Here is a 115,084-nt window from a genome sequence, read left to right as displayed (position 1 = left end):
TTCCGGAATATGGCCAGTTCATTGGTTCGCCATGAAGTTATCAAGACAACATTGCCTAAAGCCAAAGAGCTTCGTCGTGTTGTTGAGCCATTAATTACATTGGCTAAAAATGACAGTGTAGCTAACCGTCGTCTAGCTTTTGCTCGTACTCGCGATGCAGAAGTTGTTGGTAAGCTATTTGCTGAAATCGGCCCTCGATTCAAAGAACGTGCAGGCGGTTACACTCGCATTTTAAAATGTGGTTTCCGTGCTGGCGATAATGCTCCTATGGCATTCATTGAGTTATTGGACCGTCCTGAAGTTGAAGAAGTTGCTGAAGAAGCGGCTGAGTAAACTCAGACACCAAGTATAAAAAGCCGGACTTAGGTCCGGCTTTTTTTTGTCTTGAATTTGTCTAGTAAGATTTGCAACGGCGGAGTAATTACCCCGTTACAAACGTTTGTTGTGATCGAAGTAATAAGAGATGCGCGCCCGCGGATTCAAGTACTCAAATACAGCATCGGGTAAGGCGCTGGGCTTAAGGGCTTTCTCAATGGTTAAGCCTGCCGCTTCTAAATCGATAATTGGTGCTTCAGTACGCGGGATATTGGGGTCATAAACTTGTACAGCAGGGAACAGCAAACGTTCTGAGTTTACCGACATCACTAAACCTATTTGCCCTGAACTAAGCTGCACAACACTGCCTGGCGGGTAGATACCTAATAAACGAATAAGTATGCCTAGGTCAGCAGCATTGAGCTGCGCTTTACGTTGTTTATAAAGGTAGGAAATAACTGTAAAAGGAATCCGGGTTAAGCGTGGGTCTCTCGGGTGGCATAAGCTGTCATACTCATTTACAACTGCAATGAGCTGGGCTAAGCGGTCGATGCTGTCGCCTTTTAACTTTTGTGGGTAACCACTGCCATCTAAATACTCGTGGTGTTGCGCCGCAATCACTTTTACCTTGGCGGGTATCGTTTCTGATAACTTAAGAAAATCGGCACCATACTTAGTGTGCATCTTTAATAAGTTGGCTTCTTGAGCGGTTAACTTACCGGGTTTGCGTAGCACTTTATCGGGGATTTTCATTTTCCCTACATCGTGAAATAAGCCGGCCAAGCCTAAGATTTTTATATCACGCTCAGAAAATCCAGCCGCTTTGGCTAGCATCATGGCAAGGATAGACACATTTAAACTGTGGTAGTAAAAGCTGTCGGCATCTTTGCTGTCGTTCATTAAGTGCAGCACCACACCCTCGCCAGAGAGTAAGTCATCGGCTAGGTTGTTAATTAGGGTTGTAGCGTCATCAACGGCGTTAAGTGGGCGGCTTTTCAGTTTGCTCATCACCGCGCGAACTTGCGCCATTGAGCGATCAAACTCTTTCTCAACTTTTTGTAGGTTACGGCGGTAGTTCTTTAACTCTTCAATACGCGCGCGTTTTTCTTCCCAGAGTGCTTTGGCAGCTTTCTCTAAAGCCTTAGCATCATCTTTCTTTTCTTCGCCTTGTTCTTGGTTCGCTGGCAAAGGCGGCGTATCGCTCTTTTCAGGTACCACAATGACATGCTTCAATCCCAGATTCTTGATTACATCAATCTGATCTTGGCTTTTTATTTTGAAGCTGGTGAACATAAACGGGTGCTCCCCCCATTTTACCGGAAGCTTAACAAACACACCTGTTTGTAATCGTTCTACATTAAGCTTTAACTCAGCCATGTGCCCTTACAACTTTTTTTCATCAGGGAGCATTATGAATAATTATTGGCACAAAATCAGCAGCTTTTAACAAGTTCTAGACATACACGAGGAACTATTTAAAATAGGTATCTAGATGTCTAGACATACATGTCTTGTTGTTAGCTTGGAGCCTCTTATGCCAATTTGTATTCCTGACCAGTTACCCGCTGCCGAAGTCCTGCGTAACGAAAATATTTTTGTTATGCCAGAGAGCCGTGCAGCTCATCAGGATATTCGTCCGCTAGAGGTTGTACTTCTTAATTTGATGCCTAAGAAAATTGAGACTGAAAATCAAATCCTCAGGCTGCTCTCTAACTCTCCCTTGCAGGTGAATGTAAAGCTATTACGTATCGATCATCGTGTGTCTAAAAATACTCCCAAAGATCACATCGATAAGTTTTATCGTGATTTTGACAAACTGCGCGAGCGTAACTTCGACGGACTGATTATTACTGGTGCTCCTTTAGGGCAAGTACCCTTCGAAGAAGTGTATTACTGGGATCAAGTTAAGGAAATTATTGATTGGGCCACAACCCACGTCACTTCAACCTTGTACTTATGTTGGGCGGCTCAGGCGGCGTTGTATCATTTATATGGTTTGAACAAACAAACTCGCGATACCAAGTTGTCAGGGGTGTATTGGCATCAAACCAAGCACAAACATAACCCCTTGGTTCGCGGTTTTGATGACGCTTTCCTCGCGCCACTATCACGCTTTGCGCATTTTGATTCAAACCTAATTACCGAAGAAACCGACTTGAAGGTACTGGCCGACAACCCTGAAGCGGGTAGCTACTTATTTGCTAGCGAAGATTTTCGCCAAGTATTTATTACTGGTCATCCAGAGTACGCAGCAGATACTTTGCACAATGAATATCAGCGTGATTCTCAAGAAGGCTTGAATCCGCAATTGCCCGAAAACTACTACACGCATGACGATTGCTCTGCCGCGCCATGTGCCACTTGGCGTAGTCATGGACACCTTTTGTATAACAACTGGCTTAACTACTGTGTTTACCAAATCACGCCTTACGACTTAGCCGAACTTAAACCCAAATCCGATAATATCTTGAAATAATTTCATATAACTTTATCGCAGATAAGCCCCATTAGGCAGTGTGCTACACTGCCGAGTCGAAATACCAGCGAAAGAAATAGGAAGTTCCCGTGTCAGCAAGGCTACAACTAGAAAAGCAACTCTCTCAACGCATCATGATCATCGATGGCGGCATGGGAACCATGATTCAGTCTTACAAATTTGAAGAGGCTGACTACCGCGGAGAGAGCTTTGCAGACTGGCATACCGATGTAAAAGGCAACAACGATATGTTGGTGCTAACACAGCCAAAAATCATTGCTGATATTCATCGTGAGTACTTGCTGGCTGGCGCTGATATTCTAGAAACCAATACCTTTAACGCTACAACTATCGCCATGGCCGATTACGACATGGAGAAGTACTCGGCTGATATCAACCGCGAAGCCGCGCGTATTGCTCGCGAAGTTGCTGATGAAGTGACAGCCTTAAACCCTGAGCGTCCTCGTTTTGTGGCGGGTGTGTTAGGCCCCACAAACCGTACCTGTTCTATCTCGCCAGATGTGAACGACCCAGGTTATCGTAATGTCACTTTTAACGAGCTAGTAGAGGCTTATGTTGAATCCACTAAGGCGCTTATAGAAGGCGGTAGTGACTTAATTTTAATCGAAACCATCTTCGATACTCTTAACGCAAAAGCGGCGGTGTTTGCAGTAGAAACCGTGTTTGATGAGCTGGGTTATAAATTGCCAGTGATGATTTCGGGCACCATTACCGACGCCTCGGGCCGTACCTTAAGTGGCCAAACAACCGAAGCCTTTTACAACTCGATGCGCCACGCTAGCCCAATTAGCATAGGTTTGAACTGTGCATTGGGGCCAGACGAGCTTCGCCAGTATGTTGACGAGCTTAGCCGCGTAAGCGAAACCTATGTCTCTGCTCACCCCAATGCAGGCTTGCCAAATGCCTTTGGTGAATATGACCTTGAAGCCAATGAAATGGCGGAACACATTGGTGAATGGGCGCGCGCTGGTTTCTTAAATTTAGTTGGCGGCTGTTGTGGTACCACGCCTGAGCATATTAAAGCCATGGCCGAAGCGGTTGAAGGCGTAGCGCCACGTAAACTGCCAGAAATAGATGTAGCTTGTCGCCTTTCAGGGCTAGAGCCACTAACGATTACTGCAGACACACTGTTTGTAAACGTAGGTGAGCGTAACAACGTTACGGGTTCAGCAATATTTAAGCGGCTGATCGTAGAGGAGAACTACGATAAAGCTATTGAGGTTGCCTTAAACCAAGTTGAGAACGGCGCGCAAATTATTGATATCAACATGGACGAAGGCATGTTGGATTCAAAGGCGGCCATGGTGCGCTTTTTGAACATGATTGCCTGTGAGCCCGATATCGCCAAAGTGCCGGTGATGATTGATTCATCTAAGTGGGATATTTTAGAAGCTGGCCTGCAGTGTGTGCAGGGTAAGCCAATTGTTAACTCTATTTCGATGAAAGAAGGGGTAGAGCCCTTTATTCGCCAAGCTAAAATTCTTCGCCGTTACGGCGCGGCAGTTATTGTTATGGCCTTTGATGAAGAAGGTCAGGCAGATACCCGCGAACGTAAGTTTGAAATATGTAGCAAGTCTTACGACATCTTAGTCAATCAAGTGGGCTTCCCGCCGGAAGATATTATCTTCGATCCAAACATCTTCGCGGTAGCTACCGGAATCGACGAGCATAATAACTATGCGGTTGATTTTATCGAAGCGGTAAAAGACATCAAAGATAACTTACCGCATGCGATGATTTCTGGCGGTGTCTCTAATGTAAGTTTTTCATTCCGTGGTAATAACCCCGTTCGAGAAGCGATACACGCGGTGTTCTTGTACTACGCGATTAAGAACGGCATGGACATGGGTATTGTAAATGCGGGCCAGCTGGCCATTTACGAAGACATTCCCAAAGAGTTAAAAGACAAGGTTGAAGCGGTAGTACTTAATACCCATAACAACGCTACCGAAGAGCTACTTGAAATTGCCGAAAAATACCGTGGTGACGGTTCTCAGCAAGAAAGTGCTCAGGATTTAGAGTGGCGCACATGGGATGTTAGAAAACGCCTAGAGCACGCATTAGTTAAAGGCATCACCGAATTTATCGAAGACGACACCGAGCTAGCGCGCCAATCGGTAGAGCGCCCATTACACGTGATTGAAGGGCCGTTAATGGACGGCATGAATGTCGTGGGCGATTTATTCGGCGACGGTAAAATGTTCTTACCGCAAGTAGTGAAATCTGCCCGTGTTATGAAACGCGCGGTAGCCTACTTACAGCCCTATATTGAAGCTGAGAAAGGCGAAGGGCAGCGCTCTAACGGTAAAATTGTAATGGCCACCGTGAAGGGTGACGTGCACGACATTGGTAAAAACATTGTTGGGGTTGTGCTGCAATGTAATAACTTTGAAGTCATCGACCTTGGCGTCATGGTGTCTTGCGACAAAATTCTTAAAGTCGCTAAAGAAGAAAACGTAGATATGATTGGCCTCTCAGGGCTAATTACGCCCTCGCTAGATGAAATGGTGCACGTAGCTAAAGAAATGCAGCGTACAGGCCTCGATCTGCCGTTGCTTATTGGTGGGGCAACTACTTCTAAAGCACACACTGCGGTTAAAATTGAACAAAACTATGAGCACCCTGTCGTGTACGTGTCTAATGCGTCTCGCGCGGTGGGAGTGTGCCAAAGTTTATTGTCCGACGAGTTACGCCCTCCTTTTGTAGAAAAACTGGATAAAGACTACGAGATTGTACGTGAGCAGCATGCTCGTAAGCGGCCGCGTACTCCACCAGTTACTCTAGAAGTCGCTCGCGCTAATCGTGCGCCGATTGAGTGGGACAACTACACGCCACCAGTACCTAAACAATTGGGCATTCAACAGTTTGAGGATGTGTCGATAGAAGACATTGAACCTTACATAGATTGGACCCCATTCTTTATGACTTGGTCATTGGCTGGCAAATACCCACGTATTCTAGAAGACGAGGTAGTGGGCGAAGAAGCTAAGCGTTTGTTTGCCGACGCCAAAGCAATGCTCGCTCGTTTTAAACAAAAGCGCGAAGTGAAAGTATCAGGTGTGTTTGGTTTGTTCCCTGCCAATAGTGTGGGTGACGATATTGAGATCTACACCGACGAATCACGCAGCGAACTGCTTGGAGTAAGCTCTCAGCTTCGCCAGCAAACCGATAAGAAAAAGGGCGCCAACAATTGCTTAGCCGATTTCATTGCTCCCAAGGCGAGCGGTAAAGCCGATTACTTTGGTGCCTTTGCGGTAACCGGCGGAATTGGCGAAGATGAATTAGCCGACATGTATAAAGGTGAAGGCGATGATTACAACGCGATTATGGTAAAAGCGATTGCCGATCGCCTCGCCGAAGGTTTTGCAGAATACTTACATGCGCAAGTACGTAAAGACTTCTGGGGCTACGCAGCCGACGAAAACCTCAGCAGCGAAGAGTTAATTCGTGAAAACTACCAAGGCATACGTCCTGCACCGGGTTATCCCGCTTGTCCGGAGCATACCGAGAAGGGTCTCATTTGGGACTTACTGGATGTTGAAAAACGGATCGGTATGGTGCTAACCGACAGCTACGCGATGTGGCCGGGTGCAGCGGTATCTGGCTGGTATTTTTCTCATCCAGAAAGCCGTTATTTTGCAGTGGCATCGATTCAAAAAGACCAAGTAGAAGATTATGCTAAGCGTAAAAATATGAGCTTGGAGGTTGCCGAACGCTGGTTAGCGCCTAACTTGGGCTACAACACTTAGCTCGGAATCAAACCTAGCTAGATTCAAGTCTCGCGTTGCTGGCTGCAAGGCCCGTCAACTCGCCCTTTAGCTTTAGCTTGAGGGCGATAAATCGCTTGAGTTTTAAGCTTATTCCCCCTACAATTTGCGCCGATTTTATCACTGAGATTCTTCTATGAACCCGGACCCCGACAGTCGAAACTTTTATCGTTTTATAGACCCGATACAACAAAATTTCTTCGCGTAGTCCGTCTGGTTAATGCTTGGCTCTATGCGATAGCTGGAGCAGTACATGGCACATCTTCAACAAAAATTAGAGCTCGCTTTAGTTAACTTAGACAAGTTAACCCTTCGCTCAACCCTCGATGAATACCACTTTGCCGACGTTGGCCAAGCCTTGGCCGAGTTTGAACCTAAAGAAGCCTTACCGCTTATTTCGATGTTTTCACTAGGTGATCGCGCCAAAGTTTTCTCGTATTTGCCTCCCTATCTGCAAGCCGACGTAGCGGGATTAATGAAGCGCCATAAACTGGCCGCGTTGTTTTCTCGCATGGAGGCTGATGAGCGCGCCGATTTATACAACGACTTAGACGAAGAGCAACGCGCCATGGTTTTGCCTGGCTTAGCTCAAGCCGAGCGCGAAGATTTACGTAAGCTTTCTAGCTACGCCGAAGGAACCGCGGGGTCAATCATGACCTCTGACTATGCCACTCTAAAAGAACACTGGCTGGTTAGCCGCGCGTTAAAGCAGTTGCGACTCGAAGCGCCCGATAAAGAAACTATTTACCAAACTTATGTGATTGACCGCGAACGTCGACTACTCGGTACCGTGTCTTTGCGTGAATTGATTCTGGCCTCTCCCGATATTCAAGTGCGCGAGTTAATGCGTACCGAAGTGGTATCGGTCACCGTAGAAGAAAGCCAAGAGCATGTGAGTAAACAAATTCGCCATTACGATCTATTGGCCCTGCCAGTGGTGGATGAACAGCAAAAGCTGGTTGGCATTGTTACTTACGATGACGCGATGGATGCGGCGGTTGAAGAAGCCACCGAAGATGCCCAAAAAAGTGCCTCAGTAGGTAAGCTCGACGAAACAGTAGACCGAGTGAGCATTTGGGAGCTCTACCGTAAACGGGTAATGTGGCTGGTACTGCTAGTGTTTGGCGCGATGTTCTCCGGCGCAGGAATTGCTCATTTTGAAGAAACGATTTCGGCCAACGTTGCCTTGGTGTTTTTCTTACCTTTATTGATTGGAAGTGGCGGTAATGCAGGCTCACAAGCAGCAGCCTTAATGGTACGGGCACTGGCCACTGGCGAAGTAGACAAAAATGACTGGTCTAAATTGTTTAGCCGTGAACTATTGGTGGGGCTAGCACTTGGCTTAACTATGGCGGCTGCAGTTTATAGCGTAGGGGTATTTCGTGGTGGCCCAGACGTAGCAATGATTGTATCCATGTCGATGGTAATCATTGTATTAGTGGGATCTCTGGTGGGCTTAAGCTTACCGTTTTTGCTGAATAAGATGAAACTCGACCCTGCAACGGCCTCTGGCCCACTGGTAGCGACAATTGCCGACGTATCAGGGGTGTTAGTTTATTTTGGCTTGGCCAGCGCCATACTCGGCTTGTAACGCGACACGCAGCCACAAAAAAGCGAGCCATAATATGCTCGCTTTTTGCTTTCAATCATTTAGGTTTAGTCTTTGCTTTTTTCGTTACTGCTTGCCGGGCGAATTAAGCTCACCCCTTCACGAATAATCATTAAACCCACACCTACCAGCTTAACGCATACGTATAAAAATACGATCAGCACTATTACCTTGATAAAGGTTTGAAAAATCTCAAAAAACTCTTCGCTAACTTGGGTATTTATGGCATCAGTATCGGCCATTAACCAGTTAAAAAAGTGCTGCATGAAGGGCGCATCATGCGGCAAGGTAATTAAACTCACTGTTTGTGGTAGCACATAGGCTATCACTGCGATTCCTACCACTATTAGCGCAATGCCAATAAGTAATCTTGAGCGGTTTAGCGCCGTGTTCATATACATCCTTGAATGGTTATTAATAGTTCTGTTGTTAGTAGCATTACCTGAGTAACTAAAGAGATCAAGTAAACTTAGTTTTCCTGCTCTATACCAAAGGCTTGTTGCTGCTCTTCTAGTTGCTCTTGCAGGTCAAACCAGCTTAGTTCAGTTTCTTCTAGTTCGCTCTTAAGTTCTGCTTGTTGTTGTAAACACTTTTGCAGTTGTGCTTTGTTATCGGCTTCATACAGTTCTGGTTCAGCCATTTTTTGTTCTACTTCGTCTAAACGTTGCTGGGCTTTAGCGCTGCTTTTTTCAAGGCTTTCTAATTGCTTACGAATGCCTTTTGTTTGCTGGCGAAATTCGGCTTCGCGACGTTTTTGTTCTTTACGTTGATTCACCGGGTTTGCGCCAGTAGCGCTACTTTCTGTACCGTTGCTGTTTATCTGTCGGTTGGCTTGGCTTAGCCATTGTTGGTAATCGTCTAAGTCACCCTCAAAAGGCGAGACTCGCTGGCTGTCTACCAAGTAAAATTCATCAGTTGTGGCGCGCAGTAATGCTCGGTCGTGCGATACAATAATCATTGCACCGGTAAACTCTTGCAACGCCAAAGTGAGTGCGTGACGCATTTCTAAATCTAAGTGGTTGGTAGGTTCATCAAGTAGCAACAAGTTAGGCTTTTGCCAAACTACTAAGGCCAATACCAAACGGGCTTTTTCGCCACCACTAAACGGCGCTACCTTCTCTAGAGCTTGATCGCCTTGGAAACCAAAACTGCCTAAGTATTTGCGTAATTCGGCCTCGGTAGTATTAGGGGCCAAGCGTTGCAAATGCTGCATCGGCGTATCGTCTGGGCGTAGGGTTTCTAATTGGTGTTGGGCAAAGTAACCCACTTTAGCCATTTTGTTTATTTCTACATTGCCGGCCAGCGCTTTTAGCTCACCAGAAAGCAGTTTAATAAAAGTAGATTTACCCGCGCCGTTGCGGCCTAACAAACCAATACGGCTGCCAGGCACCAAGTTAAACTTAACTTGTTCAAGAATGGTTTTATCTTCATAACCGGCGCTCACTTTTTCCATGGTAAGCAAGGGTAGGGGCAGGTTGTCTGGCTCTCTAAACTGAAAGCTAAACTGCGAATCTACGTGGGCTTGGCTAATCACTTCCATTTTTTCAAGCGCTTTTAAGCGGCTTTGTGCTTGCTTGGCTTTACTGGCCTTGTAACGAAAACGGTCTACAAAACCTTGCATATGCGCACGCTCGCGCTGTTGCTTCTCGTACATGGCTTGTTGCTGAGCCAAGTGCATGGCGCGCATCTGCTCAAAGTCTGAGTAGCCACCGGTGTACTCATTCAGCTTTTGATGCTCAATATGCACAATGCGATTAATAATGTTGTCCAGAAAATCACGATCGTGAGAAATCAGAATTAGCGTGCCGGGGTAGCGCTTAAGCCACTGTTCTAGCCACACCACGGTGTCTAAATCCAAGTGGTTGGTTGGTTCATCCAATAGCAATAGATCGGAGCGAACCAATAGCGCTTGGGCTAGGTTTAAGCGCATTCGCCAACCACCCGAAAAGTCACTTACGCTTTGCTGTTGGCCTGCTTCACTAAAGCCCAAACCCGCCAGTAACTCAGCGGCTTTGGTTTTAATTTGGTAACCACCTATGGTGTCCATTTTGGTATGCAAGGTGGCAATGAGCTCGCCTTTTTCAGCTTCTTCTGCGGCAGTAATATCGCGCTCTAGTTGGCGAAACTCTTGGTCGCCGTCAATCACGTAATCAATGGCTTTGCGTTTAAGCTCAGGCGTTTCTTGGGCAACGCTGGAAATTTCCCACTTGCTTGGCACGCTTAAGTTGCCTGCATCCACTTGCAGTTGGTTTTTTAACAAAGCAAATAGCGATGATTTACCGCAACCATTTTGTCCCACTAAACCCACTTTTTGGCCGGGGTGAATGGTGAGGTTTGATTCTTCTAAAAGAAACTTGGTGCCGCGTTGCAGGCTAATATTGTTGGCTACGATCATGGTTGTTGCTATGTGCTACTAAAAGTGTGCAATAATGCCGCTATGATACCCGATGCGGCTAATGTCGCATAGCAACATGGCAGTGCAAACTAGAGTTAACTATGGCAAAACATCGTTTTATTGCGGGCGCAGTATGCCCAGAGTGTGAAGAGCAAGATTCTATTCGTTTAATCGTTGAGCAAGTGAACGGTGAAGAGCACGAGCACATTGAGTGCGTAAGCTGTAACTACCATGCCGAACGTCCCAAACAGCAAGAAGAAAAAACTGAACAAGACATTATTGGTTTGTTTAAGCCTTAGCTGAGCGATGCTTTGTTCGTTAAGTCTCGCTGGTAGAGGTAATTTACAACTGTTGCTATGTATTTAATCTGCTATTGGCGCCGTAGTCTCTTGTTATCAATCACTAAAATCCACTCTAATCTTTAGAAGGCTACCAGCCTTTTTGAGTTCACGCTCTAGACTAATAGAACCCTCGAGTTCTCTCTTCATTGCGGTTTGCGAATTCATTTCATAGGCAACTAAGTTTAAAACTTGGCAACCATTAATAAGGTCGCGGTCTGAAATAAGAAAGAGAAGCTGTGAAACTACTGAATACGCAGGAACGGCTTCTTTCTTTGCCAAAACCGTAGCAATTAGAACTCTTAACTCTTCCTGCATATCTTTGGTTGCGTTGAAGTTTGTTATTGCAGCCCTATTTTGCAGGAAGAAAGCCGAAATACTACCCAAGGATTCTCTGTAAGAAACTACAGGTTCTAGAACCAGTTTCAGTATGAACTGCCCTATGACAAAAACCGTCACACCTGCAATTATGGTTGTAAGCAATGTAACCTCCTTGTAATTTATAACGCTAAGCTAACCCGCACGAAACCTTGGCATGATATTTTGCAGAGCAAAAGTTCCAAGAGAGAAGTGTCGGGTTGGGTGCCTTGTTAGTCTAACGTTTACCAACGTTTACCAACGTTTACCAACGTTTACCAACGTTTCTTAGTTAAGATCTTATAGGTCGACATAGGCTCTTCAAATGTTGGCTCAACAACACTGTCTAGCTTGCACTGAATAATTTGCAATTGCTTTCTTATTACATCGTCCTCTTCCCAGGTGTCCCAGAAGATATCCTCATGCTGCTCCATTTTTTCTAGGTGTTTTTCGAACTCAGCTTCTGACATTTCGACCTTACCTTGGCGTTGCCAATACCTAGTAGCTAACTGGCGAGCTGAGCCAAAAATACTGTTTACAGTTTTATTAGTGTCTTTAAATATTTCTTCACTATCAGAGCCGTAAGTTGCCATAAATTTGTATTTCAGTGTTTCAAACCTTATGAATACCTCACGCTTCTTTTCATAGCGCTCAAAAACAATATGTCCTCGGTTAAGTAGTTCAGTCTCTTCTGGCTTTTCTCGTTCACCCACAACCCGACTTTCACCCTCTCTGGTAGAGGAGAATGGACTACGAATAAATGCAACTGCATCCTTGATTTCAAAAAAGGTGGCCAAGGTTTCTTCGGCAAGCTCTATTCTTCGCTTTCCTATAAATTCTCGTTTCCATGCGCCAATACCTGAGACAATAGCCCAGCATGCTGAAATAACAGCGATTGTCTTACCCAATAGGGTTATTACCTCTAACATTACTCTCCGAACTTTAATTGGCTGGCTAACATTTTATTAGTGTGACTTTGCAAGCTTGCTGAGCAAAGTGCGCAGCAACATTCGTAAGCCTAAGAAAAACCTAGTCTAATCATACCGTAATAGTTTTAGTGATAATAAGCTTAAACTCAATAAATCATCGGTGATGATTAGCCTTTCTCTCTATGGTTATCGCCGAGCCGGAGTCGTGGGAAGTGATAAAGCCGAGCAATGTTTAAGCGCAGCGAGTAGCGCTTGGAGAAGAGGTGAGAACTTTGCTTGTTAAAGCCCTACAGCTTCACCCTGAGTAGGCTTCAATCCACCCCTTTCAGGTGTCAGTTTTGACTCTGTTTACAATCCTTACATAAACAACTCAGCTCGAGTTGAGGGCTCAGTAAGTGGTAACCCACTTGTTGCGCGCGATTATCTATTTCGTCGATTAAATGCTGGGGAATGGTGATTTCTTCAACGCTTTGGCAATTTTGGCAGATTAAAAACTGCGAGACTTGATGATGACATTGCTCGTGAATATGCGAGCAAGCCACAAACTTGTTTTGAGATTCTAATCGATGAACCAATTGGTGTTGGGCAAGAAACTCAAGGATTCGATATACCGACATTGGCGGCATAGTTTGTTCGGCTTGCTGATTGTAAATATCCAGTATTTCGTAGGCCGACATTGGCTTTTGCTGTTGTAGCAATACCCGCAAAATTTGCTCCCGCTTCACGGTTAAACGCGCGCCGGAATCTTTGCAACGGTGAGTTGCACTATCTACGATACTTTGGTCACTCTGTCGGGTCATTGTCATCCAAAATTCTGGTTAAATGTGGCTAACTGGCGAAATCTAAACTCAGCAATAAACGAGGGTATACCTCATCTGATGTGGGCGAGCGATGCATTAAACCGTGCTCACTCTCTTCGTCCCAAGCTTGCCCTTTTAATAAGGCGACTGCAAACAATGGCAGGTCTTGTAATGGCGGTTGGCTGGGCTGCTCGGCTAAGCGGCTTTTGGGCAATACACTGTACTGCGTGCCTGCGCCTAGGTAACTCAGTAGCAAGCGGCATGGTACCTGATCACAGTGTAGTTTTGGACACATAGTTTGCTCTAGTTTGACCAAGCGCATACCAATTACGTCGAGTTCGAATAAGCAGCTAAACATATCGCACACTAGCACTAGGTCATCAATCATGGCTTGGCGGCCTGGACCTGGCGGTAGTTTTTCACTGATATAGTTTGCTACTTCGTTGGTATTGAGCCTGGCAGAAATGCCTCTAAAAGTACTTTGCTCATCTACCAAGCTGGCAGCGTATTCGGCTACTTGAGGATCAGGCTGGCGCTGCCACACTGCTAGCTCAGTTTGACTGCTATAGATCTCAGTGAGCGCTTGGGCGGTTGCGCCAGTATTAACTACTGGCGTGGTGGTTGGCATGTTCATTATCGGCTTCCTTGAGCAAATTGTGGCTGTAGTTTCACTGTTGAGGTGCGTGGCGATACCTGAGCAAAGGCGTTATGCGCATGTAAGCTTTCGAGATGCCTTACTTGAATCGCAATACTGGGATAAAGCGGTGTAAGTTGCTGGGTGAGGCGTCGGCTAATATCTTCTACAAACATTAAGTTCTCGCCGTTTAGTTCGGCAAAGGCTTGTTCGTCGGCGCGTTTTACGCTGGTTTGCACTGGAGTGGCGATAATAGCTTCTAGTTGTTCAATCAAGTTGACCAAGCCTAAAGCTTTAGAGTGCGCGGGTAATGGCAGTGATACTAAGGCCACACTGCGTTGGCTGTGTGGTGTGGCAAGGGTGCCATTTTGTTTAAGCCAGGCTGCGGCTTGTGAAGGGCTTAAGGTTTTATCTTCGCCAAAGTGCTGTAAAAACTGGTGGGCTAAACTTTCTCTGACAAGGGCGGCAGAGCAAGGGCAGGTTGAGGAATACTGCAGTTCGACCTGTAAGGCAACAGAAAGCGCTTGTCCTTGTATTAACTCGGCAGATAAGGTGATGGGGTAACGCTGCCAACCAGCAGGGCTATTGCTGACTAAGGCAGGGCGTTTTAACAGAAACTCAAACTGTAATTCTATTCTCGCAGCGGTAGATCGAACGTCTGAATGGCTGCTTAATACTTGCGCCAAACAGTGTTCTAGAGATTGGCGAGTGAGTGGTTGCTGAGCCAGTTCGTTAAGCAAAAAGTAAAGCCGCGACATATGAATTCCCCGCGCAGCTTGCTCGCCGCCAGGTAGATCGACGGCGATACTGGCACTGGCGTGGCTATGGGTTAAGCCTGCTGGCTCATCTAAATAAACCGGTACCGAAATATCATCCATACCCACCCAGCTAATTGAGGGCTGATGTGTGGTTAGCGATGAACTGGCTACATCGGGCAGTTGGGATCTCAACAATTTCTTCTCTTTACATTATAAGTTTATGAATGATACGTTATATCATATCATTTGTATTGGTGGCGATGAAGCTATGCATTTTTATTATCTCGGCTTGGCCGCGCGTTTGTGTTCGTTAGTGTTAGTGGCGGCGCTGCTCATCTTATTAACCTATGGAGCCGTTTAGGTCATGCAAGCGATTGTTGAGATGGATGCGCTGACTATTGGCCACCACGCTAATCAAGCCGTAGTGAATGACGTGCAAGCCTTTATCCCCAGCAATGGCATGCTGGCGCTGGTTGGCCCTAACGGTGCCGGAAAATCCACGTTATTAAAAACTATTTTAGGCGTGATTAAGCCCTTGAGCGGTGACTTGGTTTACCATATCAATCCTCGTCACGACATTGCCTACATGCCTCAGCTATGTAGCGTAGAACGTAGTTTCCCTATCAATCTCAAACAGTTTGTAAGTGCCGGTTTATGGGCAAAAACAGGTTGGTGGCGACCGATGCGACGTTACCAGCAAGAGGTGCAACAGGCACTGGCTCAGGTGGAGATCGAAAACTTAGCTTCCAAGATGTTAAGTGAACTATCGGGCGGGCAATTACAGCGAGCCTTGTTTGCGCGGATGTTATTACAACGCAGCAAATTATTGCTGCTTGATGAGCCTTTTAACGGCGTAGATGAGGCGACTGTATCGGTACTGCTTGATCAACTAAAACGTTGCCAAGAAAACGGCGCGACTATTGTTGCTGCAATACATGATTTGGAGTTAGTAAAACAGCACTTCGAGCATTGTTTGTTGTTTAAAGAAGGTGGGGTTGTGCAAGCTAGCAGTGATGAACTGCTTACTCCTCATTACTCTGCAGTGGCGAAGCCCTCGATAAGAGTTGTTGAGTTTGTTGGTCAAAACTTAAAGCGGGCGAACTAACATGCTTGATTTAATATCCTTACTGTTTGCCCCCTTTATTGATTACCAATTTATGCGCCGAGCGCTGGTGGGTTGCGCCACTTTATCGCTGGGAACCGCTCCCATTGGGGTGTTTTTAATGTTGCGGCGATTGAGTTTAACTGGCGACGCGATGGCTCACGCCATTTTGCCCGGGGTAGCCCTGGCTTATTTGTTGTGTGGTTTGTCGGTGGTAGCAATGACCATTGGAGGCTTAGTCGCGGGTTTACTGGTGGCGATGTTAGCCGGCGCTACAGCGCTTAAAACTAAAAGCAGTGAAGATAGCACCCTCGCGGCTTTTTATTTGGGTTCACTCGCTTTAGGCGTGTTACTCATCTCTGCCAAAGGCAGCAATATCGATCTCTTGCATGTTCTTTTTGGCACCGCCTTAGCGCTGGATGATACCGCGTTAACACTGCTATTGATTACCTGTGTTTGCAGCTTAGTGGTGTTTACTCTTATCTACCGACCACTGGTACTGGGAACGCTTGATAAAGACTATTTAGATAGCTTTGGTAGCAGCGGAAAAGTGGCTCATTTGGCCTTTATGTTTCTGGTTGTGGCCAACTTAGTGGCGGGTTTCCATGCGCTAGGAACGCTAATGGCTGTAGGCCTAATGATTTTGCCCGCTTGTATCGCCCGATTTTGGACCCGCAAGCTAGAGCCTATGTTGCTGTTGTCGATATTACTCAGCGTTGCTGCCTGTTGGGCCGGGCTGTTGTTGTCTTATTACTTTGGCTTTTCTACCAGCCCAAGCATTGTGCTGTTGCTCGCCGCTTGCTACCTCATTTCTGTGGTGTTTAGTCCACTCGATGGTTTACTCCGCAGTGGCAAACCAACTTCCTCTTTTAATCATAACAATAAGGATATGCTCTTATGATTCGCCGTTTTATTGTCAGCCTTGCACTCTCTCTCTATGTGCTTCTTCCAACGATTAGTTTGGCCGCCCCGGTAAAAGTAGTGACCAGTTTTAGTGTGCTAAAAGACTTGGTAAAGCAAGTAGGGGGAGAGCAAATAGAACTGACTAATCTTGTCGGGCCGAACGGAGATGCCCATGTTTATCAGCCCTCACCCGCAGACGCGCAAGCAGTGGCCCATGCTGATCTGTTAGTGATAAATGGTTTGGGTTTTGAAGGTTGGATGGAGCGCTTAGTTGAAGCTGCAGATTTTCAAGGCTTAACACTTGCCGCTACTAATGGCATTGATGTGATTCACCTTGAGGAGCATGAAGATGAATCCGAACACCATGAAGGTGAGGCTACACACCATGATGAGCACGAAGCACATCATGAAGACGAGGCTACTCACCATGATGAACACGAAACACATCACGAAGATGAAGCTGAACACCATGACGAGGGTAAAGACGATCATCACGCTCATCACCATGGCGAGTTTGACCCACATGCTTGGCATAGTGTGATAAATACGCGTACTTATGTTCACAATATACTCGCGGCGCTGGTAAAGGTGTCACCCGAAAACAGAGCCTACTTTGAAGAAAACGCCGCGCGTTACCTTAGTCAGCTTAAGCAGCTGCAAGCACGGTTAGCGGCCGAAATGGCTTCGGTTCCTGCAAACAAACGTAATGTGATTACCTCGCATGATGCCTTCGGCTACTTGGCTAAAGACTATGGTTTTCACTTTACTGCTCCACAGGGTATGAGTACCGAAGCAGAAGCGTCTGCTGCCGATGTGGTTAACATTATCAAACAAATTCGCCAGCAAAATATCCAAGCCGTATTTGTAGAAAATGTATCTAATCCGCGTTTAATCGAGCAAATAGCCCGCGAAACCGGCGTTAACATTGGCGGTGAGCTGTATTCCGATGCTTTAGCAAGCGAGGATCAAGCCGCAGGAACCTACATAGGAATGATGGAGCATAACATCTCCACTTTAGTGAATGCGCTTAGGTAGCGGTTTTAGCGAGTCCAAAGGTGCTTAAAACAAATAGAGCGCTGTGGTGGGTTGCCATGCTATGCATGGCGCCCTTATTGGTGAGCGCACACCCTCATTCATGGATTGATGTGCGAAGTTATGTGGACGGAAAAAACCAGCAAATTAACGGGATAAGCATGGTGTGGCAATTTGACCCTATGACCTCTGCTTATATGTTGGACGGCGAAGATCTAGACGGTGTTAATCGCCAGCCAACTTTAACCCGTATGGCTCAAGACTTAGTGAATAACATTAGCGATTTTGATTATTTTACCAAGGTTTATTGGAATCAGCAGCCAGTCGAGTTGGCCGGAGCTAGCATGCAACGGGTTACTATTGAAGGGCTCAAGGTAAGTTTTAGTTTTTACCTGTCGTTCAAAAAGCCTATTTCAATGCACGCTATTTCAATGGGACAGGGGACCTTAGATATCCGTGTTTTTGATCCCAGCTATTACATTGATATGTCTTGGCGCGATTCAAACGATCTTGCTCTCGCGATTGAGTTACAAGCGGCGTGTAGTCAAAAAATTATAGAGCCAAGCCCTAGTTCAGAACAAATGAGTTATGCCTTGGCGCTGCCTGCCGATGCTAGTCCTGATAACGCTTTAGGTAAATTATTTACTCAGCAGGGCGTGATTACCTGCGAATCACTGTAAGGATGTAAATGATGAGCCGTCACCATCGCTCTGTGCTGCTATTGGCCTGTCTATTGTTAGTTGTGGGCGGAAGCAGTATTTATCTGTGGTTGTCATTTCCTCAGCTGTGGATGCAATCTAAGCGCTGGCAAATGGAACTGAGTCGCTACATTAGTGAGCTGTTGAGCTTGGCATCGCAACATCCGACAAAGGCAATGTGGACAACTTTTTTAGCTAGCCTGAGCTATGGGGTTTTACACGCAGTTGGGCCGGGGCATGGCAAGGTGATTATGGCCAGTTACTTGAGTACTCATCCGGCGAAACTTAAGACCAGCCTTAAACTCTCTTTATCTGCGGCTATGCTGCAAGCGCTGGTGGCTATCACCTTGGTGAGTACCCTGCTATTTGTTATGGACAGCAGCATTAGCCAACTTAATATTCAGGCTGAACGGCTGGTTGAGTTGAGTTATATCGCGATGATATTACTGGGCCTAATTGTGGCTTGGAAGGGCATTAAACAATACCGAAGCTCGCAGAAAAAACTGAATCTGGTGAATATTGGGCCACGGCTTAAAGGCCAAGAGCTTAAGACCAATACTGTGCCTTTTACGTCACTGTTAAGCCCACACAAAAACGATTGTGAATGCGGGCATAGCCATGTAGCAAGTTCAGCGTCATTAACCGAGGCTAGCAACTTGAAAGACTATTTCGCTATTGTTGTCAGTATTGGTATGCGGCCATGCAGCGGGGCGCTAATGGCACTGATATTTGCAAAATCTTTAAATGTTTATTGGTTGGGAGTAGTCAGTGCGCTTTCAATGGGATTGGGCACGGCGATAGCGATCGGTTTGCTTGCTTGGCTATCATTATCGGGAGGAGGACTGGCTAAGCGTTATGTTTCCTTAACCGGCCAAAAATATCGCGTGCTGCGCTTAGGTGTAAAATTGGCTGCCGCAGGCTTAATTTGTTTAGTGGGGCTCGTTATGCTGAAAAGCCAGTCTTTGTTATTCTCACCGATATTGTGAAATAACCATGTGCAGTTTTTGGATACGGCTGGTGTTAGTTTATTGAGCTAAGGTTTTGCCCAAAATTGTCAGGCTATAATCTTGCTGATCCATTCTTGCCACATTTGGCAGCTGGCCCCAGTCTTGATAACCAAGCTTTTCAAACAAGGCAAGGCTAGGCACATTATGACTAAATATGAAGGCCAACAGGATTTCTATTCCCAGTTCTTGGGCAATGGGTTCAGCGGCAAGTAACAAGCGTTTGCCTAAGCCTTTACCGCGCTGGTCTTCAGCTAAATAGAGACTGATTTCGGCGCTATGTTGGTAAGCTGGGCGACCATAAAAATCACTAAAGCTTAACCAAGCAACCACTCCCCCGGCTTGTTCTATTACGTATAAAGGGCGCTTGGGATGTTGGTGCTGCTTAAACCATTGAAGACGTGAGGCTACTGTTTGTTCTTCGGTATCGGCTGTTACTTGGCGAGAGGCTACGATCGAGTTGTAGATCTCTACAATGCGAGGAAGGTCGGCTTCAAGCGCCAGGCGAAAGGCTACAGACATGTCAGTATTCCACTTAGTAATGCGGTGGCGGTGTTTCTTGCTCTTGAGGGGCGACGGCTGCGCTGCCATCGCCTTCAAACAATTTGGCGCGAATAAGCTTAAACTGATGTTGTAGCGTTTCTAGCTGATTTTGTTGATCTTGTAGGGCAAGGTTTAGCTGCTCGATGGTATCTTCTTGAAAGGCTATTTTGGTTTCAAGGCGTTCAATAACGCCGTCTAATTCTTGCTGATTCATACCGCTACTTCTTTAATTCCCAAACTTCTACTAAACCGCTCGAGCTGGCGCTCGCTAGCTGGTCATTATCGAGCATCGCCGCACTATACACAACCGCGCTTTTGGGGCGTGTTTTTTTGGTGGGGGTGACTAGCCAATGTTGCAGTGCTTGGCCACTTGCTACATGCCAAACGCTTAATTTTCTGGCGGCTGAGCCGGTAAGTAACCACTCGCCTTGATTAGCAAAGCTCACATATGAAAATATGTTTTGTCGAGCGGTAAGTTTTAACTGACTAACTTGCTCGCCGCTTGGAATGGCCCATATTCGGGCTAGCTTGCCGTTATCGGCAGTAAACGCGTATTTACCGTTAGACTCTAAAGCGACCGATGATACTCGCCCTTGATGCGGAAAACGCAAAATAACTTGGGCGGTTTGGGTATCCCAAAATAGAGCTTGGTAATCGTTACCGCCGGTGAGGGCGTAACGGCCATTAGCGGATAGCGCCACTGCGTTAATTTTTTCGCTGTGACCTAAAAACTCTAAGCGACGGCCAGAGAGTAGGTCGAGGTGGATGACTTTGCCATCGCCTAAGCCAATCAGAACTTGCTGACCATTGCTGGTTAAGGCAATGTCGCGAATGCTCGATTCACTGAGCTTCCAATAACCTAGCGCTCTGCCACTGGCGATATCCCACACCACAAAATCATCACGGCTGGCACTTATGGCATAACGGTTACCCTCGGCAATTTTAACCAAAAAGACTTGGTTGTTGGCTTGGTTTTGATGATCCCACTGAAATAGCTGACGTTGTTCTTTTACATCCCACAGGCTTAAACCATGGTGAATAGAAGAGACCAAACTGAGGCTGCCGTCAGACGAAAAATCGGCAGCATAAGATCCGTCAGTAGCTTGCTCCCAGCTGCGAACAGGAGGTGAGTCGTCGCTACAACTGGTTAATAGCAGAGTAAAGCTATAAATTACAAATAACTTAATAATTGTCATTTTTTTGCGTTTTTTTACGGAACTGTCACTAGGTTGTGTTGACTAATAGGGTTAGTATAAGGGCTTTGCGGGCTAAGTGTTTAATTATTCATAATGATCTTGCACGCTATGCCACAGATTTAATGCGACTTAATTGGAGATAAATGAATGAAAAAGTATTTTGCCGTGTCGGTTTTGGCCGCCTCGATTTTAGCCGTTACTGGCTGTCAGGAAGAGAAAGCTGAAGCTCCAGCGGTAGCTCAAGTAGCCTTAGAGAACGAAGGTCAACAGCAAGCCTATGCAATTGGTGCTTCTGTATCTCGTTACATTGCCACTACACTTGAGCAGCAAAAAGAATTGGGTCTTGAATTAGATAACGCATTAGTTCTTAAAGGCATGCAAGACGGTTTAAGTGGCGAAGTAGCCATGTCTGAAGAAGAAATTCAGCTAGCACTTAAAGCGCTAGACGAGAAACTTGCTGGATTGGTAGAAGCTAAAACGGCTGAAGATGCTGCTGCAGCTCAAGCTGAAAGCGCTAAGTATTTATCAGATAACGCTGCTCGCGAAGGCGTTTCAGTGACTGAATCTGGTCTGCAGTTTGAAGTATTAACTGACGCTGAAGGCGACAAGCCAAGCGCTGCTGATACAGTAACTGTTCACTACAAAGGTACCCTAACTGACGGAACTACTTTTGATAGCTCTTACGACCGTGGTGAGCCAGCAACGTTCCCACTAAACCGTGTGATTCCAGGTTGGACCGAAGGTGTTCAACTTATGTCTAAAGGCGCGAAGTACAAATTCTTCATCCCTTCAGAGCTAGGTTACGGTGAAAACGGCGCAGGTAGCATTCCACCTAACTCAATCTTAGTATTTGAAGTTGAGTTGATGGAAATTGAAAAAGCTGATGCAGCGGCAGAAACGCCAGCTAGCTAATCAATAGCTTGATCAAAAAAACGCAGCGCTTAGGTGCTGCGTTTTTGTTTATAGCAAAGTAATAAAAAAGGCCTCTTGTGAGGCCTTTTTTAAGTATTTATTCTGCAGCAGCGCTTTGTTGGCTGTGCTGGTATAAATGGTCGAGTAACTCGTCTTCTACTGCGAAGCGTTCTTCCATTTCTTGACCCAACTGAGATAAGTCTCTGTCGAAGCTGTTGAGCTCGATGTCTTCACTCACTTCGGCGTACTTGTCGTTAAAGGCCAGCGCGGTGTCGGTGGTTTCGGTAATTTGCGGTAATAAGCTTTCGCCAGGTTTGGTATCACCATCGTTGGCGCATTCACTTACAATTTGCTCGTAGATTTCAAAATGACCTGTTGATGCGTAATCAACTAACTGTTGGCAAAATTGGGTAATCGCCGGCAGTGGCGGTAGCGAGCGTTCAGTGGTGTCGTAGGGCGGTAGACCTGCTAATTCACAGTAGGCAATTAACAATTGTTTTCTAGCGTCTAACCAAGCATCGATAACTTGGCTGGCGCCTCCCCATTTGGCTTGAGCTTGTTCAAGTTTGCTTAGCATTGCCCTTGCTCCTAAATCCCTAAAGAATATAACTATAACTAAATAAAATCGGGGCTTTCGTCAACCGATATTTAGTTTAAGTGAGGCGTGGCTAAACATTTGTCAGTCGTGAAAAGCTTGTTATGTAGTGTAAGCTTGGTCATTATTTGCCTATTGAGCAAGCTCGCGTTAGAGAAAGGATGAAGTGTGAGTAAACAATTTGGCTGGTGGTTTTTTACCTGCGGCAACCAGATATTAGTGATCCCTCAAGGTGAGTGTATTCCATACGGTGATGTTGAAGACCTGCCTTTACCCGAGTTAGATTTTACCCAAGTTGAACGCTTTGCCAGTTATAAAGGCGAGGCATGTTTGCGTTTGGAGTTGAGCGAAGCAATTGATTTGGGCATGGGTGAATGGATTGATTTACGCAGCAGTATGTCGGTACTCAGTGGCCCGCTCTTTAATTTGGTGGGAAAAGCGCAACAATTTGCCTTGTTTCTTAAAACCCACCGTTTTTGTGGCAGTTGCGGTGAAGCCCTAGAACGGGTGGACTGGGAGTTAGCCATGCAATGTGACCATTGCGGCTTTAGAGCGTACCCACGAATTTCGCCCAGCATAATTGTGCTAATTAGTGATGGCCGCAAAGTGCTGCTAGCAAACCATCGCCGCCATCAAAAGCAAGAGCAACCGATATACACGGCCATTGCTGGCTTTGTTGAAGCGGGAGAAACGCTTGAACAAACCGTGCATCGAGAAGTGCACGAAGAAACCGGTATTAGGGTTAAAAATGTGAGTTACTGGCGGAGCCAGCCTTGGGCGTTTCCCCATTCGATTATGGCCGCTTATTTTGCCGAATATGACACTGGTGAGGTGAATATTGACCGTCGCGAACTGGCCGATGCCCAGTGGTTTGATTACAGCGACCTGCCTCACCTTCCGCCAACTGGCACGATTGCCCGAGATATGATTAATCACTGGCTTGGACAAAAAACTAACGAATAATTATGGGGTCTTACATAAACTGCTCAGGCTTAGTTATAAGGCTTGAGTTGTTAAGGCAGCTAGTTACAATGCACTAGCTAAAATTTTAGATAATCGGGAAAGTTAATGTCGGAACTTAAAAACGATCGCTATTTGCGCGCACTGTTAAAGCAGCCTGTAGACGTAACACCAGTATGGATGATGCGCCAAGCGGGTCGCTATTTGCCTGAGTATCGAGCTGTACGCAAAGACGCAGGTGATTTTATGTCGGTGTGTCGTGATGCTGACTTGGCTTGTGAAGTAACCTTGCAGCCACTGCGTCGTTTTAAGCTTGACGCGGCTATTTTGTTTTCCGACATTCTCACTATTCCCGACGCTATGGGTTTAGGTTTGTATTTCTCTACCGGAGAAGGCCCAAAGTTTGAACGCCCAGTGACCAGCAGGGCACAAGTTGAAGCCTTAGGTGTGCCAGATCCAGAGCAAGAGCTGGGTTATGTAATGAATGCCGTTCGCACTATTAAGCGAGAGCTGAAAGGCGAAGTACCGCTGATTGGCTTTTCTGGTAGCCCTTGGACTTTGGCAACTTATATGGTTGAAGGCGGCACGACTAAGTCGTTTGCTGGTATTAAAAAAATGGCCTTTAGCGAGCCGCAAACTCTGCACTTGTTACTCGATAAACTAGCTGAATCAGTCATCTTGTATTTAAACGCGCAAATCGCTGCTGGTGCTCAGTCAGTGATGATATTTGATACTTGGGGTGGGGTATTATCGCCACGCGATTACAACGAGTTCTCGTTACGTTACATGCACAAAATTGTTGATGGCTTAACCCGTAAAGCCGATGGCCAAACTGTGCCAGTGACTTTATTCACCAAAAACGGTGGTCAGTGGTTAGAGCAAATCGCTGCTACGGGTTGTGATGCAGTAGGCTTAGATTGGACCATTAATATTGCTGAAGCGAAAAAACGCATTGGCGACAAAGTGGCCTTGCAAGGCAACATGGATCCCTCAATGTTGTATGCGCCAGTAGATCGTATTCGTGAAGAAGTTGCCACTATTCTTGAAGGTTTTGGTGAAGGCAATGGCCACGTATTTAACTTAGGCCATGGCATTCACCCAGATGTAAACCCTGAGCATGCGGGCGCCTTTATTGACGCTGTTCATGAATTAAGCGCGCCTTATCACAAGTAGCGTTAATATCTACCTACTTCACATATAACAAAGTTAAATAACACGTATTAGCTATACGGCGTGTTATTTAACTGAATCACCCTCGCTATTGCCCTCAGCTTTGATATAGTAAAGTACTTAGAACTCTTTACGGATGAAGTTCATTTTTGGCCGTAACTGAGAGCTTTTTGTTATGAAATCCCCTTTGCAAATAGGCATAGTGTTTATTCTTGTGCTGATAATGGTTGTTACCTATAAGCTAAAAAGTGTAGGTGAACCTAACGTTCTTCCTTATCTTTCTTATCATACCCTCAATGGTAAAACAGAAGTGCTTGCGCAACAGCTAGTCATCCCGCAGACTGAGCGCACTAGATAATCGAATTTTCTATTTATCGCTATGATGTTTCTTAGTTTTTTACTTATTGGTGCCGCGGCAGGTTTAATGTCGGGGTTATTTGGTATTGGTGGCGGTTTAGTCATTGTGCCGGTGCTAATTGGTAGCTTTGGAGCCATGGGTTTTGCCAGTGAATCGGCGATTCACTTAGCCATTGGCACGTCATTAGCCTCGATTATTATCACAGCTAGTAGCGCCAGCTACGCCCATTATTGTCGTGGCTCAATTGATTGGAATATTGTGAAACGCTTGGGTGGCGGGATAGTGTTTGGATCGATGTTTGGCGCTTGGGTGGCTACCCGCTTACATGCCGATCACTTAACTAACTATTTTGCTGGTTTCTTACTGGTTATGGCGCTGTATATGGCGTTTGGTAGAACGCCTAAGGCTCAACGCAGTTTACCTGGGCCTGCAGGCACCAGTTTATTAGGTGCTATTGTGGGCTGTATCTCTGCTATGTTTGGCATTGGCGGCGGTACCATTACTTTTCCTAGTTTGAGTTGGTATGGCGTATCAGCTCCCAAAGCTGTTGCTATTTCGGCAGTATGTGGCTTACCGATTGCGTTAGTGGGCACTGTTGCATACATCTATAATGGTTGGCATGAAGCCGACTTACCGGCCTGGAGTTTGGGTTATGTTTATTTGCCTGCATGGTTAGGCATTGTGCTTACCAGCTCCATATTTGCCCGTTTAGGTAGTCGCTTGGCTTATCGTTTGCCCGCCAAACGGCTTAAGCAAGCTTTTGCCTTGCTGCTATTAGTAATGGCCATTAAGTTATTGATTGAGTAGGAGAGGTTTGATGAAAAAGTTTTTATTCTCGGCAGTTCTGATTGCTTGGTTTTCTAGTACTGCTGCATTTGCTGCTGCCCCTGTTTCAGAGAAGCAATTAGGCGAAGTGCTGGTGGAATCGCGTAATCAGCTTTACCAAGCAGAACCTGGCCAAGCCAATGATTATTCACGCTTAGTGGCATTTGGCTTAGATACTCGCTACGGGGTATTTGTGCGTAGCTGGTTGTATTTTGAGCTGCAAATGGTCACCCAACAAATAAGTTTGCAACCAGATAATGAATTAGCTAAAAGCCGTCAGAGCATTCTGTTTAACCTGCGTCGCCAAATTGATTTAGAATAGGCAAAATTTTTTAACGAGGAGTAACAATGTCTCTGTCATTGTTGTTAGCCATTGTGATTTTAGTTGGCGACATATTCGCCATAGTGAAGATTTTAAACAGCAGTGCGGAAATTGGCCGTAAATATCTTTGGATATTCTTAATCTGCTTACTGCCACTAGCTGGCATTGTATTATGGCTATTTAAAGGGCCCAAAAACTAGGGCTCTTTTAGTTGTTTAAGTAAGGCCTGCATTTTTTGGTTATTGTGCTGCAGCACCATTAACTCTGAACGAAACAGTGCGGGCAGTTCGACCACGGTGATGGCGATTAATATCGCTAAACCCCATTGCCAAACGCCACCTAGCATTAACAGTAGAGCCACCAGTGAAATGCCTAGATTGAGCAAACCTCGTAGCCACTTAGCTAGATAAAAATGGTGTAATCCCGCGAGCATCAAATAGTTAAGCACAGCGTAGCTATCTGGGTCTTTTACTTGTTTTTGCCAAGCATGATGAAACTGCTTACGTTGCTCATCAGGCAGCTCTCTCACCGATAAACGCAGCTGTTCTTGCTGCTGTTCTAATTGCTCGCGGTTTAACATGGTTTAACGCCCCAGAGTCACAATTACCGTTTCGCGACTCCAAAATAACCAGAAGCGACGATTTTCAATCACCTGAAATACCAGCTGCCAACCATCGCTAGCTTCTTTGTTCAAGCTTGCCTCTACTTTTTGCAAAGGCATGCCTGATGCACCTAGAAACAAGGTGCCTAAAGCCCCTTCGGTAATTGCGATTACTTTGTATTCTTTGTAAGCCATGTTGCTCTCATTCTCTAATAACAGTTGTTCGACTATAAGCTATGCTTAAAAGCAAAACCATCATTAAGCGCAATTCAAAAGCTATGCTACTTTTAAATACATAGCGGTGGTTTTTGTAATCAAATAGTCTTTAGAGACAAAAGCTTATTGCTTGTTACAGGCTTAATACAGAGCGTTTGATGTTTATGTGAGCCAAACTTGCTATTTGCTAGTGAGTTTGTTGGTATGTTTAAGTTGATGGGTAAGCGTTAGGGAACAGCTATGAAAGTAACCATGCTTTACTATGATGAAGATAATCCACTGTTGTTACAGCAACAGGTACTGTCTGAGCTGAGTCAAAGTAGCAAAGGCCGGGTCATTATCCCTAATGAAGATAAACTAGGAAAAATCATCATTGCCATTTTAGATGGAGAGGTGAAAGTTCTTAACTCCTTAGGTGACCGCGCATTTGCCGCCTTTGATTTAGAAAAGCAAATCGCCTTTGAAGGCGACGCAGATTAATCTCTCAAGGCAGCGAATCGTTCGCTGCCTATTAATAACCTTTCGCAAAATCCACTTTATCTATCAAATCTTCTCCCTGTAAATAACGGCTTAAGTTGTCGGCAAACAATTGAATGATATCTGCTACCCGGCTAGGTGCCGAGATATGTGGCGTGATCATGCAGTTGGCTTGTTGCCATAAAGGATGGTCTTCTGGCAACGGCTCGGGGTTAGTGACATCAAGTATTGCCCGCGCTTTGGGCTTGGCTTCTAGAAACTGCAGTAAGGCTTGCTGATTTAATGTTGCCCCTCGGCCTACATTAAAAAACACCACATCGTCGGCTAAGCCCGCAAAAAAATCCTGGTCTAGCAAACCTTGAGTCGCTTTGGTATTGGGTAATACCGCCACCACGACCTTGGCAGTCGCGCAGAGTTGTTGCTGCTGGGAAAATGCTTGTACGTGGTCAAAGGCCGCTTTTGGCGAGCCGCTATGGCTTAATGCGACCGGTCGCATACCAAAGTGACGAGCTGTACCTGCGAGGTGTTGGCTGATATTGCCACTGCCAATACAGCAAAAGGTTTGCCCCTGTAAGCTATTGCTAGGCAGAGCCTGCCACAAGGCTTGCTGGTGCTGGCTCCGATAGGCAAGGTGCTGCTGAGTGTGCGCAAGTAGATAAGAAAACACATACTCGCTCATTAAAGGACCAAAGGTGCCTCGGCTATTTGTGAGTAGGTAATGCTTAGGCAAATCTTCGGCGAGTAGGGCATCTATTCCTGCAAAGGTAGAGTGAAGCCATGCTAGGTTTGGCATGCGGTTAAGCACTTGGGCTGCATCACTGGGCGTAGCCAATAATACTTGGCTTTGCAGAGCCGTATCTGACAGCTCAGAGACATGCGACGCGAGGTGCCAATCACATTGAGGAAATTGTGGCTGAAGGGCTGCGGCATATTGTTGAGCCTGCGGGTTGATAATAGTGATCTGCATGTTGCACCTTAGTTCTTCGCAAACAAGAGTTAATTTAGCTAAGCGATTACGCTGGTGTTAAGCTGCATAACCTATTAGCCTTTCGATTATCTTAATCGTTTTATTTAGCGCGGAGCAAACAATGCTTACCCCATGTGATATCGACCGTTTAGCGCAGTTGTCTGCCAAACAACAATCTTTATATTGCCTAGCGCTGTTGCAAAGAATGTCGCCAAATTATTTGTTGTTTTGTCAGGCGGTAGAGCTTGAGCATGATGCCGACTTTAAAAAACTATTGGCGCTGTTTTGGGAAAGTGCCATGTACCCTAAAACTCGCATTAACTTTTCCGCGCAGCGGGAACGTTTTGAAGACTTGATCCCAGAGCCTCAAGATTACGATATGTACGGGGTATATCCAGCTTTAGATTGTTGCGTAGTGACAGAGTGTTTGTTTAGTGCTTTGTTAGAATCTACTGGCCAAGAAGCAGAGCAAGCTAGCCAAACCTCTTTAGCCAGCGTTTTAAGTTTTTTGGAGTTGCAGTTTGGTGAGCAAAGCGAAGCTGAAATAATGCAGCAAGAATTAGTACAGCACGAAATGGCTTTTCAGAGTGCATTGTTGGATCTTGTTGACCAAGTAGATGGCGATAAAAACGCCATTCAAGCCTTGAAAGCGCTGGCAGTGAACCAAGGTGTCAGCAATTTAGGTATCTGCTTAGAAAGCAATTAGTTCGGAATAAACGTCAAATACTGGGTGTTTTTGTGACTGTTTACGCATAAATTGGTTAAAGCCCCGCCAAACAAGGCTCTAAAGCAGAAAAACTCTTTGCGCGGGGTTTTTTTTTCTCTTAAAGTGAAGCTGGATTATTTAAAACGAACATAAAGGATTTAGACATTATGAACAAAACTGAACTAATTGATGCTATTGCTGAAAAAGCTGACCTATCAAAAGCTCAAGCAAAACTAGCATTGGAAACAACTTTAGGTGCGGTAACTGGTGCGCTTAAAGAAGGCGACCAAGTTCAGCTAATCGGCTTTGGTACATTCAAAGTTAATCATCGTGCAGCCCGCACTGGTCGCAATCCTCAGACTGGTGCTGAGATCCAAATTGCAGCAGCCAATGTACCTGCCTTTGTAGCTGGTAAAGCATTAAAAGACGCTGTTAAATAGTTTCTTTAATTAGCCTCTGCTTGCAGAGGCTAATTTTTCCTCTTTTGTTTCCTTCAGATTGTTTTTCCCATCTCCGGTTCGATTCAGTAAACTAAGTCTTCAATCAAGCTGCAAAGCGATCCGCTATTTCAGCCGTTCAATCGATCAGTAGGAAGAATATGAAAGCCTTATTGGTAGTGGCACACGGAAGCCGCCGTCCCCAATCAAATCAAGAAGTGGTCACTCTCGCCGAAGCAATGGCAAACAAGTTGAGTGATTATCAGCAAGTGCACGCCGCGTTTTTGGAGTTAGTTGAACCGAGTATTTCGCAAAAAATCGAGCAGTGTTATCAAACGGGGATCAGGCAAATCGTTATGTACCCGCATTTTCTGGCTGCGGGCACCCATGTTGTGAACGATTTGCCGAGAATAATTGAGCAAGCTAAGCAAGATTACCCTGATTTACATATAGATCTGCAGCCCCATCTCGGTGGTTTTGATGGTTTAGCAGAGTTTATCTGCCAATCGCTTTAATCTAAGTCGCTAAAATCCCTTATGCGTCCTAGTAGCTGCGGTAAGTAATGCGGGTGAGCTAATTGCAATAAACCCTGCCAATTACGATAAGTGAGCGTTTCTTTGAGTAGTAGCATCACTTTAGTCAGTGGCGCATTACGCAGTAACTCTGGGCGATACAAGTAATCACCACCTTCTTGTACAAACCACGAGCTAGACTCAAAGTTTTCGAATAGGTGTTGACGCTCGGCAGTATCACGCAAAATTGAGAGTTGGTTTAAGGTGTCTAAAGATTGAATCTCTAGGCTTAAACTGGCTATTTCATTTAGATGCTGCTGGCTAGGCAAGCTGCGTAAAGAGAACAAGTGCTCCATTAGTGCTTGTGATGCATGGCTTGGTTCTGTAGGGGATGCATATTGAACAACATTATCTATACTCATCGGTCACCTCTTATTATTTCAACCTCCTTGTTGATTAATCTTTCGTCATATCTGATTGGATTCTGAACATATATGAAGGATTGGGCAAGCACCTCGCGGTTATCACTGTTATTCAATTTATGAATTAGCGCATAGAGACTGAGCTGCTTACGTGATAGCCAAAAAGTAAATACGACTAAGGTCGTGCTGTAGAAAGCGATATCTTCAACTAGGCTGAATTCCTGTAACAATAAATCCGCATACTAATTAAAAAGCTAATTTGCAGGGAGAGCTGAATGCTAGCGTATGACATCAAGGAAGTTGAAATGGCAGTATTGCCATCACGACGACGCCGTAATCGACGAAATGCACTCACTAAGTCGGAAATGCATGTAAACGTTTCCACAAAGTCTAAAAGTAAATCTCAATGTGAGTTTGAAGCCAGTATCAACGATGAGTCGAACAGCCGGATACTGTTCCTTGATTAGCCAGCACACAACCCCATGCTCATGCAAAAACACCCCTAAGACTTGGCAAAGATAGTGGTTTCTGTTTTAGTGTTGCAACATTTAATGGTTTGAGAAAAGAACATGAAAGTTGCTAAAGATAGTGTTGTACGTTTTGAGTACACCTTGCACGAAACAGACGGCCCAATGCTAGAAAGCACCCAGCAAGATGCCGTGGCTTATCTACATGGACATAAAGCGATGATTCCCGCTATTGAAGCGGGTCTTGAAGGGAAAGAAGCAGGCGCAGAAATAGCGCTTAGTTTAGCCCCGGAAGACGGCTATGGCGTGCGTGACGAGAATGCAGTCGAACGTATTTCAGTTAAGCATTTACAAGGTGCTAAAAACTGGAAAGCGGGTATGCCTGCAGTGGTACAAACCGAGCAAGGCCCACGCCAAGTTACAGTAGTAAAAGTGGGCAAGTTTATGGCGACTATCGATACTAACCACCCTTATGCCGGCAAACACTTAGACTTTGCCATTAAGCTTGTAGAAGTGCGTGCTGCAACAGAAGAAGAACTGGCACATGGCCATGCTCATGGCGCTGGTGGTCATCAGCATTAATCAATAAACCAGCGCTGCCAAGCGCTGGCTTTAGTACTTAGTTATGCTGGCTCACCAATAGGCTGCTGGCATAACTCTTGGTTTAAAGCACATAGTGTGGCTTTTAAACTTGCCGTTAGAATGTCTTTATCAATGGCTACACCTAGGTAGCGTTTGCCGGCGATTTTGGCTTGAATATAACAAACCGCTTCGGCTTCTGCGCCCTTACTCAAGGCGTGTTCATTGTAATCTAACACCTCAATCTCAATATTGAACTGCTGAGCTAAGCCATTAACAAAAGCTGCTAATGCACCATTTCCGCTGGCCTTTATCTGAAACTGTTCTTGGTCACGTTCTAACAATACCTGCACTTGCTCTTGCTGCTCATAATTGACTTGGTAATTAGCCAACTGATAAGCGCGTTGTTGCTGCAAATACTGGCGCTGAAATAGCTGCCAAATTTTGTCGGGGCTAATTTCTTCACCGCTTTGCTCGGCATCTTGCTGAACCACTGCGCTAAATTCGATAAGCGCCCAACGTGGCAACTGAATCCCATAGTCTTTATCCAAGATATACGCGATGCCGCCTTTTCCGGATTGACTGTTAATGCGGATCACTTCTTGATAATCACGGCCAAGGTCAGCTGGGTCGATGGGTAAATAGGCCACATCCCAGTGCTGTTCTGGCTGTTGAATATCCAAACATTTTTTAATTGCATCTTGGTGGCTGCCAGAAAAGGCAGTAAATACCAACTCGCCCACGTAAGGGTGGCGTGGGTGCACCGGTAATTGGGTGCAAAACTTCACGACTTGAACAATTTCGTCTACATCGGCCAAGTTCAATTGTGGATCAATGCCCTGGCTATACAAGTTCATGGCCATGGTCACAATATCCATATTGCCGGTGCGCTCACCATTGCCTAACAAGGTGCCTTCTACCCGATCTGCGCCAGCCAATTGCCCTAATTCTGCTGCAGCAATGCCGCAACCACGGTCGTTATGGGTATGCTGGCTAATAATTAAATCTTCGCGATTATCGATGTGATGAATAAACCACTCTATTTGATCGGCATAAATGTTGGGAGTAGACATCTCCACAGTCGCTGGCAAATTCAAAATGATCTTTTGGCTGGCTTTAGGCCGCCATTCGGCAACCACGGCATTGCAAATATCCACGGCAAAATCTAATTCTGTGCCAGTAAAACTCTCTGGAGAATACTGAAATTGCCAATTGGTGTCGGGATTGCAGTCTGCATGTTGTTGTAATTCGCGTGCGCCTTTAACTGCTATTTCAATAATCCCGGCTTTATCTAGCTTAAACACTTTGTCGCGTTGCACTTTTGAGGTTGAGTTGTACAAGTGCACAATGGCATTTTTTGCCCCTTTTAAGGCTTCAAATGTCTTTGCAATCAAGGCTGGGCGGGCTTGGGTTAATACTTGAATTGAGACATCGTCTGGGATTTGATTGGTTTCAATAAGCCAGCGAACAAAATCGTAATCAGTAGTAGAAGCGGCTGGAAAGCCCACTTCAATTTGCTTAAAACCTAGTTTGATCAATAACGCGAATAAACGCTGTTTTTGCTCTACCGACATGGGTTCAATAAGGGCTTGGTTACCATCACGTAAATCTACGCTACACCACTGAGGAGCATGAGTAATGGTATTGCTTGGCCATTGTCGTTGAGGCAAAGCGACGGGTTTAAAGGCTTGGTATTTTGAGTGACTAAATTGAGACATGCTAATTTCCTTGATTGCGAGCGTAAGTCATGGGTAAGTAAGGCGAATTGCCAGCCAGCGCTTGCCTAGATAGTGCGCTGACTGCGGCTTAGTCGCAGGGTTTTGATTAACATGATTTTTCTCAACAAGTGAACATGTTGAAAAGTATACGCAAAAGCGAAGGGGGAGTGTATGTTTAAATTGTTGGTATTGAATAATAATGCGCAATCATTGCTGCTTAATCCTGATTAATGAGCAATGATTACGCGTTTTGTTCCGCTGGCGTGATATAGCCAACTAGTGTTACTTAATGGTTTTTTGGTAAACCTTTACCGCTTGTTCTGCTTCGTTAAACAAATAACATTCGTTTAGGTCACAGCTAAGGGTAATTTCAGTGTAACGGGGCACTTGGTGGTCACCGTTTACATGAACTTTGATTCCATCAATTTCGCCCAATTGACCAAACAAATAGGTGGCATTACCAAGGCGTTCGCTCACTTCACTTTGGAAAGCCAGCTTGAGTTCGCCGCTGTCATCTAAGCGCAAGTGCTCTGGGCGAATACCCAGTTGCAGTTTTTCACCTACTGTAACGCTGTTATCTCTCACCTCTATGTTAATTTGCTGGCCGTCTGGTAGCTCTATTGTTGCAGTATTCCCCTCTAATGCTTTTACGGTGCTTGGCATGAAGTTCATTTTTGGAGAGCCAATAAAGCCTGCCACAAACAAGTTCTCTGGGTAATTATAGAGTTCTAGTGGCGAACCTACTTGCTCAATATTACCAGCACGCAATACCACAATTTTATCGGCTAAGGTCATCGCCTCTACTTGGTCGTGAGTTACATAGACCATGGTGGTTTGTAGTTCTTTGTGCAGTTTGGCAATTTGTAAACGCATCTCAACACGCAGCTCTGCGTCGAGGTTTGATAGCGGTTCATCAAACAGGAATACGCGAGGGTCGCGAACAATGGCTCGACCAATTGCAACTCGTTGGCGTTGGCCACCAGAGAGCTCTTTTGGTGTGCGTTGTAGTAAGTTTTCCATCTGCAGTGTTTTGGCTGCCATGGACACTTTTTTATCTATTTCAGCTTTGTCTACGCCATTCATTTTCATGCCAAAACCCATGTTCTCGGCTACGGTCATGTGGGGGTAAAGAGCGTAAGATTGGAATACCATTGCAACGCCGCGCTCGGCCGGGTCAACTTGGTTAACTACTTGATTATCAATGCTTAGTTCGCCGTCGGAAATATCCTCCAAGCCAGCAATCATCCGCAGTAGGGTAGACTTACCACAACCCGATGGGCCAACAAACACGACAAACTCTCCGTGGTTGATGTCTAGGTCTACGCCGTGAATTGTTTCTACTTTGGCATAGCGTTTAACTAAGCCCTTTAGTGTGATATCTGCCATTTTCTATCCCTATCATTGGTCACTTATAATTCTAGCAACTGAACAAGTATGATGTTGATCATAGTTCGTTACTTTACCTTAACAATTGCTTGGTGAAAACGTTTACTTGTCACAATATTTGATCTAAGTTTGATAATAACGATAGATACTAGAACGCTCGAAAGGGCGGTGAAACTTGCTGAAATGCGATGCGTATCAACAGAAATCTGCTATTTATAGCTATATTACTGGATACCGGCAGGCAAATAAGGAACATGGAATGGCGTCGAGTTCTTCAAATAAATCTCAGAAAAATGCCGTAAATACGGCGTCTGAGTTAGTGTCGGGTAAACGATTACGCGCTAGTGACGTAGCACCTTGGATGTTTTTAGGTCCAGCGTTAATCATCTTTTCAATTTATGTTTTGTTTCCAGTACTGGACAGCATCTGGCTCAGCTTTTTTGAGTGGGATGGTTTGGGCGAGAAAACCTTTATTGGTTTTGGAAACTATGTAGAGCTGTTTGACAGCGATCAGTTTTGGACCGCCTTAACCAACAATATTTTATGGATGGTGTTGTTTATGCTGGCGCCACCGATGGGATTGGCTATTGCCCTGTTCTTGAATCAACAGGTATACGGAATACGCTTAGTTAAAGCTTTATTCTTTTTCCCTTTTGTTATCTCACAAGTGGTAGTGGGTTTAGTTTTCTCTTGGTTCTACGACCCGAGCTTTGGCGTACTAAATAGCGTTATTAGCTTCCTCGGAGGTGACCCCATTTCTATTCTCGCCGATGAAGATTTAGTGACCTACGGCATTATTGCTGCGGGTTTATGGCCACAAATTGCCTACTGTATGATTTTGTACCTCACCGGCTTAAACAATCTTAATCACGAACAGCTTGAAGCCGCCCGTTTGGATAACGCCAAAGGCTTCAAAATGCTTTGGTACATCGTATTGCCTCAGTTAAGGCCCGCGACATTTATTGCCATTGTTGTCACAGTGATTGGTGCGCTACGTTCCTTCGACTTAGTGGCAACTATGACTGCTGGCGGACCATGGGGAAGCTCAACCGTACTGGCATACATGATGTACGAAGAATCTATTTTCAACTATCGCATGGGTTACGGTGCTGCGGTGGCTGTAGTGCTATTTTTAATTATGGATATCTATATCGCTTACTTCTTGTGGCGGATGATAAGGAGTGAGAAATAATGTACCCACGTCCTATAGAAAAGGCCTCTGCCTTTACCAATATTAGTTACCGAGTCGCTCTACCTATTTCGATAGTGTTATGGCTACTGCCGTTAATTGCTGTAATGGCAACGTCGGTGCGCTCGTTGGATGACATTAACCAAGGTAATTACTGGGGATGGCCAAGCGAGTGGATGTTGATTGAAAACTATACGCAAGTTTTTACATCAACCCCGATGTTTCAGTATTTATTGAATAGCTTAATTATTACTTTACCTGCGGTAGCTGGCTGTGTGGCCTTGTCGACCATGGCTGGTTTTGCGCTGGCTAAGTACAACTTCAAAGCCAATATTTGGATCTTTGCTACTTTTATTGCAGGTAACTTTGTTCCGTTTCAGATCTTAATGATTCCGGTGCGAGACCTCACTATTCAGTTTGGTTTGTACGATACTCACTGGGCATTGATTTTGTTTCATATTGCCTTCCAAACCGGTTTTTGTACGCTGTTTATGCGTAACTTTATTGTTGGTTTACCTACCGAACTGATTGAATCTGCGCGGGTTGAAGGCGTTAGTGAGTTTAAGATTTTCTGGCATATTGTATTGCCGCTAGTGAAACCGGCAACAGCCGCGTTAGCAGTATTAGTATTTACCTTTATTTGGAATGATTTTTTCTGGGCCTTGGTATTGGTACAAAGCGATGAAGTTCGCCCCGTTACCGCTGGCCTCAGTGCGTTGCAAGGACAATGGTTGGCATCTTGGCAGTTGATATCAGCCGGTGCAGTAGTTGCGGCCTTACCTCCGGTCATACTATTTTTTACCATGCAGCGTCATTTTATTGCTGGGTTGACTCTAGGGGCAACCAAAGGCTAAACGCACCCTCAAGCAATAATGAGGGAAGTAATAAATCCTTCACAAGGACAACAAAAACTAAGGAATGTAAATGATGAGTAAACTAAAACAATGTGGTCAGGCGCTTGCGCTAGCTACTTTAATCAGTGGCTATGCCAATGCAGGTACGCTGATTATTAACTCTGATGCTTCTGACCCTGCACCTAAAGCCGCATTTGCAGAAATCATTGCTGAATTTGAAAAAGAGTACCCAGACATTAAAGTGAAATACAATTTGTATGATCACGAAGCTTACAAAACCACTATCCGTAACTGGTTAGTGACGTCGCCGCCAGATGTTGTTCACTGGTATGCGGGTAACCGTATGAAGGCTTTTGTAGATAAAGGTTTGTTTGAAGATGTGAGTGATATTTGGGAAGCCAACAATATGGCTTCAGATTTTGCTACCGCAGCTCCAGCTATGACGATTGACGGGAAGCAATGGGGTGTTCCTTACACCTACTACCAGTGGGGCATTTACTACCGTAAAGATATCTTCGAGAAGTACGACATCGAAGAACCTTACTTGTGGGAAGAGTTACTTGAAGCCTCTAAGATCCTAAAAGAAAATGGTGTTGCTCCTATAGCGATTGGTACCAAATACCTTTGGACTGCTGCAGGTTGGTTCGACTACATGAACTTGCGAGTAAATGGCTTAGATTTCCACATGGAGTTAATGGAAGGCAAGGTGCCTTACACTGATGCCCGTGTTGTGAAAACTATGAAGAAATGGCAAGAGATGATCGAGCCAGGTTACTTCTTAGAAAACCACGCTTCATACTCTTGGCAAGAAGCGCAGCCGTTCCTATACAACGGTGATGCAGCCATGTACCTGATTGGCAACTTCATTACGCCTAACTTCCCAGAAGACATGAAAGATAAAATGGGCTTTTTCCAATTCCCTATTATCGACCCAACGGTAGGTGTGGCGGAAGATGCGCCAATGGATACTTTACATATTCCTGTAAAAGCCAAGAACAAAGAAGACGCCAGAAAATACCTAGCGTTTATGGCTCGTCCTGAGAACCAAACCAAAATCAATAAAGCCTTATTGCAAATTCCGCCTAACAAGAAGGCTAAAGCTGAAGATAATGAATTCTTGAATAAAGGTGTGGCTATGTTGGGATCTGCAGCAGGTACTGCTCAGTTCTATGACCGCGATACTGATCCTGCAATGGCCAAAGCCGGCATGAAAGGTTTCCAAGAGTTTATGGTTCACCCAGATCGTTTAGATAAGATCTTGAAGGGCTTAGAAAAAACGCGTCAGCGTACATTTAAATAGTTTTATATTTCTTTTCCTTAAGAACATACCTCTAATAAAAAGCCCTGTTTAACAGGGCTTTTTTTTATCTAGAAATTAAAGGCTGCACCAATGTATAGGCCTTTAGTAAAATCTAAATCGGGTTCGTTGCTGTAACGAAACTGAATGGCGCGATAACCAAGGTAAACATCAGCTTGAGGCATAATCGAATAAGCGATTTTGGCATCTAAATCGTAGTAGCGGTTTAACTCGCTGCTCGTTAACACTGACGGAGCGTAATAAGCACTTGCTGACACATTTAAGTTTTGTGCCACAGTAATTTTGTAATCACCACCAATTGCAAACGCGTGCGGGTTTTCTCGGTTGTTTGCCCATAGCTTGGTAAATTTAGCACCGATAGAAAACTTATGAATATCTTGTTGGTGAGTAGCCTTAATACCAAAGTCTGCTAAATCACCCTCTGGACGAGAGTACATGTAGTTAGCGGACATCTCGGCACCCGGTGCAATGGCGGTTGAAAAGCCGGTCTCAAATACGTCGTTATTAAGGTCAAATTTAATTGAGCTAGCAAGGGCGGCGGTGCTACTCATTGCGAAAAGGCTCGCAACTAACAAAGAACGTTTAAACATAAGTTTCCTATATTGATGTTCATCCAGACTAAAACGCCGAGATTGTACCACTATTTTATTTAATTATCTGATAATCGCCTTTATTTTGAACGGATAAGCTGCCTGATCGACAATTAGTTGTTTAATCACAATTAAAGGGGGACAAATTGCCGCTGAGCGAACTAGGGCATCACTAAAATTTCAATTAAAAAACACAGTGTGAATGGCGAGAGTAGCCTATAGTTAGGCTGCTACAACTTGTTGTTGTAATACTCATTAAATGTTTGAAAAGGAGAGCAAACATGCCATTGTTTAATCGTTTAATTGCCGAAGGGATTGGCACATTTTGGTTAGTGTTAGGGGGCTGTGGTAGTGCAGTATTAGCGGCTGCATTTCCTGAGGTAGGCATTGGTCTAGTCGGGGTGTCTATCGCTTTTGGTTTAACTGTACTGACTATGGCGTTTGCTATCGGTCATATATCTGGTTGTCATTTAAACCCAGCGGTCACCATTGGTTTAATGGCTGCAGGGCGCTTCTCTAAGGTTGATGTATTCCCGTACATCTGTGCCCAGTTACTAGGCGGGTTTGTTGGCGCCATTATTTTGTACTTAATTGCCAGTGGTAATGCTGATTACGACCTTGCAAGTCATGGTTTAGCGAGTAACGGTTTTGATATGCACTCGCCAGGTGGTTATAGCCTAATCGCAGCATTAGTATGTGAAATAGTGATGACCTTTATGTTCTTGTTTATCATTTTGGGTGCTACGGATGAGCGCGCACCTGCAGGCTTTGCCCCTATCGCTATTGGTTTAGGATTAACTTTAATCCACCTCATCTCCATTCCGGTCACAAATACCTCGGTAAATCCGGCTCGGAGTACTGCTCCGGCCTTAATTGAAGGTGGTATTGCATTGGGTCAATTGTGGCTATTTTGGGTAGCGCCTATTATCGGTGCAGTATGCGCAGCGTTAATGTACAAACAAATATCAGCTAAAAGCTAAGTGCTAAGTGCATCGAACGAAGCCAGATCTTAAATAATGCTCTTCCTTATATAGAGGGAGAGCATTTTTTTTAGGCGTTTCAGCGTTAAATCTCACTCCAAATTCTTTCTCTTAAGCTGCTGACTAAACGTTGGTTTTAGCCTTGCCACAGGTCTGTTACTATTCTGTTAATGCATGCTAGTTGGCATTAGCTTTAGGCATTACACAACATAATAAAAAAGACCTGTAACCTACATATAAGGACATACCAATGAGAAAGGGATTGCTGTGCTTTGCAGCATTGCTTACCAGCTGCTTAAGCTTGAGCGCTGTGGCTGCTGAAGGAAAAGTGTACAAACTTAAACTGGCGGAGTCTTGGCCGACCAAATTTCCTTTGCTAGATACCGGGGTTCAGCGCTTTGCAAAAATGGCTGAGGAAATGTCAGATGGTCGATTACAAATTCGGGTTGATTCTGCAAACAAACACAAGGCCGCTCTGGGTGTATTTGACTTGGTGAAAAGTGGTCAATACGACATGGGACACTCGGCATCCTACTATTACAAAGGCAAAGTGCCTAACACCATGTTTTTCACTACTATGCCATTTGGTATGACCGCCATGGAGCAACATGCTTGGTATGCATATGGTGGTGGTAAAGAGTTAATGGCCAAAGTTTACGAACCTCACAATTTGCTCACTTATCCTGGTGGTAATACCGGTGTGCAAATGGGCGGTTGGTTTCGTAATGAAATTAACAGTGTTGAAGACCTAAAAAATCTCAAAATGCGGATTCCTGGTTTTGCAGGGGAAGTGTTGGCTAAACTAGGAGCAACACCGGTTAATATTCCTCCTGCCGAGTTATATACAGCCTTAGAGCGAAATACCATTGATGCCTTGGAATGGGTGGGGCCTTCATTAGACTTACGCATGGGTTTTCATAAAATTGCACCTTATTACTACACCGGTTGGCACGAGCCTGGCTCAGAGAACATGTTTTTAATTAATAAGAAGAAGTTTGCAAAGCTGCCAAAAGATCTACAAGTGATATTGGAAACAGCAATGCGCGCAACCGCTTTTGATATTTACGTTGAAGCGACCGCCATGAGTACCAACAACTGGGCAACTATGCTGCAAGAGTACCCAGATATTAAAGTGCGCACTTTTCCTAAAGAAGTATTAGCAGCGCTTAAAAAAGCCAATGACGAGTTGTTGGCTGAGCACGCCACGCGTGACCCACTCGCTAAAGAGATTATTGAGTCACAGCAGGCATTCACTAAAAAAGCCCGCGCTTATACTTTGATTTCTGATTATGGCTACTTAGAAAGTACCAAAGATCTGTAAGCCGCGAAGGCTTTATAAAAAAAGCGGCTTCGGCCGCTTTTTGTTTAGCCATTAACTGATTGGCTAACCCACGTTGATCACTACATTACCGGTGGCGCCGGCTTGCATAACTGCATGATGGGCGTCGGTTGTATCAGCCAAGGCAAAACGCTTGGCAATAACAGGGTTTACAAAGCCCGCTTCGGCCCCTGCATAAATAGCAGCATGAATTTGCTGTAATTGCTGCGGAGTTGCATTGGCTAACGCCATACCCATGATGCAGGCATCTCTAGCCATTAAGTCTCTAGGGTTTATTTCAACGCTACCACGGCTACCAATAACCACCACTCTGCCACCTTTATTCAGCAAGGGCAGATCATCGCCTAAGTTTTGATTCGCCAGCATCTCTAGTACAACGTCTACCTTGCCAGCTTGCTGAAGTGCTTGGTAATGCTCGGGGAGGTGATGGTTGGCGACCACATCCGCACCTTGTTGCTTCAATAGGGCTAAACCAGCATCGCTTCCTGCTGTAGCAAATACCCTGCAACCAGCGGCTTTGGCAAATTGAATTGCTGCTATACCTACGCCGCCACTGGCCCCATGAATCAGTACCGTTTCTGCAGCTTGGCTATTGGCTCTTATAAACAATGCGCGCCAAGCGGTGGCGTAAGGTGTGCCTAAACAAGCACCCTGCTCGAAGCTCAAGTTGTTCGGTAATGGATAAACGTGATTTGGGCTGGCTAAGCACAGTTCGGCGCTAGCGCCACTTAGCGTGCCTGCGCAATAAACTCGTTGGCCTAGTTCAAAGCCTTCCACGTTTTCCCCTAAACCAATAATCGTGCCTGCAGCATCCTTACCGGGAGTGTGTGGGAAGTTAGCCGTGTAGTTGTTAGTGCCTGCCACAATATAGGTGTCAACTGGGTTTACGCCAGCAGCGGCAACCTTGATTAAGATTTGTTGATCGTCGGCCACTAAATCAGGACGTTGATTGAGCTTAAGTTGATCACCATGGAACTCTGCTTGGATCGTTTTCATTAAATTGCTTCCAACCTATGTGAAAAATCTAGATTTAGTCAGCATAACCCAAAAAAGCCGGATGAAAATCCAGCAAATTTCAACACTGTGATCCTTTTTAAGAATTTTAAATGACCATTTTCGACAAAAGACAAATTTTGAAACTGTAATGAAAATGTTTTCAAAGGCTATTTTGGTAATAAAATTACCAAAAACTAAATTTAGTAATATTAAAAGTAATTTTCATAATACTAAATGTGCGGCATGTCGCATAAAATTAAAACCGTAGAAGAAAGTTACTAACAAGAAGCAGCAAGCAGGCGTTATTTACTTTCACATTTAACTAAAACCAATAGGTGGAAATATTATGGAATTATTCGGTTTATATTACGCACTTCGCGCAAAAAACTTTAACAACGAACAAACTGCAGCTCAACGTAGCCGTTAATACAGTTAATTAAATTAGAGGAACAAGATTATGTACGAACTTTTTGGATTAGTAGCCCTTAACTACTTTGGTAAAAACAAAACTGAAGAACAAAAACTTCAAGAACGTAGCCGTTAATTTTACACTAAATAGAGAGAGAATGATTATGATGGATTTTATGGGTTGGGTTGCACTAAGCTACTTACAAAACAAAAAAACTGAAGAACAACGCATTGCTGAATTAAGCCGTTAATTTCAGAACTGCAGTAACAACAGAACAAGCAAGAAAAGAACAAGTAACACAGTAATAACGATGTAATCGCCGATCAGGCGAAAAGCGTTCCTCACACTCACTGAGGAAGCTAATACTCCCAAGCGTTACCCTCTAGAAAGAAACTCTTAAACAGACACCTGCCTTTTGTAACTTTTAATGCCTCCTGATTACACTCGAGCTAACTCGACACAGTCTTGATAGACATGACAGCCTACAACGTGGTCGTTGATCATCCCTACAGCTTGCATAAAGGCGTAGCATATAGTTGGGCCAACAAAGCTAAACCCCGCTTTTTTTAGCGCTTTAGACATAGCTTGAGATTCGAGACTTTCGGTAGGAATATCTTTTGAACTAGCATGTTGATTAACAATGGTTTTTCCGCCAACAAAACTCCAAATGTAGTCACTAAACGTGCCACCTTGCGCTTCAATGGCTAAGTAGCCTTTTGCATTTTTTACTATTGAGTTGATCTTAAGCTTGTTACGCACGATCCCTTTGTTTTGCATTAATCGTTCGCAGTCTTGCTGATCGAATAGGGCAATTTTCTGAGGTTGAAACTGGGCATAAGCTTGATAGTAGTTTTGCTGTTTTCGCAAGATGGTAATCCACGACAAGCCCGCTTGTTGACCGTCTAAACACAGCTTGGCAAATAGCTCTACAGAGTCATAAACTGGCCGTCCCCACGTTTGGTCGTGGTAGTGTTGGTAGTCTTCATCGTCACCGCACCATTGGCAGCGAACCGGCTGTGTTGTTTTAGTCACCTTGCAAATCCTCTTAATGGTTTTGTTTAATGGCTTTCATTGAGCGGATCAATTGATTGTATAGTTACGCTCTGGGTTTCCCCGCTCGTCGCGTTAGAGCTTTCGGCGGGAGGCTCTTCCTCGCTGGGCAGTGCCGGCTCTATTGCCCCCTCAGAGTCTGTTGCTGAATCTGTTTCGTTATCTGCTTGTTCGTCATTGGCGGCGTCTTCAGCTTTAGGTATACCCATTTGCTCGGCGTTTTTCTCAACCACTTTTTTCTTAATTTGCTCGCCTTGCTGTTCGAGATCTTCAATGCTTCGCTGCTCGCCTAAGTTGTAGACAGCGTAACCGGCACTCACAAACTGATCTTGGGCTCGGCCTAATACCATGGCATTAAATGGAGCATTAATAAGTTCCACCTCTTCAGTAATGGGGTTACTAATCTCACCCAATAACTGACCTTTTTTGACCTTTTGCCCAAGGCTGACTTTGTTAATCAAGATCCCGCCTTGGCGAGAACGGATCCACTCAGAGGCGTAAAATACTGGCTGAGGTGATGACCAAAAAAATGAACGAGGCAGCATTTCAATCGCGCTTAAATAGCTGCGCAGCGCCTTAGCTCCAGTTTCTACAAGCTTCACATCAACCGTAAATGGGCCGCCAACTTCCATGACTACCGCAGGTATACCAGCGGCAGTAGAAGCACCACGTAAACTGCCGGGAGGGGCGATGCTTTGCAATACCGGAATTGCGCCAAAATGACTGGCTAATTCAGATACGGCTGGCAGGGTAATATCGGCGCGTAACTGGCTTACGTTTTCTCGGTACATAGAACCAGAGTGCAGGTCGATGACACTATCACAGTGACGAATGATGCTAGTGAACAAGCTATGGGCTACTCGAGAAGCGGTAGAGCCGTTAGGGTCACCAGGGAACGCTCGGTTAAGGTCGCGACGATCAGACATGTAGCGATCTTTACGCCACAAGCCGTCAATGTTAACCACTGGCACCGAAATAATGGTGCCTTTGAGATCTTCTGATTTTAAGTTTTGCACTACCCGGCGCGCAATCTCTACTCCGTTTACTTCATCGCCATGAATCGCTGCCGTTAAACATACCCTAGGACCGGGCTCTTTACCGTGAATAACCACCACTGGGGTGGCGAGTTCAAAACCACCTGGTAAGTGACCAGAATACCAATCTAGAGTTGCAGTGCTGTTAGGGCTAAGTTCGGTATTCAGTAAAGTTAAAGGGCCCCAAACGGGTTCTTGAGCCGCTTCGTCAATGGCGGTTTCTACATCTTCCTTGGCTGGCGTATTTTTGCCCACAACAATAGGAATAATTGGCTTAGGTTGATCGGGCAGTTCTAGCGCTTCGCTAGTCTTAGCGCTTAGCGCATCATTGTTAGTGCTTGTGTTATCTGTGCCTGTGCTATCAATATCAGCGTTGTTGACTGGGCTGCTTGAGTTTTGCGTTTGTTCTGATGATGGGGCGGCCTGCTTGAGCTCGGCAGGTTCACTAAGGTCGGCTTGTTCTGCTTCCGATAGCTTTGGATTCATCACCTCTTCATATTGATCTTCTTGCTCTGTGGCAAAGGCAGTAAAACTGAAACACAACAAAACAAACAAAACACAACGTGACATAGCGTCTCCAATTAAAACAAATGGTTTGGCACTAAAGCAATGCGAACAGCAAATGCAGCAACAGTGATTAAAGCAGGTTTAGGCTAGTGCTGCTTGTATTAATACATTACGTGGACTGGTTTGGAAGGGGAAAAGTTCCGTTAATCCAACTTGATAACCGTGTTCTTGTAAAAACAGACTGCGATCTAGCAACAGCCAGTGTTCCATTATGGGCCTAAACAGGTGCTGTACCAACTCTATTTGTCGTACTAATAGGTGGCGTTGCTTACCCAAGCATAAATAATGCTGCCAATCGAGATTGGCTGGCGCTGTTAGCGAGTGCTGTTGGCAAGCCCAATGAGCAAAATCATTAAACGGTTTACCTTGGGCAAACCAATGCTTCGCTACTGAAGGTAGCGCTTGGTAGTGAGTCTCTCCACTGAGCGCTTCGCGCAAACATTGATAACTTAAACGCCAATGAATTTCTCTTTGGCGCAGTGTTTGTACTCGCTGTCCTGATGTGACTGATTGGGCGACCGCTAAACGCAAATCTTGCTTGGTTAAATGCAATACGCTTTGCTTAGCGCGAGCTGACAAGGCTTGATAGTGCTCGCCGGTAATTAGGTGGTAACAACAGGGGCACAGGCTAAGCTCTTGGGTTTTACTTTGAACGGCTGAACGCAACAGCTGTAAATGCAGTTCGCCACAGGCATGTAAGGCAACGGCATGTTGCTGGGGTTTTACATACTGATGGGAGTCAGCGTTTAACACGTCACAGTGATGAAAATGCTGATCTACATTGAACTGCTTGGCGAGCTGCTCACCGTGTTCGCATAAGCTGGCTTGCCATTCCAAACTAGTTACGGGGAGCTGGTGGTGAAAGCTAATCAATCGACCAAGGTGACCCTTACCTGCACACCATTCTAAAATGGGTAGTTTTGTATCGCTCAGTTGCTGACTAAAGGCTTGGATCTGCTCAGCTTTTCGCCCTTTAATGCCAGTGTTAAACCAAAAGGGAGTAGACAAAGGCTGTTGTTTGGCTGGGGTAAGTGACCACTGCTCAAGACATGGGCTTAACTCTGGGAAAAATTCAGCGAAGTGAGCAAGGGCTAACGCAGGCTCTAATTCCAGCTGGTTGATTTGGGTTTCGCTTAGGCTTTGTAAGCTATTTAGCAACCCTGGGTTGTGCCAAGGCAATTGCTGATGCTGAAAAGGGGTGAGTTGCCAGTAGGCTTGATATCTGCTTAGCAAGTGATCATGTTGGCTAAATTGAGCGTGTAAAGCCTGTGGCGCTAGTGCTTGAAACATTGCTTAAGACAAGCCTTGGTAGCGGCCGCTTTTATGATTAAGGGCTATGACTATGTTTAAGGCGGCAGCGCCTGCAATAGACCATAGCAGCACGCTAAGTGGTACCAAAAAGTAAGATGCTGCCACAATGACAATGTCTAGCGCCATTTGCACGTGTCCGGCTCGAATATTAAAGCGCTTTTGTAGATATAGTGCCAGAATATTTACTCCACCTAAGCTGCCTTTATGGCGGATCAAAATAAGCATACCGGTACCAATTAAAAAACCACCTGCCACAGCGGCATAGGCGCGATTGAGCGCCGCGATATCAATCACAAGGTGCATGTAATCGGTAAACAAGGACACCAGTAATACACACGCTATAGTTCGAAAGGTGAAGGCGGCACCCATTTTGACAAAGCCTAATACAAAAAAGGGTAGGTTAATAATTAAGAAGATTTGGCCAAAGGAGAGGTCTAAAAATTGGTTTGCGAGTAAGGCTAAACCAGCGGTACCTCCGGTAAGTAGCTGAGTCTCTTTAAAAAAGAATACCCCTAAAGCCACCATGGTGGTGCCAATTAACAAGGCTAATATATCTTCTAAAAGATTGTGCCGTTCCATTGAGCTTCCGTTATTAAATACTGACAGTGAATAATAGCATCGCCAGTCAGTGTTTGAGATAAATCGCTATATGAAATCATAGAAACAAAAAAAACCACCATGATTATTACTCATAGTGGTTTTATCTGTTTATGCTACAGGCCGCTTAGTGGCTAAATTAGCTTTTTTCGCGGGCAATCGCGCGGTAACCAATATCGTTGCGGTGGAACATGCCTTCCCACGATACTTTTTTCACTAGCTCATAAGTATTAGCTTGTGCTTCGGTTACGGTATTGCCTAATGCTGTGGCACATACAACTCGGCCACCATTAGTGACAATGTTACCGTCTTTATCGGCAGTACCTGCGTGGAACACTTTTGCGCTATCGCTTTCTTCGCTAAGGCTTGGCAAGGTGATTACATCACCTTTTGGGTAAGAGCCTGGGTAACCTGCTGCTGCGAGTACTACACCCATAGCTGGGCGGGCATCAAACTTGGCGGTCTGGGTATCTAGTTTTCCGTCTACAGCAGCTAAACATAGTTCAACAATGTCTGATTGCATACGCATCATAATAGGCTGCGTTTCAGGGTCGCCAAAGCGGCAGTTATACTCAATAATTTTTGGCGAACCATCGGCCATAATCATTAAACCAGCGTACAAGAAACCAGTGTATTCATTGTCCTCTGCAGTCATGCCTTTAACGGTAGGCATAATCACTTCATCCATAATGCGCTGGTGGATTTCAGCTGTAACCACTGGAGCCGGTGAATAAGCACCCATGCCGCCGGTGTTTAAGCCGCTGTCGCCGTCACCCACACGTTTGTGGTCTTGGCTAGTGGCCATGGCGAGTACATTTTTACCATCAACCATTACGATGAAGCTGGCTTCTTCGCCATCTAAAAACTCTTCGATAACAACGCGTGAACCGGCTTCACCAAAGGCGTTGTCGGCTAGCATGTCTTCAATCGCAGCAATTGCTTCGGCTTCGGTCATGGCAACAATCACGCCTTTACCTGCAGCTAAGCCATCGGCTTTAACAACAATAGGTGCACCTTGTTCTTTCACGTAGGCAATAGCAGGCGCTACTTCGGTAAAGGTTTGGTAGTAACCAGTAGGAATGTCGTGACGCGCTAAGAAATCTTTAGTGAATGACTTAGAGCCTTCAAGCTGAGCTGCTTTTTCGGTAGGACCGAAAATCTTCAGGCCCGCGGCACGAAAGGCATCAACCACACCAATTACTAGTGGCGCTTCTGGGCCAACAATGGTCAGTTCAACTTTGTTATCCTGAGCAAAACTTAGCAAGCCAGCGATGTCTTCAACACCAATTTCTACGTTTTCGAGCTTAGGCTCAAGGGCTGAACCAGCGTTACCTGGGGCAACAAATACTTTTTCAACTAAAGGAGATTGCGCAGCCTTCCATGCTAGAGCATGTTCGCGGCCACCGCCGCCAATCACAAGTACATTCATTTTGTCTATCCAATACTGAGTAAACGAGGCTTGGCTTAGCAAGCCGAAATACAAAACAGCCAGCGCGAGGCTGGCTGTTGGTTTTTAGTGGTAGAAGTGGCGCATGCCAGTAAATACCATAGCCATGCCATGTTCATCGGCTGCGGCAATCACTTCATCATCACGCATTGAACCACCAGGCTGAATTACACAGGTAATACCTGCTTCAGCTGCTGCGTCGATACCATCGCGGAACGGGAAGAAGGCGTCTGATGCCATTACACTTCCGGCTACTTCTAGGTTTTCGTCGGCCGCTTTAATACCAGCAATTTTGGCACTGTAAACGCGGCTCATTTGACCAGCGCCAACACCAATGGTCATGTTGCCTTTAGCATATACAATCGCGTTAGATTTAACGTATTTTGCTACTTTCCAGCAGAATAGTGCATCGCGCAACTCTTCTTCACTCGGTTGGCGTTTGCTTACTACGCTTAAGTCGCTTGGGTTTACCATGCCTTGGTCACGGTCTTGAACTAACAAACCGCCGTTTACACGCTTAAGCTGTAAGCCAGTGGTTTTAGTAGACCATTCGCCACACTCTAACAAACGTACGTTTTTCTTAGCGGCAACAATTTGTGCTGCGGCTTTAGAGATTGCTGGAGCAATAATCACTTCAACAAACTGACGAGAAACAATCGCTTCAGCGGTATCAGCATCTAACTCGCGGTTAAAGGCAATAATGCCGCCAAATGCAGAGGTAGGGTCGGTTTGGTAAGCACGTTCGTAAGCCTGTTGAATGTTATCGCCTAGCGCCACACCACAAGGGTTAGCGTGTTTTACGATGACACAACAAGGTTGGTTAAATTCTTTTACACACTCTAGTGCAGCATCGGTATCGGCAATGTTGTTAAACGACAAGGCTTTACCTTGTAGTTGAGTGGCAGTAGATACTGACGCTTCTTCAATGTTGTTTTCTACGTAAAAAGCAGCTGCTTGGTGGCTGTTTTCGCCATAGCGCATGTCTTGCTTCTTAGTGAATTGGCTATTGAAGGTACGTGGGAATTTGCTTTCTTCGTCGCCTTCTTTGTTGTCGCCATAGCTTGGTACCATGGTGCCGAAGTAGTTAGCGATCATGCCGTCGTATGCAGCAGTATGCTCAAAAGCGGCAATGGCTAAGTCAAAGCGCGTTGCGTGTGCGAGTGATTTGTCGTTGCTGGCCATTTCAGCCAATACGCGATCGTAGTCAGAAGCATTTACCACAATGGTTACGTCTTTGTGGTTTTTAGCCGCGCTGCGCACCATGGTAGGGCCACCGATGTCGATGTTTTCAACCGCATCTTCAAGGCTACAATCTGGGTTAGCAACTGTGGCTGCAAATGGGTATAGGTTTACTACTACCATATCGATAGCGTTGATGCCGTGAGTTTCCATCACTTCATCATCGGTACCACGTCGACCTAGTATGCCACCATGTACTTTTGGGTGAAGGGTCTTAACACGTCCATCCATCATTTCAGGAAAGCCGGTGTAGTTAGAAACTTCAATCACTTCAATGCCGTTTTCGGCAAGTAGTTTAGCGGTGCCACCAGTAGACAAGATCTCTACGCCTTGTTGGGCTAAAGATCGAGAAAATTCGATGATGCCTGTTTTATCTGAAACACTGATCAGTGCACGTCGAATTGGTCGAGCGTTTTCCATTGGAGTTTTATCCTCATTAGCAGTTATATGCGCTAGCGGTACAAGTTGCCCGAAAAATAAACAACTTAGGTTTGAGGCGCGCATTTTACAGTAAAAGTGTGAAGAATGCGCCGTTTTTAGCTGAATAATCTTGGGAATTGACACCAACTGGGTGGCTAAAAGCGCAGAAAGTACTATGAACACAAGCCGTTAACTGGGCTTTGTTGACCGCTTGGTGATAAAAATAAGCCTTAAAGGCGGAGTTGGGGCTGGCCTTAGGCTTTTTGTTCGTTAACCCGATTTGGTGGTTTGCTGGTTATTTGCTTGCTGCTTGGCGGCAATAGGTAGCTTAAAGCTGTAACTGTTTCGGCCATTTTGCTTGCTGTTATATAAGGCTTGATCAGACAAGCTAATGATTTCTTCAAGGCCGATATCGGCACTTTCTGCAATAGACACACCCACGCTAATAGTGACATGAGATAAGCCTTCCACTCGGGTGAACTTATGGGGTATTTGTTGTTGGTTTATTGATTTAATCAGGCGGTTAGCCGCGTACTCGGCATAGTCGTAATCACTATTACTAAGAATGGCGATGAACTCTTCGCCGCCATAGCGGGCGATTAAATCACCAGGGCGTTTACAAATGCCGGTATCAATGAGGGCTTTGGCGACTTGCTCTAAACAAACATCACCAGCAGGGTGACCGTAGTGATCGTTAAATTGTTTAAAGTGATCAATGTCTATCAGCATAATGGTAATTGGATAACCGCCGCGCTGGGCGCGTCGCCATTCTTGTTCTAAAAACTCATCCGCGCAGCGGCGATTAGGGATCCCGGTGAGGCTATCGGTAATTGATTGTTTCTCTAACTCTCGGTAGGCTGTTCTTAACTCTTGTTGCGAGGCTTCTAAGTCAGAGGTGCGCTCCCTTACTCGGTCTTCTAATACTAACTGAGCCTGGCGTAAGTTAAGCTTGGCGTTGCGTTGGCTAAAGTAGAGTAGAAAAAACAAACTGATTGCTACCGACACCGAGCTTACAATGCCTAGTACCACAATGTTTCGCGTGCGGCCGTAGACTTCAAAGGCTTCAGCTTTGTCTATCTCGGTGGTTAAGCCAAAATCGTAGGTGGGTTGCCATGTCCAAGCACCTACCACTGTTACACCTCGATAATCTGGATAACCTTCGGTGTTATAGCTGGTATTACCTTGAGTGGCACTTTGAGCCATAAAGGTGAGTGCTTTGAAGCTACTATCGGTGCTGTTAGCTTGTGCTTTGGGGTCGGTAATATAGAGGTTATTAATTGCGCTTTGCCCCGGTTCTAAAATACCAGAGCGATGTAACTCTTCATCAAATCGACTGGACGAGAGCATTAGGCCGTTACGATCAAAGGCATAGGTTTCTCCAGAGTCCCAAATTCGGCCGAGTTGGGTAATTCGGCTAAAGTGGTCAGCTTGATTCACGCTAATAATAAGCACCCCTTTAATTTGTTGCTGCTGGTCAATAACCGGTGCAGAGAAGTACATATTGTTGAGCTGTTTGGCTTTAGCTTGGTTAATGCCAGTAATAAAAATGGCTTCGCCTTCTAAAACCCGATTCATTTTAAGGTGTTCATATTCAAACAAAGGGTGCAGGGTATTGACTTGATTGTGCATATTCGAGTTAAGTATTCGCCCTTCTACATCGCTTAACCAGTAGGCATCGTCTTGATAGGTTTCCATCATTAAGGCAAAGCTTAGTTCTACGTTAGCTTCGGCACTAGCGAGTAACATAGAGGGGCTTTTAGGGTTGCTAAAAATTTCGGCAGACAGAGTAATACGTTCCGACTGAGCCGCATTACGTAGCTCTAACAAGCGGTGTTGGATCCAAATATGATGAGCTTCTTGAGTAGCCCTTAGCACGGTGCGCAAAGATTCTTTAACTTTAAGCTGAACCTCATCTTCGATATTCTCTAGCGCGGTAAATACAATGGCGAGAATAGCTAAACTGAAAAAGGCAACCATTGCGACTACGGTGCCTAATTTCACGAACTTGGGTTTGGAGTCTTGTTGATTGCTTAAAATATCTTTCACCAAGAGTACAAAGGTTGGTTGATAATTAACCAGTATGGACGGGGTATCGTGTTGTCTCAACTTAATGGCTTAAAATAACTTTTACATCAATAACTTGCGCATAGGTTATTTAAGCCAGTTAAAGCTGCTATTTCACTTCAGTCTCTAGTTGCTCAATCTCTTTCCACAGTTCGTCTGCATCGGCACTCAACATTGAGTAGGTCATAATGTCACCGCGTCGTTGCGCCAACATAGCTGATTCAAGCAAGGCATCGTATTTTTGGCGTTTGCGTTTGATAGGGTTGGGTTTCAGAAAACTAAACATAAACACTCCTTTGTTATTAATAAGAACGCATGGATGCAGTAAAAAGTTCTCTGTAAATTGATTATTTTTGGCTAGGTTTGTTCACTGCTGCGATTTAAGATCACTGGCCCAGTGCCATGAGCGGCTAACTGATCGTCGGGGTTATACAGCGGGCAGCTGTTCATTGACAAGCAGCCGCAACCAATACAACCGGTTAAGGAATCTCGTAGTCGAGTCATTGTCTCAATCCGTTGGTTTAAGCTTTCTCGCCACTGCTGAGAGAGCAGTTCCCAGTCATTTTTATTGGGTGTGCGGTTGTTTGGCAAACTGGCAAAAGCCGCTTTAATATCTGCCAGATTAATTCCCATTTTTTGGGCCGCTTTAATTACCGATACTCTTCTTAGTACCTCTGGGTGGTAACGACGTTGATTACCTTGATTTCGCTGACTTTGAATCAAGCCTTTGGCCTCATAAAAGTGCAGGGTAGATACTTTTATGCCACAGCGTTTGGCCACTGCGCCTACCGATAAAGCGTGTTTGGCTTGTTGATTCATCTTGCTCTCCATTTTTTTCGAGTTTAGTAAAGAAAAAGCTTTACCTCAACTTAACTTGAGGTTTTAAGGTGTTTACTAAGTCAATACTTAAGACGATTAAGCAATCACGGAGAAGCGTATGTATTTAGAACATATAAACCTAACAGTTAAAGACATGGACCAAACGTTAGTTTTTTATAAAGCGGCATTTCCCCATTGGTGGGTGAGGGGGAAGGGCCAGCAAACGTGGTACGGCACCGATCGACGTTGGCTGCATTTTGGTGACGACAATCATTATCTTGCCTTTAACGACAATGGATATGGTGAAAATCGGCCTTTAGAGGGGAATCAATTAGGCGTGGCGCATTATGGATATGTAACGGCTAACCTAGATGCTGTGATTAGTCGCTTGCTGGCGGCAGGCTTTGAAATTCATCATGAAGGGGCGCAAAGTGCGCATCGGCGAAACGTGTATTTCCGCGACCCAAATGGCTTTGAAGTGGAGTTTGTAGAGTACTCATCAGACTTACCAAAAGAGCGAAACCTTTACGAATAGACTCCACCTACACCTATTTTAAAGGCCTGCTTGTCAGGCTTTTTTTGTTTCTTTGAGAAAATCCTTGACCCTATACCTAGCTACAGGGTTTATCATAGGTGTAGATGGAGGGTCGCATGTACAAAATTGGCGAATTAGCAAAACTCAGTGGTTTAACTGTGGAAGCGTTGCGCTTTTACGAGCGTAAGGGCTTGTTAGCGCCAGTAGCTCGTGGGGCGAATCAATACCGAATGTATAGCGAACAAGACCTGGCAAGGCTTGGTTTTATTCAGCGCGCCAAGCAAGCCGGGTTATCAATTAAAGATATCTTGGAGCTGCTTACCCTGCGCGAGCATGCTGAAACCTCTAGCTGTGGCGATGTAAGCAGTGTGGTAGCCCATAAGCTATATAAGGTGCAGGAACAATTGCTTCAACTGCAAGCGTTTGAAGCCACCCTCAAAAAGCTGCATGACGAGTGCTGCGGCGGTGAAGAAAGTGCTACCTCTTGTTCAATATTAAAGGCCTTAGATGATGTTATTGAATAACTTTGTAAGTTTGTTTTTAAGTGCTGCTCCTTGGCTGTTTTTAGGTTTTATTATTGCTGCTAGCTTGAAATTAGGCTTACCAAGCCGTTGGCTAGCGAAGCACTTAGGCAATAGTAAGCCTAGTACTACCATTAAAGCGGCGTTTATTGGCGCGCCTTTGCCTTTGTGCTCTTGTGGGGTTATTCCCGCCGCCATGGGCCTGCGCCGAGCGGGCGCATCTAAAAGTGCCACCACCTCTTTCTTAATTGCCACACCGGAGACAGGTGTAGATTCAGTGGCAGTATCTTATGCCTTATTGGGGCCTGTAATGGCCATTGTTCGGCCCGTAGCTGCTATTACTAGTGCAATAGTGGCAGGTTTACTTGTGGGAAACAGCGAAGATAATAAGCCGGTTACTAGCGAAGTAAAAAGTTGCTGTAGCAAAAAAAATGCTAGCCAACAGCAGCAAGCAACTGCTGAGGTAAAGCTCAGCGTTAAACAAAAAATAAGCGCTTGGCTGAACAGCTTTGCCGAACTGGTGGGAGACAGCTATTTATGGTTATTGATCGGTTTGGTATTTGCCGCCTTGATTCAAACTTACTTGCCCGAGAGCTTTATGACTCGCTGGGGACAAGGCTGGATCACTATGTTAGTGATGGTGTTGGTTGGCGTGCCTATGTACATTTGCGCTACAGCATCAACGCCCATTGCCGCAGGTTTAATCATTGCTGGTATATCGCCAGGGGCGGCCTTGGTATTTATGCTGGCGGGACCGGCCACTAATGTTGCTACCTTAATGTTGGTTCGCCAAGAAATGGGAATGCGTGCGTTAGTCGCCTACTTAACTGGTGTTGTTGTTAGTGCAATGGCCTTTGGCTGGGGCTTAGATTGGGCAATTGGCCAATGGCACTGGCAAGTAAATCCGGTAGCTTGGCAAGAGCATCAGTTAGTGAATAGCTGGTGGGTGGTAAGTAGTAGTTTGGTTATTGCGATATTGATGTTACGCGCAGGACTTAATGATGCGCGGCAGCGCTGGGTGAGCACTGCCGCATAAGTTCATTATTATTAATTAGTTGGCACGCGCTTAAACATTGCACCGTTGTTTAAGCGCAAATTTTCGCCGTCACTCATTAGTGGTTCTTCTAACGCTTGAATGAACTCCATTTCAATCTTGTTCGCCATGTCGTCACACAACATGCGTGTCATGCCAATAGGCTGATTAACCATCAGCTGTTTGCCATTCCACTCAGCTTGGCCAAAAAAGTTATTACAACCCGTGGTGCCAGAAATTTTAAAGCCCTTATCGTTTTCTTCTAAGGTGAACGCTGGCAATTTAATGTCGGCAATGTTGTAAAAGTCACCGGTCATATACCAACGGCTATCTGCTAAATCCATGCTTGGCTCCGATTGATTACTGGCACAGCCGGTTAAGCCCAACGCGATTGTTAAACCCAAAATTAGCTGTTTATTCATGGTAGTTACCTCAAGTAAGCACAAAAACTATTTCAAGCTATTGTAGAACACAGAGAGAGTGAAAAGTTCGTTTACTGATAAAATTAATGTTTTTTTTAGGTGGTTTTAATATCAACACAAAAAGTAACTATCAGCCTAATTGGCACTAAGTTACCGCCAAATGCGAGATGTTTCACACTTATTGGACAGTTCTCGTCCTATGCTTCGCTCATCAATCATTGGACGAAATTAAGTAGGTAAACATGAATCAGCAAGCGAGTGTATTTCATTTAGGTTTGAACCCAGAAATGCTGAAAGGCGCCACGTTGGCCATTATTCCGGGTGATCCACAACGCGTAGAGCGTATTGCTTCATTATTGGAAGAGCCAGAGTTTTTAGCCTCACAGCGTGAGTTTACCTCTTACCTTGGCAAGTTGAATGGCACACCTGTTGTAGTGTGTTCAACTGGTATTGGTGGTCCATCTACGTCAATCGCGGTAGAAGAATTAGCCCAGTTAGGTATTCGGACCTTTTTGCGCGTAGGTACTACTGGTGCTATTCAGCCGCACATTAATGTTGGTGACGTGATTGTTACCACTGCATCGGTTCGTTTAGATGGTGCCAGCAGCCATTTTGCTCCAATGCAATTCCCAGCAGTTGCCGATTTCTCCTGTATGCAGGCCTTAAACAGCGCGGCGCTAGACGCTAACGCGACTTGCCATGTCGGTGTAACAGCTTCAAGTGATACCTTTTACCCAGGACAAGAGCGTTACGACACGGTATCTGGCCGAGTAGTGAAAGCCTTTCAAGGCTCGATGGAAGAGTGGCAAGCTATGGGGGTGCTTAACTTTGAAATGGAAAGTGCCACCTTATTCACCATGTGTGCATCTCAAGGTTTAAAAGCCGGTTGTGTAGCGGGCGTTATAGTTAACCGTACTCAACAAGAAATTCCTGATGAAAGCTTGATGAAAAACACTGAGCATCAAGCAGTAAACATTGTAGTAGAAGCCGCACGTAAGATGCTTGGCTAATGATAAAATGCCAATACATGTTGTCTGATGTATTGGCGATCCTTTCCAAACATTTAGCCCAATCTCTCTTTAGGAGTGATTGGGCTTTTTTGTGTCAGAATCAGCTAGGTGAATGATTGGGCAAACTCAGCATGCAGTCCATCTCGCTAATACAAGTAGTCGAAGTCACTTAGCTAAACCCAGTATCGTGTTAGTCCGCTGCAGCCTAAAATACGATCGCCCTCAAGTATTAGAAACTGCTCATTATTTATTTGACGATATTAAATATTGCCAATGGTACTTTATCTATTGTTAAATTTGGCGCGTATCTTGATGGTGTTAATTATGAAAAAACGACTTATCGCAACTTCCTTGATCATGGCTTCAGCGACGGCAAGCGCAGATGTTTTAGTTCACAAAGATGCATTTGGTGAAGAGATTACTCATATCGCTACCATCGTCTCTCATGAGCGCAATATGTTGATCTTTGTTTGCTATCCCGAGGGTAACTATCAAGCAAATATGTATGGAAATCGCGCCTATCACGAACCTCGGATAGAACTTAGCACCAAGGTAAAATTAGCGGGTGGCGAAACCCTTGAGGGAATAGGCAGTGCAATCCGCAATAATCAAGGTGTTGCCTTAGATGTGCCATCTAGTGATAAGTTGTTGAAGAGTGGCAATGCGAGCTTATTTGCCCAAGGTATGATTCACGATGTCGAGTTTACTATAGATATCCCTCAGCCTCAGGTTGAAGAATTTAAAGCCACCTGCAGCCGTAAATTTGGTACCGAGTTTAGCTAGCTCAGTGTGTAGCAGACACAAAAAAGCCAAAGTGAAATTAATCACTTTGGCTTTTTCATCAATATGTTATGAACTGGTGTTCTCTTTGGTTCGTCGTATGCCTTCAATCTGTCTGACATTTATTTTTGGCTTGGTGTCCCAATCTTTGATTGTAGAAATATTCTTTCTGCGTTGCTCGGTGTTAGGACATCGGTTGGTATAACTAACCTTCCAGTATGATTTCTTCGCCAAAGTCTAAAATACTTGGGTCGATTGTGACACTGTCACAAGTTACTCCAAATGGCATTTTATCGATTGAACTTATAATTTCTGATGCCTTATTGCCAATATCTTCTGAGATTCGCATTCTAGCTCCAGAATCAGCCGCTTCATATACTCGATAAATATCATAGCGCTTCCTGCTATCGCGGGCTTCCAGAAGTTCTGCGATTGAAATGTGGATTTTAGTATGGAATGCATGCTTAGTCGTCTTTACATCAAGAAGATGTTCATCGGCAGAATTATTCTGTGTGAGAGTAAAATCAAATGGTGAGATAGGGTTGCTCTCTGCTACCCATTCAAAGTTATTAATTTTGCTACTTTGCTCTAGTGCTATGAAGTACTCGTTAACCAACCGCTCACCGAGCTTACCAGTAGCATTCGCATTTTCTCTGGCATTTGCTAACTCCTCTTCTGAAACAAAGCGACCTTTTCGGCGCACTCGTAGCTTTTTGAAGCCATCAATACCGCCTTGCACTGCGTCTTCGATGAGCGCGTCATCGAATATTCTTTGAAGTGGGTAATCAACGGACATATTGGATGAATCTAACAGTAACCTAACATCGTTACGGGTTATTTCTACCATAGACCGATGCTGGTTAAAAATTTTGCTAAATTGCTGAGTTATAGCTTTATGCAGCGAGTTATCATCGCTGCTGCTGTTAGCAATCAGGAAGGCTTCAATTTGAGTAGGGAAGGGGGCGCCGTTAAAGACCATGACTGCGTAATCATGGTTCTGAAGGAGCGCATAACGATCATTACCAGATTCATGTGCATTAACAAGTTCACCATTTAACCGCATGTTCTTCTGTTGGCGTACAATTTTACGTTCAAGTACGTTTCTGAGGGAGCCATCAGGCCCGTTGAGGGCCAATGTTACATTGTGTTTTTCGTCTCCCCATTCAGTTGGGTACATCTGTTCAAGAAATATTTTTTTATCTAGGTTCCAGGCTTTTTGTCTGGTGCCAGCCTTCGGGTCAAAATGACAATTGAATAACGTAAGGTCAGAGGACGATAGGCGTTTGATTGCTATTTTTTCCATCAAAGGGTCCTTTTTTAAAAGTTGAGTTGTTCACGAATATGTGAGGCTACAGCAAAAGCCATAAGTGGAGGTACTGCATTGCCGATTTGTTTAAATGCCGGATTCATGCTACCAGCGTACTTAAAGCCATCAGGAAATGACTGCAGACGTGCAGCTTCACGAATAGATATGGTGCGTGCCTGTGTTGAATCGTAATGGATATGCGAGTAGCTATCCTTGCCAAGGTGAGCCATTAAAGTACGGGCAGGTTGATTTGGCTCCATTTTCCGCCATTTGTTTGGGAACTTACCAGGATCATATGGAGGTACGATGCTTTTCATTAGAGCTTCGTATTCTTCTGAGGCTTCGGCGATATTTTTACCTGTATCTCGTTTTTTAGCTAGAGCTTCTTCAAACATTGCCAGTGCGACGCGGTGCGCTTCAGGGTACTGATCACCGGCAGCCATTCGTGCGAAAATTGGATAGTCGCGTGGCAGGAAGCGGATCAAGTGGTCAAATACCCCCCCATCATCGTTGCCGAACTGGGACCATCCATGACGCATTAGTTGGGCATAGTCATTCAATTCAACATTAGGATAGGGGTCTAACGTGGTAAAACGCTGTGGTGCTTTTCTTAGCTTGCAGCGGTGATCGTTGGGAATACGTGGCAGGTCTATCAGTGCTTCTTCCGCTGTAATTGCTGAAGCTAGGTCCTCAGTAGGCTTTGTCAGCTCAACGTAGTGGTGCGCATCACAACCGTGCTGAACAGTTTTTAGGGCTACCTGACGAGAGCTATGGTATCCGCGAGGCAAGTCGATGTAGTGTGTTGGCTCGGGGAAGGTCACGTCTGCGATGTTGAGCTCTTGTGCATAAGCAATTAGGATCATACGCTCACGCATTTCAGGTACGCCGAAATACACGGAATTCATCAGTGTATACTTTGCGACATATCCCATGTCTTCCAATGCTTCGCAAACCTCTTCCGCAATGTTATGTCCGCCAAAATTAAGAACATCTGGAACGTTCTCCATCATGATGGCTAGAGGTTGAAAAGCTTTAACGTAATCAAGGTAACGCAAATACAGGTTACTACGGGGATCAATCTTGAAAGCTTCTGGGTGATCATAAACTTCACGCAGCTTTGATCTACCAACGCGTGCAAATGCTTGGCATGGTGGGCCACCAACAATCATATCAATCGATTCTGGTACCGTATTACCTAAATGAAGCTCCCTGACTATGTCTTCTGGCTCCAGTTGGGTAACATCCCGAGGGAGGCCATGTTTTTCTTGCATATCTTCGCCAAGATGAGCGTGGAAATTCAAAGCATGAGTCTTGGCTGCATATTTATCTATCTCGACCCCCGCTTTTATCTCAAAGCCTGCTCTGTGGTAGCCTAGTGATATGCCACCACAACCCGCAAACAAATCCAGAGTTCTAGCCGTACCTTTTTGAGCCAACATATTAACCTTGGTTTGCCGGATATCTGCCCAGATCTGTCGTTCTTCAGGTGTTATCGCGGTCATATTGCTAGCTACTATTCCTGTCAGTACAAATATTTTTGGAGACGTTGTCCGTCAGATTGTTGGGTATCATACCGGATTTTCATCCTTTTCCGAAGAAGACTAAGCTCATTCTGTGTGTAACCTAGTGCTCGACCCAAACAAAAAAGCCAACCTTGAAAGGTTGGCTTTTTCTTGACTTCAGTATCTTATGGTAGATATTTTAGTTCATGCCGTATTATAAAAACAGTGTTTTCTGCTGTTCACTGAAATTCATCGGTATTATTGTAACTTGCTGATTTTAAATCACTTTGCTACATTTTGATTCATGGGTGTTCATTGCGGATTATCGTCAAGCAATGAAATGTGTGTAGCAGCGTGTGTAGCAAATATTGATATGTCAGCCATAAATAAGCTCTCAGATAAGTTTTTAAAGTCGGTCAACGGCAAGCCTTATGACGGCCAAAAAGTGGTGGCCGATGGGGCAGGCTTGTCAGCCAGAATTTCAGCCAATGGAAAAATTTCTTGGGTGTATCGTTACCGTTTAGGTGGGCGAGAATCTAATCCCAAATGGGTCACTTTAGGCACTTATCCAGACACCTCAATCAAGCAAGCGCGAGAGAAGCGTGATGATTGTCGAGAGTGGCTAAATAATAATGCCGATCCCGCCATTGAAATTCAGCTTGCCAAAGAGAAACGGGAAAAGCCGATCACCGTGGAAGATGCTCTCGAATACTGGCTAGTGGAATACGCCGAAGAGCACCGCAAAAACTACGAGAAACATCGCGGCCAATTCAAACGCCATATTTACCCGTATATTGGTTCACTACCTGTTGAAATGGTATCTACTGCGATGTGGTGTTCTTGCTTTGACCGGGTTAGAAAAGGGCAGGGCAAACGCAAACCTGCACCTGTTGCAGCGGGTTTAGTTTTCCAAGGGTGTAAACAGTCTTTGGTGTTTTGCCGCAAGCGCGGGTTTGTTGAAAGTCATGCTCTCGATGATTTAATCATTTCCGATGTGGGTAAGAAGCAAGCCAAAAAAGACAGGGTACTTACAGAAGATGAGCTGTTTAGCCTTATCGAACATACCAAATCAGATAAGTTTCCCGACTACTATCGTAACTTGATTTTGCTGTTAGTGATTTTTGGTGCGCGAACCCAAGAAGTGAGAATGTCTACGTGGGATGAATGGGATTTTGATAATTTGGTGTGGACAGTACCCAAAGCTAACAGCAAAACCGCTGAAAAAATTATGCGCCCTATCCCTCAAGTACTGTTGCCTTGGTTGCTAGAACTAAAATTCTCTACGCAACGAACTGGCTATGTGCTGGGTGGATTAAAGCGTTCTGAGCCGGTTAGTCAATTTGGTCGCAAGCAATGGAAGCAACTAGGGCATAAAGAGCCATGGACGCTGCACGACTTACGCCGAACTATGGCAACCAAATTGAATGATTTAGGTGTGCATCCTCATATTGCCGACCATCTATTAGGTCACACTATTTCGGGTGTGAGTGGTATTTATAACCGAAGCCAATACTTTCCAGAGAAAATCGAAGCTTTAGATAAGTGGTTAAGCTACTTGAATATGGTGGACAGGTTGAAACGCGATGCGAAGGTGAATTGATAATGCGAGCATTAGTGCTATTGCTTGGCGTATTGATGGTATCAGCGTGTAGCCAAGCGCCGATTGAACAGCACACCTATGTTTTACCTTACAAAGCATTTGGTACACCGTCGATGAGCGGAAAATTGTTGGGCGTTGAATGGTTTCAGTGGAATGCTCATGGTGATTCTCGGCCAAGAGCATACCCAGTAAACATTGTGGTGTATCGCGGTGTTGCCCTTAAGAATGTAGAAGCTGCTTACCCTGTGAATCTTGAAGCAGAAATGGATTATCGTTATGTTGAGTACTCAGACGCACTCATTTATTTCGAAAACAATATCGTTGAGGTAAAGGGTATGGCGGAAGAGGGCTATCCCATGGGGCGTTTAGCTGAACAGCTTGAAGATACGCGCTCTTTGATTATTCACGCTTTCGCTAACTGATATTGCATAGGCTAGGTTATCTTAATTTCAGCCATTGGATTACGTTCAGGTAATGCTTTTTACTACCGATAATTGTTATCTGGTGAGCTTGTGTATCTTCGACTAAGAAAACATACCCCGTAGTTTCATCTGAGTTATAAACAGCATAAATGGTTGCTGTACCCAGTGCTTTCTCTATTGCTTTGTTACTCGATAAACCCAAAGATTCAGCTTGCTCAGTAGCCAGTGTGGATAACCAATCGGGTTGTTTATTTCTTAATTCAGAAACAAAAATAGATTGAATGAAATCAAGCTCTATACCTGTTAAATCGATTGCAGCATACATAGTCTCAGGGTTGATAGCTGAGTGAGAAAAAGTCCAATTAGGGTATTTCAGTATGAGTGTGTCAGAGCTATGCGAAATTAGCTCGGGTTCTGGATAAGTGATTTTAATGTCTGACGAAATGATCAGCTCGCTAGCAAGGGTGCGAACTGACAGCAAAACACAAAAAACGAAAACAAAGAACTTCATTGTCTCAACCTTTATTTGGGAGTGGTTACTTAGGGAGGTTAACGTGTATGCCGCCGTGATACCCAGTAGAAGATTAACGCTGTAATTATTGCCGATACAATATATGCAGGTAACGTAGTTTGCAGTGACAGCATCGCACTATCAACGCGCTGCTCTTCATGCAAAAACTGAGTGGCTTGAACAACAAACGAATAATTAAAAATAGCAAAGTTAACGATGATGTTAAGGATTACTAGAAGGCTGTAAATCATCACCGTTTTCATATTTGAATCGCTTGTCTCTCGAAGTTGCTTTTCATCATTATCCCTTACAAACCACTAATAACAACTAAGTCAGTGTATTGTCGAGGTAGCTTTGGTGCAAGAAATAGCTTTAACAAAGTCATGAGGACTCGATTAATTTACTTTTGTTAACTATATCGAGGTATATTCAATTGCTTCAATGCCTTAGCATGACTTATCATTTTGTATATCAATAGTGGCTCTCTATATTGGACTCTTACATGGAACTTGAGGCTAAGGCTGAAGGAAAGGATCAGCACCCTGTTTTAAAGCTACTTACGCTAAATCGCATTGTTGGTATAACAACCATTTCAGTACCTGTTCTTTATTTGTTGGGGTACTTCTATTTCTATGGTTATTTGAGTGTATTTGGGGTTAGCAGTGACTTTTTTCCTCAAACGATTCAAGAGCATTTAGTTGGAGCTTTTGTCTGTATCTTCACCATGGCTTTTAGAGCATTTAACTATCTTTCTAACAATCAATGGGTCTTGGTCATTTCTGGTGTTAGTGGTGCAGTCATCTTTTTCGTCGCAGTATATAGCGTTCTAAACCCGATAAAAAATCCCATAGCGAGTTATATCAATAGAAAAGAACTAAATGATAAGTTTCACCACTACTTGGTGATTCCGGCTATAGGAGGATTTTTAGGTTCTATCGTTCCTTATGGTGCTGTGTGTTTATTGTGTTTGTTACTATTATTTCCAGCTTTAGGGCACTGGCAGGGTAAAGCTTGGGCTGATAGAGAACTGGCTAGTTTTCAAGGTTGTGAGCAATCCCAACTCAGCCAGAAAGAAAAGTGTATTTTTTTGTTCAAAGATAATGAGCTTTTTGCGGAGGGGTTACTTTTGGCAAAGTCCTCTACAGATATAGCCATTTGGAATGGTGAGTTTACGGAAATCTTCCCAACCGATGGGCTTAGGTATGAAGTCCGTTTCGGAACTAAACCAGATGAAGAAAACTAACAAAGGAGTGGTTTTGGAAAAGTTTGTATTGTTGTCGGAAGTGGGGCGGTTTTCCAAGTTAACTGAGTCTGATATTTCCCTACATACCAATCCAAGTGAGCTTGAGTTTGCGTGTTATACAAAATCGACTAAAAGCATTATTGGTGCTGTGGTTGAGGGGCGCTTCCGAGGAATAGGTGTTTACAACTATCGCGGTTGGATGGGGGTCTCGGCTAAGTCCGCCTCTAATATAATCGACTCTGGAAAGTCCCAAGTATATTTCGGACGAGCCACTGCCAATGCTGGGGTTGAGCTTGTTTCTGAAGTGTATCCATTTCAGGTTTATTATCCGAATAACCTGATTGCTGAATGGGGACGACCTTCTGAAATGTCGGATTATCCACATTTGCGCGTTTATCCCTACTTTATCGAAAGAGCTTCAAATCAGAGGCTAATGGCGCAAGGCCAAGAGATGTTTTTTGGGGCAATGAAAGGGCTAGCTTCATTACGAAAAGATTTCGATCCAGAAGATGAGCATGTTCTTAAATACGAAGCTGATATTACCAAGAGCAAAGAAGACGCAGAGTTAACACCTGAGTTGATACTTAGCGAAATAGGTTTCACCTTTCAACGCAGTGAGCTAGGCATTAGCTTAGCTTCTCTTAAAAAGCTAGAAGCACAAATGTTTGGATCGCCAGAAGTTGAGCAGCCCATTGCTGGTAAACAAATCCAAGCTATCGAGCCTGAGCAAACAAACACTTTAACGTTCAATAATGATTTACATGAAGTGTTGTACAACATACTTATTGCTGGTGGTGATACCTCTCATAAAGGTGTTTGGCGTACTTTGGAAAATGAGTTCGCTAAAGACGAAGGAGAGCGCCCATTTGATAAGTACAATATTCTTCTCGATGTATCTGCTACTGAGCTGCTTTGGGTGAGTCGGGCGGGTTTAAATCGTCAGACAATGAAGTTCTCTTCTTTAGCAACTGCGCTAAGTAAACTTAAAAAACGGATAATTTCTAACTAAAAATTATCGCTGCACTTATCGCAATTATCGCTGCGCTAATTCGACCTTTTCACTAAGCAACACTGCTCCTGAACTTTAAATGTATCAGGAGCAACAAAGATGATTAACCTTAGTGAAACAGATAAACGAGTACTCACCGAACAAGAAACTGCTATCTACATTGGCATGAGCCGCTCTTATTTACGCCAAGCGCGTATGAGCGGAAACCGTGACAACCACACCCCAGCACCACCATTCATTAAAATTGGCCGCGCAGTTCGCTATTTACGCGAAGACTTAGACGCGTGGTTATGCAGCTTTCAACGCTTAGAGCACTTAGGCCAGTTGGGAGGTGTTGCCCATGTCTAGTTCAGTTACCAATGAAGCTTTAAGGATGCTGAGTGATTTTGCTAACGGCGCATGTATCAAGTTTTACGTGACGCCCGAAGGTGAACATGTAAGAGAAAAGACCTGTAAGCGCCTGTCTAAGCAATTTGATAAACGCACCTTTAATCGCTTAAAGGACTTAGGTTTGATTACTTTCTCTTCGGTTTACCATTGCGGCATTCAATGGCTGCAATACCGCATAAGCACTAAAGGTTGGGAGGTGTTTAATGCCCGTACCTGACCATGATGATAAAGCGTATGTATTGCGTATCTTAGCCAGCTTTCCTACAGAGTTTAGAATGCCACTGATGGCGCAGTATCATGCTGCGCCTACTAAGCGAGATGCCAATATTGGCATCCGCACTACTCGCGATAACGTAGCCAAAGCCATTGGCGCTAAACCCATAAGCTTAAATCTAGATTTGTGCGAAGAAGACTTAAGAAAAAAAGCCACTGAAAAGGCTGATAACTGCACAAGGCTTACACGCTTAAGTGATTCACCTAAATCTGCCTATGAAGACATAGCCGCTTACATTCGGGGTAAAGGCATCAAGCCGCCTATTCCACGTATCTTACTGAAGGGTGACGTTGATACCGCCGACACCGAAAATGACGCGTACAAAGGGGCCATCAACCGCACTAAAAACAGTGGTTGGTGGCTTAGAAAGCTACGCCAGAAACTGAATCAAGATATTGAAACCACTGCGCAACACATAGGGCTAGTGAATAAAAGAAAGCAAATCTACTGCAGCAACATCACTCTTAACCGCCGAACAGCGCAACTGGCCTATCAAGACAAGCTTATGTCTAGCTCCTTTGTAATAAACGATGCAGGGCAACGTTACAGCTTAAAAGAGCTATCAGACTTAAACGTATCTAACCCCGAAATCCGCAGACAAGAACTAATGGTAAGGGCTAGGGGCTTTCAAGAGTTAGCCGAAGAGCATAAGCATGTTGGTTTGTTCTTAACGCTTACTTGCCCGTCTAAATACCATTCTAGTTATGGCACTACCGGCCACCGTAATGCTAAATGGGATGGCTCGCTGCCTAAAGATGGCCAACAGTATCTATGCAGCACCTACGCTAAAATCCGTGCTCAACTCGATAGAGACAATATCAAACCCTATGGCATAAGAGTGGCCGAGCCCCACCATGACGGCACACCCCATTGGCATTTACTGGTATTTATCGCCCCCGAACAAAAGCAGCGCATGTTGGATATTCACCGCCACTATGCCTTTGAAGAAGATGGCAATGAGAAGGGCGCAGACTTACACCGTTTTAAAGCGGTAGAAATAGACCCAAATAAAGGAAGCGCAGCAGGTTACTTAGCTAAGTATGTGTCTAAGAACATTAACGGTAAATCACTAGAGAGTGGCATTCATGGTGAAGAACCAATAGAAGCCGCCGCTAGGGTTAATGCATGGGCGGCATGTTGGCGCATTAGGCAGTTTCAACAAGTGGGCGGGGCATCGGTCACCGTATGGCGAGAGCTTCGCAGGCTAAAGAAAGTTTGCCAGTTTGACGAAACTATCCAGCTAGCCTTTAAAGCAGCAGATACCGCCAATTGGAAAGAGTTTACCAAAGTAATGGGCGGTGTGTGGTGCAAGTTAGCCAACAGGCCGTTACGGGTTTACTACCAACAAACCGTAGATACTGAAACAGGCGAGTGCAAAACCAACGCCTATGGCGATGTATTTGTGAAACGGCTTAAAGGCGTGCTTTACCAAGGCTTAGAAATAGTAACCCGCCACTTTGAATGGCAGGTGGTTAGAAGCTCTAGCTCTTCGGCTTTACTTGGAGTTCTGTAAATAACTGTACTGACTACATTTAAAAGTCGGTTTTTGTTGCCACCTAACAACGTTAAGCAAAACTAAGTGTCTCAGGGGTTTATAAATTGATTGCAGTACACTCTACTGATAGAGTTGATAATTAATTTTATGGAGGCCTTATGAATAAGGGAAGTTTTTGCCATTTGCAGGGCTTTGAGCCTAGCGATAGAACGCTACGATACATAGAGCAGATGAACGATACCGTTGAGATGGCGAATTTGTTGGATAAGCTCATCAGCATCGTACCGTTTTTTCAGATATTTGCAGGTCGAGGCACCTATAAAACGGCAGAGTTGATCTCTACGGGTTATCAAATTACAACTTACAACTGGGAGTTGTACGCCAACGCTTTAAAAAGTATTCCCGAAATAAAACGGAAAAAGTTAGAAGACATTGCAGGCACCGCATCTATTTACACTCACGGTAAAGAAAGACGTTTTTGGGAGTGCGTATACAATGCTCTATAGGCTTAAATTATTAACAATGTGCTTAACTCTTACGTTTTCAGCGGCGGCTTCTTCAGCGTCTTTGCTTGTGAGTAATGAAGACCTAGCAAAAGATGTGGAGCTCAAGTACCAAGCTTTAAATGCTAAAACCCAGATTTGCAGAGAAAGCCGTAGAAGCCAAATAGAAGTAGATAAGCTAACCAGTATATGGTTTGCAGACTTATCATCAGACAGTAAAAAGGTAGTACTACTCATTGCCAGCCACGAAGCAATGGAGCGTTGTACTCAAGTTCAGGCCGATGAATACTCCCTTTCTTTAGTTGAGTACGCTGCTCAGACTGAAGATAAAATGCAACTCGAAGAGTGGCTTAAGTTAAAACAGAACTTTAAACCCGAAGAGCTAGCGAATGATATTGACGCGCTTAACTCTGAAGAGCTGATAGCTTCTCTAAAAGAGCCTCAGTTTGCTAAGCCCTTTGATTTAATCGCAGTTATTAAACAATTGAATCTATAACCATTGTGATAGTTTTTCTTATTTAGAATGCATGCGTTAGGGTTAATTTTCTAACGCATTTCTGCCCCATTACGTGTTTAAAAAGCTAAGCTTTGTGTTCTCTCTTCACTTAACTTTTACCAGTGCGTTGTATTATGAATCTGAGCCAGCGAGTATTAACCGTTTGCCTTTAATAACGAACGGCCGAACAGTTATCAGTATTGCCCACCGTTTAAATACCATTAAACATTGCGACCGAATATTTGTGATTGAGAAAGGACAACTGGCTGAAGAGGGGTCCCATAAGCATTTATTACCGCAGCAAGGTAGATATGCAAAGCTATGGTTGAGTCAAATTTTATAATCTACGTATTTAAAAAGGATTAACAATGAGTTATGTCAACGAACTAATAACACAAGAAATAGAAGATGAGATTTTTCGAGATGCTTCCTGTGACCCTTCTAAACTTTTTCTTTTGAAGCGTCGTAACTATTTTAGCACCAGAACTAAACGAGATTCTGCTAGGTCGATTGACCATAAAAAGCAAGCATATCTATTCCGAGCACCTTCAGTTGATATTAGAGCTATAGGTTACGAGTATTTCTTTTTCTATAGACAAAATATGTATCGAATTGCAAGAGAGCAGGAGAGCGAGCTATATATTTGGGAGACATTTACAGATAAGTCATTAAAAAAAGAGTTAGAAACTGAAGTTCTAAACGCTTTTGCCAACTTCCCACTAGACGGGATTATTAATAGCCGGTACATAGTTGGCGACTTACGCTTCAAAGTGGAGGGTAAATAATGAGTGATATGATCGAGACTATAACATTGGCCAACAATGCGCTTGACGACCTAATTGGTTTGACTTGTACCATTTTAGTTAAGCAACATTTCGATACCTGAATTATTTCAAAGATTGGTAAATGAGCAAGATCGCTGAGTCTCTTTTGTCCAAATGTCTGTAGGTACAAGAGATTCTGTAGTTATAAAAGTAAGCCTTTCTATACTGATTCGCCCCTCCTTAAATGTTGCTATGTTTAATCCCGTTCAAAAACCATGATTATTTATTGATGGATAACTTTTTAACTACTAGTGTTAATTGTTAAGAACTGCCCAAACAACGCTTACAATTTTGGTTATTCGTATATTAACGAGAACTGATGCTACACCTTTGGTGATAGAACGCACCTCGTGGACAGGAAACTTACATATGTATCTAACAAGAAATGTATCGTGTTTTTTCACTTCGATTTTAGTTTCAGCCGCTCTATTCGGATGCCGTTCTGACCCTTCTTTAACACAAGTCGTAAGCACTGATTGCTTTGGAGGGCCGGGGAGCGGTTGTACAGCGCAATGTTCAGGTTGGTACCCTGATTGGATTTCTGACGCCCCCATTGGAGACGATGTTGAAACATTCCAGTTAGCCCAAGGGTATTGGCTTGGTATTCCAGTAGTTGAAAACCAAGAAATTGTGCGATTTGACCCTCCTGAACCGAGCACTACCGCATCTTGGTTATCACATGATTTCCACTTAGGTTCAGAGCGACTCGATTATTTAAACGCAATTAAGAACTATGCATTTGCTGGAATGACATCTGTTGATTTTGTAGCGCAAAAAAACAACAAACGCCGTTGGTACCATGTACCAATGATGACGACAAGCCCTAACTCTAAGAGAGAGCCCTATCACGGAGTAACAAAAGAGCGCCTGCTAAGAGCTAACGAACATACGTGGATACAAAATAGCTCTAATGGATTAAGATCGTTCGCTATCGGTTACTATAATGCTTTAGGTAGTTATACGTTGGGACAGGTTTTTAACGACCCAAACCCAGCTTTAGCCGATCCATCAAAAGCCACATTTATCGATGGCACCATGGTATTTAAAATACTATTTGCAGAATATGACCCGTCTAAAATTGTCCCTGGTACAGATCCATTGGAAGGCTCACCTGAGTGGAGTGTTGTTGATGTAAGTACACCCAATGCCCCGCTAGTTAAGGTTAGATTGCTTCAAGTAGACATAGCGGTTAAAGACCCTCGTTCTTTGCAGACGGGGTGGGTATTTGCTACTTTTGTTTACGACAAGTCACTTCAAGGTTCAATATCAGATCCATGGCATAGACTTACTCCAGTTGGACTCCAGTGGGGCAATGACCCAGATGTCACCGCTTCTGGTGTAGGTGTAATTGATGAAACTTGGGTTAACCCAGAAGTTCCATCGATATATGGTTCAGTATTCGGTAGGCATGGTCGATTAAACGGACCAGTAGACAACCCTCGGTCGTCATGTATAAGTTGTCACTCGACTGCGCAAATGGTCTCAAATGTTACTCGTTCAGGGGCTTCTTATAGGGATTTCACTCGGGTGTCTATGGTTCCTCCGGCTAATTGTTCTAATACAGAGGACATGCTTTGGTTTCGAAATATTCAGGCTGGTACTCCATTTGGAGCAATAGACAACAATAACCAATGTGTTGCAGCATCGCCTAACTTAAATACACCTCCTTTATATTTTCTAGACTACTCCTTGCAACTACAGGTCGGCTTAGCATCATCCCTGTATTACCGGAACGCAAATCCTTGTGCAGCAATTGTTGCTGCGGCTGTTGACCGCTCTAATGAGAAAAAGTCTAGTGTTAAAAAGTCCAAGTCTGAAGGTAAGGATTTATACGAACGTGATTTTTCAAAGTTAGATTTGTCCAAGGCTCGATTAAAGTTACTAAAGTCTGACGTTACGAAGAAACCTATAGAATATGAAATAGAGCAACGCTAAAACGTCGCTTTTGTTATGGAGTAACTTGATGATTACCGGATACATTAAAAAGAAGTTCGGTATATTTTTGTATGCAATGCTGGCAGTTGTGTCTATCCAGTGTTTTGCCGATGTGGTAAGGCCTGATTAACCTAGACACTTTTCAGGTTAAAAAAAGCTTAACCGTAACTCGAAATTGCCCCAAAGTTTGTTGCGTTGATGGTTTAATAACAACTTAAATACTCGTATTCACCATATCAAAACTAATTTTTTTAGAAATCCCTCTCAGTAAGTCATGTGGATAATTGAACATTTAGGGCTTGCGATTTTCTCTCTGCAATTATCAAGTTCATAACTTATCATATTGCTTTTGTCATGCTGGTATACAAAATTTGAACTCTTACTATTGATAAAATAGAAAGAAAACATCAAAGTAGACAATGTGTTAGAGGTAAAACAGGAACAGACGAGAGGCTATATGTTATGACTATCTTGAAGACCGTTATCAGCTCACTCAGCTGCTAAAATAATCTACCTAGAAGAAAATAACTGTTGAAGCTTTAGTGAATCGATGGGCCTCTGCACTTACCCAAAATCGAAACGTTAATGGAGAAATTTGATGCGCAACATCATTATAAAACCTTCAGTCTTTCACAAGGTTATAGGTTTTTTTATTTTTGGTATCGGGGCCTTCGTAGCTATTGCACTTCCATTATTTTTGACCAAAGAAATCAACACATTAAACTTGGTGAAATTTCTAATTCTTAGTTTCTTCTATATGTTGTCTTTTATTTTATTGCTCATTTATTGGTATGTTCTTAAAACACTTCTTTATCCAATTGTGGCTGACCAAAGAGGAATAAGTTACAAACTAATACAAAGTAGAGAGTTTAACGGATTTATTCCTTGGAGTGACATTCGAAAAATCGACTCAGGCAAGAAGATGTCTAGCAGATATTTAGTAATTCACCTTAAAAAAGGAAAGGTTGCGACACCTATAGGAATTCATCGCAACCTATTTGGAAAGAAGCAAGTTAAATTTGAATTTAACGTATTTGTTTTTTGGCGAACATCCTCAGAGATAGCTGATTTACTGCAAAGCGTCAAATAATGGGCTAAGGCGCGTAACTAAGTTCCGTCCAGCTAAGCGTTAGACCAAACAATCTAAACGCCAACCATCCTCTGATTTAGTGGCCAAAATTGGTCTTCCACTGCAGTCGTCTATCCGACAGAGGCGTGTTAGCGAGTGCCGTAACTCGCCTTTGTCCATAGACGTATTACAGCGAACCATCGCAACGCGTTTGTCCATTTATAAGTTAGGGCTCATCTTCACGTTCAAAATGGCCTCAGACTCCTCTATCAAGTTCCATTTCGGATAAAGCTAAAAGTTCGTAAAATCCTTTTTAAGTCTAAATTTAGTCAATATTGCCTATTTTACACATTTTTCCGTGTGTAGCAGTGTGTGTAGCAAACACAAAAAAGCCAAAGTGAAGTTAAACACTTTGGCTTTTTAATCAATAGGTTATGAACAGGTGTTTAGTTCATGCCGTATTTTTTTAACTTCTTGCGTAAAGTACCGCGGTTGATACCTAACATGATTGAAGCGCGAGTTTGGTTGCCACGCGTGTATTGCATAACTACGTCAAGCAACGGAGCTTCAACTTCAGATAGTACTAACTCGTACAATTCAGACACATCTTCGCCATTTAACTGTGCGAAGTAGTTGCGCAATGCTTGCTCAACAGAATCACGCAATGGACGTTCTTTCACTTCAGTACTCGTAGCACTGCTAGTCATAGTAGAAAGTGTGTTTGTGGTGGTATTTGAATCAAACATACTTGACGCTCTTTTTAATTAATTAATGATCACAACTATTCGAAAAACTGCTCAATCGCGGACGTTTGTGCCAGGGCTGATTCAAGCTGGTTAAACTGGCTACGAAACTCGTCCGTGTCCGCTAATTGCTTCAAGTACCACCCCACATGTTTGCGAGCGATACGTACCCCTTGGTACTCCCCGTAGTGTGAATACAGGTTGTCTAAGTGGTGAAGCATTACTTCCTTCACTTCTTCGGCCTGTGGTGAAGCAATATGCTCACCAGTGCTTAAGAAGTGATTAATTTCTCTGAAAAGCCAAGGGTTACCTTGGGCTCCTCGACCGATCATGATGGCGTCCGCTCCAGTGTAGGCCAGCACATGCTTGGCTTGCTCTGGGGTGGTGATATCACCATTAGCCACAATCGGTATTGAGACTTCTTGTTTTACTGCTTTGATAGTGTCGTACTCAGCCAAACCTTTATACATACATGCTCGCGTCCGACCATGAATGGCTAAAGCTTGAATGCCAGCCGTTTCTGCAAGCTTGGCAATATGCAAAGCATTGCGGTGTTCTGGCGACCATCCAGTACGAATCTTTAAGGTCACAGGAACATCAACCGCCTGTACAACAGCATCAAGAATCTTTGCTACTAGTTCCGGTTGCTGTAATAGCGCCGAACCAGCCAGCTTTTTGTTTACCTTTTTCGCAGGACAGCCCATATTGATATCGATGATTTGCGCGCCATTTGCCACATTATGTTGGGCGGCGAGAGCCATCAATTCTGGGTCAGCTCCAGCTATTTGAACACTGCGTATGCCGCATTCATCTAGGTGAACCATACGATTTAGCGATTTTTGGCTATTCCACACCCGAGGGTTACTGGACACCATCTCTGAAACCGTAAGCCCTGCGCCTAGTCGCCAACATAAGCGGCGAAAAGGTTGATCAGTAATGCCAGCCATAGGCGCTAGTATCACCGGATTGTCCAGTTTATAACTGCCTATATTCATGACTCGCGTTCTTCTCAATCTCAGGGCGGCGTAGTTTACGACTTTTTTAGCACGCTGGAAAGGCTATATTTTGAACATTTTTCAAAAAAAAAGCTGGATTTTTAGTGGAGGAATATGGCAGCAAACCCTTTGAGATAGGGTTTGCCCCACTTTTTGGGGTAACTTAGCGTTTTGTGCCGCTTAATCGACACCATTCTTGATCGAGAACAACCGGATCCATATCGCACTGTGATTGATAAGCATCCACAACGGTGGAACTTTGTTCTTCTAGAATGCCAGATAAGGCAATTAAACCTTGCGGTTTTAGGTAGGCGAGTATTACTTCTGCCAATTCTTTAAGTGGCCCTGCGAGAATATTGGCCACTACGATGTCGGCTTTAAAATCTGTTGGTTGGTCTTTGGGTAGATATAGCTCGAGTTTGTCGGCAACGCCATTTCGCTCGGCGTTGTCACGGCTGGCAAGAATGGCTTGAGGGTCGATATCAATGCCGACGACGCGTTCAGCGCCAAGCTTGATAGCGGCAATCGCTAAAATGCCGCTGCCACAGCCAAAGTCCACCACTGTTTTACCGCTAAGGTCGAGCTGGTCTAGCCATTTTAAACATAGCGCTGTAGTGGGGTGAGTACCGGTACCAAAGGCAAGCCCTGGGTCGAGCATTACGTTTACTGCGCTTGGGTCGGGTACGTCGGTCCAGCTTGGGCAAATCCAAAGGCGCTTGCCAAACTGCATCGGGTGGAAGTCTTTCATCCACTCGCGTTCCCAGTCTTTATCTTCAAGTTGATCTAGCTTGTAGTTGCCATCGTCAATTATCAGCGCTTCGCGCAAGAACTCAAGAATAGGCACCATATCGGTGGTGGCGTCGTAAAGGCCTTGCACGTCGGTATCGCCCCATAACGGTGTTTCCCCTAATAAGGGCTCAAATACCGGTGTGTCGTGGCGGTCTAACAGGGTAACGGCTTGGCTACCGGTTTCCATTAGTATGTCGCCAATGGTCTCGGCAGTGTCTTTTGTGGCGTTAATTTTCAGCTGGATCCAAGGCATTGTCCGCTCCTCTAGAAGATTATGCGGCAAGTGTACTGGGTTAGATAAGGCTTAGCATTAAAAATATGCTAAGCCTTTAAGTGGCGGGTTTAACTGCTCGGGCTTAATCCGCGATGGCGGTATTTAGCACGCTTGTATAATAGCTGCAGGCCTCGGTAACAGGCCAGTAAGGCAAGTACAATGGAAGGTGCATTGAACACCACGCTAACAATTACCACCGCTACGGCTAAATAGAGAAAAGGAATAAATTCGTATAGAGGCTCTGGGATCACCTTCCGTTTACGTAGAAAGGATTTTTTAAATTTGTCGTAACGACGGTAGTTAGACCTAAGCACCCACACTAAGGCTCCCATGGCAAATAAAATAGCCCCACCTACATGGGCTAGCCAAGGCTCTAGAAACAACATGGAGCTGGTGCCTGCATACAAATATCCGCTAGGCAGTAATTCGTATATCGCTTTCGGTAACATGGTTGCCTCCATTGCTCTTAACATTCCATTAACTTATTAAGCATAGACTCAATGAAGAAATTGACCAAATAGTCTACTAATCTACTGTGCGATGTTTAGATGATTGGGCTGCTGCAGTTGTCATTTGCGCTTTTTGCCAAGCGTGTTGGCGGTACTTATGCCGCAAATACAGCAGCGAACAGCCACGATACATGCATAACATAGCGATGCCGTAAGCCAGTAAAGTAGATTGGGTAGAGGCTAAGCTTAGTGCTATTGCGATAAAGAAGAAGGGCATAAATTCGTACAAGGATTCGGGAATGGTAAAGCGTTTGCGAGAGTGGACCACTTGATCGTGGCGCCTAAAGTTGGAACGCATCACCCATATAAGCGCACCAAGGCAAAACAATAGGGCGCCACCAGCTACACCTAAGTTTGAGTCTATCCATAATACAGAGCTAGACCCTGCGGCCAAATACAGACTTGGCAATATTTCATATATTGGCTTAATGATCATGGTGTTACACGCTATTCCATTGAGTTTATCGGCTAAATTACCACTTCCCAAAGCATAACTTTGCTCTAATTAAGATGAACAAAGTGTAAGTCAAAATGAAGATTCTGCTTTTGTCCGTGAGATTAGCTTGCTTGTTTGCTGTAACAACTTGGTTACAGATTGAACGATATCTAATCCTTAAAAAAGTAAACTTTATGGTTTACTTTGTTTGATTTGAATGTAAACTCCTCGGTGTAATTTGTAGAGGTAGAGATGTTGACAATTCGACGTACCGTAATGAGTTTTTGTTTGGGAGGATTAATGAGCACTTCGATAGCACCCGTACTGGCGGCAGACAACAGCATATTTAATACCACACAGCTTGATGGCAAGTATCAAAACAGCCAAGCAAGCCCTGCCAACAGCTCGGCATGGGGAATTTTATGGCGTTACGTGACTGAGCGTCGAGTAGATGCCACGCCGACCAAAGCTATTCCAGTGTTGCCATTAACTGCTGCTTCACTCGATGCCTTGCCTGTAGAGCAAGATAGTGTGATTCGTTTCGGTCACTCTAGTGTTTACATGCTGGTGGGTGGGCAGCGATGGTTAATTGACCCGGTTTTTTCGCAGCGTACTTCGCCGTTTAGTTTTATTGGGCCAAAGCGCTTTCATCAACCCCCGCTAAATCTTAACGAGCTAGATAATATTGATGGGGTATTGATCTCCCATGACCATTATGATCATTTAGACAAATACAGCATTGGCCTATTAAAAGACAAGGTTAAGCACTTTGTAGTACCTGAAGGTGTTGATCAGCATTTAATTGATTGGGGCGTAAAGCCTGAGCGCATTCAACCTTTACGTTGGTGGCAATCTGCCGAATTTGGTGAGCTAAGCATTACTGCCACGCCAACCCAGCACTTCTCTGGGCGTGGATTATTCGATGGAAACCAAACCTTGTGGGCGTCGTATGTGATTGACTCTCCCAACAAACGGATCTTCTTTAGTGGTGATTCTGGGTACTTTGATGGTTTTAAGCAAATTGGCGAGCGCTTTGGTCCCTTTGATCTCACTATGATGGAAACTGGCGCTTATGATAAAGATTGGTCAGCGGTGCATATGACACCTGAACAAACGCTGCAGGCTCACCTCGATTTACGTGGCCAAGCCATGATGCCAGTACACAACGCTACTTTCGATTTGGCGTTTCATTCCTGGTACGAACCACTAGAACGCATTAGCGCGCTAAGCCAGCAAGCGGGTGTGGAGTTAGTGACACCAAAAATTGGTGAAGTTTTCAAAGTTGGCCAACACCAACCTACCGAAGCATGGTGGCGAGACTTAAAATAAGCACTTGGATTTACGCCAATAAAAAAGGCCCTAAGCATGCTTAGGGCCTTTTTAGTATCAGCTTGTTGCTTATTGCATGCCGAGTTTTTTCTCAAGGTAGTGGATGTTTGCTCCACCAAATTGGAAGTTTTCGTCTTGCATAATTTTTTGCTGAAGCGGCACGTTAGTTTTGATGCCGTCAATCACTAGCTCTGACAATGCGTTCTTCATACGAGCAATCGCTATGTCACGGTTTTCACCGTAAGTGATCAGCTTACCAATCATTGAATCGTAGTAAGGCGGCACAGAGTAGCCTGCATAAACGTGTGAATCCCAGCGAATACCCATACCACCTGGTGGGTGGAAACGGTTAATGCGGCCTGGAGATGGGATAAAGGTTTCCGCATCCTCAGCGTTAATTCGACACTCAATGGCGTGACCCGTTAGCTTCACTTGATCTTGGCTAAACGACAGTGGTTGGCCAGCAGCAATGCGCAGTTGCTCTTTGATTAAGTCGATACCTGTCACCATTTCGGTAACCGGATGCTCAACCTGAATACGGGTGTTCATTTCAATGAAGTAGAACTCGCCGTTTTCGTACAAGAACTCAAAAGTACCTGCACCACGGTAGTTAATTTCAATACAGGCACGAGTACAGCGCTCACCAATATTGCGACGCATATCTTCAGTGATGCCTGGCGCTGGCGCTTCTTCTACCACTTTTTGGTGACGACGTTGCATAGAACAATCACGCTCACCTAAATGAATTGCACCGCCTTGACCATCAGACAATACTTGAACTTCCACATGGCGTGGATTTTCTAAGTATTTCTCCATGTAAACAATATCGTTACCAAAGAACGAACCAGCTTCAGTACGGGTTAAATCAACAGAAGTATGTAGTTCTTCTTCTTTGTGAACCACACGCATACCACGACCACCGCCGCCGCCAGCAGCTTTAATAATAATCGGATAACCAATGCGTTTAGCGATGGCAGCATTTTGCTTCTCATCGGTGCCTAGTGGGCCATCTGAACCGGGTACACATGGCACACCGGCTTTTTTCATGGCTTTAATTGCTTCAACCTTGTCGCCCATCATGCGAATGGTTTCAGCTTTAGGACCGATGAAAACAAAACCACTTTTCTCAACTATTTCAGAGAACTCAGCGTTTTCAGACAAGAAACCGTAGCCCGGGTGGATCGCTACTGCATCAGTGACTTCAGCGGCAGCAATAATGCGCGGAATGTCTAAATAACTTTCCGATGCTGCAGGCTTACCAATACAAATTGATTCATCGGCTAACAATACGTGTTTTAAATCACGGTCGGCTGTTGAGTGCACAGCAACGGTTTTAATGCCCAGTTCTTTACAGGCGCGCAAAATCCGCAGGGCAATTTCACCACGGTTAGCAATAACTACTTTATCTAGCATACAAATGCCTCTTTATTCGATGATGAATAGCGGTTCATCAAATTCAACAGCTTCACCGTCGTCAACTAAGATGGCTTTTACTACACCAGCTTTGTCAGCATCAATCTGGTTCATCATTTTCATTGCTTCAATGATGCACAAGGTATCGCCTACGTTTACTTGCTGGCCTTCTTGCACAAACGGTTGTGCTTCAGGTGAAGATGAACGGTAGAAAGTGCCTACCATTGGCGATAGCATTTTGTGACCAGATGCCACAGCTTCGCTGGCAGCCGGCGCTGCAGGAGCATTAGCAGGTGCGGCAACTGGCGCTGGAGCAGCAATAGGTGCTGGGGCGTATACTGCTTGCGCTGCACCACTAAAATTACGGCTAATGCGTACTGCTTCTTCACCTTCAGTGATTTCTAATTCAGCTACACCAGATTCTTCAACTAATTCGATTAATTTTTTAATCTTGCGAATATCCATAAGGGCTCTCTTTATCGTATTAGGTTAATTAACAACTATTGCTGCAGCTTGTTTAAGGCTGCGGTCAAAGCAAATTGATATCCTTGACTGCCCAAGCCACAAATCACTCCCTCAGCTTTGTCTGCTAAGTAAGAGTGATGGCGGAAAGGTTCACGTGCATGCACGTTAGACAAGTGAATTTCTATAAAAGGAATATTCACACCGAGCAGAGCATCACGAAGTGCCACACTGGTATGAGTAAAAGCCGCAGGGTTGATGATAATGAAGTCAATCTCGCCCATGGCTTGATGAATGCGATTAATCAGCTCGCCTTCGATATTGGATTGAAAATCCTGAAGGCTAACACCCATGTCATGGGCTTGAATGCGTAGCTGCTCAACAATGTCGTCTAAACTCTGGTGACCGTAAACCTCGGGTTCACGCTTACCAAGAAGATTAAGATTTGGACCATTGAGTAACAAAATAGAGAATTTATTAGTCATTTTCGTTGAAAAGCCAGCTTAAATTATAGAACGTGTCGATTTCCGAAGGTTAGCACATTTATCAATGGTAAATGTGCTAAGTCATCGACATTTTCGGTAATTATAGTGTTTTCGCAGAAAATGGCAGCATTTTTCTGGTCTAATCAGTTCGTTTCGGCGAGAGGCTCTGTTGTTAGGTTACGTAGCCATTTCTTTTGGTTCATTCGCCAAAAGCACAACATAGCCTTAAATACTTCTTCGCTTAGGGCAATACAGAAGGCAGTAATTAAGCTCACATCAAACACAAAGATTGCGATAGACGTTAGCATTAAACCCACTCCCCATTGGCAGAAGGTATCCGACATTAAGCAAAAACCATTATCACCACCGCTACGTAAAATACCGTTAATTAGCACCATGTTGAAGATGCGTAACCAGGTAGAGGCGGCCAAAATTAGCACCAATTGTTGTGCGAGTTCCAAGGTTTCAGACTCTAGCGCGCCAAACAAGTTCAATAAAGGATAGCTTAATAGCCACACTGCAACACCAATAGCGATAGCGGCAATTGGGCTAACCAGTAAGGCTAAACGTGCATCAACCCAAGCTTGGTTAAATTGGTTCGCGCCTAGTTTATTACCCACCATAATGGAACAAGCAGCAGAAAAGCCCATGAAACAAGATATAGCCATGCCTTCAATAGGGCTGATCAAGCTCATTGCTGCTAAGGCATTGGTGCCCAGCTGACCATACAAGGTGGCAAATACAAATACACCGCTAGACCAAATGCTAAAGTTGATCACTAAAGGCAGTGCCAGCTTGGCGTATTTGTTTACTTCTGCGCGGCTAAATTGCCAAAAACCAATCATTGATACTTTTAGTAGTGGGTGCGATTGCCACCATAAACTGGTAACCAAAACCACAAGCTGCAACAAGCGGGCAATCACTGTTGCTACGCCTGCGCCAACAATGCCCATTGCAGGGATGGGTCCAAAGCCAAAAATAAGCACCTGGTTTAATAGAATATTAGCGACTACCGCAAAAATACTAATGTACAGCGGGAGTTTGGTATTGCCGCTAGCACGCAAGGCAGACTCAATCACAATCACGGGTAGGGTGAATAAGATCATCAACGCGGTGGCGCGAATGTAGTCACTACCAATGGCAACCAAGTGTGCGTCGCTGCTGCCCCATTGCATAATGGTGCTTGGGCTAAAGACCATAAATGCCAAGGTAGTAAGGGTAAAAATAAGCCCTGCATAAAACGACAGTGCCACAGTGCGGCCAATGGCGTTCCAGTTCTTAGTTCCCCAGTGCTGGGCACTTAAAATAGCGCAAGCAGTAGAAAAGCCATTCAAGATGACAATTGCCACAAAAAACGCACGACCAGCGTAACCTACTGCTGCCACTTCGGCATCACCTAAAGTAGCAACCATAAGTACATCCACTAGGCCTAACAGGCTTAGCAGTACTGCTTGTAAAGATATTGGCCAAGCTAGGCGCCAGAACTGCTCTAGCCATGAGCGATTCAATGTAATAGGAGATGCTTGCATAACAACCTCAAAATGTGACTTGCATCAGATAAAAGCTATCCGCTTGAAAACGGTAACCAGAAATTATGGACGCGATACTATCTTATATATAAGAACTTCCACATAATTGAAGCTATCTAGAATATGTTCAAAACTATCATTTATGAATGAGCAGCATTGGCAAGACAAGTTTGATATAGGCCCCGCCTGCGTTGAGCGCTTTTTAACCACCGAGCGTTTTTCTGAGCTGGCTAAGCTTCAAGTTAATTTAGCGGGGGTCTCTTATATTCGAGGCGAGTACTTCGTTAGTCGGCGAGCCCCGCAAGAGCACTCAATTTTAATTTCTATGGCGGGTGTTGGCAGTTTGCATACGCCAGAAGGACGACAACGCTTGGGACCCAATGAAGTGGTGATTCTGCCTGCAGGAACCGATTATTCGTTTAGCTTGGCGAGTCATTTTTGGCGACATAATTGGTTTCAGTTTTCGGCTGATATCTCTTGGTACCGTTTCCCTAAAAAAGCTAAGGTAATGAAGATTAACTCCAGCCAAAATATTGATAAGTGTTTGAAGCTACTGCTAGATGAGGAAGGTAAAACCAAGGCCGACCCACTGGTGGAATCTGCGTTAACCCAATTGCTTAAACGCTATTTATTGCAGCTGCTCAAACCTTTGAAGAACCAAGAGCCTAGTCCGTTGCATAATTTGGAGCAGCAATTGCGCTCTTCATTGCACTATCCGTGGACGGTGAGCGAGATGGCCCAGCGTTTATCGGTATCTGAAGCGCATTGTTATCGCTTATTTCAACAAGAGTTTAAATGTAGTCCTAAGCAATACCTTACCCGTTTACGCTTAGAGCATGGCAGCTATTTATTGCGCGAAAGCCGCTGGTCTATCGACGTTATCGCTAGTCAGCTGGGCTATCAAGACGGCTTTGCTTTTGCTCACCGCTTCAAAAAAAGCTTTGGGGTATCTCCGGGGCGTTATCGTAGGCAAAGCCAAGCTTAGCGTTAAGCATTATCGTTGTAAGCTGGCAGCCAATTTGGCCACACTCACTCGCTTAAAAGTGTCTAAAGTAAGTTCTGCCACTTGTTGCAACTGTTGTTGGCTTGCGCCGTTGGTGGCATGCACATTTAAACCTTGTAAAACGGTGGCAAGATAATGGGCTAGCGCTTCTGGGTCAGCATCTGGGGCTAAATCTTGCTCTTGTTGGGCGCGTTCGAAGCGTTGTTGAAGGGCAATACTGCCTTCGGCTCGGCGAGCTTTAAGAGCTTCCTTAATGGTGGCGGCCGATTCGCTGCAAGATAAGGCTCCTTGCACAATCACACAGCCTTGCGGTTGGTCTGGGTCGCTTAAGTTAGCCACCGCACCCTTCAACATAAAATCAACTACATCGTAAATGGTGGGTTGCTCGAGAGCGGGGTAAAAAAAGGCTTGGGGACGTTTTTCGTAGAGTTCTATCGCTTGCAGAAATAGTTGTTCTTTATTGCCAAATGCAGCGTACATACTGGGTTTATTAATGCCCATTGCTTGGGTGAGCTCATTGAGTGAGGCGCCTTCGTAACCTTTTTGCCAAAACACCTCTAGCGCTTTTTCTAATGCATCTTCTGCATCAAAACTACGTGGGCGACCGATATGCGAACAACATTTGGGAGACATTTTGTAACCTTGGTTTACTTTCTACGTTGATCATAGCTAAGCCAAATAGCCCTGTCTAGATATATGCATACCGACCGGTACAAAAAGTTCTTGATCTTGATCATGTTTCAGAACTAATATACCAAGCAGTACAAAACATCTAGTAATTATCAATTATTCATCACTTGAGGGATCAGAGATGGCTTCAGTTTTTGATTTAACAAAAATCATCGCAATAAGTGCATTAAGCATATCGTTAATTGGCTGCGGTAAACCCGAAGCGGCTACTCAGCAAACCCCTCCACCTCCCAGTGTAGATGTTGCAGAGGTTCTGCTAGAACAAATTACCGAAACAGATTTTTACACCGGTCGCTTACAAGCTCCGCAAACCGTAATGGTGGTACCGCGTGTATCGGGCTATATCGACCAAGTGTTGTTTAATGAGGGCAGCGTAGTAACAAAGGGCGAAGTGCTATTTAAAATAGACAATCGTATTTTTGCTGCTGAAGTTGAGCGTTTAGAAGCCGAATTAGTAAGCGCTAAAAGTAGCTTAGATTTGGCGAAAAAAGGCTATAAACGGGCCCAAGCCTTGAATAAGAAAAATGCTATCTCAGATGAAATTTTGGATAGTCGCTTCTCTGCCAGGGAGCAAGGTGCAGCGGCAGTAGCCTCTATCACCGCGGCCTTATCTCGCGCTCGCCTTGATCTAGATTTTACCGAAGTGCGCGCTCCTATCGCTGGTCGGGTCTCTAATGCGCTGATCACCGAAGGTAACTATGTAAACCTAGGTTCAAGTCAGTTAACCCGGATTGTATCTATCCAGCATATGTATGCTTATTTTGACGTGGATGAACAAAGTTTTCTTAAATACCAAGAGCTGAACAATGTGATTCCATTGTCTGACAGTCAAGATTCGATTGCCGCTGTGCAAATGGCCTTGGCCGATGACAGTGTATTTAAACACTTGGGTAAAATTGACTTCATTGATAACGCTTTAACGGGTGCAACCGGCACCATTCGCCTACGTGCTCGCTTTAACAATCAAACTGGCGAATTACGCCCTGGTATGTTTGCTCGTTTGCAAATTGCCGGCAGCAGCCGTTACCAAGCGGTGTTAATTGATAACAAAGCGGTAGGCACTGACCTCAATAACAAGTTTGTTCTGGTATTGGACGACAATGACCAAGTGCAATACCGCCCCGTGGTATTAGGCGAGCAAATCAATGGCTTGCGAATTGTGTCGCAGGGTTTGTCTGGTTCAGAGCGGATTGTGGTTAACGGCATTCAACGAGTGCGCCCACAAATGCAAGTTACCCCGGTACCTGCCAGCATGGCCAGTGATGAAGTCATATCGGAGCTTCGTCAGTCTCAGCGTTTGTTAGAGCAGCAGCATCAACAGTTAAGTCTTAACGCCAAGTTATCAGCTCAACAAGGATAAGTTAGCTTATGTTTTCTCAGTTTTTCATTAAACGGCCGATCTTCGCCGCAGTTATCTCTTTGCTGATGTTTATTGGTGGAGCAATTGCAGTGTGGCAACTGCCGATTACCGAATACCCTGAAGTAGTGCCGCCTACCGTAGTAGTGACTGCAAATTACCCGGGCGCTAACCCTAAAGTGATTGCCGAAACCGTGGCTTCGCCGCTGGAACAGGAAATTAATGGCGTAGAAGATATGTTGTATATGTCTTCGCAGGCGACCTCTGATGGCCGCATGACTCTGACGGTGACTTTTGCCATTGGCACCGATGTAGACCAAGCACAAAGCCAAGTGCAAAGCCGGGTCGACCGGGCTACGCCGCGCTTGCCTTTGGAAGTGCAGCGCTTAGGTGTTGTGACCGAAAAATCGTCACCCGATTTAACCATGGTGGTTCACTTAAGTTCGCCAGAAGATCGTTATGACTTGTTGTACTTGTCTAACTATGCGGCGCTTAACGTAAAAGATGAACTGGCCCGTATTGAAGGGGTAGGCGCGGTGCGCTTGTTTGGCGCTGGCGACTACAGCCTACGTATTTGGTTAGACCCTAATAAAGTGGCTTCGCTGGGGCTTAACCCTAATCAAATCATCGCTTCTATTCGTGAGCAAAACCAGCAAGCGGCCGCCGGTAGTTTGGGCGCTCAGCCTAGCGGTGAATCTGATTTTCAGATACTGATTAATGTAAAAGGCCGTTTAAATACCACCGAAGAATTTGAAGATATTATTATTAAAGTGGGCGATAACGGTGAAGTGAGTCGGCTTAGAGATGTTGCCCGAGTTGAGCTTGGCGCAAGCAGCTATGCCTTACGTTCGTTGTTAGATAATAAAGACGCCATTGCTATTGGGGTATTCCAAGCTTCTGGCTCGAACGCGATTCAAATATCTGAAGACGTACGCGCTCGCATGGCTGAGCTGGAAAAGAGTTTCCCGCAAGGTTTGAGCTACGACACGGTATACGATCCCACGGTATTTGTTCGCGGCTCGATAGAGGCGGTAGTCAAGACCTTGTTTGAAGCAGTACTACTTGTGGTGCTAGTGGTGGTGTTATTTCTGCAAACTTGGCGTGCGTCGATTATTCCGTTGGTGGCGGTGCCTGTTTCTTTGGTAGGTACCTTTGCCTTTATGCACCTAATGGGTTTTTCGCTGAATGCCTTGTCGTTGTTTGGTTTAGTGCTGGCGATTGGTATTGTGGTGGATGACGCCATTGTGGTGGTTGAAAACGTTGAGCGAAACATTGCTGAAGGCTTAAGCCCGGTGGCTGCGACTCAACAAGCGATGAAAGAAGTGACCGGCCCGATTGTAGCAACTACTTTAGTGTTGGCAGCGGTGTTTATTCCTACCGCGTTTATGTCGGGATTAACCGGACAGTTTTATAAGCAGTTTGCCTTAACCATTACTATTTCTACCTTTATTTCGGCGATTAACTCATTAACACTGAGCCCAGCCTTATCTGCGTTATTGCTGAAAGGGCACGACCAGCCGAAGGATCGCTTAACCCGTATTATGGATAGTCTGTTTGGTCGATTTATCTTTGCACCGTTTAACCGTGTGTTTGATAAAGGCGCGAATGCTTACGGAAGTATTATCAAAAAGACCATTCGTTTGTCAGCCTTGGTCGGTATTATTTACGTAGGCTTGTTAGGCTTAACCGCTTACCAGTTTGATACCACGCCAACCGGTTACGTACCGGGGCAAGACAAGCAATACTTAGTGGCCTTTGCTCAATTGCCAGACGCGGCTTCGCTAGAACGTACCGAAGCGGTAGTGAAACAAATGTCGGAAATTGCCTTGGCGCAACCGGGTGTTGAGCACGCAGTCGCCTTTCCTGGCTTAAGCATTAATGGTTTTACTAATAGTCCTAATAGCGCGATTTTATTCACGCCCTTGGCTGATTTTGACCAACGTAAAGATCCAAGCTTGTCGGCTAATGCCATTGCTGGTGCGCTCAATCAACAATTTGCCGGTATCCAAGAAGCCTTTATTGCGATATTCCCACCGCCACCGGTACAGGGGTTAGGCACTATTGGCGGCTTTAGGTTACAAATTCAAGATAGAGCTAACCACGGTTATGAAGAGCTGGCTAATGTCACTATGCAAGTGATGCAAAGAGCCTGGGGCACACCAGCGTTAGCAGGAGTATTCTCTAGCTATCAGGTTAATGTTCCGCAGCTTGATTTGGATTTAGACCGAACTAAAGCCATGCAGCAAGGCGTGTCGGTAGACGAAGTATTTTCTACCTTGCAAGCTTATATGGGGTCTACCTACGTGAATGACTTCAATAAGTTTGGCCGTACCTATCAGGTAAACGTGCAAGCCGACGAATCGTTTAGGCAATCGCCAGAGCAAATTAGTCAGCTTAAAGTACGCAATATTGATGGCGCCATGGTACCGCTGGGCTCATTTGTTGATGTGGATTATGTAGCAGGCCCAGACCGGGTGATGCACTACAACGGCTATACCACCGCAGAAATTAACGGCGGCCCAGCGCCGGGTTACAGTAGTGGTGAAGCGCAAGCGGCTATCGAGCAAATATTGGCGGAAACACTACCAATAGGCATGACTTACGAATGGACCGAGCTAACTTACCAACAGAAGCTGTCGGGTGATACTGCCATGCTGATTTATCCGCTGGTGATTATCTTGGTGTTTATGGTGTTAGCGGCACAATACGAGAGCTTACGTTTGCCAATGGCGATTATTCTGATCATTCCAATGACCCTGTTATCGGCGATTAGCGGAGTATTACTGTGGGGCGGGGATAACAACATCTTCACCCAAATTGGCTTAATTGTACTGGTTGGCCTCGCGACCAAAAATGCCATTTTGATCGTTGAGTTTGCCAAAGAGCTGCAAGACCAAGGTCGAACCGTGATGGAAGCCGTATTAGAAGCTTCTCGCTTACGTTTACGCCCGATATTAATGACTTCAATTGCCTTCATTATGGGAGTGGTACCGATGGTGTTCTCTACTGGAGAAGGGGCCGAAATGCGCCAAGCCATGGGGGTAGCGGTATTTGCCGGCATGATCGGTGTGACGGTATTTGGACTGTTACTCACGCCACTGTTTTATTACTTGCTGGCCAAGCGTACACCAAAGCCCTCTTTGCAGGCTGAGCTTCCGCCTGTCGCCGCTGAGGTATTGGCAACTAGATAAGCTGAAATGGAAGTAAAAGAAACGCCGCTACTGATTAGGTCGCGGTGTTTCGATATAAAGTTTTATCAGCGTTCAGGAGTTAATACCAAACTGTTTAGTTAAACTTGGCTTTCAGCCAATAACAATAGTTAACAAAATTGCAGCCCCATCTATCCTTATAACGAAAATACTCCCGCCTTATTTTCATCACCAAATTACGTTTAGAACGAGCTTCAGTGCCTCCGGTTTTGAAAATTTCGGAATCCTTCATACGCTGCACAACAAGAGGAGGTTCTAACCCATATTGCAAAACCTTGCTAAGGTGTTCTTTCTCCATATAGTCGTCAACTGGCCATAACCAAGTTTGACCATTTTCGACAAACCGTTTAGCTGCAGTTGGACTCAAAACATAAGCATGGGCACATTCACTATGGCGCATATACTTTACGATATGTCTCTCGCCAACTTGTTGCTCTGTAATATATTTTCCCGCTACCCATAGGCTACGTAATCGAAGTCCTCGGCCTATTTTTAAAAATTCATAACGTGGAATAAGTTTTGAAAATTCTGGTAGCCAGCTTGCGAAGTCATCTGGTAAAACAGCATCGTCTTCAAGCACAATAATTGGTTCATTCATTTCAATACATTGGAGCCACAAACTAAAATGACTCGCAAAGCAGCCTAACTCACCGTTATTTATCCCGATACCAGATCGCCATAATGCGGTTTCTTGATCAAAGTGTTTAAACAAAGGGTGTTGATGTTCTGAGCCGTCCACAGCATCAAAAATTTCAAAGTCTAGTCCTAGTTCATTCAAGCGAAGACTAATTTCTTCTCGACGGACTACCGAGCGTTTTAGGCTGATAACAAAAATTTTCATCTAAGTAGGTACTTCATGCGAGGATAAATTTAAAAAGTGTAAACATTTCAGTTTTGAGATGATACTGGAAAGTAAGCGGAATAAGAGATCATTAGAATTAAATATAACAATTGCTGTGGAGGAGGATGTTAAATTGCTCATTACACTATTAATAATTTACTATTTTTAGAAATATTAAATATTTAAAGTAATGAGTACGCTGAATTGTCAACAGTCGCATTATTGGCCGCTAAGTAAGTTGAAAGTAAAATAATAAGACGCCGCTAGCGGTTAGAGAGCGGCGTTTTATTATAGTTATTTATTCGCTTTTGGCTGCTAACATCTCGTCTAGCCCACCACCATTTACCACTTGCTGATAACCCATTGCTTGTAATACCTGCAAGGCGTAACCAGAGCGGTTACCTGAGCGGCAATATACAACGATTGGCTGGTTCTTATCTTTAGTCACTGAAGCAATTTGCTCTGCAATTGCGGTATGTGGAATGTTATAAGCCTGCTCAATATGACCTTGGGAAAACTCTCCTTCGGTGCGTACATCAATCAATAGGGCTTGTTGTTTAAGTACATTTTGCCAAGCTGTATCTGCGCGTTCCGTCGCCTGAGCCCCGGTAATGCTGAAAATACTGCAAAGCCATAAACAGCTTAATATTCGAATCATCTTCATAATGTTCCTTGTAATGAAGTTAATTTCTGCATCGGTCTAGTTCACAGTAGTGTATCGGCACAGCTTGCTTAATATTTTGATCTAAATTCGCTAGCTGGACAGTTCTTAATCAGCATACACAAAAAAGCCGCTAATTTAGCGGCTTTTTTAATCAGCGCTTAGGCTGCGTTAGATTTTTCTTCTATTAGCTTATCGACTACAGACGGATCGGCAAGGGTTGACGTATCGCCCAATGAGTCGGTTTCATTGGTGGCAATTTTACGCAAAATACGGCGCATAATCTTACCTGAACGGGTTTTTGGTAGCGCTTCTGCCCAGTGTAAAATATCGGGGGTTGCGATGGGGCCAATCTCTTTACGTACCCAAGCTTTCACTTCTTTGTGAAGCTCGGCGCTGGCTTCTTCACCCGCCATGAGGGTGATGTAAGCGTAAATGCCTTGGCCTTTTATTTCGTGTGGAACACCCACAACGGCTGCTTCAGAAATCTTAGGGTGAGCTACCAGTGCGCTTTCAATTTCAGCGGTGCCCATGCGGTGACCGCTTACGTTTAACACATCATCTACACGGCCGGTAATCCAAAAATATCCATCTTCGTCGCGGCGCGCACCATCTCCGGTGGTGTAAGTGCCTGGGAAGGTCGAAAAGTAGGTTTGCTCAAAGCGTTCATGGTCACCGTATACGGTGCGCATTTGCCCTGGCCAACTGTCTTTAATAATCAGGTTGCCTTCGGCAGCGCCTTCTAGTTCATTGCCCTCGTTATCAACCAAAGCGGGCTGCACACCAAAAAATGGGCGAGTTGCAGAACCGGGTTTTAAGGCCGTGGCGCCTGGTAGTGGAGTAATTAAAATGCCACCTGTTTCGGTTTGCCACCAAGTATCTACAATGGGGCAGCGCTCGTCACCAATAGTGCGGTAATACCATTCCCAAGCTTCTGGATTAATCGGTTCTCCTACCGAGCCCATAATACGCAAACTGCTGCGTTTGGTACCTTCGATAGCGGCGTCACCTTGCGCCATTAGTGCTCGAATAGCGGTGGGAGCAGTGTACAAAATTGTCACTTGGTGTTTGTCACATACTTCGCTCATACGTGCTGAAGTAGGGTAATTTGGCACACCTTCAAACAAAATTGTGGTGGCGCCGTTGGCCAGTGGTCCATAAACCAAATAGCTGTGGCCGGTAATCCATCCTACATCGGCAGTACACCAGTAAATGTCGCCAGGGTGATAATCAAATACGTATTTAAAAGTCATGGTGGCGTAAAGTAAGTAACCGCCAGTGGTATGTAATACGCCTTTAGGTTTGCCCGTTGAGCCCGAGGTATACAAAATAAATAGTGGGTCTTCGGCATTCATTGCTTCTGGTTCGCAGTCACCAGCTTGATTCTCGGTAATTTCATGCCACCACACATCGCGACCAGCATGCCAGTCTACCGAGCCTCCGGTGCGTTTAAGCACTACGACACTTTTAACAAAGGCACAATCTGGGTTTTCTAAGGCTTGATCTACGTTGGCTTTGAGTGGAACGCCTCGGCCACCACGTACTCCTTCATCGGCGGTAATCACGTATTTGGAGTTTGAGTCGATGATTCGGCCCGATAGGGCTTCTGGAGAAAAACCACCAAACACAATAGAGTGCACTGCACCAATGCGGGTACAAGCTAACATGGCAACGGCAGCTTCTGGCACCATTGGCATGTACAAACATACCACTTCGCCTTTTTTCACACCTTGTTCTTTTAGCGCGTTAGAGAATTTACATACCTGCTCATACAGTTCGTTGTAAGTGAGCTTGCTGTCTTCTGCTGGGCTATCGCCTTCCCAAATGATCGCTACTTCATCACCTCGTTCTTTTAGGTGACGGTCGATACAGTTAGCGCTGACATTTAGCAGGCCATCTTCAAACCACTTAATGCTGACATGGCCTGGGTCGTAAGAGGTATTTTTTACGCTGTTAAACGGTTTGATCCACTCGAGTAACTCACTACCGTGTTTACCCCAAAATTGGTCTGGCTGAGTAATAGACTCTTGGTACATGTCTAAGTACTGTTGGTCGTTTAGTAGGCAGCTTTCTGCAATATTAGGTTTAACCGGGTACAGCTTCTGTTCACTCATGTTCCTCTCCTTGCTTCCTCTTATCGAGGCGGGATATCGTCAATGACGTCTCGGATTTGGTTCTAGACTCGCACCGACATAGGTTGTCGACAATTAGACTTTTGGTTAATTATTTGTGAAGAATAGTAAAATGCTTTATTAATCAAAGTGATTTTTTCTGTTGCGAGGTCAAACTGAGAGGCGGCTCACGGCGCTTGAACACTAAATGGTTAGTGCTTCTGGTCAGAGTTGTTATAGCGGAAAAGGGAAAGGAGAAACCCCAGCGCGTAGGCTGAGGTTTGAAACAGCTTACTCGCTGTAGTTGGCAGGCATACCTTCTTCGGTAAGGCTTAGTACTAGCTTACCGTTAACAATGTTGGCGTTGTTTGGCGAGAACGTCACTAAATTTGAATCAAAACCCCAGTCGCCTTTGCCCCAGCGTTTTTCGTCAAAGTTGTTGAAGTCATCACGCCAAGACAGCGAAAACTGGCCGTTGTCTTGGTATTCGTAGTATTCCATCCAATCAACCACTTGGTGTAGCGGTAAGCTGCTTGCTTGGAATTGTCCTACCCAGCCAATGGCTTCGGAGATCCAAATATTCATTCGGTAGCTTTGTGGTATATCACGCATCGCAATCACTTGCTTAGAGCCGCTGTCGTGGCGAACGGTTTCTCCGTCTACTTGCCAAATAATCTCGTTGGGTGTCCAGGTGATGGTGTATTCAACAAACTCTTCAAGTTGAGGAACATTGTGTTTCTTTTCACTGTGTACACGTTTGTTCACTTGGCCAGTGATCAAGTTAGTTTGTAATTGGTTTGGGGTTTTACCAATGGCTTCAAAGTCGATTTCGCTCCAAGGGATCCCTTTGCCTTGCCAAGATTCGTTATCGTAGGTAAAAAATGACGATACCACACCAGGGCTAGACACTAGCTTCATGCGAGTAACAAATTTGCCGTATAAGACTTTGTCGTTACTATAAACCTCTGCCCCAAACAGTGGTTTGTCGCTGCGATTTAATGCGCCGGTTTGTGCATGTGTATCTTGGTTGGGTTGTTCTGCGACAGCACATGCCGAGAGGGCTGCGGAAAGTAAGGTGAGTAGGGCGATTTTTTTCATGAATTGTTCCATACATCATAATAATTGCCCTCAATTTAGCGGCTTGAAGAGGATCTCTCCAGCGCTATATTGGGTCACTTTCTCAGCCTGTGAGTAAGCGCTAGTTTGTTGAAATAACGATGAAATGCTTTGTCATTTTTAATACAAAAAATGGCACTTATGCGGAGATAGCTTGTGGGATTGCGTGAGTGGGGCGAGGGCCAAACTGCAGCCGCAGATAAATCATTGCCGCAGTAATTGCGTCGTCAATGGCTTGATGGCGGCCAGACAAGGGGATTCCCAAGGTTTGGCAAATATGGACCAAGTCCAAGTTGGGGCTAATACCTACGTGGTCTACATGCACTTTGTCGGCAAACATGCGGCCAACATCGATTAAAGGATTGACCAGCTTAAAGCCATACAATTGGCGACAAAAGCGATTAAGAATGCGTTGGTCGTAAGCTATGTTGTAACCCACTATTGGCCTTGGGCCTATAAAATCTAGCAGTTTGGGCAGTGCTTCTTCTAGCTGACTCGCTTGCTCTAAATCGCTGTGGCGTAAGCGGTGAATTTTTATCGAATCGGCGGCTAATTTCTCTGTGGAGCGCACTTTTACATCGAAACATTGGCTCGACAAAATGCGCTGCTCGCGAATAATGACAGCACCAATAGAAACAATGTCAGCCTGCTTGGTATCTAAGCTAGTGGTTTCTAAATCTAAGGCAACAAACTCTGGACCACGGTAGTACTGAAACAGCGTGGCAAAAGGGCTATCTCGATATTTTCGTTGGTAAAGCAAACGTTGCAACATCGAACTACCTAATAATCGCGAATATTAAAGTGTAGGGCTAATAACTGTTTAAACTTCTTCACCACATGCAAACCATGGCGCAATAAATCCCGTTGGCTATGATTAAGTTGGTCTACTTTTAGTACGTGATAATCTTGGTTCTCATCTACTGGGAATAGTTGCTGGATGCGCAGTTTAAAGAACAACAGTAAAGCTTCTTTAAGGTTAGCAGCGGTATCTTCGTCTAGCACTTTTAGCAAGGCGAGTTGTTCGATTCGCTCAAGGGTATTGGTGGGGGCTATCGAGCCCTCTAAGGCGAGCGCTCTTACGCCATGTACGATGGGGAAAATACCGCCTTTTTTAATATCTAAACCTGCTTGTTTAGACTTGATATTGCCAAACAAGGTTAAAGGAGTATGAAACTTAAGGGCCGGCTGGGCAAAAAACGCCAGGGTTACACTGCGATTAGCCATTTGTGCCATTAAGTCTTTTCGCAAACGCCGCAGTAGGCTTTTATTACCGGCAATGGCGTGGGCGTCAATCACAATGGCTAGGTTCATCATTGCATCGCCGTGGCCTGTTTCTATCCATTTAGCAATGGTTCGGCTCCATTGGCTTTGCTGCTGCACCCATTGTGTGTTGTTCACCATTATGTTGCCAGGGCAGGGCGGGTAGCCTAATTCAAGCAAGTATTCGCTAAACTGATTAAGCTGCTGTTGTTTCTCTGGCCAGTCGTAGCCATCTTCTATCACCAAGCCGTTGTCTTGATCAGTTTTTACTATCTGTTCTCCGCGGCCTTCGCTGCCCATTACCATTAAACAAATATGGTTGTGATGTTGCTGGGGAATACTTAGCTCAAATACGCGGCTAATAATCTGCTCATTCATGGTGGCTAGCAGCTTCATAATAAACAGGGTTCGAATACCGTTGTTACACAGATTTTCTACCAAAGTATTGAGGGTATGTGCGGCTTCGCTCAGCTCTTCAATGGTAGAGGCGCGGGCAATGCGCAGAGCCAATACGTGTGAATGGGTAGAGAACAGGCTAAGCAGGTGGGCCATTTCGAGTATGCCAATGATCTTCTGCTTATCCTTCACCACTACTCGTTCAATGCTGTTGCGAGTCATTAGCAGCATGGCGTTAAATAGAAAGTCACCTTTGTTTACGCTAATCAAATTAAAGTTAGCTAACTGACAAACTGGCGTGTCTAAAGATTGCTGCACTAGTACGGCTGCGTGCAGTAAATCGGTACCGGTTAGCATGCCAAAACAGCCATCGTGATTCACCAGCAGTGATTCCAATTTTTGCTCGCGCATAATTAAAGTGGCTTGTTGTAGCGAAGTTTCTCCCTCTATCACAACTGCGGGCTGCACATTGCGTTCATCAATAGTGGTAAGAATAAATTCGGCCAGGTTTTTGTTACCTTCGCGCGATTCAACCAATTGATGGCGAGTGGCTAAATCTCGTTGAAAGTAATCACCAAAGTCACTGTTTTCACTCACCAGTTGGCGAAATATTTGGCTGGGAAGGGCGTAACAAAGGCTTTCTTCTAGGGCGATGTAATCGTGTTTGGCGTAGCCGCCAAATTGTGAGCGAACATCAAACCAGTCTTCTACGGTGTAGTGGGCAAATACTTCATCATTATTGTCGGCACGCTCTTCTACTTGGCCTTTTATTACAATGAATAAGTCGGCGGCGAGTGCGCCCGCAGTAACAATTTTTTGCTGGCTTTGAAAATAATGAATATCTAGGTTGCTAGACACAAGGTCACGCTGCTTAGGCTCAAGCTGATCAAAGGGCGGGTGCTGAAAATTAAAGTCTGAGCTCATTGCCTCACCTAGCAGTTCGGTAAATTAATCACAGTTAAGCTTGTTCTTTTTTGCTAACGTAACCAAGGCGACTTTAGTCTAAACGTGCTCACAACACGGGTTTAACAGAGTAAAGTGGGCTGATTGAGCACTCGAACAGAATGCAGATGCTTACTCTAAGTGACTCATGAAATTGGGCGGTTCTATCGTTAATTTGCGGTAGATGATCAGTAATAAATCATTTTGGAAAATGAAAGTCTAGGAAACGGATTTTAGATGCAGATAGTGAGTGAAGGTTGGTTAGTGATTCCCTTGTCTTTGGCATACCTAGGGCTATTGTTTGTTATTGCCTACTATACCGATCAAAACTCTAGTGCTCGCTTACGCTGGCAACCCGCGTTTTATAGTTTTTCTATTGCAGTGTATTGCACCTCGTGGACCTTTTACGGCACGGTGGGGCAGGCCAGCGAAAACTTCCTGTCCTTTATTCCCATTTATCTTGGCCCTGTGCTGCTATTTATATTTGGTTGGAAGCTGCTTGCGCGAGTGGTTTTGATCGCCAAACGCGAGCATATCACAACCATTGCCGACTTTATCGCGGCACGTTACGGTAAGTCTCAAACCTTAGCAGTGGTCATCTCACTGATTTGTATCATTGGTGTATTGCCTTATATCGCCCTGCAACTCCGCGCCATTGTTATGGGCTTGGATCTGTTTGGTGGCGAAGCCATGCGCGAAGCGGTGGGTAAAGGCAGCAGTTCGCAAATCGCCTTATTTGTGAGTATCGCTCTGGCGATATTTACTATGTTATTTGGCACTCGTCATATTGATGCCACCGAGCACCACCGTGGGGTAATTGTGGCGATTGCGTTCGAATCACTAGTAAAGCTGGTGGCCTTTGTATGCGTTGGCTTGCTGGCTGTATCAATACTCTGGGACTTACCGCTCGATGCTCAGCAGGCTGTGGGTGAGTCATTCACTCTTAAGTGGCAAGAGATTAGCTTTGCCGATGTTAGCGATTTGATTGTGGCAACCTTGCTGGCTATGTCGGCGGTGATTTGTTTGCCCCGACAATTCCACGTGACAGTGGTTGAAAACAACCAAGTTAATGATTTAAAAACGGCTCGCTGGTTATTCCCAACTTACTTAGTGCTGTTGGCCATTTTTGTATTGCCCATCGCCTTTGCGGGTGACTACTTGTTACCGAGCAATACCCCTGCCGATAACTACGTGATTAGCTTGCCATTGGCGGCCGGCCAAAACATATTGGGTATGGTGGCCTTTTTAGGTGGCACCTCAGCCGCAAGCGGCATGGTGGTGGTGTCTACCATTGCTTTGGCGATTATGGTGAGCAATGATTTAGTGCTGCCTCTACTGCTTAAACAAGGTGGCTTAAGCCGCCGTAACTTTGCCCAGTTTAGTGAATTACTGCTAAACGTGCGTCGAACCACCATTTTAGTCATTTTACTACTGGCCTGGGGCACCTTCTTAATGTTGGGTGAGATTAGCAATCTTGCCGATATTGGCTTTTTGTCTTTTGCCGCCATTGCCCAACTGGCTATACCTCTAATTTTTGGCTTGTACTGGCGCGAAGGTAATCGCACTGGCGTGTATGCCGGTTTGTTAGTGGGAATGAGCTTGTGGTTGCTCAACCTGCTAAATATGACCGATAGTTTGAACCCACTTATTTTTAATCAATGGATTGCCGATTGGTTAAGTGCGCCGCAGTTACAGGGCCATGCGCTTATCTCTAATCAAAACTGGGGCATATTACTGAGTTTGTTAGGAAACTTGTCGGCCTACATTTTAATTTCTAAGCTATCTAGCCCAGCGGTATCAGAGTGGCTGCAAGCCAGTAACTTTGTTGGACAACCGGGTAAGAGCGATGACGCTGGCGCGCTCTACCAATCGAAAGTGAGCGTAGAAGAGTTACACATGCTGGCGTCGCGCTTTTTGGGCACCCAACGTATTAGTGATGCCTTTGGTAAATATGCCACCTCACGTGGCGTAGAGTTAAACCCAAACCAGCAAGCACCGGTAGAGCTAATTGCCGAAACCGAGCGTATGTTAGGCGGTGTATTTGGCTCTTCTTCGGCGCGTTTAGTATTAGGCTCTGCCTTGCAAGGTAAGCAAGTTCAGCTAGAAGAGTTTGCTTCTATCGCCGAAGAAGCCTCTGAACTCTTACAGTTCAACAAACACCTGCTACAAGGTGCTATTGAGCACATTGACCAAGGCATTGCTATTGTTGATCAAGAGCTCAAACTGGTCTCGTGGAATCGTCGCTATACCGAGCTCTTCGACTTCCCTAATGGCATGATCTCAGTCGGCCGGCCGATAGAAGATTTAATTCGCCATAATGCCGTAAACGGTTTATGTGGCCCTGGCGATATTGAAGAGCATGTTGAGCGGCGGGTAGAGCATTTACGCCGTGGTAATAGCCACACATCATCGCGGATCCGCCGTGATGGGCGGGTGATTCAAGTGCAGGGAAACCCTATGCCTAATGGTGGCTATGTGATGACATTTAGTGACATTACCACCTTCCGCCAAGCCGAAGATATGCTTAAACAGGCCAATGAAATTCTAGAAGCTCGAGTGGCACAGCGTACTCAGCAGCTTTCATCAATTAACCAGCAGCTAGTACATGCCACTAGCTCTGCCGAGCAAGCTAACCAATCTAAAACTCGCTTCTTGGCTGCCGTTAGTCACGACCTAATGCAGCCGCTTAATGCAGCCAAATTGTTTACCGGTTCACTGTTGGAAGCCGAGTTAGAAAAAGAGGCGAAGTTTTTAGCTGCCAGCATTGATAAATCCTTATATTCTGCCGAAGAAATCATCAGTGATTTGCTGGATATTTCGCGCTTGGAATCTGGCCGAGTAGTGGTGAGTACCGAGCAGTTCGAAATTGGCCATTTACTGGATCATATTCATGCAGAGTTTATTCCTTTAGCTCAACAGCAAGGTGTAGCGCTTAAGTTGCAGGCTAGCAAGTTAACCGTGCGCAGTGACAGCAAATTATTGCGTCGAATATTGCAGAACTTTTTAACCAATGCCTTGCGTTATAATCCCAATGGCAAAGTACTGTTGGGCGGGCGGCGTAAAGGTAACAACCTGCGTTTAGAGGTATGGGACAACGGCCCCGGTATTGAAGAAAGCAAACAGCAGCAAATATTTGAAGAGTTTCAGCAGCTACAAAAATCTGGCAGAGCCCGAGAAGAAGGACTGGGTTTAGGTTTAGCCATTGCTCAGGGTTTTGCCGAATTGCTCGAGATACCGATTGGCGTGGAATCGGTACCCGGTAAAGGCTCGGTATTTTATATCACGGTGCCAGTAGTTGAGGCATTGAACGTGCATAAGCAAGTGAAACCTGAAGGTGATGCAATTACCACCACTCAAGGCGCGCGGGTACTGTGTATTGATAACGAACCAGACATATTAGTGGGCATGGAGAGTTTACTAAGTCGCTGGGGTTACGAAGTTATTTGCTGTGAAGATGCAGACGTAGCCGAAGAAGTGATCGACGGCGGTTGGGTGCCAGAGCTAATACTCAGCGATTACCACCTCGATTTTGATAAAACTGGATTAGAAGCCCTGCAAAGACTCATTCACGAACGCGGCTTATCGTGTCATGGCATAGTGATTAGCGCTGACAGACAAACTGATCTCATCGACCGAGTACGTGCCCAAGGTTTCGCATACTTGAGTAAACCGTTGCGACCACTGCGTTTGAAAAAGCTCTGCCAGCAACTGCTAAACAGCAAAACAGCAGCGAATTATTGGCTTATGCCCAATACCTAGAGCTTGGGGTTTGTTGAGGGCTTCATTTTTATTTGATAATTGTTGGAGAGACGTTTTCGATTCCCGGTGTGATTCAAAATCTAGATATTATCGAGACTTTACGTTTGAGTATTACTTTTCAATATTGATTATAAATCAGTAGTTTGCTCTCAAGATTAAGGCATTCCAAATTAGTAATGACTGCATCTGTTGCCTCCGTCTTAGATCTGTTAGCTGGTCTTTCAAACTATCTTCAATTTACTCGCCTAGGTATCAGTACATTTGTTGAATACTCCTCGGATCCTTGGTCATCTTCACTACGTAAGGGGTGAGCGCCGCATAATCTGAGCTGCTAATTCTGGCCGATATTATACCCACGCCTGACACTATTTAGTGCATGTCGATACCTAATCACTAGTTTCAAATTTATCTATAGCATTCTTATTGTAATAAATAATTATATTAAATTTATTTTTTGTTTTTGTTTTTTTGTGTCTAAGCTTTGTTATAAATATTTTTGTTAATTTTTTGTTGGTCGTTTGGTCGTTGAATCCGTAGATAAAGAGCTTGCGATGGAATGCATGCTTAGCTGATTTTTATCAAACGTAATGGATAGGTTTCATTGGAAGGGAATTCAAGTTGATAGGCGAAGCCTTAAACTTAACAACAACATTGCTTAATGAACATTTAGCACGCCGCTTTGAGTTGGATGAAGACATGGCTGTGTTGTCAAACGTTCAAGATGTCGCAGGCAAGGCACAATCGAGCTGCACCAATAAAATGGTGCTCAGCTTAGTGAGCATTGAAAAGGATCCCGCCTACGTAAACTCGAAGCAAGGAGTGTTGTCAGGTGCTCAAGCTTATTCCAAGCAAGCTTTGCATTTGAATTTGTATGTATTACTAGCGGCTAACTTTGAAAATGAACGTTATCAACACGGTTTGCGCTTGTTATCGGAATGTGCCGAATTTTATCATCATCAATCGGTGTTTGATCGTAGTAACTGTCCAACCTTACCCAACAATATAGACAAATTAGTGTGGGAAATAGAAAACTTAAACTTGTCGGAACAAAGCCATGTTTGGAGTTTGTTGGGCAAACACTGCCAACCCTCTATTTTCTACAAAGTGCGTGCGATACCGTTGGATACTAGTCATATTAGCGGGCGCCTGCGCCCCGCCACTACTCCAGCTAGCGATGTGGGAGGATTATGAGCCTTACATACTCTCGATTGTTATCACTAAGCTGCGAACACCAATATCAGCAGGATAAGCTTTTTACCGGTTTAGACTTCGAGCTGTCGGCGATGAGTCGAGTTACAGCAGATAACTGCCAACTATTGTTTAAACCCCTAGCGGATGGCTTTGAGCTATTGGTTAATGATCATGGCTTAGAAGTATTGCCCATGCTGATTGAAGAAAGTGCTAAGCCTAAACAGGTAAACGATGCTGATTTGCTTATATATGCCTATTTGAACGACCCTAACTTTTTAAACTACAGCGAACTAAGTCTTAAGCCTGGCGAAAACTGTTTGTGGCTGAATAACTTACAGATTAGTCAACAGCACCGTCAGCTACATATTGGTGATAGGGCCAGTTCAGCAGAACTGATTAGCGTAACTGATGTTCGCCAGTTAATTGGTGAGCACCGTTTGCCGCGTTTAAGTCGCACTCCTGACGTCATTATTCATTTTGATTTAGCTAAGCTCATTGCCGATGTACAAGGTCAATTAAGTGATTATAGAGTTTGCTTTGCTAGCATTGCTTGCCAGCTCAAGTATTTGATATTTGGCGCTGAGCAATATCAACACCTAGAGATTAACGACAGCAGCGGCGACATTGAGTTTAATCAAGTGGTAAGTGAGAGCATCGCTCAGCGCAGTTCCGTGGTGTTCTTGTCAAAGCAGCCAGTTGTTATGCAGCAGCCTTGGCCACATAAGTTTCAGTTAAAAGAAAATGGTTCGCGCTTTCAGCAAGTCGTAATGAACCGCTTACCTGCAGTACCTGCTTCAAATTGCTACATCTACCTTGATGCAGAAAAGAAGACCAAAGCCTCAGAAATAATAGTGGATCTATAAAAGGAAAATGACATGGGAAACATGAAAACTCCCGGTGTGTATATTGTCGAAAAAAATGCGTTTCCAAATTCTGTAGTGGAAGTGGCAACAGCGGTACCTGCATTTATTGGCTATACCCAAACCGCCAGCAAAAATAATAAATCGGTATTAAATAAGCCGATTCGAGTTACCTCAATGGCCGAATTTCATAATGTTTTTGGTTTAGGCCCAAACTTGCAATTTGATTTTGCCACAGCGGCGGACGCAGTAAGTGCTGATATGTCTTTGGGTGAAAAACATTACACAGTGGAAGCGAGTGGTAACAAGTACCGTTTATACCAAAGCATGCAAATGTTTTTTTTAAATGGTGGTGGTCCCTGTTACATCGTATCGGTAGGTGATTACGTCACTGACTTAGCTAAAGATGCCATGTTAGCTGGAATAACCACCTTGATTAAAGAGCAAGAGCCCACCATGGTGGTTATTCCCGATGCTGTAAGCCTAGCAGCTGCCGACTGTTACACCGTTCAGCAACAAATGCTGATGCATTGTGGCAGTAAAATGCGTAGCCGCTTTGCATTGCTTGATGTACATAACGGCTTTCAAGATAAAGAAGACAGCGTTGCAGCGTTTAGGGCAGGTGTGCCAAATAAGGAAATAGGTGATTTTGGCGCAGCCTATTTCCCATGGGTTAATAGCACCTTGTTTAGTGATTCAGACGTTAACTTTAATTTTTTAAATGATGAGGGTAAAACCGCATTACAAGCAGCCTTAAATGACGAGCTCGGCACGCCTGATGCCACGTCTGACATTGGTAAAATGCTCGCTGGACTGACGGCGACAGAAACCGCTGAAGAAGACCCAACGCCGGTGGATATAGACAAAGCGTTACGAGCGTCGTGTATTACCTATCCTGCATTAATTAAAGAAATTTGTAGCCAGCTTAATTTAATTCCACCGTCAGGTGCGATGGCTGGTTTATATACCATGACAGATAACGCTCGTGGTGTATGGAAAGCCCCAGCAAACATTGGTGTACTTGGTGTCACATCGCCAGCTTTCGAAATTTCCGACGAAGAACAAGAAAGTCTAAACGTAGACGTAAATGGTAAGTCAATTAACGCTATTCGCTCATTTATTGGCGAAGGCACCTTAGTTTGGGGGGCTCGTACTTTAGATGGTAACAGCCTAGATTGGCGTTACGTTAACGTACGTCGCACCATGATAATGCTAGAGCAATCAGTAAAACTGGCGGCTAAAGCCTATGTATTTGAGCCAAACGATGCGCAAACTTGGGTCACTATTAAAAGCATGATCTCAAACTTTTTAACTGGCATTTGGAAGCGAGGCGGTTTAGCCGGTGCTGTGCCTGCTGATGCCTTTAGCGTACATGTTGGTTTAGGTGAAACCATGACTGGAGAAGATATCTTAGAAGGGATTCTAAAGATTACCGTACTAGTCGCTATTACTCGCCCAGCAGAATTTATTGAAATTACTTTCCAACAGCAAATGCAAAAATCATAACGCTAGCGTTAAGTATTAACTAATTTAGGAGAATAAATCATGGCAGATGACGGTAGCGCACAGTCGCAAACAGTATGGCCAATCTCAAAATTTTACTTCCAAGTTAAATGGGATTCAGAAGTAATGGCGTTTCAAGAAGTATCTGGCTTAGATGTCGAAGCTCAGGTTATTGAATATCGTGCAGGTGATAGCAAAAAGTTTTCTACGGTAAAAATGCCCGGTATTCAAAAATCCGGCAATGTCACCATGAAAAAAGGTGTCTATAAATCGGATAACAAATTCTGGGATTGGTTTAGCCAAATAAAAATGAACACCATTAAACGGGTGCCAATAACCATTAGCTTGTTGGATGAAACAGGGGCCCCCACTATGGTGTGGACCCTAGAAAATGCTTGGCCAACCAAAATTACAGGCACCGACTTAAAGTCAGACGGTAACGAAGTGGCGATAGAAACCATCGAAATTGCCCACGAAGGCGTAACCATCGCTAATAGCTAAAACTATTAGCAAAGTGCTGACTTTCAAGGACTAACACAATGAGCATTGGATCGAGTTTAAAAGATGCGTTATGGATGGGCGACTATCCGCCGTCGGCGTTTAATTTTAAAGTGATTCTAGGTTGCTCATTGGGTTTAACCGATACCTCTTTTCAGGAAGTATCGGGTATAGAGGCAAGTGTGAGTGTAGAAGACCAAAACGAAGGTGGTTTTAATACAGTCAACTATACCTTGGGGCAAGTTAAACACCCTAACTTAGTGCTTAAACGAGGGCTCGCCCCTATAACATCTCCGTTAGTCATGTGGTGCCAAAGTGTTTTTGATCTTGACTACCGAGTGCAAACTATTTCTATGCCGCTAATTGTAATGTTAATGAACGGTGATAGAGATCCGCTTCGGGTTTGGATGTTCAATAATGCGCTGCCAGTTGCATGGAAAATCGATGCGTTTAACTCCACTAAAAATGAAGTAGCTCTAGAAACCATTGAGCTGAAATACTCTGGCTTAACCAGGATAGTTTAGTTATGGCAATCGAAATAAAACAGTTAGTGATTAAATCTAGTATCGATAACAGTCCCGATAAGCCGGAAACCTTTAGTGAAGGAAGGGATGAACTTCGTTCTACCAGCTGGGATGAAAAGCAAAAACAACAACTACAAGATGACATATTGACGCAAACGCAACGTTATTGTGACCGTGCTATTGCTCAGCAAATCAAGAAGCAAAGTGAGCGTTAATTATGGAAGATTATGAATCGATTAGATTGAAAGCCACCCAACAACTTAATCAAGCGTTAATGCGAATTGAAGCGACGAAAAAGCCTAAATCCTTGAGTGATATAGTGAGTGGAGAGAAAGCCCGACTGTCATTTAGCGTGGTTAACTTAAGTGATGGAAAATTGGACAAAGCCTCTGGAGAACCTTTTTTCACTGTGCAAACCAATCCTCAAACATTTAAAAAGAAGCTGGGGATAAATTACAAAAATAATAAAACTATAGGGCGAATTGGCACTGAATCAGAGTATGAGGGGTTTAATCCAGAAAACGTAGATTTTTCCTTTGTGCTTGATGTTACTGGTTCAGAAGCCCAAGACTCGGATTTTCAAATCTTTGATAAAATTGCTGAGTTACTGGAAGGGCTATATTGCTACCAAGGGGATAAACACGAACCTAATCGTGTAGCAATCGAGTGGGGAAAAGAGATATTTTTTGGTCGTTTAACGTCACTAGATTACGAACACGTGTTGTTTCACCCTGATGGAACGCCATTACGGACAAAATTTAACCTCTCCTTTGTTGAGTGTAAATCAACCCAGGAAATGGAGTCGAAAAAGAAAACCTCTTCACCAGATTTATCCCACCTAATTTTGGTAAAGGCAGGGGATACTTTACCTTTGTTGTGCCAAAAAATTTACAAAAACCAGCAGTACTGTCACGCCGTAGCGCAAGCCAATAACCTCGCACATGTCGCCGATATCGAGCCTGGCATGCAATTATTATTTCCGCCCTTGGAGAAGTAATGGCTGATTCCCCTTTAGACAATAGTGACGGCGTTGTAGATTTCACGATTAAATCCGAAGGGAATGCTATTACTTGTCGTGGCACCGTGCGCTCAGTTGTGATTCATCAACAAGTTAATCGCTTGTCTCGTTGCACTATCGAAATAGAAGATGGCAGTCTTGCCGAACAGACATCTCCAATCAGTAACAGCGATGAATTTAAGCCGGGAGTTAGCATCAGTGTAAGCGCCAATTATGACGAGCAAACAAGTTATAGCTTGTTTGAAGGTATTGTCACTAGCCATGGCTTACGAGTGGATGAATCTAGCCAACTGCTTATTGTAGAGTGTATCGACCAAGCTGTGACCATGACGGTAGGGCGTAATTCGGCTAATTACATTAGCAAAAAAGATTCTGACATTTTTAGCTCGTTAATCGGCAAACATAGCCCGCTTACCAGTGGGAGTATTGCCAGTACCACGGTGACTTACAGTGAATTAGTACAATACAACTGCAGTGATTGGGATTTTATGGTGACACGAGCAGAAAGCAACGGTTTGCTGATTAAAAACCTTAACAACGAAATCTCTGTGATAGATCCAAGTACCAGTGAAAGCGCTAAATTAACGCTAACCCTAGGGAAAGATATTAATCAATTTGATGCTGATATTGACGCCCGTTACCTATTTAAGAATGTGTCTGCTAATAGTTGGGATCAAACCACGCAAGCCGTGGTTAACGATACCGCCGAACCGCAAACGGTTACCGCTACCGACAATTTGTCGGCCAGTGATTTAGCCGGGGTATTGAGTTTAAGCAGTTATAGAATGCAAACTGTCGCTCAGCAGCCTGATGGCGCAATGGCGGCGTGGGCTAAAGCGCAGCAAGTAAAAAGCGCCTTGGCCAAAACCTGCGGCACGGTAAGTTATCGTGGTTGTGCCAAAGCTGTAGTGGGAGATTTTATTGAAATTGCTAGCGTTGGTGAGCGCTTTGATGGCGAGGTATTTATCAGTGCGCTGTGTCACGACATTCGTCGTGGCGATTGGCAAACTACGGCTGAATTTGGCTTGGCGGCGCATTGGTTTGCTGAGCAACAACATAGCGAGGCGCACTCTGCCCAGTCTTTGTTACCGGCTATTCAAGGGTTAACGGTAGGCAAGGTACTCAAGCTTGATGAAGACCCCAATCAGGAGAATCGTATTCAAGTCTCGGTTCCAATTAATGGCGCCGAAGATCAAGGTGTATGGGCGCGACTTATTCAATTTTATGCTTCTAGCGGCTTCGGTAGTTTTTTCATTCCAGAAATCGATGACGAAGTCATTTTAGGTTTTCTCAATAACGACCCCTCTTGCCCGGTGATAATTGGCAGTGTTTACAGCAGTAAACAAGCTCCCGCCTATGATGTTAATGACAATGAAGAAAACAAGTATAAAGCGTTGGTCACTAAAAGCGGACATACCGTTGAATTTGATGACGATAAGAAAATAATCACGATTAAAACGCCTGCGGGTAATCAACTGGTATTTAGCGACGATGATGAAAGTATTACCTTAACCGATCAAAATAATAACGAAATTAAAACCAACGACAGCGGCATTTCGCTTACCTCGCCAAAAGACCTCAACCTAAAAGCTAGCGGTGATATTTCTCTTACCGCCGATGGGAAAGTGGCTATTGCGGCAACCCAGGATGCCACCATTAGCGGCTTAAATGTACAAGCTTCAGCCAATGTTGGTTTCGCTGCAAAAGGCGAGGCAAGTGCCGAGTTATCGGCATCAGGACAAACTACGGTCAAAGGCGCCATGGTTATGATTAATTAGCGGTCATGGCTAATAAACTATTTATGAAGGGAACACTATGCCTCCAGCTGCACGATTAACCGACATGCATACCTGTCCAATGCAGACTCCGGGTTTACCGCCTATTCCTCATGTGGGAGGGCCGGTACTTGGCCCTTGTGTTGCTACGGTATTAATTGGCAAGTTACCGGCAGCAATAGTTGGTGATTCGTGCTTGTGTGTAGGCCCCCCTGATAGCATCGTTAAAGGTTCGGCTACGGTAATGATATCGGGGATGCCTGCAGCGAGAATGGGTGATACCACCGCCCATGGTGGATCGATTGTATTGGGGTGCCCTACCGTGATTATTGGAGGTTAGCATGGCAAATAGTGATACCAATTTTCTTGGTCAAGGTTGGTCGTTTCCACCTTCGTTTGCGTTACGTAATGGTGCGGCACAATTAGTCGTTAGTGATGAAGACATAAGCCAAAGTTTGCATATTTTGTTAAGTACTAAACCTGGGGAGCGGTTAATGCATCCTAATTTTGGCTGCGCTTTACACCAATTTGTTTTTAGGAATTTAAGTGTAACAACCGTTAGTGCGATTCAAGATATGGTCAAGCGTGCTGTATTACATTTTGAACCAAGAATCATACTAGAGCGTGTCGATGTTGGAATCGACGATTACTACCAGGGGAAAATAGATATTGTACTGAGTTACATTATTAGCCAAACCAATACACGTACTAACTTGGTCTATCCGTTTTATTTTAAGGAAGCCACCGATGTATCTGCGTCGGGAGGTTAATCCTTATGGCGCTTAAGCAACATCGACAGTTACCTAGCATTCAAAGTCAACGCTATCCAGCAGCACTAGAAGATGATTATGCTCTACTTGATAACCATAGCTTTGCTGACACCTTACAAGCTAGTGGAAAATTTGCTGCAGTGTTGCACTTAGTGAGTGACGACCTTAAAAAGCGTCGCAGTTGGCAGGCACTTTTTACTCACGATGTGTTCTCGGTGTTAGCCGAGATAAGCTTGTATTTTCCAAGCGGAAGCGATGACCAAAGCGATATTAATGTAAGTGCCAATTTTATTTGTGACGTTATGCTCAGCATTAATCATTGGATACAACGTTTAGCTGGAAGTCGCCATCCTTTGGCTGTCACGATCTTAGCCGAAATCCGCTATTTGGTATGTCAGTCGTTGGCTATAGAGTATCATCATTTGCTGCTCGTCGCGGCTGAGCTTAGGGTAAGCAAACAACACACTGTGAGCTCTAAGCTAGCGGATCTAGATAAGGTTTGGCTGCAGCCAAATCAGCATGAGCTCAGTTCTAAAAGTTATGCTCGGCTTAACTTACCCCAACTGTTAAAGCACATTCGTCGACGTTGCATTGCCAATGTAAGTCTTATTCGCAATAAAATGTCGCCACAAATGAGCAGTGCAATTGAACAGTCTGGACACGACCCCGCGCTGGCACTGTTTATCGCATTTTTACACATTAGCGAGCAGTTACAAACGCTGCTAAACCGTTATGGAGCGAAACACCGCGATCATTACTATTTTGATTTACTCAATCTTGATTTGAGTAGACCACAACAACATAGAATAGTAGTGCATTGTAAACTTAAAGATAATGTTCAAGATTACTCTTTTGCCAACGATGCTCAATTTGAACTACTTAATGATAGCGCTACTCAAACTTTTCGCTTAAATGGGCCGTGTTCCTTAGCGAAGGTTGAAGTCTCGGCAGTAAAAAGTTTTTGTCTGCAATATGACCCCTATATTTCACCAGAATGCCAACTAGGTTTTTATAGTGCGATAAAGCAAACTCGATTAAAGGTTAGTGAGGGTGGACTCAGTATTCCGCTTTTTGGTTGCCAGCGACCAGATGTTAGCCACGAGAAAGCTGAGGAACTTGCCATTGGCTTTGCGATTGCCAGCAATGATTTGCTATTGCAAAGTGGAGAACGCAGCATCGAGATACGTTTTAGCCTACGCGATACCTTACTCCATGATATGAGGTTTCAAGCATATCTTGAGGGTTCAGAATCAACAACAAATGATGGCTGGTTCAAAGCGGTGTCCAAAGCTTTGGATATCCTTAATTTGCATATTTCGGTGCCTGTTAATTCACTTATTAGTAGTCAGTTTTTTAAGTTCTGGCAGAACTTAGAGCCAAGTATTAGTGGTTTCAAAAAAGCCATTTTGTTGGCCATTATAGAAGTGGCAGAGGACGCCAGTGATGTGGTCGCTGCTGCTGGAAAGCTGTTTTGCCACTGTTGGCTAGTAGAGCGTTCCTGGCTTAGTGCCAGTGATAAGCAGCAAGTATTTAAGTTGCTGAAGACTAAAACAGGTTTCGACTACGGGATATTTTTGTCGGAGCTGTTTATAAATAAAACCATGCTTAAACTGTTTGATGTGCATTTAAGTGCTGAAACAGGCTGGTTAAGCCAGTTAGCGTGTATCAGTCAAATTAGTGATGGGCAGCTAACCTTAGAGATAACTTTAGGCGCAGCCGCTCCAGCCATTGTGCCCTTAAGTCACGAATTACATAGTGGTGCGTTGATTAGTGATAAGCCAGTGCTTAAGGCGTATCTCAATACTTTAGAATCACTATATGGTTTGTCTTTGTTTGCTGACTTACAACTTAGTTGCATAGATATTTCTACCGAGGTTGAGCAGGCCGAAGATATCGTGGCCTTTAATGAATACGGTCGAATAGACGCCACTAAGCCTTTTTTACCCTTTGGGCCTTTGCCGCTGGTGGGGTCGTTTATAACTATAGGGTGTTTTGAGGCAGCGTTAAAAGATACGCGTTATTTTTCTGCCAATATTGAATGGGCTGGTTTACCAAGTGAAGCTGGCGGGTTTGCTTCACATTATGCCGATTATGGTTTAAATATCGACAACGGCAGCTTTAAAGTACAAGCCTCAGCGTTAATAAACAATCGCTGGGTCGAAGGGGAAACTCAGGAACTATTTTCCTACAATCTACATACCGGAGTATTGTACTCAAAGGTTCATTTACCTCTACACGAAGTAGGCATCAGCAATCGACTACTGAGCCCCAGCCTATCTGACTATAGTGCTTCTCCAAGTCAGCGAGGAGGGTATTATCAATTACGCCTTAGTGGCCCCAAATTTGGCTTTGCTCAGCAGCGATATAGCTCGGTATTAGCTAACCATGTAAGTCGTGCATTTCGCAATAAGCAAGATTTAGATATTCCGCCTGCGCCAATCTCACCCAAAATAGAAAAAGTTACCGTAGCTTATCGTGCTCATCAGCAAGTTAATTTAAATAATCGTCAGAGTAGTAAAGTAGCTGCTAAGCAATTATTCCATATTAAAGGCCGAGCGATTTGGCCAATGATTACCGCTAACGATGCTGGTACATGTAGCTTATTACCTCGCTTTGATAAACAAGCATATTTATACATAGCTTTAGAGGCTAAACAAGCGCCCAAACAAGTTAGCTTATTTTTTGATTTACAAGATGATAGCCAAGTTGTAGGGGAGCAGCTAGCCGGTGTCATAGCTTGGGAGGCATATGCCAAAGACGGGTGGCAAACTCTACAGCAGAAAAGCATTGCGTGTGACAATACCGCCAACCTAACAATGGCGGGTGTGATTACTTTAGATTTACCCAAGGGCATGACTCGGCACCCTTTTGAGCTGCCCAAAGATCAGTTTTGGCTAAGGGTCTCCACCAAGCAATTAGCGAGTAGTTTTCCTTTTTTAAAGCGTATTGTGACTAATTGCATAAGTTTGCATCATCATAGTCAGGCGCCATTAAACGCTGATTTAACCACGCCGATAAAAAGCAAAAACAATATTAGCGAGTTAAGCCAGTTAGACATCGTTCATCTAAGTCATCGTACCGAGGCTAAACACAGTAAGCGCGATACTATTAAGGCTAGTGCTGAGTTTTTGCGACACAAGCAACGGCCTGTTAACGCCTGGGACTATGAGCGAATGGTGTTAGAAGCATTTCCTGAAATTTATTTGGCTAAGTGCTTCCCTCATGCTTGTTTTACTAGCAAAAAAATTCAACCGGGTCACGTACTGTTGATTGTCGTTCCCCACTTGTCTGTTAACACTACGTCAGTTGATGGAGCGAGTATTAGTGCCAATTTGTTAGAGAAAATCCGACGCTATTTAATCCAATATTGTGCACCCGGTATTCAGTTAAGTGTACATAACCCGTGTTTTGAAAAGGTCCAGGTGCGTTGTTCGGTAAGCATGCAAAGAGATATGTGTGATGGTCGAGGCATTAGCCGCTTAAACCAAGATATTTGTAACTACTTCGATATTTGGCGTGATTATCGGCCTGTAGTGGGATTTTCTTGGCAACTTAGTAATGATGTTTTAAGCGCCTATATACAAACCTTGCCCTATGTAGTTTCGGTAACTGGTTTGTCGCTCATACATATCAGCCAGCAATCAGCTTTACACTACCGTTTACACGATAGCGCCGCTCAACAGTGGTCCACTATTCAATCAAACTTTCCATGGTGTTTACCACTTTCCGAGAAGCAACATGCAATTACTTTGGTAGAGGCCAATCAAGAGCTAGCGCCTAGCCCTGTTGGCATTAACGACTTGGATGTTGGCGGTAGTTTAATACTGGAGTAAATAAATCTATGGCAAGACAAGATAGAAATACACTACGTCGCTATTTCCAAAACGGGGCTAAACCTAGTTCCGCACATTTTAACGATTTCATTGAATCGACCTTAAACATGCGTGATGAGGGATTCAGTAAGTCGCCGGATTTTGGCTTAGAGATATCGGCTCAATCCGAAGGAAAGGGCCTATTATCATTCTTTACTAATGCGACAGAGTCTACACCTAATTGGACCTTAAACTATCAGCTAGGTAATAGCTCTACCATGGCATTGCGTGCTTATGATAATAGCACTCCACTGCTCGCGTTTGTTAACTATCAAGCCACCAATGCAGAGTCGGTGGGTCGCTTGGGTATCAACACTCCTTCACCCAATGAAGCTCTAGATGTTAATGGTTTTGTGCAAGCGAAAGGGCTTATTGGCAGTCTCCAGGGCGAGATCCCAGCAGATAGTCAATACCATGATATTACCGATGAGTTAGAAGGCTGTAACGGATTTGAAGTGATGGCTGGGGTTGGAGTGGCGCGTACCGGCATCTATGGATTAGTACATGCCATTGCACTCAATACTTACTACCCACGAAAATGGTACGACAACTTAGTGGCCATTGCTTTCTTTCTTCCATATAGGGTGATACAGCGGGTTATATTTGGTGTAAAGGATCCCCAGTCTAACTTCTATCGTGGACGTCGCGGTATTAGCCAAACTGCCACTCGTTTCGATAAAGGAAGAATAAAACTACGTTGGTTGGCCCGCGGCGAAAAGTACGTTCTGCAAGCAAAAACGGTTTGTAATTGTGATCAAGAGTTAGTGCGCTTAACAGGTGACCAAGAGCACCAAGTTGTATTGCAGTATCACATTAAAAGTTTGTGGAAAGATAACAAGATGTTTGGCAGTAAGCGGCGTAAAGCCGTGGATGAATCTGCTTAATGGAGTACGGTAGTGGGGTCGCTTCTAGCCAAAAAATACTGCCTATTGAGCAGCAAACTGAGCTGCTTGACTATAAAGAACTCTATACGCAAGGTTTGGTCTTAGTTCAGCAGTTGTCAGGTGACAGCTGGACTGACTATAACGTTCATGATCCCGGTGTAACCTTACTTGAACATCTTTGTTTTGCCTTAAGCGATCTCAGTTATCGGGCGAGCTTTTCACCACAAAGCTACTTAAATGACAGTGGAGCAGAGCAGGACTATAACCAATACAATTTATTTGACCACGCAACCGTAAGCAAAATTCATCCAAATAATGGAAACGATTTACGCCAATTGTTGCTAAACGAAATTGATAGCCTTGAAGATGTATTGGTTTTAAGCAAAAACGACTCATCGTTAAACTACCTTAAGCTAACCCTCTATATCAGTATTCGGCCAGACCTTAGCAATAAGATTAGCGAAGCCTTAATAGAACAGACTCGCAGCCAAATACAAGTGCTGTATGCAAAAAATCGTTGTCTTAATCAAGACTTAGATGCGATAGAAATCTGTGAAAACCAGTTTTATCAGTTAAGCGCAGTTGTTGAATTAATCAGTGAATTAGGCCCTGCGGAATTATTAGCTGAAATATACTTTCGCTGTTGTGGTGATTTAACGGAGCACGATAGCCAAAATGAAGACGGTAGCATCACCGTACCATTAAGTGATTTGTACCAAATAGTTGAAAACATTCCCGGTGTCCTTACGAGTAGCGCATTAAGTTTAATCGACAAGCAAGGGTCACGTTGTAGCACCATGGAGCAACATAGTTTTAGTGAAACTGTTCGTATCCGTTTGCCGCAAACCACTCAAGAAATAGCCATTAGCTTACATTACCAAGGTCGAGAGTTAAGTGTTGATTTCGAAGAATTCGCTTTATGTTATCAAGAGCGATTAACCAAATATCAAAGTGAGCACCGGCTCATAGATAAGAAAGAAATACCGACTAAAAAATTTAGCTGTAGTCACAAAAAATTGAATGAATACGTAAGCTTAAGTCAGTGGTTACCGGCTAATTTTCGTGTGGGAGTGAAAAGTTTTCCTCCTGCTAAAGATACCAAGGGGCGAGCTACAGCTTTGCAATTAAAGGGCTATTTAGCCTTATTTGAGTACGTTTTAACGAGTAAGCTTAGCCTGCTAAATGACATTAAATACCTATTTGCACCGAATAACTTTAAGCAAACCCTTGCCTGCTTTGATAAAGATTTACTCAGGGACATAGACCATCTAGCGCCTTTACTAGATGACAAATATACTGATTTCGTAAAACAGCAAGCGGTCAGTGGGCGAGTTAACATTGCTCAGCGTAGCCGTATATTGGACTACCTATTAGCTTTGTATGGTGAGCAGCTCAAGCCGCGCGTTGCATTTGATTATCTGTATTACCATACCGCGCAAGATGCTCCTTTATGCCACCTAAATATGCAGCGTCGAATGCTGCGCCATATCGTTAACGTAAATAAACATCGTTTAAAAGCTACCGATTTATGTGCAACCACATTAGGTGCAGGCCAGATTAGCGGGGTGCAATTAAAAGCCAGTTTGTTATTGGGTTTTGACTACCTTGGTCTTCGGTCATTAAGCTTTGGAGTGTTTAGAAACCACCTAGAGTTGATGCCTGCTAATGGCAATAGCGAACAAAGCGGGATTTATGATGAATCCCCTTCGTTAGCTAGCTACTGTTTGGGTAACCCCTTATCTGAAAACGTTGATTTAACGAACTTTAGTCCCTTGAATCAACACTCTAGCGAATCGGTTAGTTTTACTCAGTTTAATCACTATTTTGGCGCCCTAATAAAAGATGGTCGACTACAAATCCCAGAGAGCGCAGTGGCGTTAATGTTAGGTGAGCAGGCTATTCTGGTGGGAGAGTGCCGGCGGGAAGACATTAAACCGTTTACCGATAACGAACGTGCAGCGGTCGATGAATTCCATCAATTCGAACAAGTGGCTAATCAGCATGTAGACTCAGCGTCAGAGCAAAGCCAGTTTGCAGTAGTATTTCATCATAAAACATGGCAAAACTATTACTTATTAGAAAGCTTTGCCGATTTAGTCACCGCGAAACAAGCCGCCAAGTGTTTGCGAAGCTATTTTGTGCAGCTGAGCTTACAAAGTGAGGGGCTACATGTTTTAGAACACGAACTATTGGCTCGCAGCTTAAGCTCCCAAAAGCTAAGCCAACTAGAGCAGAGTTTGCTTGGTGCCCAAATATCTTTAGTGCTGCCTAACTGGACTGCACGAACTCAAGATCTTCATTTTTGTGAGTATGCGGAACAACAATTACGTGAGTTAGTACCTGCCCATATATACCCTCATATTTTATGGCTCGACATTGGCAAAATGTATCGCTTCGAGCAAGCCTATATTCACTGGCTGTTTGCCTATAGAAATGATGGCCCGAAAGCCGACGCTACCACTAAGCGTGCAGCTGCCGTTATCAGTATTTTAAGCGAGTTTATCTCCGCCGATTGGCAGGGCGGAAGCCATGAATAAAGCTGTTATTCACCACGCTGTTTTTGCTACCCAGTTTAGTTCCGAGCATACTATTGCAGCTTGGGAACTCAGTATGCAGCAATGTATTCAGCAGCAGTTGTTGCCGCAACTAGATAGTTTGCTAACGCAGATGTTTAGCCAGGTAGATATTAGTATTGAGTGCTTAGAGGTGGATTTAGGCCGAGTAGAGGGCAACAATTACCAGCAAGCCTTACTTAGCGCGTTAAACCAAAATCTCCCTGAAGCACTAGCGCCTTTTATTCAAGCTGAGCAAGGGAGATTTAATCAAGCTCAGCTGCAGCTTGAACATCTTGAGCGAGATGTTAAGACCGCTCCTATAGCCGCTGACGTAAGCGAGCTTTTGGTATGGTTTGGACAGCAAGTATGCACGGGAAATAGTCATCAGCTAGCCTTACTAATCAGTGCCAAACAGACTATGAATAGCTTAGTAGCAGCGAATCCGCAACTCATTAGCCAATGCTTAGAAAAATTAACTCACGAGGCGTTAATTACCATTTTGCTTAAATTGGCGGCTAATTTAAGCGCTGCTAATTGGCAGGTATTGCTGAATGAGAACCTTACGCTAAATAAGTTGGGTCATTCTCGTTATGCTCCCTTAGAAAAGTTATGGCAAGGCTTGCTTAAGTCATCACGCTACCAGCCATTTCAGCTCACCATACATTGGCAAGCAGCCTTAAGTGCATATGCTTTAAGTGGCAAACTCACAGCCATTTATCACCTTTTTAGCCAATTAGACGCTAACCTAAGCGCACTACCAAGCGACACCAGCGAATTGAGTAACTTTGTCACGCTGTGCCAACCATTTCAGCCCGCAGCCAGTTTTAGCTTGCACTATTGGCTTCAAGAATTGAGTGAAGCCTTTACAGGGTTAGACAGCCGCAAGCTGGGCCAGTTGTGGCAAGATATTTATCAAGTGCCTTATGAGCAGTTGTTGGTTTTTTTAAGTCAGTTAACACTTAAGCCTCAGCAGATCAGCTGTTTAGTTATAGCCTTAAGTGATGAGCAGTTATTAAGTTTAACCGCGGGTCATAATCACGAGCATAGCGCTTTAGTTAAAGCTTGTTTGCGGGGATTGGTTAGAGGTGAGGTGCAAGCAAGACCAAAGCTTGAGGCTGGCAAGCTTAGTGCAAGTAAAGTAGTTAACGGTAGGGCCAATAACGACGCTGTTAAAGGATTAAGTCGTGGCGATTTTTGGCAGTTAACCTTGAGCTATCAGTTAGTTGACCGCGGAAGTTTACATAATCAAACCAGTTACTTGCGTTATCTTGCCCAGCATCAGGCACAAACTAAGCAATTAGATCTCCATCAAGTGATTCTCGATTTTGCTGAGATCACCGAACAGACCAGTAAGGACCCTCGTTTACTTAGCATTGTTCAAACTCTTAAAATTGAGGCTAAAGGGTTATTACCAAGTGCCAGTGATTACCAGACTCCTAACAATAACATTGAGCTTGCTCCTCAATTTAACTTGCTTAGCGATAACCTTGAGCAAGCTTTCCTGGGCGAGAGGGCTGTCACCCAAACAGCTGAACTAGAGCATTGGTTAAATCATGCCAATGAGGTACAAATTGCGCGTTTGTATTGGCGTTTGTCCAATGCTTTACAAGCAGGCTATAGCTTGTCGCTGTTGCCGGTGGGGCTGGCGCATAGCTTTTTTTCTCGATGTTTTAGCTATGCAGCTCAATTATCAGGATTACCTGATGAGACGATTA

At 44.5% G+C, this 115,084-nt stretch carries 113 protein-coding genes (2 of these 113 only partly in view); 63 read left to right on the top strand and 50 right to left on the bottom strand.

Features of this window, described 5'->3' with window-relative positions; all coding sequences use genetic code 11:
• A protein-coding gene (gene rplQ / locus Q4549_RS15950) for a 50S ribosomal protein L17 (protein WP_137673768.1) crosses the window boundary here: on the top strand, positions 1-333 show its 3' portion. 60 nt of this gene lie to the left of the window's left edge; only the last 333 of its 393 coding nucleotides appear in the window; its start codon lies off the left edge, out of view; it ends in the stop codon at positions 331-333.
• A gap of 96 nt (positions 334-429) precedes the next feature.
• Here the strand turns inward: rplQ and Q4549_RS15945 are convergent, their stop codons facing one another.
• Complete coding sequence (locus Q4549_RS15945; RefSeq protein WP_303553292.1) at positions 430-1,692, bottom strand: HD-GYP domain-containing protein; 1,263 nt, start codon at positions 1,690-1,692, stop codon at positions 430-432.
• 157 nt (positions 1,693-1,849) lie between these two features.
• On the opposite strand from Q4549_RS15945, the gene metA reads away from it, so the two are divergent.
• The 3 genes from metA to mgtE all read left to right on the top strand — a co-directional run bounded on the left by metA (position 1,850) and on the right by mgtE (position 8,170).
• A complete protein-coding gene (metA, locus tag Q4549_RS15940; RefSeq protein ID WP_303515936.1) occupies positions 1,850-2,791 on the top strand; it encodes a homoserine O-succinyltransferase in 942 nt (313 codons plus the stop codon).
• Positions 2,792-2,880: 89 nt separating this feature from the next.
• On the top strand, positions 2,881-6,561 hold the full coding sequence (gene metH, locus Q4549_RS15935) for a methionine synthase (RefSeq protein ID WP_303553294.1): 3,681 nt from the start codon (positions 2,881-2,883) through the stop codon (positions 6,559-6,561).
• A gap of 271 nt (positions 6,562-6,832) precedes the next feature.
• Positions 6,833-8,170 carry a magnesium transporter gene (gene mgtE / locus Q4549_RS15930; protein WP_137673772.1) on the top strand — a complete coding sequence of 446 codons (1,338 nt, stop codon included), beginning with the start codon at positions 6,833-6,835 and terminating at the stop codon, positions 8,168-8,170.
• 65 nt (positions 8,171-8,235) lie between these two features.
• Here mgtE and Q4549_RS15925 read toward each other — a convergent pair whose 3' ends face one another.
• Positions 8,236-8,583, bottom strand: a complete 348-nt coding sequence (locus Q4549_RS15925; protein ID WP_303515929.1) for a hypothetical protein — start codon at positions 8,581-8,583, stop codon at positions 8,236-8,238.
• Between the two features lie 74 nt (positions 8,584-8,657).
• Positions 8,658-10,583, bottom strand: coding sequence for an ABC transporter ATP-binding protein (locus Q4549_RS15920; RefSeq protein WP_303553295.1), 1,926 nt, complete (start codon positions 10,581-10,583; stop codon positions 8,658-8,660).
• Positions 10,584-10,684: 101 nt separating this feature from the next.
• On the opposite strand from Q4549_RS15920, the gene Q4549_RS15915 reads away from it, so the two are divergent.
• Complete coding sequence (locus Q4549_RS15915) at positions 10,685-10,882, top strand: YheV family putative zinc ribbon protein (RefSeq protein ID WP_303553297.1); 198 nt, start codon at positions 10,685-10,687, stop codon at positions 10,880-10,882.
• A 96-nt stretch (positions 10,883-10,978) separates the two neighbouring features.
• On the opposite strand, the gene Q4549_RS15910 is transcribed toward Q4549_RS15915, so the two are convergent.
• From Q4549_RS15910 to folE2, 5 genes are all read right to left on the bottom strand, one after another.
• Positions 10,979-11,404 (bottom strand): hypothetical protein, encoded by a 426-nt coding sequence (locus tag Q4549_RS15910; RefSeq protein WP_303553298.1) that lies wholly within the window; start codon positions 11,402-11,404, stop codon positions 10,979-10,981.
• Positions 11,405-11,553: 149 nt separating this feature from the next.
• Positions 11,554-12,207, bottom strand: coding sequence for a hypothetical protein (locus tag Q4549_RS15905; protein WP_303553299.1), 654 nt, complete (start codon positions 12,205-12,207; stop codon positions 11,554-11,556).
• Positions 12,208-12,539: 332 nt separating this feature from the next.
• Complete coding sequence (locus Q4549_RS15900; protein WP_303515920.1) at positions 12,540-13,007, bottom strand: Fur family transcriptional regulator; 468 nt, start codon at positions 13,005-13,007, stop codon at positions 12,540-12,542.
• Between the two features lie 28 nt (positions 13,008-13,035).
• Positions 13,036-13,641, bottom strand: coding sequence for a DUF1826 domain-containing protein (locus Q4549_RS15895; protein ID WP_303553300.1), 606 nt, complete (start codon positions 13,639-13,641; stop codon positions 13,036-13,038).
• Positions 13,641-14,594 carry a GTP cyclohydrolase FolE2 gene (gene folE2, locus Q4549_RS15890; protein WP_303553301.1) on the bottom strand — a complete coding sequence of 318 codons (954 nt, stop codon included), beginning with the start codon at positions 14,592-14,594 and terminating at the stop codon, positions 13,641-13,643. Before folE2 ends, Q4549_RS15895 begins: the two co-directional genes overlap by 1 nt.
• 169 nt (positions 14,595-14,763) lie before the next feature.
• On the opposite strand from folE2, the gene Q4549_RS15885 reads away from it, so the two are divergent.
• From Q4549_RS15885 to Q4549_RS15865, 5 genes are read left to right on the top strand one after another with little or no spacing between them, the layout of a single operon-like run.
• The gene (locus Q4549_RS15885) at positions 14,764-15,504 is read left to right on the top strand and encodes a metal ABC transporter ATP-binding protein (RefSeq protein ID WP_303553302.1); all 741 of its coding nucleotides are present in this window, start codon (positions 14,764-14,766) and stop codon (positions 15,502-15,504) included.
• 1 nt (position 15,505) lies between these two features.
• A complete protein-coding gene (locus tag Q4549_RS15880; protein ID WP_303553303.1) occupies positions 15,506-16,402 on the top strand; it encodes a metal ABC transporter permease in 897 nt (298 codons plus the stop codon).
• Positions 16,399-17,439, top strand: coding sequence for a metal ABC transporter solute-binding protein, Zn/Mn family (locus Q4549_RS15875; RefSeq protein ID WP_303553304.1), 1,041 nt, complete (start codon positions 16,399-16,401; stop codon positions 17,437-17,439). The genes Q4549_RS15880 and Q4549_RS15875 overlap by 4 nt, the downstream gene beginning before the upstream one ends.
• Positions 17,440-17,459: 20 nt before the next feature.
• The gene (locus Q4549_RS15870) at positions 17,460-18,116 is read left to right on the top strand and encodes a DUF1007 family protein (protein WP_303553305.1); all 657 of its coding nucleotides are present in this window, start codon (positions 17,460-17,462) and stop codon (positions 18,114-18,116) included.
• 8 nt (positions 18,117-18,124) lie between these two features.
• Positions 18,125-19,120, top strand: coding sequence for a nickel/cobalt transporter (locus Q4549_RS15865; RefSeq protein ID WP_303553306.1), 996 nt, complete (start codon positions 18,125-18,127; stop codon positions 19,118-19,120).
• A gap of 39 nt (positions 19,121-19,159) precedes the next feature.
• On the opposite strand, the gene Q4549_RS15860 is transcribed toward Q4549_RS15865, so the two are convergent.
• From Q4549_RS15860 to Q4549_RS15850, 3 genes are read right to left on the bottom strand one after another with little or no spacing between them, the layout of a single operon-like run.
• On the bottom strand, positions 19,160-19,660 hold the full coding sequence (locus Q4549_RS15860; RefSeq protein WP_303553307.1) for a GNAT family N-acetyltransferase: 501 nt from the start codon (positions 19,658-19,660) through the stop codon (positions 19,160-19,162).
• 13 nt (positions 19,661-19,673) lie between these two features.
• A complete protein-coding gene (locus tag Q4549_RS15855; RefSeq protein WP_137673786.1) occupies positions 19,674-19,895 on the bottom strand; it encodes a SlyX family protein in 222 nt (73 codons plus the stop codon).
• A 4-nt stretch (positions 19,896-19,899) separates the two neighbouring features.
• Positions 19,900-20,877, bottom strand: a complete 978-nt coding sequence (locus tag Q4549_RS15850) for a WD40 repeat domain-containing protein (protein WP_303553308.1) — start codon at positions 20,875-20,877, stop codon at positions 19,900-19,902.
• 147 nt (positions 20,878-21,024) lie between these two features.
• Here Q4549_RS15850 and fkpA point away from each other — a divergent pair, with 147 nt between their 5' ends.
• Complete coding sequence (gene fkpA, locus Q4549_RS15845) at positions 21,025-21,789, top strand: FKBP-type peptidyl-prolyl cis-trans isomerase (protein WP_137673788.1); 765 nt, start codon at positions 21,025-21,027, stop codon at positions 21,787-21,789.
• Positions 21,790-21,886: 97 nt separating this feature from the next.
• Here fkpA and rsd read toward each other — a convergent pair whose 3' ends face one another.
• Positions 21,887-22,366: a sigma D regulator gene (gene rsd, locus Q4549_RS15840; protein ID WP_303553309.1), complete on the bottom strand. Its 480-nt coding sequence runs from the start codon at positions 22,364-22,366 to the stop codon at positions 21,887-21,889.
• A 186-nt stretch (positions 22,367-22,552) separates the two neighbouring features.
• Between rsd and nudC the strand changes: the two genes are divergently transcribed.
• The 5 genes from nudC to Q4549_RS15815 all read left to right on the top strand — a co-directional run bounded on the left by nudC (position 22,553) and on the right by Q4549_RS15815 (position 26,219).
• Positions 22,553-23,347, top strand: coding sequence for an NAD(+) diphosphatase (gene nudC, locus Q4549_RS15835; protein WP_137673790.1), 795 nt, complete (start codon positions 22,553-22,555; stop codon positions 23,345-23,347).
• A gap of 105 nt (positions 23,348-23,452) precedes the next feature.
• Complete coding sequence (gene hemE, locus Q4549_RS15830) at positions 23,453-24,517, top strand: uroporphyrinogen decarboxylase (protein WP_303553310.1); 1,065 nt, start codon at positions 23,453-23,455, stop codon at positions 24,515-24,517.
• A gap of 376 nt (positions 24,518-24,893) precedes the next feature.
• The gene (locus Q4549_RS15825) at positions 24,894-25,679 is read left to right on the top strand and encodes a sulfite exporter TauE/SafE family protein (RefSeq protein ID WP_303557214.1); all 786 of its coding nucleotides are present in this window, start codon (positions 24,894-24,896) and stop codon (positions 25,677-25,679) included.
• A 10-nt stretch (positions 25,680-25,689) separates the two neighbouring features.
• Positions 25,690-26,019, top strand: a complete 330-nt coding sequence (locus tag Q4549_RS15820) for a hypothetical protein (protein ID WP_303553311.1) — start codon at positions 25,690-25,692, stop codon at positions 26,017-26,019.
• A gap of 26 nt (positions 26,020-26,045) precedes the next feature.
• On the top strand, positions 26,046-26,219 hold the full coding sequence (locus Q4549_RS15815; protein WP_303515879.1) for a PLDc N-terminal domain-containing protein: 174 nt from the start codon (positions 26,046-26,048) through the stop codon (positions 26,217-26,219).
• On the opposite strand, the gene Q4549_RS15810 is transcribed toward Q4549_RS15815, so the two are convergent.
• Entirely contained in the window at positions 26,216-26,599 is a 384-nt protein-coding gene (locus Q4549_RS15810) for a TM2 domain-containing protein (protein ID WP_303553312.1), read from the bottom strand. The genes Q4549_RS15815 and Q4549_RS15810 overlap by 4 nt on opposite strands.
• Positions 26,600-26,602: 3 nt before the next feature.
• The gene (locus Q4549_RS15805; RefSeq protein ID WP_137673794.1) at positions 26,603-26,815 is read right to left on the bottom strand and encodes a DUF4177 domain-containing protein; all 213 of its coding nucleotides are present in this window, start codon (positions 26,813-26,815) and stop codon (positions 26,603-26,605) included.
• A gap of 261 nt (positions 26,816-27,076) precedes the next feature.
• Here Q4549_RS15805 and Q4549_RS15800 point away from each other — a divergent pair, with 261 nt between their 5' ends.
• On the top strand, positions 27,077-27,316 hold the full coding sequence (locus Q4549_RS15800) for a TIGR02922 family protein (protein ID WP_137673795.1): 240 nt from the start codon (positions 27,077-27,079) through the stop codon (positions 27,314-27,316).
• Positions 27,317-27,347: 31 nt separating this feature from the next.
• Here the strand turns inward: Q4549_RS15800 and Q4549_RS15795 are convergent, their stop codons facing one another.
• Positions 27,348-28,280, bottom strand: a complete 933-nt coding sequence (locus tag Q4549_RS15795; RefSeq protein WP_303553313.1) for a D-2-hydroxyacid dehydrogenase — start codon at positions 28,278-28,280, stop codon at positions 27,348-27,350.
• Between the two features lie 121 nt (positions 28,281-28,401).
• On the opposite strand from Q4549_RS15795, the gene Q4549_RS15790 reads away from it, so the two are divergent.
• The 3 genes from Q4549_RS15790 to Q4549_RS15780 all read left to right on the top strand — a co-directional run bounded on the left by Q4549_RS15790 (position 28,402) and on the right by Q4549_RS15780 (position 29,938).
• Positions 28,402-28,986, top strand: a complete 585-nt coding sequence (locus Q4549_RS15790) for a YjaG family protein (protein ID WP_303553314.1) — start codon at positions 28,402-28,404, stop codon at positions 28,984-28,986.
• 167 nt (positions 28,987-29,153) lie between these two features.
• Complete coding sequence (gene hupA, locus Q4549_RS15785; protein ID WP_137673798.1) at positions 29,154-29,426, top strand: nucleoid-associated protein HU-alpha; 273 nt, start codon at positions 29,154-29,156, stop codon at positions 29,424-29,426.
• A gap of 158 nt (positions 29,427-29,584) precedes the next feature.
• Complete coding sequence (locus Q4549_RS15780; RefSeq protein WP_303553315.1) at positions 29,585-29,938, top strand: sirohydrochlorin chelatase; 354 nt, start codon at positions 29,585-29,587, stop codon at positions 29,936-29,938.
• Here Q4549_RS15780 and Q4549_RS15775 read toward each other — a convergent pair.
• The gene (locus Q4549_RS15775; protein ID WP_303515861.1) at positions 29,935-30,357 is read right to left on the bottom strand and encodes a hypothetical protein; all 423 of its coding nucleotides are present in this window, start codon (positions 30,355-30,357) and stop codon (positions 29,935-29,937) included. The genes Q4549_RS15780 and Q4549_RS15775 overlap by 4 nt on opposite strands.
• 275 nt (positions 30,358-30,632) lie before the next feature.
• On the opposite strand from Q4549_RS15775, the gene Q4549_RS15770 reads away from it, so the two are divergent.
• Positions 30,633-30,824, top strand: coding sequence for a hypothetical protein (locus tag Q4549_RS15770; protein ID WP_303553316.1), 192 nt, complete (start codon positions 30,633-30,635; stop codon positions 30,822-30,824).
• Positions 30,825-30,926: 102 nt separating this feature from the next.
• Positions 30,927-31,406 (top strand): peptidylprolyl isomerase, encoded by a 480-nt coding sequence (locus Q4549_RS15765; protein ID WP_137673802.1) that lies wholly within the window; start codon positions 30,927-30,929, stop codon positions 31,404-31,406.
• Between the two features lie 41 nt (positions 31,407-31,447).
• Here Q4549_RS15765 and leuA read toward each other — a convergent pair whose 3' ends face one another.
• Positions 31,448-33,121 carry a 2-isopropylmalate synthase gene (leuA, locus tag Q4549_RS15760; protein ID WP_303553317.1) on the bottom strand — a complete coding sequence of 558 codons (1,674 nt, stop codon included), beginning with the start codon at positions 33,119-33,121 and terminating at the stop codon, positions 31,448-31,450.
• A 282-nt stretch (positions 33,122-33,403) separates the two neighbouring features.
• Complete coding sequence (locus Q4549_RS15755; protein ID WP_303553318.1) at positions 33,404-34,507, bottom strand: ABC transporter ATP-binding protein; 1,104 nt, start codon at positions 34,505-34,507, stop codon at positions 33,404-33,406.
• Positions 34,508-34,766: 259 nt separating this feature from the next.
• On the opposite strand from Q4549_RS15755, the gene Q4549_RS15750 reads away from it, so the two are divergent.
• The 3 genes from Q4549_RS15750 (at position 34,767) to Q4549_RS15740 (ending at position 37,850) form a co-directional block, all read left to right on the top strand.
• Positions 34,767-35,699: a carbohydrate ABC transporter permease gene (locus Q4549_RS15750; RefSeq protein WP_174235951.1), complete on the top strand. Its 933-nt coding sequence runs from the start codon at positions 34,767-34,769 to the stop codon at positions 35,697-35,699.
• Entirely contained in the window at positions 35,699-36,550 is an 852-nt protein-coding gene (locus Q4549_RS15745) for a carbohydrate ABC transporter permease (RefSeq protein WP_137673805.1), read from the top strand. Before Q4549_RS15750 ends, Q4549_RS15745 begins: the two co-directional genes overlap by 1 nt.
• 70 nt (positions 36,551-36,620) lie before the next feature.
• Positions 36,621-37,850, top strand: coding sequence for an ABC transporter substrate-binding protein (locus tag Q4549_RS15740; protein WP_201798745.1), 1,230 nt, complete (start codon positions 36,621-36,623; stop codon positions 37,848-37,850).
• Positions 37,851-37,918: 68 nt separating this feature from the next.
• On the opposite strand, the gene Q4549_RS15735 is transcribed toward Q4549_RS15740, so the two are convergent.
• Complete coding sequence (locus Q4549_RS15735; protein ID WP_137673806.1) at positions 37,919-38,458, bottom strand: YfaZ family outer membrane protein; 540 nt, start codon at positions 38,456-38,458, stop codon at positions 37,919-37,921.
• A 281-nt stretch (positions 38,459-38,739) separates the two neighbouring features.
• On the opposite strand from Q4549_RS15735, the gene aqpZ reads away from it, so the two are divergent.
• On the top strand, positions 38,740-39,438 hold the full coding sequence (gene aqpZ / locus Q4549_RS15730; protein WP_137673807.1) for an aquaporin Z: 699 nt from the start codon (positions 38,740-38,742) through the stop codon (positions 39,436-39,438).
• A gap of 250 nt (positions 39,439-39,688) precedes the next feature.
• A complete protein-coding gene (locus tag Q4549_RS15725; RefSeq protein ID WP_303515848.1) occupies positions 39,689-40,759 on the top strand; it encodes a TRAP transporter substrate-binding protein in 1,071 nt (356 codons plus the stop codon).
• Between the two features lie 63 nt (positions 40,760-40,822).
• On the opposite strand, the gene Q4549_RS15720 is transcribed toward Q4549_RS15725, so the two are convergent.
• From Q4549_RS15720 to soxR, 10 genes are all read right to left on the bottom strand, one after another.
• A complete protein-coding gene (locus Q4549_RS15720) occupies positions 40,823-41,773 on the bottom strand; it encodes an NADPH:quinone reductase (protein ID WP_303553319.1) in 951 nt (316 codons plus the stop codon).
• An 847-nt stretch (positions 41,774-42,620) separates the two neighbouring features.
• Complete coding sequence (locus Q4549_RS15715; RefSeq protein WP_303553320.1) at positions 42,621-43,214, bottom strand: DNA-3-methyladenine glycosylase I; 594 nt, start codon at positions 43,212-43,214, stop codon at positions 42,621-42,623.
• A gap of 26 nt (positions 43,215-43,240) precedes the next feature.
• Positions 43,241-44,836: a succinylglutamate desuccinylase/aspartoacylase family protein gene (locus Q4549_RS15710; RefSeq protein WP_303553321.1), complete on the bottom strand. Its 1,596-nt coding sequence runs from the start codon at positions 44,834-44,836 to the stop codon at positions 43,241-43,243.
• A 78-nt stretch (positions 44,837-44,914) separates the two neighbouring features.
• Complete coding sequence (locus Q4549_RS15705; protein WP_303553322.1) at positions 44,915-46,123, bottom strand: methyltransferase; 1,209 nt, start codon at positions 46,121-46,123, stop codon at positions 44,915-44,917.
• A gap of 3 nt (positions 46,124-46,126) precedes the next feature.
• Positions 46,127-46,723, bottom strand: coding sequence for a YitT family protein (locus Q4549_RS15700; RefSeq protein ID WP_137673813.1), 597 nt, complete (start codon positions 46,721-46,723; stop codon positions 46,127-46,129).
• A 157-nt stretch (positions 46,724-46,880) separates the two neighbouring features.
• A complete protein-coding gene (purD, locus tag Q4549_RS15695) occupies positions 46,881-48,170 on the bottom strand; it encodes a phosphoribosylamine--glycine ligase (protein WP_303553323.1) in 1,290 nt (429 codons plus the stop codon).
• An 84-nt stretch (positions 48,171-48,254) separates the two neighbouring features.
• Positions 48,255-49,847 (bottom strand): bifunctional phosphoribosylaminoimidazolecarboxamide formyltransferase/IMP cyclohydrolase, encoded by a 1,593-nt coding sequence (purH, locus tag Q4549_RS15690; protein WP_303515833.1) that lies wholly within the window; start codon positions 49,845-49,847, stop codon positions 48,255-48,257.
• Positions 49,848-50,117: 270 nt separating this feature from the next.
• A complete protein-coding gene (locus Q4549_RS15685) occupies positions 50,118-51,953 on the bottom strand; it encodes a diguanylate cyclase (RefSeq protein ID WP_303553324.1) in 1,836 nt (611 codons plus the stop codon).
• 67 nt (positions 51,954-52,020) lie between these two features.
• Entirely contained in the window at positions 52,021-52,197 is a 177-nt protein-coding gene (locus Q4549_RS15680; protein ID WP_137673817.1) for a DUF6435 family protein, read from the bottom strand.
• 71 nt (positions 52,198-52,268) lie between these two features.
• On the bottom strand, positions 52,269-52,730 hold the full coding sequence (gene soxR / locus Q4549_RS15675; protein ID WP_303553325.1) for a redox-sensitive transcriptional activator SoxR: 462 nt from the start codon (positions 52,728-52,730) through the stop codon (positions 52,269-52,271).
• A 118-nt stretch (positions 52,731-52,848) separates the two neighbouring features.
• Here soxR and Q4549_RS15670 point away from each other — a divergent pair, with 118 nt between their 5' ends.
• The 3 genes from Q4549_RS15670 to Q4549_RS15660 all read left to right on the top strand — a co-directional run bounded on the left by Q4549_RS15670 (position 52,849) and on the right by Q4549_RS15660 (position 54,822).
• Positions 52,849-53,265 carry a VOC family protein gene (locus Q4549_RS15670; protein ID WP_303553326.1) on the top strand — a complete coding sequence of 139 codons (417 nt, stop codon included), beginning with the start codon at positions 52,849-52,851 and terminating at the stop codon, positions 53,263-53,265.
• 116 nt (positions 53,266-53,381) lie between these two features.
• On the top strand, positions 53,382-53,789 hold the full coding sequence (gene zntR / locus Q4549_RS15665; RefSeq protein ID WP_303515823.1) for a Zn(2+)-responsive transcriptional regulator: 408 nt from the start codon (positions 53,382-53,384) through the stop codon (positions 53,787-53,789).
• Positions 53,773-54,822 carry an SO_0444 family Cu/Zn efflux transporter gene (locus Q4549_RS15660; RefSeq protein WP_336622627.1) on the top strand — a complete coding sequence of 350 codons (1,050 nt, stop codon included), beginning with the start codon at positions 53,773-53,775 and terminating at the stop codon, positions 54,820-54,822. The genes zntR and Q4549_RS15660 overlap by 17 nt, the downstream gene beginning before the upstream one ends.
• Positions 54,823-54,833: 11 nt before the next feature.
• On the opposite strand, the gene Q4549_RS15655 is transcribed toward Q4549_RS15660, so the two are convergent.
• Entirely contained in the window at positions 54,834-55,241 is a 408-nt protein-coding gene (locus tag Q4549_RS15655) for an META domain-containing protein (RefSeq protein ID WP_303515820.1), read from the bottom strand.
• A 242-nt stretch (positions 55,242-55,483) separates the two neighbouring features.
• Here Q4549_RS15655 and udp point away from each other — a divergent pair, with 242 nt between their 5' ends.
• Together udp and Q4549_RS15645 are read left to right on the top strand one after the other, a co-directional pair.
• A complete protein-coding gene (gene udp / locus Q4549_RS15650) occupies positions 55,484-56,251 on the top strand; it encodes a uridine phosphorylase (RefSeq protein ID WP_137673823.1) in 768 nt (255 codons plus the stop codon).
• Between the two features lie 324 nt (positions 56,252-56,575).
• The gene (locus tag Q4549_RS15645) at positions 56,576-57,034 is read left to right on the top strand and encodes a hypothetical protein (RefSeq protein WP_303515815.1); all 459 of its coding nucleotides are present in this window, start codon (positions 56,576-56,578) and stop codon (positions 57,032-57,034) included.
• A 202-nt stretch (positions 57,035-57,236) separates the two neighbouring features.
• Here Q4549_RS15645 and Q4549_RS15640 read toward each other — a convergent pair whose 3' ends face one another.
• Positions 57,237-58,334 (bottom strand): DUF3883 domain-containing protein, encoded by a 1,098-nt coding sequence (locus tag Q4549_RS15640; protein WP_303553327.1) that lies wholly within the window; start codon positions 58,332-58,334, stop codon positions 57,237-57,239.
• A 14-nt stretch (positions 58,335-58,348) separates the two neighbouring features.
• Positions 58,349-59,839 carry a DNA cytosine methyltransferase gene (locus Q4549_RS15635; RefSeq protein ID WP_303553328.1) on the bottom strand — a complete coding sequence of 497 codons (1,491 nt, stop codon included), beginning with the start codon at positions 59,837-59,839 and terminating at the stop codon, positions 58,349-58,351.
• Positions 59,840-60,212: 373 nt separating this feature from the next.
• Between Q4549_RS15635 and Q4549_RS15630 the strand changes: the two genes are divergently transcribed.
• Both Q4549_RS15630 and Q4549_RS15625 read left to right on the top strand, forming a co-directional pair.
• Positions 60,213-61,439: a site-specific integrase gene (locus tag Q4549_RS15630; protein ID WP_303553329.1), complete on the top strand. Its 1,227-nt coding sequence runs from the start codon at positions 60,213-60,215 to the stop codon at positions 61,437-61,439.
• A 2-nt stretch (positions 61,440-61,441) separates the two neighbouring features.
• The gene (locus Q4549_RS15625; protein WP_303553330.1) at positions 61,442-61,861 is read left to right on the top strand and encodes a hypothetical protein; all 420 of its coding nucleotides are present in this window, start codon (positions 61,442-61,444) and stop codon (positions 61,859-61,861) included.
• A gap of 16 nt (positions 61,862-61,877) precedes the next feature.
• Here the strand turns inward: Q4549_RS15625 and Q4549_RS15620 are convergent, their stop codons facing one another.
• Positions 61,878-62,372 carry a hypothetical protein gene (locus Q4549_RS15620; RefSeq protein ID WP_303553331.1) on the bottom strand — a complete coding sequence of 165 codons (495 nt, stop codon included), beginning with the start codon at positions 62,370-62,372 and terminating at the stop codon, positions 61,878-61,880.
• Between the two features lie 38 nt (positions 62,373-62,410).
• Positions 62,411-62,635, bottom strand: coding sequence for a hypothetical protein (locus Q4549_RS15615; protein WP_303553332.1), 225 nt, complete (start codon positions 62,633-62,635; stop codon positions 62,411-62,413).
• Between the two features lie 239 nt (positions 62,636-62,874).
• Between Q4549_RS15615 and Q4549_RS15610 the strand changes: the two genes are divergently transcribed.
• The 10 genes from Q4549_RS15610 (at position 62,875) to Q4549_RS15565 (ending at position 71,631) form a co-directional block, all read left to right on the top strand.
• Positions 62,875-63,615 carry a hypothetical protein gene (locus Q4549_RS15610; RefSeq protein WP_303553333.1) on the top strand — a complete coding sequence of 247 codons (741 nt, stop codon included), beginning with the start codon at positions 62,875-62,877 and terminating at the stop codon, positions 63,613-63,615.
• A 13-nt stretch (positions 63,616-63,628) separates the two neighbouring features.
• Positions 63,629-64,624, top strand: coding sequence for a hypothetical protein (locus Q4549_RS15605; RefSeq protein ID WP_303553334.1), 996 nt, complete (start codon positions 63,629-63,631; stop codon positions 64,622-64,624).
• Between the two features lie 99 nt (positions 64,625-64,723).
• A complete protein-coding gene (locus Q4549_RS15600; protein WP_137675410.1) occupies positions 64,724-64,972 on the top strand; it encodes an AlpA family transcriptional regulator in 249 nt (82 codons plus the stop codon).
• On the top strand, positions 64,965-65,231 hold the full coding sequence (locus tag Q4549_RS15595; RefSeq protein ID WP_303553335.1) for a hypothetical protein: 267 nt from the start codon (positions 64,965-64,967) through the stop codon (positions 65,229-65,231). Before Q4549_RS15600 ends, Q4549_RS15595 begins: the two co-directional genes overlap by 8 nt.
• On the top strand, positions 65,218-66,801 hold the full coding sequence (locus Q4549_RS15590) for a replication endonuclease (protein WP_303553336.1): 1,584 nt from the start codon (positions 65,218-65,220) through the stop codon (positions 66,799-66,801). The genes Q4549_RS15595 and Q4549_RS15590 overlap by 14 nt, the downstream gene beginning before the upstream one ends.
• 140 nt (positions 66,802-66,941) lie before the next feature.
• Positions 66,942-67,289, top strand: a complete 348-nt coding sequence (locus tag Q4549_RS15585; RefSeq protein WP_303553337.1) for a hypothetical protein — start codon at positions 66,942-66,944, stop codon at positions 67,287-67,289.
• Positions 67,290-67,305: 16 nt separating this feature from the next.
• Positions 67,306-67,782, top strand: a complete 477-nt coding sequence (locus Q4549_RS15580; RefSeq protein ID WP_303553338.1) for a hypothetical protein — start codon at positions 67,306-67,308, stop codon at positions 67,780-67,782.
• Between the two features lie 368 nt (positions 67,783-68,150).
• Positions 68,151-68,567 (top strand): hypothetical protein, encoded by a 417-nt coding sequence (locus tag Q4549_RS15575; RefSeq protein ID WP_303553339.1) that lies wholly within the window; start codon positions 68,151-68,153, stop codon positions 68,565-68,567.
• Positions 68,568-68,975: 408 nt separating this feature from the next.
• Positions 68,976-70,541, top strand: a complete 1,566-nt coding sequence (locus Q4549_RS15570; protein WP_303553340.1) for a hypothetical protein — start codon at positions 68,976-68,978, stop codon at positions 70,539-70,541.
• A gap of 598 nt (positions 70,542-71,139) precedes the next feature.
• Entirely contained in the window at positions 71,140-71,631 is a 492-nt protein-coding gene (locus Q4549_RS15565) for a hypothetical protein (protein ID WP_303553341.1), read from the top strand.
• 425 nt (positions 71,632-72,056) lie between these two features.
• Here the strand turns inward: Q4549_RS15565 and fis are convergent, their stop codons facing one another.
• From fis to Q4549_RS15540, 5 genes are all read right to left on the bottom strand, one after another.
• Complete coding sequence (gene fis / locus Q4549_RS15560; RefSeq protein ID WP_016402072.1) at positions 72,057-72,356, bottom strand: DNA-binding transcriptional regulator Fis; 300 nt, start codon at positions 72,354-72,356, stop codon at positions 72,057-72,059.
• 35 nt (positions 72,357-72,391) lie between these two features.
• Complete coding sequence (dusB, locus tag Q4549_RS15555; protein ID WP_303515807.1) at positions 72,392-73,348, bottom strand: tRNA dihydrouridine synthase DusB; 957 nt, start codon at positions 73,346-73,348, stop codon at positions 72,392-72,394.
• Between the two features lie 163 nt (positions 73,349-73,511).
• Positions 73,512-74,390: a 50S ribosomal protein L11 methyltransferase gene (gene prmA, locus Q4549_RS15550; protein WP_303553342.1), complete on the bottom strand. Its 879-nt coding sequence runs from the start codon at positions 74,388-74,390 to the stop codon at positions 73,512-73,514.
• Between the two features lie 89 nt (positions 74,391-74,479).
• Entirely contained in the window at positions 74,480-74,860 is a 381-nt protein-coding gene (locus Q4549_RS15545) for a hypothetical protein (RefSeq protein ID WP_303553343.1), read from the bottom strand.
• 76 nt (positions 74,861-74,936) lie between these two features.
• Positions 74,937-75,356: a hypothetical protein gene (locus Q4549_RS15540; protein WP_303553344.1), complete on the bottom strand. Its 420-nt coding sequence runs from the start codon at positions 75,354-75,356 to the stop codon at positions 74,937-74,939.
• A gap of 300 nt (positions 75,357-75,656) precedes the next feature.
• Here Q4549_RS15540 and Q4549_RS15535 point away from each other — a divergent pair, with 300 nt between their 5' ends.
• Positions 75,657-76,685 (top strand): MBL fold metallo-hydrolase, encoded by a 1,029-nt coding sequence (locus Q4549_RS15535; RefSeq protein WP_303553345.1) that lies wholly within the window; start codon positions 75,657-75,659, stop codon positions 76,683-76,685.
• A 69-nt stretch (positions 76,686-76,754) separates the two neighbouring features.
• Here the strand turns inward: Q4549_RS15535 and accC are convergent, their stop codons facing one another.
• The 4 genes from accC to Q4549_RS15515 all read right to left on the bottom strand — a co-directional run bounded on the left by accC (position 76,755) and on the right by Q4549_RS15515 (position 80,574).
• Entirely contained in the window at positions 76,755-78,098 is a 1,344-nt protein-coding gene (accC, locus tag Q4549_RS15530; RefSeq protein WP_137673829.1) for an acetyl-CoA carboxylase biotin carboxylase subunit, read from the bottom strand.
• Between the two features lie 12 nt (positions 78,099-78,110).
• Positions 78,111-78,563, bottom strand: a complete 453-nt coding sequence (gene accB / locus Q4549_RS15525) for an acetyl-CoA carboxylase biotin carboxyl carrier protein (RefSeq protein WP_137673830.1) — start codon at positions 78,561-78,563, stop codon at positions 78,111-78,113.
• Positions 78,564-78,598: 35 nt separating this feature from the next.
• On the bottom strand, positions 78,599-79,045 hold the full coding sequence (aroQ, locus tag Q4549_RS15520) for a type II 3-dehydroquinate dehydratase (RefSeq protein ID WP_137673831.1): 447 nt from the start codon (positions 79,043-79,045) through the stop codon (positions 78,599-78,601).
• A gap of 143 nt (positions 79,046-79,188) precedes the next feature.
• A complete protein-coding gene (locus Q4549_RS15515; protein WP_303553346.1) occupies positions 79,189-80,574 on the bottom strand; it encodes an MATE family efflux transporter in 1,386 nt (461 codons plus the stop codon).
• Between the two features lie 142 nt (positions 80,575-80,716).
• Here Q4549_RS15515 and Q4549_RS15510 point away from each other — a divergent pair, with 142 nt between their 5' ends.
• Positions 80,717-81,559: an AraC family transcriptional regulator gene (locus Q4549_RS15510; protein WP_303515793.1), complete on the top strand. Its 843-nt coding sequence runs from the start codon at positions 80,717-80,719 to the stop codon at positions 81,557-81,559.
• Positions 81,560-81,568: 9 nt separating this feature from the next.
• Here the strand turns inward: Q4549_RS15510 and Q4549_RS15505 are convergent, their stop codons facing one another.
• Complete coding sequence (locus Q4549_RS15505) at positions 81,569-82,210, bottom strand: TetR/AcrR family transcriptional regulator (RefSeq protein WP_303553347.1); 642 nt, start codon at positions 82,208-82,210, stop codon at positions 81,569-81,571.
• A 178-nt stretch (positions 82,211-82,388) separates the two neighbouring features.
• Between Q4549_RS15505 and Q4549_RS15500 the strand changes: the two genes are divergently transcribed.
• Complete coding sequence (locus tag Q4549_RS15500; RefSeq protein WP_303553348.1) at positions 82,389-83,627, top strand: efflux RND transporter periplasmic adaptor subunit; 1,239 nt, start codon at positions 82,389-82,391, stop codon at positions 83,625-83,627.
• Between the two features lie 8 nt (positions 83,628-83,635).
• Positions 83,636-86,815 (top strand): efflux RND transporter permease subunit, encoded by a 3,180-nt coding sequence (locus Q4549_RS15495; RefSeq protein ID WP_303553349.1) that lies wholly within the window; start codon positions 83,636-83,638, stop codon positions 86,813-86,815.
• Between the two features lie 94 nt (positions 86,816-86,909).
• Here Q4549_RS15495 and Q4549_RS15490 read toward each other — a convergent pair whose 3' ends face one another.
• The 6 genes from Q4549_RS15490 to Q4549_RS15465 form a co-directional block, all read right to left on the bottom strand.
• The gene (locus tag Q4549_RS15490) at positions 86,910-87,674 is read right to left on the bottom strand and encodes a glycosyltransferase family 25 protein (protein WP_303553350.1); all 765 of its coding nucleotides are present in this window, start codon (positions 87,672-87,674) and stop codon (positions 86,910-86,912) included.
• Positions 87,675-87,972: 298 nt separating this feature from the next.
• Positions 87,973-88,338 carry a rhodanese-like domain-containing protein gene (locus Q4549_RS15485; RefSeq protein ID WP_303553351.1) on the bottom strand — a complete coding sequence of 122 codons (366 nt, stop codon included), beginning with the start codon at positions 88,336-88,338 and terminating at the stop codon, positions 87,973-87,975.
• 158 nt (positions 88,339-88,496) lie between these two features.
• Positions 88,497-90,449, bottom strand: coding sequence for an acetate--CoA ligase (acs, locus tag Q4549_RS15480; RefSeq protein WP_303515781.1), 1,953 nt, complete (start codon positions 90,447-90,449; stop codon positions 88,497-88,499).
• 288 nt (positions 90,450-90,737) lie between these two features.
• Positions 90,738-91,544, bottom strand: coding sequence for a family 16 glycosylhydrolase (locus Q4549_RS15475; protein ID WP_303553352.1), 807 nt, complete (start codon positions 91,542-91,544; stop codon positions 90,738-90,740).
• Between the two features lie 157 nt (positions 91,545-91,701).
• Positions 91,702-92,334, bottom strand: coding sequence for a 3'-5' exonuclease (locus tag Q4549_RS15470; protein WP_137673839.1), 633 nt, complete (start codon positions 92,332-92,334; stop codon positions 91,702-91,704).
• An 8-nt stretch (positions 92,335-92,342) separates the two neighbouring features.
• On the bottom strand, positions 92,343-94,142 hold the full coding sequence (locus Q4549_RS15465) for a DUF294 nucleotidyltransferase-like domain-containing protein (RefSeq protein ID WP_303553353.1): 1,800 nt from the start codon (positions 94,140-94,142) through the stop codon (positions 92,343-92,345).
• Between the two features lie 255 nt (positions 94,143-94,397).
• Here Q4549_RS15465 and Q4549_RS15460 point away from each other — a divergent pair, with 255 nt between their 5' ends.
• The 15 genes from Q4549_RS15460 to Q4549_RS15390 form a co-directional block, all read left to right on the top strand.
• Positions 94,398-97,919, top strand: coding sequence for a hybrid sensor histidine kinase/response regulator (locus Q4549_RS15460; protein WP_303553354.1), 3,522 nt, complete (start codon positions 94,398-94,400; stop codon positions 97,917-97,919).
• Between the two features lie 618 nt (positions 97,920-98,537).
• A complete protein-coding gene (locus Q4549_RS15455) occupies positions 98,538-99,110 on the top strand; it encodes a DUF4255 domain-containing protein (protein ID WP_303553355.1) in 573 nt (190 codons plus the stop codon).
• Positions 99,107-99,973, top strand: a complete 867-nt coding sequence (locus Q4549_RS15450) for a hypothetical protein (protein WP_303553356.1) — start codon at positions 99,107-99,109, stop codon at positions 99,971-99,973. Before Q4549_RS15455 ends, Q4549_RS15450 begins: the two co-directional genes overlap by 4 nt.
• A 12-nt stretch (positions 99,974-99,985) precedes the next feature.
• A complete protein-coding gene (locus Q4549_RS15445) occupies positions 99,986-101,476 on the top strand; it encodes a phage tail sheath C-terminal domain-containing protein (RefSeq protein ID WP_303553357.1) in 1,491 nt (496 codons plus the stop codon).
• A gap of 39 nt (positions 101,477-101,515) precedes the next feature.
• A complete protein-coding gene (locus Q4549_RS15440; protein ID WP_303553358.1) occupies positions 101,516-101,974 on the top strand; it encodes a phage tail protein in 459 nt (152 codons plus the stop codon).
• Positions 101,975-102,012: 38 nt separating this feature from the next.
• A complete protein-coding gene (locus tag Q4549_RS15435; protein WP_303553359.1) occupies positions 102,013-102,495 on the top strand; it encodes a phage tail protein in 483 nt (160 codons plus the stop codon).
• Between the two features lie 2 nt (positions 102,496-102,497).
• Positions 102,498-102,710 carry a DUF5908 family protein gene (locus tag Q4549_RS15430; RefSeq protein ID WP_303553360.1) on the top strand — a complete coding sequence of 71 codons (213 nt, stop codon included), beginning with the start codon at positions 102,498-102,500 and terminating at the stop codon, positions 102,708-102,710.
• Between the two features lie 2 nt (positions 102,711-102,712).
• Positions 102,713-103,492, top strand: coding sequence for a peptidoglycan-binding protein (locus tag Q4549_RS15425; RefSeq protein WP_303553361.1), 780 nt, complete (start codon positions 102,713-102,715; stop codon positions 103,490-103,492).
• Positions 103,492-105,291, top strand: a complete 1,800-nt coding sequence (gene vgrG / locus Q4549_RS15420) for a type VI secretion system tip protein VgrG (RefSeq protein WP_303553362.1) — start codon at positions 103,492-103,494, stop codon at positions 105,289-105,291. The genes Q4549_RS15425 and vgrG overlap by 1 nt, the downstream gene beginning before the upstream one ends.
• Before the next feature lie 37 nt (positions 105,292-105,328).
• Positions 105,329-105,628 carry a PAAR domain-containing protein gene (locus Q4549_RS15415; protein ID WP_303553363.1) on the top strand — a complete coding sequence of 100 codons (300 nt, stop codon included), beginning with the start codon at positions 105,329-105,331 and terminating at the stop codon, positions 105,626-105,628.
• 1 nt (position 105,629) lies between these two features.
• Positions 105,630-106,058, top strand: a complete 429-nt coding sequence (locus Q4549_RS15410; RefSeq protein ID WP_303553364.1) for a GPW/gp25 family protein — start codon at positions 105,630-105,632, stop codon at positions 106,056-106,058.
• A 5-nt stretch (positions 106,059-106,063) separates the two neighbouring features.
• Entirely contained in the window at positions 106,064-109,891 is a 3,828-nt protein-coding gene (locus Q4549_RS15405) for a hypothetical protein (RefSeq protein ID WP_303553365.1), read from the top strand.
• An 8-nt stretch (positions 109,892-109,899) separates the two neighbouring features.
• Complete coding sequence (locus Q4549_RS15400; RefSeq protein WP_303553366.1) at positions 109,900-110,814, top strand: hypothetical protein; 915 nt, start codon at positions 109,900-109,902, stop codon at positions 110,812-110,814.
• Positions 110,814-113,351 (top strand): hypothetical protein, encoded by a 2,538-nt coding sequence (locus tag Q4549_RS15395; RefSeq protein WP_303553367.1) that lies wholly within the window; start codon positions 110,814-110,816, stop codon positions 113,349-113,351. Before Q4549_RS15400 ends, Q4549_RS15395 begins: the two co-directional genes overlap by 1 nt.
• Positions 113,344-115,084, top strand: partial view of a contractile injection system tape measure protein gene (locus tag Q4549_RS15390; protein ID WP_303553368.1) — the beginning only. The gene runs 3,434 nt beyond the window's last position; the window shows 1,741 of its 5,175 coding nt (coding positions 1-1,741); it begins with the start codon at positions 113,344-113,346; its stop codon lies off the right edge, out of view. The genes Q4549_RS15395 and Q4549_RS15390 overlap by 8 nt, the downstream gene beginning before the upstream one ends.

It is taken from the genome of Agarivorans sp. 2_MG-2023 (assembly GCF_030548085.1).
Taxonomy (GTDB): Bacteria; Pseudomonadota; Gammaproteobacteria; order Enterobacterales; family Celerinatantimonadaceae; genus Agarivorans.
This window is presented reverse-complemented; position numbering and strand designations above follow the sequence as displayed.

Bases quoted from the DNA above. Each gene is read 5' to 3' on its own strand.
- Q4549_RS15945 (WP_303553292.1), bottom strand. From the start codon at position 1,692: ATGGCTGAGTTAAAGCTTAATGTAGAACGATTACAAACAGGTGTGTTT.
- metA (WP_303515936.1), top strand. From the start codon at position 1,850: ATGCCAATTTGTATTCCTGACCAGTTACCCGCTGCCGAAGTCCTGCGT.
- mgtE (WP_137673772.1), top strand. From the start codon at position 6,833: ATGGCACATCTTCAACAAAAATTAGAGCTCGCTTTAGTTAACTTAGAC.
- Q4549_RS15925 (WP_303515929.1), bottom strand. From the start codon at position 8,583: ATGAACACGGCGCTAAACCGCTCAAGATTACTTATTGGCATTGCGCTA.
- Q4549_RS15920 (WP_303553295.1), bottom strand. From the start codon at position 10,583: ATGATCGTAGCCAACAATATTAGCCTGCAACGCGGCACCAAGTTTCTT.
- Q4549_RS15915 (WP_303553297.1), top strand. From the start codon at position 10,685: ATGGCAAAACATCGTTTTATTGCGGGCGCAGTATGCCCAGAGTGTGAA.
- Q4549_RS15905 (WP_303553299.1), bottom strand. From the start codon at position 12,207: ATGTTAGAGGTAATAACCCTATTGGGTAAGACAATCGCTGTTATTTCA.
- Q4549_RS15900 (WP_303515920.1), bottom strand. From the start codon at position 13,007: ATGACCCGACAGAGTGACCAAAGTATCGTAGATAGTGCAACTCACCGT.
- Q4549_RS15895 (WP_303553300.1), bottom strand. From the start codon at position 13,641: ATGAACATGCCAACCACCACGCCAGTAGTTAATACTGGCGCAACCGCC.
- Q4549_RS15885 (WP_303553302.1), top strand. From the start codon at position 14,764: ATGCAAGCGATTGTTGAGATGGATGCGCTGACTATTGGCCACCACGCT.
- Q4549_RS15880 (WP_303553303.1), top strand. From the start codon at position 15,506: ATGCTTGATTTAATATCCTTACTGTTTGCCCCCTTTATTGATTACCAA.
- Q4549_RS15875 (WP_303553304.1), top strand. From the start codon at position 16,399: ATGATTCGCCGTTTTATTGTCAGCCTTGCACTCTCTCTCTATGTGCTT.
- Q4549_RS15865 (WP_303553306.1), top strand. From the start codon at position 18,125: ATGATGAGCCGTCACCATCGCTCTGTGCTGCTATTGGCCTGTCTATTG.
- Q4549_RS15860 (WP_303553307.1), bottom strand. From the start codon at position 19,660: ATGTCTGTAGCCTTTCGCCTGGCGCTTGAAGCCGACCTTCCTCGCATT.
- Q4549_RS15855 (WP_137673786.1), bottom strand. From the start codon at position 19,895: ATGAATCAGCAAGAATTAGACGGCGTTATTGAACGCCTTGAAACCAAA.
- Q4549_RS15850 (WP_303553308.1), bottom strand. From the start codon at position 20,877: ATGACAATTATTAAGTTATTTGTAATTTATAGCTTTACTCTGCTATTA.
- fkpA (WP_137673788.1), top strand. From the start codon at position 21,025: ATGAAAAAGTATTTTGCCGTGTCGGTTTTGGCCGCCTCGATTTTAGCC.
- rsd (WP_303553309.1), bottom strand. From the start codon at position 22,366: ATGCTAAGCAAACTTGAACAAGCTCAAGCCAAATGGGGAGGCGCCAGC.
- hemE (WP_303553310.1), top strand. From the start codon at position 23,453: ATGTCGGAACTTAAAAACGATCGCTATTTGCGCGCACTGTTAAAGCAG.
- Q4549_RS15825 (WP_303557214.1), top strand. From the start codon at position 24,894: ATGATGTTTCTTAGTTTTTTACTTATTGGTGCCGCGGCAGGTTTAATG.
- Q4549_RS15820 (WP_303553311.1), top strand. From the start codon at position 25,690: ATGAAAAAGTTTTTATTCTCGGCAGTTCTGATTGCTTGGTTTTCTAGT.
- Q4549_RS15815 (WP_303515879.1), top strand. From the start codon at position 26,046: ATGTCTCTGTCATTGTTGTTAGCCATTGTGATTTTAGTTGGCGACATA.
- Q4549_RS15810 (WP_303553312.1), bottom strand. From the start codon at position 26,599: ATGTTAAACCGCGAGCAATTAGAACAGCAGCAAGAACAGCTGCGTTTA.
- Q4549_RS15805 (WP_137673794.1), bottom strand. From the start codon at position 26,815: ATGGCTTACAAAGAATACAAAGTAATCGCAATTACCGAAGGGGCTTTA.
- Q4549_RS15800 (WP_137673795.1), top strand. From the start codon at position 27,077: ATGAAAGTAACCATGCTTTACTATGATGAAGATAATCCACTGTTGTTA.
- Q4549_RS15795 (WP_303553313.1), bottom strand. From the start codon at position 28,280: ATGCAGATCACTATTATCAACCCGCAGGCTCAACAATATGCCGCAGCC.
- Q4549_RS15790 (WP_303553314.1), top strand. From the start codon at position 28,402: ATGCTTACCCCATGTGATATCGACCGTTTAGCGCAGTTGTCTGCCAAA.
- hupA (WP_137673798.1), top strand. From the start codon at position 29,154: ATGAACAAAACTGAACTAATTGATGCTATTGCTGAAAAAGCTGACCTA.
- Q4549_RS15780 (WP_303553315.1), top strand. From the start codon at position 29,585: ATGAAAGCCTTATTGGTAGTGGCACACGGAAGCCGCCGTCCCCAATCA.
- Q4549_RS15775 (WP_303515861.1), bottom strand. From the start codon at position 30,357: ATGAGTATAGATAATGTTGTTCAATATGCATCCCCTACAGAACCAAGC.
- Q4549_RS15770 (WP_303553316.1), top strand. From the start codon at position 30,633: ATGCTAGCGTATGACATCAAGGAAGTTGAAATGGCAGTATTGCCATCA.
- Q4549_RS15765 (WP_137673802.1), top strand. From the start codon at position 30,927: ATGAAAGTTGCTAAAGATAGTGTTGTACGTTTTGAGTACACCTTGCAC.
- leuA (WP_303553317.1), bottom strand. From the start codon at position 33,121: ATGTCTCAATTTAGTCACTCAAAATACCAAGCCTTTAAACCCGTCGCT.
- Q4549_RS15755 (WP_303553318.1), bottom strand. From the start codon at position 34,507: ATGGCAGATATCACACTAAAGGGCTTAGTTAAACGCTATGCCAAAGTA.
- Q4549_RS15750 (WP_174235951.1), top strand. From the start codon at position 34,767: ATGGCGTCGAGTTCTTCAAATAAATCTCAGAAAAATGCCGTAAATACG.
- Q4549_RS15745 (WP_137673805.1), top strand. From the start codon at position 35,699: ATGTACCCACGTCCTATAGAAAAGGCCTCTGCCTTTACCAATATTAGT.
- Q4549_RS15740 (WP_201798745.1), top strand. From the start codon at position 36,621: ATGATGAGTAAACTAAAACAATGTGGTCAGGCGCTTGCGCTAGCTACT.
- Q4549_RS15735 (WP_137673806.1), bottom strand. From the start codon at position 38,458: ATGTTTAAACGTTCTTTGTTAGTTGCGAGCCTTTTCGCAATGAGTAGC.
- aqpZ (WP_137673807.1), top strand. From the start codon at position 38,740: ATGCCATTGTTTAATCGTTTAATTGCCGAAGGGATTGGCACATTTTGG.
- Q4549_RS15725 (WP_303515848.1), top strand. From the start codon at position 39,689: ATGAGAAAGGGATTGCTGTGCTTTGCAGCATTGCTTACCAGCTGCTTA.
- Q4549_RS15720 (WP_303553319.1), bottom strand. From the start codon at position 41,773: ATGAAAACGATCCAAGCAGAGTTCCATGGTGATCAACTTAAGCTCAAT.
- Q4549_RS15710 (WP_303553321.1), bottom strand. From the start codon at position 44,836: ATGTCACGTTGTGTTTTGTTTGTTTTGTTGTGTTTCAGTTTTACTGCC.
- Q4549_RS15705 (WP_303553322.1), bottom strand. From the start codon at position 46,123: ATGTTTCAAGCACTAGCGCCACAGGCTTTACACGCTCAATTTAGCCAA.
- Q4549_RS15700 (WP_137673813.1), bottom strand. From the start codon at position 46,723: ATGGAACGGCACAATCTTTTAGAAGATATATTAGCCTTGTTAATTGGC.
- purD (WP_303553323.1), bottom strand. From the start codon at position 48,170: ATGAATGTACTTGTGATTGGCGGCGGTGGCCGCGAACATGCTCTAGCA.
- purH (WP_303515833.1), bottom strand. From the start codon at position 49,847: ATGGAAAACGCTCGACCAATTCGACGTGCACTGATCAGTGTTTCAGAT.
- Q4549_RS15680 (WP_137673817.1), bottom strand. From the start codon at position 52,197: ATGTTTAGTTTTCTGAAACCCAACCCTATCAAACGCAAACGCCAAAAA.
- soxR (WP_303553325.1), bottom strand. From the start codon at position 52,730: ATGAATCAACAAGCCAAACACGCTTTATCGGTAGGCGCAGTGGCCAAA.
- Q4549_RS15670 (WP_303553326.1), top strand. From the start codon at position 52,849: ATGTATTTAGAACATATAAACCTAACAGTTAAAGACATGGACCAAACG.
- zntR (WP_303515823.1), top strand. From the start codon at position 53,382: ATGTACAAAATTGGCGAATTAGCAAAACTCAGTGGTTTAACTGTGGAA.
- Q4549_RS15660 (WP_336622627.1), top strand. From the start codon at position 53,773: ATGATGTTATTGAATAACTTTGTAAGTTTGTTTTTAAGTGCTGCTCCT.
- Q4549_RS15655 (WP_303515820.1), bottom strand. From the start codon at position 55,241: ATGAATAAACAGCTAATTTTGGGTTTAACAATCGCGTTGGGCTTAACC.
- udp (WP_137673823.1), top strand. From the start codon at position 55,484: ATGAATCAGCAAGCGAGTGTATTTCATTTAGGTTTGAACCCAGAAATG.
- Q4549_RS15645 (WP_303515815.1), top strand. From the start codon at position 56,576: ATGAAAAAACGACTTATCGCAACTTCCTTGATCATGGCTTCAGCGACG.
- Q4549_RS15640 (WP_303553327.1), bottom strand. From the start codon at position 58,334: ATGGAAAAAATAGCAATCAAACGCCTATCGTCCTCTGACCTTACGTTA.
- Q4549_RS15635 (WP_303553328.1), bottom strand. From the start codon at position 59,839: ATGACCGCGATAACACCTGAAGAACGACAGATCTGGGCAGATATCCGG.
- Q4549_RS15630 (WP_303553329.1), top strand. From the start codon at position 60,213: ATGTCAGCCATAAATAAGCTCTCAGATAAGTTTTTAAAGTCGGTCAAC.
- Q4549_RS15625 (WP_303553330.1), top strand. From the start codon at position 61,442: ATGCGAGCATTAGTGCTATTGCTTGGCGTATTGATGGTATCAGCGTGT.
- Q4549_RS15620 (WP_303553331.1), bottom strand. From the start codon at position 62,372: ATGAAGTTCTTTGTTTTCGTTTTTTGTGTTTTGCTGTCAGTTCGCACC.
- Q4549_RS15615 (WP_303553332.1), bottom strand. From the start codon at position 62,635: ATGAAAACGGTGATGATTTACAGCCTTCTAGTAATCCTTAACATCATC.
- Q4549_RS15610 (WP_303553333.1), top strand. From the start codon at position 62,875: ATGGAACTTGAGGCTAAGGCTGAAGGAAAGGATCAGCACCCTGTTTTA.
- Q4549_RS15600 (WP_137675410.1), top strand. From the start codon at position 64,724: ATGATTAACCTTAGTGAAACAGATAAACGAGTACTCACCGAACAAGAA.
- Q4549_RS15595 (WP_303553335.1), top strand. From the start codon at position 64,965: ATGTCTAGTTCAGTTACCAATGAAGCTTTAAGGATGCTGAGTGATTTT.
- Q4549_RS15590 (WP_303553336.1), top strand. From the start codon at position 65,218: ATGCCCGTACCTGACCATGATGATAAAGCGTATGTATTGCGTATCTTA.
- Q4549_RS15585 (WP_303553337.1), top strand. From the start codon at position 66,942: ATGAATAAGGGAAGTTTTTGCCATTTGCAGGGCTTTGAGCCTAGCGAT.
- Q4549_RS15580 (WP_303553338.1), top strand. From the start codon at position 67,306: ATGTGCTTAACTCTTACGTTTTCAGCGGCGGCTTCTTCAGCGTCTTTG.
- Q4549_RS15575 (WP_303553339.1), top strand. From the start codon at position 68,151: ATGAGTTATGTCAACGAACTAATAACACAAGAAATAGAAGATGAGATT.
- Q4549_RS15570 (WP_303553340.1), top strand. From the start codon at position 68,976: ATGTATCTAACAAGAAATGTATCGTGTTTTTTCACTTCGATTTTAGTT.
- Q4549_RS15565 (WP_303553341.1), top strand. From the start codon at position 71,140: ATGCGCAACATCATTATAAAACCTTCAGTCTTTCACAAGGTTATAGGT.
- fis (WP_016402072.1), bottom strand. From the start codon at position 72,356: ATGTTTGATTCAAATACCACCACAAACACACTTTCTACTATGACTAGC.
- dusB (WP_303515807.1), bottom strand. From the start codon at position 73,348: ATGAATATAGGCAGTTATAAACTGGACAATCCGGTGATACTAGCGCCT.
- prmA (WP_303553342.1), bottom strand. From the start codon at position 74,390: ATGCCTTGGATCCAGCTGAAAATTAACGCCACAAAAGACACTGCCGAG.
- Q4549_RS15545 (WP_303553343.1), bottom strand. From the start codon at position 74,860: ATGTTACCGAAAGCGATATACGAATTACTGCCTAGCGGATATTTGTAT.
- Q4549_RS15540 (WP_303553344.1), bottom strand. From the start codon at position 75,356: ATGATCATTAAGCCAATATATGAAATATTGCCAAGTCTGTATTTGGCC.
- Q4549_RS15535 (WP_303553345.1), top strand. From the start codon at position 75,657: ATGAGCACTTCGATAGCACCCGTACTGGCGGCAGACAACAGCATATTT.
- accC (WP_137673829.1), bottom strand. From the start codon at position 78,098: ATGCTAGATAAAGTAGTTATTGCTAACCGTGGTGAAATTGCCCTGCGG.
- accB (WP_137673830.1), bottom strand. From the start codon at position 78,563: ATGGATATTCGCAAGATTAAAAAATTAATCGAATTAGTTGAAGAATCT.
- aroQ (WP_137673831.1), bottom strand. From the start codon at position 79,045: ATGACTAATAAATTCTCTATTTTGTTACTCAATGGTCCAAATCTTAAT.
- Q4549_RS15515 (WP_303553346.1), bottom strand. From the start codon at position 80,574: ATGCAAGCATCTCCTATTACATTGAATCGCTCATGGCTAGAGCAGTTC.
- Q4549_RS15510 (WP_303515793.1), top strand. From the start codon at position 80,717: ATGAATGAGCAGCATTGGCAAGACAAGTTTGATATAGGCCCCGCCTGC.
- Q4549_RS15505 (WP_303553347.1), bottom strand. From the start codon at position 82,210: ATGTCTCCCAAATGTTGTTCGCATATCGGTCGCCCACGTAGTTTTGAT.
- Q4549_RS15500 (WP_303553348.1), top strand. From the start codon at position 82,389: ATGGCTTCAGTTTTTGATTTAACAAAAATCATCGCAATAAGTGCATTA.
- Q4549_RS15495 (WP_303553349.1), top strand. From the start codon at position 83,636: ATGTTTTCTCAGTTTTTCATTAAACGGCCGATCTTCGCCGCAGTTATC.
- Q4549_RS15490 (WP_303553350.1), bottom strand. From the start codon at position 87,674: ATGAAAATTTTTGTTATCAGCCTAAAACGCTCGGTAGTCCGTCGAGAA.
- Q4549_RS15485 (WP_303553351.1), bottom strand. From the start codon at position 88,338: ATGAAGATGATTCGAATATTAAGCTGTTTATGGCTTTGCAGTATTTTC.
- acs (WP_303515781.1), bottom strand. From the start codon at position 90,449: ATGAGTGAACAGAAGCTGTACCCGGTTAAACCTAATATTGCAGAAAGC.
- Q4549_RS15475 (WP_303553352.1), bottom strand. From the start codon at position 91,544: ATGAAAAAAATCGCCCTACTCACCTTACTTTCCGCAGCCCTCTCGGCA.
- Q4549_RS15470 (WP_137673839.1), bottom strand. From the start codon at position 92,334: ATGTTGCAACGTTTGCTTTACCAACGAAAATATCGAGATAGCCCTTTT.
- Q4549_RS15465 (WP_303553353.1), bottom strand. From the start codon at position 94,142: ATGAGCTCAGACTTTAATTTTCAGCACCCGCCCTTTGATCAGCTTGAG.
- Q4549_RS15460 (WP_303553354.1), top strand. From the start codon at position 94,398: ATGCAGATAGTGAGTGAAGGTTGGTTAGTGATTCCCTTGTCTTTGGCA.
- Q4549_RS15450 (WP_303553356.1), top strand. From the start codon at position 99,107: ATGAGCCTTACATACTCTCGATTGTTATCACTAAGCTGCGAACACCAA.
- Q4549_RS15445 (WP_303553357.1), top strand. From the start codon at position 99,986: ATGGGAAACATGAAAACTCCCGGTGTGTATATTGTCGAAAAAAATGCG.
- Q4549_RS15440 (WP_303553358.1), top strand. From the start codon at position 101,516: ATGGCAGATGACGGTAGCGCACAGTCGCAAACAGTATGGCCAATCTCA.
- Q4549_RS15435 (WP_303553359.1), top strand. From the start codon at position 102,013: ATGAGCATTGGATCGAGTTTAAAAGATGCGTTATGGATGGGCGACTAT.
- Q4549_RS15430 (WP_303553360.1), top strand. From the start codon at position 102,498: ATGGCAATCGAAATAAAACAGTTAGTGATTAAATCTAGTATCGATAAC.
- Q4549_RS15425 (WP_303553361.1), top strand. From the start codon at position 102,713: ATGGAAGATTATGAATCGATTAGATTGAAAGCCACCCAACAACTTAAT.
- vgrG (WP_303553362.1), top strand. From the start codon at position 103,492: ATGGCTGATTCCCCTTTAGACAATAGTGACGGCGTTGTAGATTTCACG.
- Q4549_RS15415 (WP_303553363.1), top strand. From the start codon at position 105,329: ATGCCTCCAGCTGCACGATTAACCGACATGCATACCTGTCCAATGCAG.
- Q4549_RS15410 (WP_303553364.1), top strand. From the start codon at position 105,630: ATGGCAAATAGTGATACCAATTTTCTTGGTCAAGGTTGGTCGTTTCCA.
- Q4549_RS15405 (WP_303553365.1), top strand. From the start codon at position 106,064: ATGGCGCTTAAGCAACATCGACAGTTACCTAGCATTCAAAGTCAACGC.
- Q4549_RS15400 (WP_303553366.1), top strand. From the start codon at position 109,900: ATGGCAAGACAAGATAGAAATACACTACGTCGCTATTTCCAAAACGGG.
- Q4549_RS15395 (WP_303553367.1), top strand. From the start codon at position 110,814: ATGGAGTACGGTAGTGGGGTCGCTTCTAGCCAAAAAATACTGCCTATT.